Annotated in this window: 106 protein-coding genes, 1 pseudogene and 1 riboswitch (1 of these 108 running past the window's edge); of the genes and pseudogenes, 17 read left to right on the top strand and 90 right to left on the bottom strand. The window is 40.1% G+C overall.

The window, feature by feature from the left end; all coding sequences use genetic code 11:
* Positions 1-95: 95 nt before the first annotated feature.
* From FS736_RS06830 to FS736_RS06840, 3 genes are all read right to left on the bottom strand, one after another.
* The gene (locus tag FS736_RS06830; protein ID WP_144475638.1) at positions 96-1,283 is read right to left on the bottom strand and encodes a DUF2812 domain-containing protein; all 1,188 of its coding nucleotides are present in this window, start codon (positions 1,281-1,283) and stop codon (positions 96-98) included.
* A gap of 43 nt (positions 1,284-1,326) precedes the next feature.
* The gene (locus tag FS736_RS25115; RefSeq protein ID WP_313959708.1) at positions 1,327-1,473 is read right to left on the bottom strand and encodes a PadR family transcriptional regulator; all 147 of its coding nucleotides are present in this window, start codon (positions 1,471-1,473) and stop codon (positions 1,327-1,329) included.
* Between the two features lie 220 nt (positions 1,474-1,693).
* A complete protein-coding gene (locus FS736_RS06840) occupies positions 1,694-2,080 on the bottom strand; it encodes an FAS1-like dehydratase domain-containing protein (RefSeq protein ID WP_144475639.1) in 387 nt (128 codons plus the stop codon).
* 359 nt (positions 2,081-2,439) lie between these two features.
* Between FS736_RS06840 and FS736_RS06845 the strand changes: the two genes are divergently transcribed.
* The gene (locus FS736_RS06845) at positions 2,440-3,288 is read left to right on the top strand and encodes an STAS domain-containing protein (protein ID WP_144475640.1); all 849 of its coding nucleotides are present in this window, start codon (positions 2,440-2,442) and stop codon (positions 3,286-3,288) included.
* 361 nt (positions 3,289-3,649) lie between these two features.
* Here FS736_RS06845 and FS736_RS06850 read toward each other — a convergent pair whose 3' ends face one another.
* The 6 genes from FS736_RS06850 to FS736_RS06875 form a co-directional block, all read right to left on the bottom strand.
* Entirely contained in the window at positions 3,650-4,090 is a 441-nt protein-coding gene (locus FS736_RS06850; RefSeq protein ID WP_144475641.1) for a MarR family winged helix-turn-helix transcriptional regulator, read from the bottom strand.
* A 21-nt stretch (positions 4,091-4,111) separates the two neighbouring features.
* Positions 4,112-4,588 carry a glutathione peroxidase gene (locus FS736_RS06855; protein WP_144475642.1) on the bottom strand — a complete coding sequence of 159 codons (477 nt, stop codon included), beginning with the start codon at positions 4,586-4,588 and terminating at the stop codon, positions 4,112-4,114.
* 217 nt (positions 4,589-4,805) lie between these two features.
* Positions 4,806-5,258, bottom strand: a complete 453-nt coding sequence (locus FS736_RS06860; protein ID WP_144475643.1) for an HIT family protein — start codon at positions 5,256-5,258, stop codon at positions 4,806-4,808.
* Positions 5,259-5,646: 388 nt separating this feature from the next.
* Positions 5,647-6,111 carry a hypothetical protein gene (locus tag FS736_RS06865; protein ID WP_144475644.1) on the bottom strand — a complete coding sequence of 155 codons (465 nt, stop codon included), beginning with the start codon at positions 6,109-6,111 and terminating at the stop codon, positions 5,647-5,649.
* On the bottom strand, positions 6,108-6,320 hold the full coding sequence (locus FS736_RS06870) for a helix-turn-helix transcriptional regulator (RefSeq protein ID WP_144475645.1): 213 nt from the start codon (positions 6,318-6,320) through the stop codon (positions 6,108-6,110). The genes FS736_RS06865 and FS736_RS06870 overlap by 4 nt, the downstream gene beginning before the upstream one ends.
* A gap of 264 nt (positions 6,321-6,584) precedes the next feature.
* A complete protein-coding gene (locus FS736_RS06875; RefSeq protein WP_144475646.1) occupies positions 6,585-7,118 on the bottom strand; it encodes a GNAT family N-acetyltransferase in 534 nt (177 codons plus the stop codon).
* Between the two features lie 111 nt (positions 7,119-7,229).
* On the opposite strand from FS736_RS06875, the gene FS736_RS06880 reads away from it, so the two are divergent.
* A complete protein-coding gene (locus FS736_RS06880) occupies positions 7,230-7,748 on the top strand; it encodes an NUDIX domain-containing protein (RefSeq protein ID WP_144475647.1) in 519 nt (172 codons plus the stop codon).
* A gap of 208 nt (positions 7,749-7,956) precedes the next feature.
* On the top strand, positions 7,957-8,529 hold the full coding sequence (gene uptA / locus FS736_RS06885; RefSeq protein WP_260983568.1) for an undecaprenyl phosphate transporter UptA: 573 nt from the start codon (positions 7,957-7,959) through the stop codon (positions 8,527-8,529).
* A gap of 262 nt (positions 8,530-8,791) precedes the next feature.
* On the opposite strand, the gene FS736_RS06890 is transcribed toward uptA, so the two are convergent.
* From FS736_RS06890 to FS736_RS06920, 7 genes are all read right to left on the bottom strand, one after another.
* A complete protein-coding gene (locus FS736_RS06890) occupies positions 8,792-10,102 on the bottom strand; it encodes a helix-turn-helix domain-containing protein (RefSeq protein WP_144475649.1) in 1,311 nt (436 codons plus the stop codon).
* Between the two features lie 30 nt (positions 10,103-10,132).
* Entirely contained in the window at positions 10,133-11,374 is a 1,242-nt protein-coding gene (locus tag FS736_RS06895) for a M20 family metallo-hydrolase (RefSeq protein WP_144475650.1), read from the bottom strand.
* A 65-nt stretch (positions 11,375-11,439) separates the two neighbouring features.
* Positions 11,440-12,714: a M20 family metallo-hydrolase gene (locus tag FS736_RS06900; protein WP_144475651.1), complete on the bottom strand. Its 1,275-nt coding sequence runs from the start codon at positions 12,712-12,714 to the stop codon at positions 11,440-11,442.
* A gap of 24 nt (positions 12,715-12,738) precedes the next feature.
* Positions 12,739-14,259 (bottom strand): AbgT family transporter, encoded by a 1,521-nt coding sequence (locus FS736_RS06905; RefSeq protein ID WP_144475652.1) that lies wholly within the window; start codon positions 14,257-14,259, stop codon positions 12,739-12,741.
* A 21-nt stretch (positions 14,260-14,280) separates the two neighbouring features.
* On the bottom strand, positions 14,281-15,708 hold the full coding sequence (locus FS736_RS06910; RefSeq protein WP_144475653.1) for a M20 family metallopeptidase: 1,428 nt from the start codon (positions 15,706-15,708) through the stop codon (positions 14,281-14,283).
* A 26-nt stretch (positions 15,709-15,734) separates the two neighbouring features.
* Positions 15,735-17,033 (bottom strand): amidohydrolase, encoded by a 1,299-nt coding sequence (locus FS736_RS06915; protein WP_144475654.1) that lies wholly within the window; start codon positions 17,031-17,033, stop codon positions 15,735-15,737.
* Positions 17,034-17,313: 280 nt separating this feature from the next.
* Positions 17,314-18,168, bottom strand: coding sequence for a hypothetical protein (locus FS736_RS06920; protein ID WP_144475655.1), 855 nt, complete (start codon positions 18,166-18,168; stop codon positions 17,314-17,316).
* 595 nt (positions 18,169-18,763) lie between these two features.
* On the opposite strand from FS736_RS06920, the gene FS736_RS06925 reads away from it, so the two are divergent.
* Positions 18,764-20,074 (top strand): acetamidase/formamidase family protein, encoded by a 1,311-nt coding sequence (locus FS736_RS06925; protein ID WP_144475656.1) that lies wholly within the window; start codon positions 18,764-18,766, stop codon positions 20,072-20,074.
* 216 nt (positions 20,075-20,290) lie between these two features.
* On the opposite strand, the gene FS736_RS06930 is transcribed toward FS736_RS06925, so the two are convergent.
* The 18 genes from FS736_RS06930 to FS736_RS07015 all read right to left on the bottom strand — a co-directional run bounded on the left by FS736_RS06930 (position 20,291) and on the right by FS736_RS07015 (position 35,821).
* On the bottom strand, positions 20,291-21,286 hold the full coding sequence (locus FS736_RS06930) for a hypothetical protein (protein ID WP_144475657.1): 996 nt from the start codon (positions 21,284-21,286) through the stop codon (positions 20,291-20,293).
* A 319-nt stretch (positions 21,287-21,605) separates the two neighbouring features.
* Positions 21,606-22,493 (bottom strand): N-acyl homoserine lactonase family protein, encoded by an 888-nt coding sequence (locus tag FS736_RS06935; protein WP_186326705.1) that lies wholly within the window; start codon positions 22,491-22,493, stop codon positions 21,606-21,608.
* A 326-nt stretch (positions 22,494-22,819) separates the two neighbouring features.
* Positions 22,820-23,425: an FMN-binding negative transcriptional regulator gene (locus tag FS736_RS06940; protein ID WP_144475659.1), complete on the bottom strand. Its 606-nt coding sequence runs from the start codon at positions 23,423-23,425 to the stop codon at positions 22,820-22,822.
* Between the two features lie 180 nt (positions 23,426-23,605).
* Complete coding sequence (locus FS736_RS06945; RefSeq protein ID WP_144475660.1) at positions 23,606-23,986, bottom strand: VOC family protein; 381 nt, start codon at positions 23,984-23,986, stop codon at positions 23,606-23,608.
* Positions 23,987-24,094: 108 nt separating this feature from the next.
* Complete coding sequence (locus FS736_RS06950; protein ID WP_144475661.1) at positions 24,095-24,703, bottom strand: histidine phosphatase family protein; 609 nt, start codon at positions 24,701-24,703, stop codon at positions 24,095-24,097.
* Between the two features lie 3 nt (positions 24,704-24,706).
* Entirely contained in the window at positions 24,707-25,426 is a 720-nt protein-coding gene (locus FS736_RS06955) for an ATP-binding protein (protein WP_144475662.1), read from the bottom strand.
* Between the two features lie 34 nt (positions 25,427-25,460).
* Entirely contained in the window at positions 25,461-25,943 is a 483-nt protein-coding gene (locus FS736_RS06960; protein WP_251541437.1) for an ECF transporter S component, read from the bottom strand.
* Positions 25,933-26,529 carry a cob(I)yrinic acid a,c-diamide adenosyltransferase gene (locus FS736_RS06965; RefSeq protein WP_144475663.1) on the bottom strand — a complete coding sequence of 199 codons (597 nt, stop codon included), beginning with the start codon at positions 26,527-26,529 and terminating at the stop codon, positions 25,933-25,935. The genes FS736_RS06960 and FS736_RS06965 overlap by 11 nt, the downstream gene beginning before the upstream one ends.
* 12 nt (positions 26,530-26,541) lie before the next feature.
* Complete coding sequence (locus FS736_RS06970) at positions 26,542-26,970, bottom strand: bifunctional adenosylcobinamide kinase/adenosylcobinamide-phosphate guanylyltransferase (RefSeq protein ID WP_144475664.1); 429 nt, start codon at positions 26,968-26,970, stop codon at positions 26,542-26,544.
* On the bottom strand, positions 26,931-27,533 hold the full coding sequence (locus FS736_RS06975; RefSeq protein ID WP_144475665.1) for a histidine phosphatase family protein: 603 nt from the start codon (positions 27,531-27,533) through the stop codon (positions 26,931-26,933). The genes FS736_RS06970 and FS736_RS06975 overlap by 40 nt, the downstream gene beginning before the upstream one ends.
* Positions 27,491-28,276 carry an adenosylcobinamide-GDP ribazoletransferase gene (gene cobS / locus FS736_RS06980; protein WP_144475666.1) on the bottom strand — a complete coding sequence of 262 codons (786 nt, stop codon included), beginning with the start codon at positions 28,274-28,276 and terminating at the stop codon, positions 27,491-27,493. Before cobS ends, FS736_RS06975 begins: the two co-directional genes overlap by 43 nt.
* On the bottom strand, positions 28,263-29,765 hold the full coding sequence (locus FS736_RS06985) for a cobyric acid synthase (protein ID WP_144475667.1): 1,503 nt from the start codon (positions 29,763-29,765) through the stop codon (positions 28,263-28,265). The genes cobS and FS736_RS06985 overlap by 14 nt, the downstream gene beginning before the upstream one ends.
* The gene (locus tag FS736_RS06990; RefSeq protein WP_144475668.1) at positions 29,762-30,343 is read right to left on the bottom strand and encodes a bifunctional adenosylcobinamide kinase/adenosylcobinamide-phosphate guanylyltransferase; all 582 of its coding nucleotides are present in this window, start codon (positions 30,341-30,343) and stop codon (positions 29,762-29,764) included. Before FS736_RS06990 ends, FS736_RS06985 begins: the two co-directional genes overlap by 4 nt.
* Positions 30,322-31,398: a threonine-phosphate decarboxylase CobD gene (cobD, locus tag FS736_RS06995; protein ID WP_144475669.1), complete on the bottom strand. Its 1,077-nt coding sequence runs from the start codon at positions 31,396-31,398 to the stop codon at positions 30,322-30,324. Before cobD ends, FS736_RS06990 begins: the two co-directional genes overlap by 22 nt.
* Positions 31,355-32,338: an adenosylcobinamide-phosphate synthase CbiB gene (gene cbiB, locus FS736_RS07000; RefSeq protein ID WP_144475670.1), complete on the bottom strand. Its 984-nt coding sequence runs from the start codon at positions 32,336-32,338 to the stop codon at positions 31,355-31,357. Before cbiB ends, cobD begins: the two co-directional genes overlap by 44 nt.
* Positions 32,335-33,138, bottom strand: a complete 804-nt coding sequence (locus FS736_RS07005) for an adenosylcobinamide amidohydrolase (RefSeq protein WP_260983552.1) — start codon at positions 33,136-33,138, stop codon at positions 32,335-32,337. The genes cbiB and FS736_RS07005 overlap by 4 nt, the downstream gene beginning before the upstream one ends.
* Positions 33,104-34,072, bottom strand: a complete 969-nt coding sequence (locus FS736_RS07010; protein WP_144475671.1) for an ABC transporter substrate-binding protein — start codon at positions 34,070-34,072, stop codon at positions 33,104-33,106. The genes FS736_RS07005 and FS736_RS07010 overlap by 35 nt, the downstream gene beginning before the upstream one ends.
* A gap of 175 nt (positions 34,073-34,247) precedes the next feature.
* Positions 34,248-34,446: riboswitch (cobalamin riboswitch) on the bottom strand.
* A 241-nt stretch (positions 34,447-34,687) separates the two neighbouring features.
* Entirely contained in the window at positions 34,688-35,821 is a 1,134-nt protein-coding gene (locus tag FS736_RS07015) for a DUF2515 family protein (RefSeq protein ID WP_144476058.1), read from the bottom strand.
* Between the two features lie 105 nt (positions 35,822-35,926).
* Between FS736_RS07015 and shc the strand changes: the two genes are divergently transcribed.
* Positions 35,927-37,813 (top strand): squalene--hopene cyclase, encoded by a 1,887-nt coding sequence (gene shc / locus FS736_RS07020; protein WP_144475672.1) that lies wholly within the window; start codon positions 35,927-35,929, stop codon positions 37,811-37,813.
* A 119-nt stretch (positions 37,814-37,932) separates the two neighbouring features.
* Complete coding sequence (locus tag FS736_RS07025; protein WP_144475673.1) at positions 37,933-38,472, top strand: HXXEE domain-containing protein; 540 nt, start codon at positions 37,933-37,935, stop codon at positions 38,470-38,472.
* Positions 38,473-38,639: 167 nt separating this feature from the next.
* Here FS736_RS07025 and FS736_RS07030 read toward each other — a convergent pair whose 3' ends face one another.
* The 3 genes from FS736_RS07030 to FS736_RS07040 form a co-directional block, all read right to left on the bottom strand.
* On the bottom strand, positions 38,640-39,419 hold the full coding sequence (locus FS736_RS07030; RefSeq protein ID WP_144475674.1) for an SDR family oxidoreductase: 780 nt from the start codon (positions 39,417-39,419) through the stop codon (positions 38,640-38,642).
* Positions 39,420-39,548: 129 nt separating this feature from the next.
* Positions 39,549-40,064 carry a hypothetical protein gene (locus tag FS736_RS07035; RefSeq protein ID WP_144475675.1) on the bottom strand — a complete coding sequence of 172 codons (516 nt, stop codon included), beginning with the start codon at positions 40,062-40,064 and terminating at the stop codon, positions 39,549-39,551.
* Between the two features lie 212 nt (positions 40,065-40,276).
* Entirely contained in the window at positions 40,277-40,609 is a 333-nt protein-coding gene (locus tag FS736_RS07040; protein WP_144475676.1) for a nucleoside triphosphate pyrophosphohydrolase, read from the bottom strand.
* 187 nt (positions 40,610-40,796) lie between these two features.
* Between FS736_RS07040 and FS736_RS07045 the strand changes: the two genes are divergently transcribed.
* Positions 40,797-41,033, top strand: coding sequence for a hypothetical protein (locus FS736_RS07045; protein ID WP_144475677.1), 237 nt, complete (start codon positions 40,797-40,799; stop codon positions 41,031-41,033).
* A gap of 61 nt (positions 41,034-41,094) precedes the next feature.
* Here the strand turns inward: FS736_RS07045 and FS736_RS07050 are convergent, their stop codons facing one another.
* The 6 genes from FS736_RS07050 to FS736_RS07075 all read right to left on the bottom strand — a co-directional run bounded on the left by FS736_RS07050 (position 41,095) and on the right by FS736_RS07075 (position 53,714).
* A complete protein-coding gene (locus tag FS736_RS07050) occupies positions 41,095-43,569 on the bottom strand; it encodes a restriction endonuclease-like protein (protein ID WP_144475678.1) in 2,475 nt (824 codons plus the stop codon).
* The gene (locus FS736_RS07055; protein ID WP_144475679.1) at positions 43,541-45,829 is read right to left on the bottom strand and encodes an HI_0552 family protein; all 2,289 of its coding nucleotides are present in this window, start codon (positions 45,827-45,829) and stop codon (positions 43,541-43,543) included. The genes FS736_RS07050 and FS736_RS07055 overlap by 29 nt, the downstream gene beginning before the upstream one ends.
* A gap of 160 nt (positions 45,830-45,989) precedes the next feature.
* Positions 45,990-48,542: an SNF2-related protein gene (locus FS736_RS07060; protein WP_144475680.1), complete on the bottom strand. Its 2,553-nt coding sequence runs from the start codon at positions 48,540-48,542 to the stop codon at positions 45,990-45,992.
* A complete protein-coding gene (locus FS736_RS07065; protein WP_144475681.1) occupies positions 48,535-49,749 on the bottom strand; it encodes a ParB/RepB/Spo0J family partition protein in 1,215 nt (404 codons plus the stop codon). The genes FS736_RS07060 and FS736_RS07065 overlap by 8 nt, the downstream gene beginning before the upstream one ends.
* Positions 49,746-52,148: a hypothetical protein gene (locus tag FS736_RS07070; protein ID WP_144475682.1), complete on the bottom strand. Its 2,403-nt coding sequence runs from the start codon at positions 52,146-52,148 to the stop codon at positions 49,746-49,748. Before FS736_RS07070 ends, FS736_RS07065 begins: the two co-directional genes overlap by 4 nt.
* A gap of 18 nt (positions 52,149-52,166) precedes the next feature.
* Positions 52,167-53,714, bottom strand: a complete 1,548-nt coding sequence (locus FS736_RS07075; RefSeq protein ID WP_144475683.1) for a MutH/Sau3AI family endonuclease — start codon at positions 53,712-53,714, stop codon at positions 52,167-52,169.
* Between the two features lie 171 nt (positions 53,715-53,885).
* Between FS736_RS07075 and FS736_RS07080 the strand changes: the two genes are divergently transcribed.
* Complete coding sequence (locus FS736_RS07080; protein WP_144475684.1) at positions 53,886-54,302, top strand: very short patch repair endonuclease; 417 nt, start codon at positions 53,886-53,888, stop codon at positions 54,300-54,302.
* Between the two features lie 41 nt (positions 54,303-54,343).
* Here the strand turns inward: FS736_RS07080 and dcm are convergent, their stop codons facing one another.
* Complete coding sequence (gene dcm, locus FS736_RS07085; protein WP_144475685.1) at positions 54,344-55,591, bottom strand: DNA (cytosine-5-)-methyltransferase; 1,248 nt, start codon at positions 55,589-55,591, stop codon at positions 54,344-54,346.
* Between the two features lie 832 nt (positions 55,592-56,423).
* Between dcm and FS736_RS07090 the strand changes: the two genes are divergently transcribed.
* Positions 56,424-56,624, top strand: coding sequence for a cold-shock protein (locus FS736_RS07090; protein ID WP_144475686.1), 201 nt, complete (start codon positions 56,424-56,426; stop codon positions 56,622-56,624).
* A gap of 415 nt (positions 56,625-57,039) precedes the next feature.
* Here the strand turns inward: FS736_RS07090 and FS736_RS07095 are convergent, their stop codons facing one another.
* Genes FS736_RS07095 through FS736_RS07105 form a run of 3 tightly spaced genes read right to left on the bottom strand, consistent with a single transcriptional unit; the run spans position 57,040 to position 59,423 of the window.
* A complete protein-coding gene (locus FS736_RS07095) occupies positions 57,040-58,131 on the bottom strand; it encodes an ABC transporter permease (protein ID WP_144475687.1) in 1,092 nt (363 codons plus the stop codon).
* Complete coding sequence (locus tag FS736_RS07100; protein WP_144475688.1) at positions 58,128-59,054, bottom strand: ABC transporter ATP-binding protein; 927 nt, start codon at positions 59,052-59,054, stop codon at positions 58,128-58,130. Before FS736_RS07100 ends, FS736_RS07095 begins: the two co-directional genes overlap by 4 nt.
* Before the next feature lie 39 nt (positions 59,055-59,093).
* The gene (locus FS736_RS07105) at positions 59,094-59,423 is read right to left on the bottom strand and encodes a hypothetical protein (protein ID WP_260983553.1); all 330 of its coding nucleotides are present in this window, start codon (positions 59,421-59,423) and stop codon (positions 59,094-59,096) included.
* 270 nt (positions 59,424-59,693) lie between these two features.
* Here FS736_RS07105 and FS736_RS07110 point away from each other — a divergent pair, with 270 nt between their 5' ends.
* The 3 genes from FS736_RS07110 to FS736_RS07120 all read left to right on the top strand — a co-directional run bounded on the left by FS736_RS07110 (position 59,694) and on the right by FS736_RS07120 (position 61,672).
* Positions 59,694-60,428, top strand: a complete 735-nt coding sequence (locus tag FS736_RS07110; protein WP_144475690.1) for an SDR family NAD(P)-dependent oxidoreductase — start codon at positions 59,694-59,696, stop codon at positions 60,426-60,428.
* A 185-nt stretch (positions 60,429-60,613) separates the two neighbouring features.
* Entirely contained in the window at positions 60,614-61,075 is a 462-nt protein-coding gene (locus FS736_RS07115) for a GNAT family N-acetyltransferase (protein WP_144475691.1), read from the top strand.
* Positions 61,076-61,165: 90 nt separating this feature from the next.
* On the top strand, positions 61,166-61,672 hold the full coding sequence (locus tag FS736_RS07120) for a PadR family transcriptional regulator (RefSeq protein WP_144475692.1): 507 nt from the start codon (positions 61,166-61,168) through the stop codon (positions 61,670-61,672).
* Positions 61,673-61,810: 138 nt separating this feature from the next.
* On the opposite strand, the gene FS736_RS07125 is transcribed toward FS736_RS07120, so the two are convergent.
* The 8 genes from FS736_RS07125 to FS736_RS07160 form a co-directional block, all read right to left on the bottom strand.
* The gene (locus FS736_RS07125) at positions 61,811-62,653 is read right to left on the bottom strand and encodes a peptidylprolyl isomerase (protein WP_186326706.1); all 843 of its coding nucleotides are present in this window, start codon (positions 62,651-62,653) and stop codon (positions 61,811-61,813) included.
* 290 nt (positions 62,654-62,943) lie between these two features.
* A complete protein-coding gene (locus tag FS736_RS07130; RefSeq protein WP_144475694.1) occupies positions 62,944-65,220 on the bottom strand; it encodes a M6 family metalloprotease domain-containing protein in 2,277 nt (758 codons plus the stop codon).
* Between the two features lie 637 nt (positions 65,221-65,857).
* Complete coding sequence (trhA, locus tag FS736_RS07135; RefSeq protein WP_144475695.1) at positions 65,858-66,496, bottom strand: PAQR family membrane homeostasis protein TrhA; 639 nt, start codon at positions 66,494-66,496, stop codon at positions 65,858-65,860.
* Positions 66,497-66,753: 257 nt separating this feature from the next.
* A complete protein-coding gene (locus tag FS736_RS07140; protein ID WP_144475696.1) occupies positions 66,754-67,296 on the bottom strand; it encodes a DUF4865 family protein in 543 nt (180 codons plus the stop codon).
* A 43-nt stretch (positions 67,297-67,339) separates the two neighbouring features.
* The gene (locus FS736_RS07145) at positions 67,340-68,092 is read right to left on the bottom strand and encodes an MBL fold metallo-hydrolase (RefSeq protein ID WP_144475697.1); all 753 of its coding nucleotides are present in this window, start codon (positions 68,090-68,092) and stop codon (positions 67,340-67,342) included.
* Positions 68,093-68,405: 313 nt separating this feature from the next.
* A complete protein-coding gene (ltaS, locus tag FS736_RS07150; protein ID WP_144476059.1) occupies positions 68,406-70,310 on the bottom strand; it encodes a lipoteichoic acid synthase in 1,905 nt (634 codons plus the stop codon).
* Between the two features lie 494 nt (positions 70,311-70,804).
* A complete protein-coding gene (ggt, locus tag FS736_RS07155) occupies positions 70,805-72,574 on the bottom strand; it encodes a gamma-glutamyltransferase (RefSeq protein ID WP_144475698.1) in 1,770 nt (589 codons plus the stop codon).
* 243 nt (positions 72,575-72,817) lie between these two features.
* Complete coding sequence (locus tag FS736_RS07160) at positions 72,818-73,090, bottom strand: hypothetical protein (protein WP_144475699.1); 273 nt, start codon at positions 73,088-73,090, stop codon at positions 72,818-72,820.
* A 153-nt stretch (positions 73,091-73,243) separates the two neighbouring features.
* On the opposite strand from FS736_RS07160, the gene FS736_RS07165 reads away from it, so the two are divergent.
* Positions 73,244-73,594 carry a DUF2200 domain-containing protein gene (locus FS736_RS07165; RefSeq protein WP_144475700.1) on the top strand — a complete coding sequence of 117 codons (351 nt, stop codon included), beginning with the start codon at positions 73,244-73,246 and terminating at the stop codon, positions 73,592-73,594.
* Between the two features lie 55 nt (positions 73,595-73,649).
* Here the strand turns inward: FS736_RS07165 and FS736_RS25455 are convergent.
* From FS736_RS25455 to FS736_RS07190, 5 genes and pseudogenes are all read right to left on the bottom strand, one after another.
* A pseudogene (locus FS736_RS25455) lies at positions 73,650-73,763 on the bottom strand (DUF4275 family protein); the annotation flags it as partial.
* 294 nt (positions 73,764-74,057) lie between these two features.
* Complete coding sequence (locus FS736_RS07175) at positions 74,058-76,250, bottom strand: PQQ-dependent dehydrogenase, methanol/ethanol family (protein WP_260983554.1); 2,193 nt, start codon at positions 76,248-76,250, stop codon at positions 74,058-74,060.
* A 738-nt stretch (positions 76,251-76,988) separates the two neighbouring features.
* Positions 76,989-78,200 (bottom strand): CaiB/BaiF CoA transferase family protein, encoded by a 1,212-nt coding sequence (locus FS736_RS07180; RefSeq protein ID WP_144475701.1) that lies wholly within the window; start codon positions 78,198-78,200, stop codon positions 76,989-76,991.
* A gap of 231 nt (positions 78,201-78,431) precedes the next feature.
* Positions 78,432-79,877, bottom strand: a complete 1,446-nt coding sequence (locus FS736_RS07185) for an APC family permease (RefSeq protein ID WP_144475702.1) — start codon at positions 79,875-79,877, stop codon at positions 78,432-78,434.
* A gap of 118 nt (positions 79,878-79,995) precedes the next feature.
* A complete protein-coding gene (locus FS736_RS07190; RefSeq protein ID WP_260983555.1) occupies positions 79,996-81,384 on the bottom strand; it encodes an aminotransferase family protein in 1,389 nt (462 codons plus the stop codon).
* A 251-nt stretch (positions 81,385-81,635) separates the two neighbouring features.
* Here FS736_RS07190 and FS736_RS07195 point away from each other — a divergent pair, with 251 nt between their 5' ends.
* On the top strand, positions 81,636-83,039 hold the full coding sequence (locus FS736_RS07195; RefSeq protein ID WP_144475703.1) for a sigma-54 interaction domain-containing protein: 1,404 nt from the start codon (positions 81,636-81,638) through the stop codon (positions 83,037-83,039).
* Between the two features lie 36 nt (positions 83,040-83,075).
* Here the strand turns inward: FS736_RS07195 and FS736_RS07200 are convergent, their stop codons facing one another.
* The 24 genes from FS736_RS07200 to FS736_RS07315 form a co-directional block, all read right to left on the bottom strand.
* Positions 83,076-84,290 carry a CaiB/BaiF CoA transferase family protein gene (locus tag FS736_RS07200; protein ID WP_144475704.1) on the bottom strand — a complete coding sequence of 405 codons (1,215 nt, stop codon included), beginning with the start codon at positions 84,288-84,290 and terminating at the stop codon, positions 83,076-83,078.
* 63 nt (positions 84,291-84,353) lie between these two features.
* A complete protein-coding gene (locus tag FS736_RS07205) occupies positions 84,354-85,523 on the bottom strand; it encodes an acyl-CoA dehydrogenase family protein (protein WP_144475705.1) in 1,170 nt (389 codons plus the stop codon).
* A gap of 45 nt (positions 85,524-85,568) precedes the next feature.
* Positions 85,569-86,369: an enoyl-CoA hydratase-related protein gene (locus tag FS736_RS07210; RefSeq protein WP_144475706.1), complete on the bottom strand. Its 801-nt coding sequence runs from the start codon at positions 86,367-86,369 to the stop codon at positions 85,569-85,571.
* 40 nt (positions 86,370-86,409) lie between these two features.
* Positions 86,410-87,330 (bottom strand): hydroxymethylglutaryl-CoA lyase, encoded by a 921-nt coding sequence (locus tag FS736_RS07215; protein WP_144475707.1) that lies wholly within the window; start codon positions 87,328-87,330, stop codon positions 86,410-86,412.
* 227 nt (positions 87,331-87,557) lie between these two features.
* On the bottom strand, positions 87,558-88,445 hold the full coding sequence (locus FS736_RS07220; protein WP_144475708.1) for an NAD(P)-dependent oxidoreductase: 888 nt from the start codon (positions 88,443-88,445) through the stop codon (positions 87,558-87,560).
* A gap of 407 nt (positions 88,446-88,852) precedes the next feature.
* Positions 88,853-89,209: a Rieske (2Fe-2S) protein gene (locus FS736_RS07225; RefSeq protein WP_144475709.1), complete on the bottom strand. Its 357-nt coding sequence runs from the start codon at positions 89,207-89,209 to the stop codon at positions 88,853-88,855.
* Positions 89,210-89,221: 12 nt separating this feature from the next.
* The gene (locus FS736_RS07230; RefSeq protein ID WP_144475710.1) at positions 89,222-90,325 is read right to left on the bottom strand and encodes an amidohydrolase family protein; all 1,104 of its coding nucleotides are present in this window, start codon (positions 90,323-90,325) and stop codon (positions 89,222-89,224) included.
* 72 nt (positions 90,326-90,397) lie between these two features.
* Positions 90,398-91,783, bottom strand: a complete 1,386-nt coding sequence (locus FS736_RS07235; protein ID WP_260983569.1) for a sigma-54 interaction domain-containing protein — start codon at positions 91,781-91,783, stop codon at positions 90,398-90,400.
* Between the two features lie 239 nt (positions 91,784-92,022).
* Positions 92,023-92,589: a Fe-S-containing hydro-lyase gene (locus FS736_RS07240; protein ID WP_186326709.1), complete on the bottom strand. Its 567-nt coding sequence runs from the start codon at positions 92,587-92,589 to the stop codon at positions 92,023-92,025.
* An 11-nt stretch (positions 92,590-92,600) separates the two neighbouring features.
* The gene (locus tag FS736_RS07245) at positions 92,601-93,446 is read right to left on the bottom strand and encodes a fumarate hydratase (protein ID WP_144475712.1); all 846 of its coding nucleotides are present in this window, start codon (positions 93,444-93,446) and stop codon (positions 92,601-92,603) included.
* A gap of 22 nt (positions 93,447-93,468) precedes the next feature.
* Positions 93,469-94,998, bottom strand: coding sequence for an FAD-dependent oxidoreductase (locus FS736_RS07250; protein ID WP_186326710.1), 1,530 nt, complete (start codon positions 94,996-94,998; stop codon positions 93,469-93,471).
* On the bottom strand, positions 94,995-95,747 hold the full coding sequence (gene sdhB, locus FS736_RS07255; protein ID WP_144475714.1) for a succinate dehydrogenase iron-sulfur subunit: 753 nt from the start codon (positions 95,745-95,747) through the stop codon (positions 94,995-94,997). The genes FS736_RS07250 and sdhB overlap by 4 nt, the downstream gene beginning before the upstream one ends.
* Positions 95,748-95,765: 18 nt before the next feature.
* A complete protein-coding gene (gene sdhA, locus FS736_RS07260) occupies positions 95,766-97,541 on the bottom strand; it encodes a succinate dehydrogenase flavoprotein subunit (RefSeq protein WP_144475715.1) in 1,776 nt (591 codons plus the stop codon).
* A 41-nt stretch (positions 97,542-97,582) separates the two neighbouring features.
* Positions 97,583-98,224 carry a succinate dehydrogenase cytochrome b558 subunit gene (locus FS736_RS07265; protein ID WP_144475716.1) on the bottom strand — a complete coding sequence of 214 codons (642 nt, stop codon included), beginning with the start codon at positions 98,222-98,224 and terminating at the stop codon, positions 97,583-97,585.
* Positions 98,206-99,570, bottom strand: a complete 1,365-nt coding sequence (locus FS736_RS07270) for an MmgE/PrpD family protein (RefSeq protein WP_144475717.1) — start codon at positions 99,568-99,570, stop codon at positions 98,206-98,208. Before FS736_RS07270 ends, FS736_RS07265 begins: the two co-directional genes overlap by 19 nt.
* The gene (locus FS736_RS07275; RefSeq protein ID WP_144475718.1) at positions 99,567-100,484 is read right to left on the bottom strand and encodes a succinate--CoA ligase subunit alpha; all 918 of its coding nucleotides are present in this window, start codon (positions 100,482-100,484) and stop codon (positions 99,567-99,569) included. The genes FS736_RS07270 and FS736_RS07275 overlap by 4 nt, the downstream gene beginning before the upstream one ends.
* Entirely contained in the window at positions 100,485-101,684 is a 1,200-nt protein-coding gene (locus FS736_RS07280; protein ID WP_144475719.1) for an ATP-grasp domain-containing protein, read from the bottom strand.
* A 48-nt stretch (positions 101,685-101,732) separates the two neighbouring features.
* On the bottom strand, positions 101,733-102,407 hold the full coding sequence (locus FS736_RS07285; RefSeq protein WP_260983556.1) for a GntR family transcriptional regulator: 675 nt from the start codon (positions 102,405-102,407) through the stop codon (positions 101,733-101,735).
* 74 nt (positions 102,408-102,481) lie between these two features.
* Entirely contained in the window at positions 102,482-103,945 is a 1,464-nt protein-coding gene (locus FS736_RS07290; protein WP_144475720.1) for an SLC13 family permease, read from the bottom strand.
* Between the two features lie 23 nt (positions 103,946-103,968).
* On the bottom strand, positions 103,969-105,321 hold the full coding sequence (locus FS736_RS07295) for an MmgE/PrpD family protein (protein WP_144475721.1): 1,353 nt from the start codon (positions 105,319-105,321) through the stop codon (positions 103,969-103,971).
* Between the two features lie 16 nt (positions 105,322-105,337).
* Positions 105,338-106,198, bottom strand: a complete 861-nt coding sequence (locus tag FS736_RS07300) for an HpcH/HpaI aldolase/citrate lyase family protein (RefSeq protein ID WP_144475722.1) — start codon at positions 106,196-106,198, stop codon at positions 105,338-105,340.
* A gap of 47 nt (positions 106,199-106,245) precedes the next feature.
* Positions 106,246-106,890, bottom strand: a complete 645-nt coding sequence (locus FS736_RS07305) for a GntR family transcriptional regulator (RefSeq protein WP_144475723.1) — start codon at positions 106,888-106,890, stop codon at positions 106,246-106,248.
* A gap of 37 nt (positions 106,891-106,927) precedes the next feature.
* Positions 106,928-108,196: a TRAP transporter large permease gene (locus tag FS736_RS07310; RefSeq protein WP_144475724.1), complete on the bottom strand. Its 1,269-nt coding sequence runs from the start codon at positions 108,194-108,196 to the stop codon at positions 106,928-106,930.
* Positions 108,193-108,744: a TRAP transporter small permease gene (locus FS736_RS07315; protein WP_144475725.1), complete on the bottom strand. Its 552-nt coding sequence runs from the start codon at positions 108,742-108,744 to the stop codon at positions 108,193-108,195. The genes FS736_RS07310 and FS736_RS07315 overlap by 4 nt, the downstream gene beginning before the upstream one ends.
* Positions 108,745-108,964: 220 nt before the next feature.
* Between FS736_RS07315 and FS736_RS24215 the strand changes: the two genes are divergently transcribed.
* The 3 genes from FS736_RS24215 to FS736_RS07325 are packed head-to-tail and all read left to right on the top strand — an operon-like array spanning position 108,965 to position 111,057.
* Complete coding sequence (locus tag FS736_RS24215; protein WP_186326711.1) at positions 108,965-109,123, top strand: hypothetical protein; 159 nt, start codon at positions 108,965-108,967, stop codon at positions 109,121-109,123.
* Positions 109,120-110,019 (top strand): NAD(P)-dependent oxidoreductase, encoded by a 900-nt coding sequence (locus FS736_RS07320; RefSeq protein WP_144475726.1) that lies wholly within the window; start codon positions 109,120-109,122, stop codon positions 110,017-110,019. The genes FS736_RS24215 and FS736_RS07320 overlap by 4 nt, the downstream gene beginning before the upstream one ends.
* Positions 110,020-111,057 (top strand): DctP family TRAP transporter solute-binding subunit, encoded by a 1,038-nt coding sequence (locus tag FS736_RS07325; RefSeq protein ID WP_144475727.1) that lies wholly within the window; start codon positions 110,020-110,022, stop codon positions 111,055-111,057.
* A 166-nt stretch (positions 111,058-111,223) separates the two neighbouring features.
* Here FS736_RS07325 and FS736_RS07330 read toward each other — a convergent pair whose 3' ends face one another.
* The 6 genes from FS736_RS07330 to FS736_RS07355 form a co-directional block, all read right to left on the bottom strand.
* Positions 111,224-112,291, bottom strand: coding sequence for a tartrate dehydrogenase (locus FS736_RS07330; RefSeq protein WP_144475728.1), 1,068 nt, complete (start codon positions 112,289-112,291; stop codon positions 111,224-111,226).
* A gap of 2 nt (positions 112,292-112,293) precedes the next feature.
* Positions 112,294-112,875 carry a FumA C-terminus/TtdB family hydratase beta subunit gene (locus tag FS736_RS07335; RefSeq protein WP_144475729.1) on the bottom strand — a complete coding sequence of 194 codons (582 nt, stop codon included), beginning with the start codon at positions 112,873-112,875 and terminating at the stop codon, positions 112,294-112,296.
* A gap of 90 nt (positions 112,876-112,965) precedes the next feature.
* Positions 112,966-113,808 (bottom strand): fumarate hydratase, encoded by an 843-nt coding sequence (locus FS736_RS07340; protein ID WP_144475730.1) that lies wholly within the window; start codon positions 113,806-113,808, stop codon positions 112,966-112,968.
* Positions 113,805-114,479: a GntR family transcriptional regulator gene (locus FS736_RS07345; RefSeq protein WP_144475731.1), complete on the bottom strand. Its 675-nt coding sequence runs from the start codon at positions 114,477-114,479 to the stop codon at positions 113,805-113,807. The genes FS736_RS07340 and FS736_RS07345 overlap by 4 nt, the downstream gene beginning before the upstream one ends.
* 160 nt (positions 114,480-114,639) lie before the next feature.
* A complete protein-coding gene (gene pcaC / locus FS736_RS07350) occupies positions 114,640-115,020 on the bottom strand; it encodes a 4-carboxymuconolactone decarboxylase (RefSeq protein WP_144475732.1) in 381 nt (126 codons plus the stop codon).
* On the bottom strand, positions 115,017-115,343 hold the 3' portion of the coding sequence (locus FS736_RS07355) for a PaaI family thioesterase (protein ID WP_144475733.1). 222 nt of this gene lie beyond the right edge of the window; the window shows 327 of its 549 coding nt (coding positions 223-549); its start codon lies off the right edge, out of view; its stop codon occupies positions 115,017-115,019. Before FS736_RS07355 ends, pcaC begins: the two co-directional genes overlap by 4 nt.

The following is a 115,343-nucleotide window of genomic DNA, read 5'->3' on the forward strand; positions in this document are numbered from 1 at the left end:
GCAAACCTGTCAAAATTACGAATGCCTATCACCACTTATCTGACCAATTCCAGTTGAATGCTTAAATACATCTCACGCACAACTTAAACTGTAAGTTAGTGAATCTTTTTAGCCACATTATCTATTACCGTTCCTACCTTCGCATTCCCATGATATCTGACATACATGACGGAGTCTCCTCGTGAAGCAAATACCTCTTTCATATCTTTCTCGACATGGACAATCAGTAGATCCAAGTCGGGATGGTTCTTCTTCCGATACTCGTCCTGGCTGTTTCCATATTTGTATCGTTTGATCAAGTCAGAAACCAGATTATCCGCCATGCCTGGAAATGTCAGCTTGTAGAACTGTGTATGGATTCCCGGAGAATAGTCACCACTCCCATCATTCCATTGCTTACCCGGCACCTGGCCGGATTCATCTGTCTCATATTGCACTGGTGCAAGCAGACTCCATTTATAGGAGTAACGGTTTCCCCAATCAACATTGTCACTCATATAAACAATTTCAGAACGAACCAATTCGGGATTCTGCTCTACTTCTGCCAATCTGACAATCGGCAAATCCTCACTTGTTTCGGGCAAGGTTTTTGTATCCATTTTCACCAGCTGCATGAAGGGAATAACCGCACTCGCACCAGCTAACACTGTAAACAGAAAAGCTGCAGCTGTGTGAATGAGGTGATGTTTCTTCCAAGGTGCTCGATGGTCAATCGGTTTACCTTCAACTAGTCTTTTACGCAAAGCACGGATTGATAGAGCTGCAACAAGTGAATGATAGGCCATATAAGCAATAAGAAGCGTAAAAATAGTCAGCTGGATGGCTGCTCCATCCACCATTGCATAAGTAGGAATACCATCGAGAAACCAAATGGAAGTCATCATGCCAATCATCAACATTAATACAACAATCACGGCTCCGGCATTAAACGCCAATTTTTTATCCAGTTTCTTTAATTTATAAGACTGTTCAGCAGGATCGGTATGAAGTTCTGGAGCTTCTAGCTCTTCAGGTGATGAAAAGACGTGAAAATTCCCGTAACTGGTGACAATATCCCAGCCTCTATCGGCATAAGTCTCAATTTGTTCAGTGGAGATTGTCTTTTTCGCAGTTACATCAATTCTATATCTCATCTTCCTCGGTTCACTTTTTTCAAACCTGGCAAAATGAATGCCCATCTTTTTCAAGAATAGCCCCTGCGCAGCCATATCTGGAAACCAGCTTTCATGCTCTCCAATTCTCCAATAATCACTTGGGCGGAGCTTATAGACCGGTTTATTCATTCTCCTCACTCTCCTCTAGGATCCAACTATCCTGGATCAGTTCTTATAACCGATCATACTCGATTCTAAATGCTTGTTTTCCTTCCCATGTGATTTCATAAGTATTTCTTCGACCATCATTTTCAGCCAAAGCAATTAGACCGTCCTTCTGCATTCTCGAAAGTACTCCGTAAAGTGTCCCTGGTCCCATATTCACTCGGCCTTAAGACTTCTATGTAATACCATGCATAAGCTGTAGCCGTGATTGGGACGCATTAAAGCTACATAATACATCGTCATCGGCCCTCCGGGGTATGCCATTGCTTACACCATACTAAGTAAGACGATATCCTATAACATAATAGTACAGCAAAATTTTCCAGCAACATATAAAAAATAAGCACAGGAAATCTCCCTATGCTTCTAAGTGGTCAGGTATGATGTAAAATAACCCCAGAAAAACTGCCTTTCAATACTTCCTTTCCATTCTGGTTCACACAAGCAAAAGTCGCGAGAATGGCTGTACGCTGATTTGCCTGCTTTTCATATTGCTCGATTTTCACCTCACAGACAATCGTATCGCCGGTAAAAACGGGACGGATGAATTCAAAGTCCATATTCCTTGCGAGGACATTGTGATCCCCGCCCACTTTGGTTGGCAGGGTGGCCGTCAAGAGACCTTGTACAACAACCCTACCCTGTTCATCTGGTGTCAGATGGTGGATCCCTTCGTCACCAGAAATCTCTGTGAAAAGTTCCACCTCTCTTTTGGTAAAAGTGCGTTCAAAAACAATACAATCCCCAACATTCAATGACACGGAAATATCTCCCTCCCCTGAATATCACAATAATAACAGTCAGTATTCACCTGAAGTATAAAATGAGTTCCTGACATTTTTAATTATTCATTATTAGTTTTCGAGATAAACCAATCATGAAACCATAAATAATGAAGACTAAACTTTACTTATTTTCCCTTCGCTTTATCAAGGGAAATATGTTAATATTTAGAGAACATTCGGAATCTTCAAAAACCTCCAGGAGCCCTAATTCTCCATCTCTCCACCACACGCTTATTTAAGTACTTAATCAAAATCATTTCTTTATTATTTATCAACTTGCTTTCTCTTAATGCTAAACCATAAGCTTTAAGAATTCAAACGTGAGGAGACAAGAAATGTCAAAAGAAGAGTTCGAATTCATAGGCAGGAAAATATTTGAAAACCGTGACAAGCTAGCAATAATTTTTAGTGAAAATATCCTTAAATTTACCACTGAGCATTTTGAAAAGTTTAAAATGCCAGAGTCGGAATACTTGAAGTATCGATCTCAACTAATAGGATATTTTGGAGAAGCACTTTATAAAAATCAAGAAGAGGTTTATAAATCTGTAGGTAAATGGGCGAGGGAAGTAGCGAACCAAACCATTCGATATGGCGTTTCTTTAACCCAGGCACTAAGAATCATCTCCCTTTTCCGTCTGGTCATTTGGGAAATATTCACCGAGGAATTAGAGCAAAATCGAATTTCCTGTACCACGATGGTCCAGATAGCTGACCGATTCGACAAACTGATTGATTCAATCTTTAAAATCACGGGAGATGTTCACGAAAAGCATAACAACGAACGGATGAAATCAGCCTTCACAGAACTAAAGGAACTTTCTGTCCCGGTTGTTCCCATTGCTTCTGGAATTGCTGTCTTGCCAGTGATTGGATCCATTGATAACGATCGGGCAAAAATGATTATGCAGGTTTCATTGAATGAAGCGATGAGGCTAAAACTGAAATATTTTATTGTAGACCTTTCAGGAGTTACAATCATTGACAGTGTTGTTGCGAACTCCCTTTTTCAAATCGTAAAAACGTTACAACTAGTTGGGGTGGAAATTATTATTACAGGGATTCGCCCTGCAATTGCACAAACGATTACACGTATAGGATTGGATTTTAATATAACAAAGATTAGCAGTTCTCTAGAAAAAGCGTTATTAGATCTAGGCTTCAAACAGGTTGCTGTCTTCTAAAATAAAGAAAAATTTTTTTTCTTGATAGGCATGGAACGTCCCTTGCTATATTTATAGTTCATGAATTCAGGTAGCAAGTCACTCTGTAAATTTGCAATGCATTACATACTTTTTGTCCTGCTTAAGCAAAAGGAGCACATTTTAAATGAGTTCAAAATTTGCTCCTTTTCTAATTAATTACTTATCTAAATCTCATTAGGCAGAAATTTATTTAATTCCAATGCTGAAATTTCTTGCTTGTAATTCGTCAATTAGATTGGCATATCAGTTCAACAGAATTCAAACATTACTTGGCTTACTGATAGGGATGCCTCCACGAAGAACCATATATGAATAAAAGAGAATTTTAAATCTGATAATTTCATGACCGATTATATGCGCCCAATTTCCCCCGCAAAACGCCTAACATCTTCATTAACTGCTCATACTCTGCATACTCAATATTGCAAAGCTTCAACTCTGTGGCGATTTTTTGCACGATTTCTTCCTTTTGTTCTTTGGCTTTTGGGAGAAGACTTATGGAAACCTTCCTTTCATCCTCAGTCGAACGCTCTCTCTTCAGCCAGCCATTGGCTTCCATCCTTTTGATCATTGGAGTCAATGTGCCTGTGCCTAGGTTCAACTTTTCACCCAGTTCCTTAACAGTAACCCCATCCTTCTCCCAAAGGGATAATAAAACCAGATATTGAGGATAGGTGAGCCCGAAGGAATCCAGTGCTTTCGTGTAAAGCTTTGTAAACTGGCTCCCTGCATCATAGACAGCAAAACACAGCTGATTTTCTAATGTTAGTAAATCCTTCAATTGACTCACCCTTTATTATGATTAAAGTAATTCACAAAGATCATTCTCGATTTTTTCAGGCTCAGTCGTTGGAGCATAACGTTTCACAACGTGTCCATCACGGTCGACGAGGAATTTAGTGAAATTCCATTTTATATCCTTCGTCAGTACCCCGCCTTTTTGTTCTTTTAGAAAAGCAAAAAGGGGATCTGTATTCGCACCATTCACATCGATTTTCGCATACATAGGAAAAGTGACACCATAATTCAGCTGGCAAAACTGAGTCGTCTCGGCAATATTGTCATACTCCTGATTATTGAACTGTCCACAAGGAAAACCCAGAATTTCCAATCCTTTTTCCTGGTATTGGTCATAAAGTTCCTGAAGGCCTTTAAATTGAGGAGTCAAACCGCATTTACTAGCAGTATTGACAATGAGCATCGGCTTCCCTTCAAAATCTCTTAAGGATTGAGTATCTCCATTTGCCTTTTTAACGGTAAAATCATATACCGTTTCCATTAACAGTTCCTCCTCGTTATAAATTAAATCGTCTACGATTTAATCGTATCAAATATATTGAGGAAAATCAAAAAGCAGCTCATTAAAAAACACAGGATGATGATTCCTGCGCTTATTTGAAATATTATTGGTACTCAGCATGTTCAAGACTTTACCTAGCTGAAAAGTGATTGATGAAATTTTCCAGGCTGCCTTCCCAAATAAAATCCGTTAATTTTTACTCATAAGGATGATTCTCTATATACTTTTTAAGGCGGCTGCAAAGCGAAATAACTTCTTCATTGTTTCCCATCGGTGCCTCTTCCCAATCGTAAACAGCATTAGGTCCCCAAAATTCCTTAGGTGTGTTCGGATATCGAGCAACAAGGTGCATATGAAGGTGCGGCACTGAATCCCCCGCCACAAAAGAATAAATGTGTTCAGCAGCCTCACTTTCCATGAGTGCTTTGCTTACTTTAGCCATCATCATCCCAAACACTTTTGCTTCCTCCATATTCATCTCTCCAAGTGTAGGGACATGCCTTTTCAAGTCAATCATAATATGACCCAAATAGTTCGGATTCCCATTACGATCGATATGACCAACATACACAAAATCATCCTCATAAATTGCTATTCCCGAAGTTTGTATATTGCCGCTGTGTTTATTGCAGATAAAACAACCATCCAAAGAAATCACCCCGATTTTTTGATATTTCTAAAAGTATAATATAAACATAGTGGGAATGGTATTATTTTCTAGAAAAATACAATCGTAGCTTTGGAGAGATTTAGATTCGAAATTAACACTGGGTATACCTGGTTCGTAATAAACAAGTGCGAGATTCCCTCAAAATAGGCTGAAAATATGTATTAATCTGCTACAATAAAATAATTGCCCATTTTTGCGTAAATTAAGGATTCGATGACCAGTATTTAATCATTTATAGATTTTCATTTGTGAAAACCAGCAGTTTATTCGCTAAATGATGATAATCTACATCCATAACATGAAAAAGCAAACGAAATCCCTTTAGATAACGTTTGCTTTATGGGTTAATTCTTTACCAACACACAACTCAATAATGCTTTCTCCACGTAAGAAAATAAGCAATCGATTGTACAAATGGAAACAGCATGATAATAATGACTGGATAATACGGAACGGTTTCAGAAATAAACGGATAAAACAGCATAAGAGCTGTCAGAACTGGAAAGGCATACCACATGGTGACATAGGATGCCCTGCATGCTTTCGCCGTGATTTCTTGTTCTCGCTCATCAGTTTCCTCAAACTCTGGCGGCAGGAAAAATGCCTTGGCAAAGGATTTGTTCTTCTTTTTGCTTTTCCTAAACAAGATGGCTGAGAGGATCCCACCGAATACCAGGGCTGCAAAAACAGGAGTTGCATTGATAGTCACAGTCCATGGCGGTTCAGGATTATTTATCACTTCCGCAAAATCCATCTGTGCATAATAAAGAGCGATCATACCCCAACCAAACAAAACGAAGATCCCGATTGACATTAAAAATTTTTGATTCATCCTACTTCTTCCCCCTCCATAAAAAAGATCTCTTCAATTGGCAGCTTGAACGTGCGTGCAATCTTCATGGCCAGCAATAAGGACGGTATATAGCTTCCCTTTTCAAGTGCAACAATCGTCTGCCTTGTCACGTCAACCGCTTCGGCCAGATCATTTTGCGTATAATGATGTTTTGCTCTTAATTCTTTGACACGATTTGCTAACCCCATCGGCACCACCCCTCCCTACAAAGCTTGATGCAAACTTGACTTTACATTTTGTAAAGCCAACTATACATTATGGGTAAAAAAAATTAACCCTTTCTTTCCTTTATTATCCTTATTGTATAGTCTATTTTACATTTTGTAAAGTAAACTTTACATCTTTTCATCCATCTATTCCTCTTCCAATAGTACCTACTAGATGGGCAGATGGCAATAAAGGAAATTAGAAACGCCCGGGAATATATCCAGGCGTTTGTGTTTGCTATTGAGTTAGATTTCACTTTTCAAAAGGCTATAAATGATCAAGTCTTCATAATGATCATGAAGATATTGCCCGGCCCTCTTGATTCCTTCCATTTTAAAACCCAATCTCTCAGGAACTCTCTGGCTATTGACGTTATTTGCAGCACATTGAATTTCAATTCTATTCACAGAATACCTGTCGAATAATTCACGAATTAACCTCTCTAAACTGGTTGTAATGACCCCTTTTCCTTCACAGTCCTTTGAAAGAAAATAACCAATACTCGCGGTTCGATTTCCCCAATCAAATTGAACGCCAATCATTCCAACTAGTCGGGCATCATACCTGATTGCCACATCAAACCCTTGATTATTCGCCAGATTCTCGAGAAAATACTTAATTACCGGAACCATATCCTCTGCCGATTTTCTCTTATCGACCCATAATAACCATTCTCTTAAATGCTCCCTATTGTCATCAATCAGCTGAAAAATTTCCTCTGCTAGATGCTGCTGCAATAACTCAAGACTTATAGATTCGTTTACTTGAAAGCTGAACATACCCTTCCCCCTAGCCCAACAAAAAATGGATGATTCTGGTTATAAATATGATAATCTATTAATGGAAATATTTCACTAATAACTAATCAATTATCCGAAAAGGTGAAAAAGATGAATTTCAATCTAGAACTGGACGAACAAAATTTAAAAAGCTTTTTGAAAACCATCGATCGTGTCGCCATAAGAGCCATCATTATGAAAAATAATCGTATTCTACTAGTTGAGTCCAACTGGGGAGATTATAAGTTTCCTGGAGGCGGCCTAGAGGAAAATGAAACCCATGAAGATTGTCTAAAACGAGAAGTGAGAGAAGAAACCGGTTATGTAAATAGCCTAGTTAAAGACAAGGTTGGGATTGTCATAGAGCGAAAAATGGATGAGTATGAAGATCACACATTATTTCAAATGACTTCACATTATTATCTATGCGAATTGGCAACAGACGAAAAGGTAACCCAGCAACTAGATGATTATGAAGCCAAAATGGATTTTACAGCAAAATGGGTAACCCTGGAGGAAGCTATAATCCAAAATGAATCCCTAATTAATAATCTCGAGAAAAATAGCTGGTTGAAACGGGAGACATTTGTTTTAAAACACATAAAAGAAATGCATGCTTTTAGACTTTAAAATTCATTGTGATAGCTCGTTATCAGTCAAAACTCTAAATATAACTAGCAATTCTCGCTGCTCTATTTATCCTATCAAAGCGGACGAAAGAATCAGTGTCCTATAAATCAGCATTAAATAATCTTATTTACATCATTTTCATAAAACTACTATAATTAAAAAGTCGGTTATATAGTTAGGAGTGGAGTTTTTCGTGCAAGATTTTATTATGAATGTTTTAGACTGGTTATCAGGGCTGGGTTATCTCGGAATAGCTATCGGCTTGATGCTTGAAGTAATTCCGAGCGAAATCGTCCTTGGGTATGGCGGATATATGATTTCAGAAGGGACAATCGGATTTGCAGGCGCTGTCATTGCGGGTACCATCGGAGGAACAATTGCACAGCTGTTTCTGTATTGGCTTGGCTTCTATGGCGGCAGGCCGGTATTGGAGAAGTACGGTAAATATCTTCTGATTAATAAACACCATATTGACGTATCTGAACAATGGTTTAAAAAATACGGGCCAGGTGTTATTTTTTCCGCAAGATTCATCCCTGTTGTCAGACATGCCATCTCCATTCCAGCCGGAATTGCGAGAATGTCTTTCGTAAAATTCACGCTTTATACTGTGGCTGCAGTCATTCCATGGACAATGTTCTTTCTGTATTTAGGAATGGTCCTTGGCGAAAACTGGGCCGGAATTAAGGATGCAGCAAAACCTTATATCATTCCAGTCGCCATCATTGCATTAATAGCTGGAATCATCTATTTCCTTTTGAAGAAAAGAAACAAGCGTTAAGATCTATAAGAGGCTGTCAAAAATGATTATTTTGACAGCCTTTCGCTATTTGCTTTACGGTTCAATTTCGAATCTTGCCAGACCATTTTTTGCTTTTATCCCTCACATGCAATTTACAGCCAATGAATTAAATATAACCTCTTTCATTTAAGTTTCTAAAATAGCTACACTAAAAACAGTTCAGCAAAAAAAAACTGCAGATAAGTTTGTCTGCAGTCTGAATATCAACAAGTAATTAATTTTTACCTTCAGGCCATTTTAGTTAAAACAACAATTCATAAACCTTCCTTGGCCTGCCTCTTTGTCCTGGCTGTTCTTCACCCGTGACTTTTGCAAGACCAAGGCGCTCAAGTTCGACCATGATTCTTCTAGAATTGCGTTCGGTCCTTTTCAGCCATCTAGAAACTTCCTGTGCTGTCACGATATTTTTTTTGTAATGTCTTGATAGATACTCGATTTTGCTTACGATCCCGGGGCTGATTTTGGCTTCTTTAAAGCGCTCTTCCCATTCTTCACCCCATTTACGTTGCTGGTAGGTTATGTTCAGTTCTCCCGTTTCTGACTGGTGCTCATTAATCTGTTTCTTTTCATCGACACTGACAACAGATGGGGTCTGTTTTTCCCTTGCATAATGTAATGCAAGCCGGACATTTTGTTCCGCGTCATAAGCGGTCAAACCGTAGCCTATTCCAATTCTGAGCTTTAGCTTGCTGTGAACTTTTGCTTCTTCTATCAGGGAATACATAGAGGATTCCTGGAATTGCATGTCCATCTCGCCCCTGGTCGTATAGATAAAGAACAAACCGTCACCGATTTGTACGAAGGAGCCTTGTAGTTTTTCGGCATGGTCCAGCATGACCTGCTTGATTTCAAGTTCACGGCGCTTCATTTCATAAGAAAAATACTGCTGATCCAGCGAACTTGCTGAATGGATCACCTCAAGCCCGATGATAGCGATCTGCGACTGTTTATACCAGTTGGATTGTCCTCTTTCCTTCAGGTTTTGCAGCACCAGTTTGATAGCGACTGGAGAAGGAATGACTCTGTAACAAGGAATCCCAATTTCCTTTAGGCGGTCATGAACTTCCTGTACACAGGTAAAAGCCACCTCAATTTTACCTTCATCATACAGTTTTTTATGGAATGAGATAATTTCCTCGGCTGGTTTATATTCGTTATAGGAAAAAGAATGGATATTGATCTCTCCCAAATAATAGGTACTGGTCAATGTGTCCAATTCTGATTGTTTGATGGTATCAAGGCTGGCATTCTGAATGGCCCCTTCCTTCAAAAGAGCTCCAAGGAGGGTCCCTAGCAAACTTGAACCATATAATGGGGGAAAATAAGAAGTATCTTCCCTGATCAATCCTTTAGAACGTGCATAATAGTATGGAGCCTGGCCAGAGAAAAACCAAAAATCCACTTCATCTTGATAGTCACGGATGATATTTTCCGTCTCCTTTGTTTCTTTATATATATAAGGAACCATTTCAAGATCGTTATGTTCCCGACCTAAAGCAAGGATGTGGCCAACAGAGTCTCCTGGTCCAACTATCCCGACACGGATTTTCATCTTTTACACCTACTTCTTTCGCTTCAGCTATTAACCTGCTTCATTTTTTACATATTGTGTGAGAATGTCTGTACCTATTTGTAAATCTTCAAGTGAGGCAAATTCATCAGGGTGGTGACTTAAACCGTTTCTACACTTGATAAAAATCAAGCCTGATGGCCATTGAGCGGCCATGTTCATCACATCATGGCCAGCGCCGCTTTCGAGAACCATGGCTTTATAGCCTAGAGATTCCCCCGAAGCCTGCAGTTTACTTCTCACTTTTCCATCTAACTGAACAGATGAATTATTTACCAGAGTGGTCATTTCCATTTTAACACCAAATGACTTTTCAAGCTGTATACATTTATCGCAAATTAGATCTTTCATCTTCTCCTTTAATTGATCATCCACACTGCGTATATCCACACCAAGTTCAATGATTCCCGGAATGACATTCATGGCATTAGGTTTCAATACAATTGTGCTGGCCGTAGCAACAATCGGCACTTCACTCGCATCCGAGAGGGACTCAGCTGTTTCAGAAATTAAACTGATCAAAGGTGCAGCAGCAACAAGGGCATCCTTTCTTTTCCCCATTGGCGTCGTTCCCGTATGCCCCATTTGCCCTGTAATCGTTACTTTTAAGCGGATTGGGCAAGCAATCGCGGTAACAACACCAAATTCTGCACCATTGTCCTCAATCCTGGTACCCTGTTCAATATGCAGCTCAATAAAACTTTTCAGCTCGGACTCAGTCCGATGTGCCTGGTCTATTTTCTCCCAATTAAGTCCCATACTTTCAACCGCCTGGCGGATTGTGGTGCCATGCTCGTCTTTCATGCCTTCAAGTTCTTTCTTATTCAATAAGCCGCTCATCGCTTTACTGCCGATTGTTGAAACGCCGAATCGCGATGATTCCTCGGACGCAAAGCAAATTACTTCAATAGGGAAAGCAGGCTGGAAACCTTCTTCTTTTAATTTCTTAATCGCAGCAAGGCCGCATAGGACACCTGCCACACCATCATACCCGCCTCCGCCTTTTACCGTATCCAAATGGGAACCGATAGCAACTGCAGGTAAAGATTCAGCCTCGTCTATTTTCCACCTGGCAATGGCATTCCCCGCCTCATCCCTATGTACGTACAAGCCTAGAGTTTCAGCTAGTGAAACAAAAACATCAATCGCTTTCCACTCTTCATCCGTATAGCCTAGACGACAAAAACCCTCCGGACGCTCCATTGTTTCTGTTAAATTCAACTCGCACAGATGCTTCTCAAACCAATCCTTCATTGCCATTCCTCCCTTCAAATGGTTAGATTGAAATTGAGGCAGATGTCTCTGCCTCACTCCAATACTTAATTTAGTTTCTTGATTGATTCAAATAGTACATGAACAGCGGACATTAAAGTCTTTTCATTGATATCAAACTTCTCATTATGATGGCCGGCCGCAAGCTCTGTTCCGAAAACACAGTATGTTGCCTGCCCGCCGTTTTTCTGTACCCTTTCGATAAAGAAGGTGGCATCTTCAGAACCTGCAGGTGAGTTATCCTCTAACACACTTTTCAGAATATATGGCGATTCTTCGGCACAAGCGTGCAGCACACTCGCAAGTTCTCTCGACCCCTCCGCACTGATTGCTTCTCCAACCGTCTGAATTTCATATTCTACACCATACATTTGCGCGGACCCTGCAATTACGGCTTCGGCCTGAGATTTGACAAACTCATTGATCGCGGTGTTTTCCCCGCGGGTTTCTACTTTTAAAAAGGCCCGGTCAGCGATGATGTTTCTGCCAGAACCTGCTTGAAGTTCACCGACATTGATTCTTGTCGCACCTTCCGAATGACGAGGAATGGCATAAATATTCAGTGCAGCAGACGCAGCTGCCAGTAGAGCGTTTTTCCCCTGTTCAGGATTTCCGCCTGCATGTGAGGCTACGCCTTTAAAAGTGATGTCAAGCTTCGAAGTAGCCAGGAATCCATTTTTTGAAGCGACAAAATGGCCATCTGGAACACCAGTACCTACATGGGAGGCGATAAAATAATCGACATCATCGACTACATTCGCTTCGACCATCGAGCGGGCCCCTCGGGTTCCCTCCTCAGCTGGCTGGAAAATCAATCTGATTTTCCCTTTGAGACTGTCCTTATTCTCAGCTATCAAGGTTGCCAGTCCCAATCCAATCGTTGTATGAGCGTCATGGCCGCAAGCATGCATCTTATACGGAAGAGTAGACCGGAACCCCTCAATTTCTGGGAAGTGGCTGTCCTCCTGCGATTCGTTTATGTCCAAAGCGTCCATATCAATCCGGAAAGCAATGGTTGGACCTTCCTTTTTTGTATCCCATGTGGCGACAATCCCTGTATAGCCCTCAGAAAAAGGCTCGATATACTCTTTATTCGCACCATTTTCGAGTGCCCATTGTAAATGAGCCTCTGTTTCCTCTTTACTCGGTTTTCCCATGCAATGGTCTGGTGACATGACTTCTTTTCCCACTCGAAGGTCAAAACCAAGATTGTCGAGAATGGAAGCAACAATGGAAGCTGTACGAATTTCCAAAAATCCAGTTTCAGGATAGCGATGGAAATCCCGGCGCCATTCTATTAATTTTTCTTCTAGATTGTTCATTGTATCTTTCACATCCTATTTTCATTAAAGAAATGGTGTAATACCAGGGCCAAACGGTAGTTCAAAGAAGAAGAAGATTAAAATCATGATGATCCATGTCAATAAGAACATCACCGAATATGGAAGCATCAAGGCAATGAACGTTCCAATACCGGCCTTTTTATCATACTTCTGCATGAATGACAGCACGATGACCATATATGGCATTAATGGCGTCACGATGTTTGTTGATGAATCCGCAATACGGTAGGCTACCTGTGTAAATGCTGGATGGTATCCAAGCTGCATGAACATCGGTACGAATACGGGAGCTTCGAGAGCCCATTTTGCAGAACCTGAAGTAATCAGGAAGTTCAATGCCGCGGTAAAGAATATATAGCCTATGATCAATCCTATTCCAGTAAACTCGATATCTTTCAGGAATTCCGCTCCGTTGACCGCAACCCATGTAGCAATATTGGACCAGCTAAAATAGGCGATAAACTGTGAAATTGCGAATATTAGGACAATATAGGACGAAAGATCCCTCATCGCTTCAGCCATAAAGCTGGCAACATCTTTACTGCTCTTAATATTACCAACAGTTATTCCATAGACAGTACCGATAATGATAAAGAAGAACAGAATAATCGGGATGATGCCATCCAGGAATGGTGAAGGAACCAGGCCGCCGTCCTCATTAGTCAATGGACTGTTCGGCAACAGGATCGCACCTAGAATAACCGCAATATATAGCCCGCCAGCAATAGCGGCATTACGTAAAGCTTTACCTGCTTTAGGAGGATCTTCTGTAAGTGCTTCCTCTACCGCATCCCCTGTATACTTACCAAGGCGCGGTTCAATGAATTTAGTTGTGATAAGCCCGCCAACGATTGTAAGGACAAAAACGGATACAATATTGAAATACCAGTTGTCAACTGGTGTTACGACAATATTCTCATCAATAATCTGTGCAGCTTCAGTGGTTATACCCGCTAGCAGTGCGTCCGTTCCTGCAATCAATAGGTTCGCTGTAAAACCAGCACCCGCTGAAGCGTATCCTGCCGCCAAACCGGCAATTGGATTCCGGCCAACTTTGTAGAAAACCATTGCAGCCAGAGGGGGAATCAAAACCATCGCAGCATCGGAAGCGATATTTCCCATAATGCCTACAAAAACAACCGTGTACGTGATCAGTGCGGGAGGTGCTTTCAGGATGGTTCTCTTGATCGCATAATCAAGCATACCGACCTTTTCCGCAAGGCCAATACCAAGCATCATTGATAAAACCAATCCAAGAGGCGCAAAACCAGTGAAATTATCCAGCATAGATGTCAAAATATACTTTAGGCCTTCACCAGAAGCAAGGTTTTTTACTGGAAGTTCTTCTCCTGTCCCCGGATGGGTGACAGATGCACCAAAGGCACTGAAAATAGCTGAAGCAATGATGACCAGCACTGCAAGGATTGCAAACAAAATAAATGGGTCTGGAAGCTTGTTCCCTACTCTTTCAATTCCATTCAGAAATCGCTGGGCTAAGCTTGCTTTCTTCTTCTCTGTAACCATATTTTCGCCTCGCTTTTTAATTTATTTTAATGTTGATGGCTTAACGTCTTTTGGTATTGGACATGTGTAAGGGTTGGCTTGGAGGAACTCCTCGAATTCCTGTTTAACAGTCTTCAATTTCGCATCATCCTCAAACAATTGAACCGCTGTCAATGCCATTGACTCTGCTGCCCGAAGCATTCCTTTATGGGCAAAACTGCTTATGCCCTGTGTCGTCATTTGCCAGGTGTGCAGCGGAGTACCCAGTGCTGAAGTCGCGGCAGTCAGCTGTGCGGTCGGAACAACCCAGCTTACATCTGATACATCCGTGGAGCCGGCAAGAACTTCATTAGATGCTTCATAAGGCGAGATGCTGTCCGAGAGATACTTCCCCTCGAATTCAGTTCCATTCCCCACATATCCAAACCCTTTTAAAAGATCCAAATAACTCTCTTTTTCCCCGTCTGACAGTGTGGACCAAAGTTCTTTAGCAAAAGCATTTTCTTCCTCGGTCGGCTCTTCAGTTCCAGCTTCCACAAGATTTTCATGGAGAAGCTTTTCAAGACTTCTGTTTGGTATATAGTTCGAACAAGCCTTGTCAAATTCGATGGAAAGCTCTGTTTCTGTCATCAATGCTGCACCTTCTGCAATCTTGCAGACACGTTTGTAGATGCCATCTACCTGCTGCACTTCAGGAGCTCGAATCAGATACAGCACTTCCGCATCTGCCTGTACGACATTTGGCGAAATGCCACCAGTGTTTGTCACGGCATAATGGATTCTTGCTTCAGGCACGATGTGTTCTCTTAAATAATTGACCCCCACATTCATCAGTTCTACTGCATCCAGCGCGCTTCTGCCCAAATGCGGTGAGTTTGCAGCATGGGAGGAGACCCCTTTAAACCTGAAATACACCTGATAGTTTGCCAGACTGGAAAGACTCATGATGGCGTTTGCTGGAGAAGGATGCCAGGATAACGCAGCATCTACTCCGTCAAACACGCCTTCCCTAACCATGAACGTCTTTCCAGAACCGCCTTCTTCCCCCGGACACCCGAAAAATTTCACGGTACCTGAAAGGCTATGATCTTCCAGATATTTTTTGGCTGCGCTTGCAGCGGCAAAAGCACCAGTTCCGAGCAGGTTATGGCCGCAGCCATGACCGACGTTTACTTCTGTTGGCTCATAGACTGTTTTGTCTGGCTTCTGCCCCAACCCGGAAAGTGCATCAAACTCACCAAGGAACCCTATGACCGGGTAACCGCTTCCAATAGTTGCAACGAATGCAGTTTCTATACCTCCTGCATTCCTTTCCACAGAGAAACCGGCTTTTTCACACTCAGATGCTAAATACTCCGCTGACTCGTATTCTTCGAATCTAGTTTCTGGATGATCATAAATGTACTTGCTGATTCTCTCAAAAGTCTCTTTGTTTTCGGCGAGATACGTTTTCACATTGTTGTTTTTCATGTCTCCTCCTTGAATAAAACTATTAATCAATTAAATCTAGAACCGCCATTAATGATAGAGATGAATGTATCCACCGCAACCAACAGAACCTCTTCCTGAAAATCAAACTCAGGATGATGGTGCGGATGGTCAAGCTTTGTCCCGAATAACATATAAGTCGCCTGCCCGCCGTGCTGTTGAACCCGATTCATCATCAGGCTGACATCTTCAGACCCTGAAACAGTCACTGATGGCAATACTTCTTTTACATACTCGCTTTCGGCACACCATTCAGTAATTTTCGGGATCAGCTCCTCATTGCAGACAACCACTTCGGTCAAGCCAACCGGTTCAATCGTGCAGATTACGTCGTGCATATCAGCTGCAGCTTGAAGAATCCTCGTCGCTTTTTCAGCCATATATTCGGCAATCTCCACTGTTTCCCCACGGACTTCGATTTCCATGTAACTATCTTCAGGAATGATATTTCGGCCGCTTCCAGCAACTAATCTTCCAACATTCACTCGGGTTACACCATCATGGTGACGGGGGATTGCATATAAATTATTGGCCGCTGTCGTTGCTGCGAGCAGCGCATTTTTGCCAAGCTCAGGATTCATCCCAGCGTGGGAAGCAACACCTTTAAAATATGCATTGTATTTCGTCGAAGCAAGGAAACCTGGTGTCGTAGCAGCAATCGTTCCAATCGGAAGAGTTTGAATGCCGATATGCCCGGAATAGAAATAGTCAACATCATCAAGCCAGCCTTTAGCCACCATCGCCCTCGCCCCGCGTCCGCCTTCTTCAGCTGGCTGAAACAGCAGGGTGAAACTACCCTTCAGTTGATCATTATGAGCTGCAATATATTGAGCGGCACCAAGACCAATCGTTGTGTGTCCGTCATGTCCGCAGGCATGCATGACATTCAGCTCCTTGGATACAAATTGGTGTTTTGCCGGAAAATGGTTCGAATTCAGAGATTCATTAATCGGCAAAGCATCAATATCAAAGCGGAAGCCAACATGGTCCCCTTCTTTCCCTGTATCCCATATAGCCACCAGCCCAGTGTTCCCGCCTCGCATTTTATCCAGCCACGCCTCCTCAACTCCCCAGTTAAGAGCCTTCAACTCATGGGCCAACAAATCACTCTCCGGTGGAATCCCCATACGAGATTCCTCATCAAGCGCTTCCTTTCCAACAAACAGCTTAAAACCTAGGGCTTCAAGCTCCTTCCCGATCCTGTACGTCGTGATGTACTCCATAAATCCCAATTCTGGTAAGGCATGTAAGGAACGTCGCCATTCAATTAATCCTGGAGTTAAATCTTTTACGAAACTACTTGTCATAGATGTCTCTCCTCTCTGTAAAAAATTTATGTATGAGCAGGTAATTATAGACTACAAACGGAAAGTTGCCGTATATAAAAATGTTATTACGGAAAATTTCCGTTTAATATCCTTAAATGCTATTATACATGAATATTTAGAAAATTCAATTTAACGGAATGAAAATTAATGGGGAAATTTGCGTAATTTCCTTTTTGTTACAGTCTTTTTGTCTTCCCTAAAAATAAAAAAGCACAGCATAAACCGTGCTTTCAATCCTTTATTTATTGACTTACATTTTTCAAAAACGACTATTTTCCGGTTGGAAAAATAAATGGGACTCCTGTAAATAATCAGGAATATCCGTTTCTTGAATACTAGCAATTGCCCCAAAAGTGACTCCTTGAGTTAAAAGGAAATTGACCATTTCCCACCCCACGTAATATGCTTCTCTCTCGTGATTCGTGGTGCCATTCCCAAACGTAAACCTTGTCACATCTTCTGAGGAGGATTCTTCTAAATATGGATAGATCCCCTTTATGATTTCTCCTCTGTTTTCCTTACAAGATTGAAGCCAGCCTTTTTTATGCTCAATATAAAGCTCATCTGGATGTCCTGGTATTAAAAATTGGCTTACACGAGTTGCTAATCCCTCTTGTAAAATAGTGGAGGCAATTGTTCTTTCCCAATCAGCAGTCAGGTTGGCAGTATAATTATGTACGACATGTGTCAGTTCATGTACGAGAGTAATAGCTGACTCTCCTAGTTCAATTGGAAGACATAAAGCCAGTCGTCCATCGTCAAAAGGGGCAACAAAAGGATTATTTTCGAACCCTCCAACAAAATAAACTAAGACAAAATCAATTGGCTGATCATAGCTTAGTAAATTTTTAACTTTTGTTAGGTATTCCCGAACTCTTTCCTCATTTGGTTTCCAATTTTCAATAAACGATAAAAGCTCTTCATACCTAGCCCAAGCTTTGTCCAGCAAATTTCTAGCCATCCTTCTTCCTTCCACTCCAGGAGGGACCGCTGCAAAATTATAGTACTCCTCCCAAAGTGCCCATCTTGCCTTACTATCAATTTCAAGTTTATTTGCCTTATGATAAAAAGCTAAAAACTTAGGCACTAAATTCAGTATTTCGATTTTATCCAATTTGTCTCCCCCTTAACAGTCTAATTATTAAAATGCTTCTTAACGTAACTCCTAAAATCAATAAACAAATAAGCGAACCCAACAAAAATGAATAGACCAGCAATCCAATTAACTTGATCAGGTGGATAATATCCTTCAAAACGATTAAGTAAGTGGAACAAAAAGCCGAACGATAAAAATATTGCGCCAGTTAATTGCCGCATTTAAAACGACTCCTTTAGAGATCAAATTTGATATTTAGATTTTACTAGATTAAAAATGGAAATAATAGGTTTTTAAAACAATTAATTATACGAGTAAAAATATACGCCCTAACTTAATTCATTTCCTTCGCCTCCCTCTTCAAATACAACTATAATTAAATTAGTACTCACAGGTGAAAAGCTGTCTGAACTAAAGGGAACTTCGGACTGCTTTTGTGCTTAGCATCGTAAAGCTGTCCGAACTTGAGCCAGCTTCGGACTACTTTTGTGTTTAGCAACGTAAAGCTGTCTTAACTCGAGGCAACTTCGGACTACTTTTGTGCTTAAGCGTGAAAAGCTGTCCGAACTAGAGACAACTTTTATAACGAAAAAATTTGAAAGGGTGATTTACAGTGAGAGAAGCGCAGCAAACAGTGTATGTAAACGAGTTTACCAATGGAATCCTGGACCCTGAACAGGAAATGCTTGGCCCTGTTAAAAATGGCGGACATATCATTGCCAACACGACGCCGGGGTGCTGGGGACCGATGATTACACCTTGCATCCGTGGAGGACATGAAGTAACAAAACCGGTTTTTGTGGAAGGTGCTGAAGTTGGAGATGCGATTGCTATCCGCATAAAGTCCATTCAGGTCACATCCATGGGAACTTCATCTGGGAACGATGCCCCTGTTGAAGGCAGGTTTGTTGGCGATCCCTTTGTCGCGGTGAAATGTCCAGGCTGCGGACAGCTTTACCCGGATACCAAAGTTGTAGGCACTGGCCCTGAGTCAGTTCGCTGCAGCAACTGCGATACAGATGTAACCCCTTTTGTTTTTACAAATGGCTATACAATCGCGTTCGACTCCAATAGACAGGTGGGTGTCACTTTAAATAAAAAAGCCGCAGAAGAAGCTGCAAAACAAGGGCGAGCATTTATGAACACTCCGGAAAATTCAGTACAAAATCCAATCGTCGCATTTGCCCCACATGATTTGGTCGGAACGGTCGCAAGGCTTCGTCCTTTCCTTGGCCAGCTCGGCACAACACCTGGCAGAGCCTTGCCTGATTCACATAATGCGGGTGACTTTGGCCAATTCCTGGTGGATGCCCCTCACGAATACGGAATCACAAGGGAACAGCTTGCAGATCGGACTGATGGCCACATGGACATTAACCGAGTCCGTGAAGGAGCCATCCTGATTTGCCCTGTAAAAGTAGAAGGCGGCGGAGTGTATATCGGGGACATGCATGCGATGCAGGGAGACGGTGAAATTGCTGGCCATACAACAGATGTATCAGGCATTGTCACCCTTCAAACCATCGTCATAAAAGGATTGACCATCGACGGCCCGATCCTGCTGCCTGTTGGTGAAGACCTCCCTTACCTGGCAAAACCAATCACGAAAAAAGAAAAAGCAACCGCACAGAAATTAGCCGGACAATGGGGCGTCCGCAAGCTGGAAGAATCCCTGCCAATCTCCTTCATCGGCACCGGAGCCAACTTGAACGAAGCAACCGAAAACGGCTTGCAGCGTGCAGCTGAGGCATTCGGAATCACAGTTCCAGAAGTTATGAACAGAGCAACCATTACTGGCTCGATTGAAATCGGCCGCCATCCAGGAGTTGTTACGGTGACTTTCCTTGCCCCAACTAGTTACATTGATCAATTGGGATTGACTCATTTGGTAAAAGACCACTATAGTGACCTATTGGAAAAATAGTTTTTTATTCAAACATCTTTCAAAGAATAAATACTCAAAGAGAAGATCACTTTAATGTCTTCTCTTTGTTTTTCCAAGTCAGACTGTTTGAGAATGATGACGGTAAAAGTTTAATGTCAGGAGTTAAAATACTGCCCCTGACTAGATAAGCTTTTTTAAAGAAAACACTTCGTTGGTAACCTGCCAGTCTGTATCTTTGAAATCACCCCTGCCCTTTTATTGTGGTGGAACAGGTGCGGTTCCCTTGCGCACACAAACCTTCACGATATCTTTCTCCTTAAATGACCAGGCAACTTCTAAATCATTTTCAGGGTCTCTGGGGTCCTGAACCTTCCCAATATTATCTGTGCGTGCAAATACATTGCAAAGGATAGCAGCACCTGAAATGTAAAAGGTATCACCAGCATTTGCATCTTCACGGTTAATCATGCATTGGAATGGGACCTCATCCTGAACCTGATAGCCTGTGAAGATTCCATCCCTTCCTGTTTCCGGGTTGAATAATATCGTATCATAGGTAATTGTTTTACGAAGGACCCCGCAAATCATAACCTCCTCTGGACAAACTGCTTCCACTGCTGCTTCAATCACATTTGTATAGATAACAGGGCTAAATTCATCACCAATCAAAGCAGGCGGAACAAGCTGAGTCTTATGTTCAATCATTTGTTTGCAGCATGTCTGCGGATTGGCAACAGGACAAACGATCCTGCACACCTGAAAATTATCTATTCCGGTTTGATTAGAGTCGCCGATAATTCTAAGTCTGGCGATAGCATTCGCACCTACATCCACTGTGACTAAATCCCATTCATCATATACTGGCTCCCTGAAGTTTGCCGGTTTTATTAATCTTGCAATCAGGTTGCCTGCAGTATCAAAAGCCTCTATTGTTACCTGTACTGAAGACGAATAATAAAAGCTGATTGAAGACACTTCAGGACTAAAGGTCATATCCCGCTCATTGCCTTCGAGCCAATAAATCACGGTACGTGGAGATGGCCAATTCGCAACATTACCACCAGTGATTGTCCGCCAATTATTAAAAGTAACGGTGGAAACACACAGATCCAGAGGTGGGACAAGGGTAAAGGTTGGAGGGCCTTCAAACGTAGTCATTCCGCAATTGTCTTCACAGATAATTTCAAAATCACTATCTTGCGCAGGAGCTACCTTACTTGGAGGTTTTTCGTTAAGAAGAAAATGAGCCATACACTAACCTCCCTTCAAAATTTACATTTTATTAATCGTAATATTTTATTCATAACAAATTTTAAAGGTATGGACTTCCAGAAAAAATTTACATTGCGGGATACATAGCTATTGTCCTCAAGGACCTTCTTCAAAAAACACATTGTGCTTTCTAAATGCTAATTACAAAAAGATCATTAGTTATTGACCCCTTTGGAGCTCGTTTCTCTCAAACTTAAAAATGATTAGAAATAAGAAAAAACAAAAATATTAGCTGAATAGAAAGCAGCCATATAAAAAAATGCCGAATACAATTGTATCCGGCAATCTTGTATTCCTTTTACTTAACAACCGTAACAATGCGGTTCTTGCCTACTTGCTCTGTTGGATATTTGTCAAAAACAGCCATGTCATGTCCGGGGATGATAAAGTCTACATTTCCTCCGACCAATTTATTTACTTTTTGAATGGACATGAGCTGTTCAACATTATCAAGTCCAAGTCCCAAAGGTTTATAGTCGATAACATTTTCGTATGTGTACGCGACGTCCTGGGTAAGCGCATATGTTCCATTCCTTGTCTCGACCGTAACGGCTTGTGTGCCGAATGTGTGTCCTTTGGCATTATGGGCCTTAACTCCTTCTGCTACTTCAAAATTGTCTTCTTCGATCAGCGTCAGCCTTTTTTCAGCAGCCACTTCCAACAGATCATTTATATGGTCAAGATCGGTTGCCTGCCAAACCCATTCACGCACCTTTTCAGGCAGTGACAGTGAAGAAACCCAGCCGTCAAGCTCCTCTTTTTGGACATAAAACTGGGCTTTTGGAAATTGATCAATATTCCCGGCATGGTCAAAGTGTAGATGGCTTAAAATGACGATATCTATGTCATTGGGAGTTAAGTTCACTTTTTTCAAAACCTGGGCTGGAGCTTCGATATTGGTCCCACCAAATAATTTTGACCAATCCTTTTGGGGTTTAGCAGCATCATTTCGGTACCCGATGTCATAAAGAATATTGTGTTCCTTATTCTGAATCAAAATATAAAAGAATGGCAAATACGTGGTTCCTTGATTATGAGCACCATACACCAATCCGGATTTCGGATAGTCCTGGATACCACCATACTCCAGAAGCTTTACAGTATAGTCGCTTTTTTTAGCAGCATAAGCGCTCCCTGCTAGAAGAAAGGAAAGAATCAAAGTCAGAATAAAAATCACCTTTTTCATGCTATTCATTCCCCTCCTTTTAATTAGATTTAAATATATGTATTCATTTCATAGAGGACAATTTTTATGTTATTGTTCGCCTTATTGGACGTTTTAAGGTGTTTATCAACAAATTAATTCCATTCTTATGGTGTCCCGAAATGGTTCGCACCATTAACAGCGATTTTCCAAGTGATATCGACCTTTTGCATTTTTGAACAACTCTTAAGGGTATAGTTACTTATTATTTGTTTTTACACAAACTGTTAAAGACCTTTATGGAAAAATAATAAAAAACAGACAGGATGAGTTCCTGTCTGTTTCAGTTCGATGATAGATAAGTATCCTCACAAGTACTTCTTCATAAGTGAAGCTACTTCTAAATCATTTTGATTCGAAGATTTATCTAAATTCTCAATAATCAACCCTTGCCTTTCCGCTGGATGGTTTTGACTCAGTTTTGCCTTTCCCTCTATTTTAGTAATGTTTATCTTAAACGCAACAATACCTTTACTCATACCTTCAATATATTTGGAGTCAACATTTATCAAATTGTAAGGACTATCTGGCTTTTCATATTTATTGACCATCTCATCCAAACAATCATAAATTACTTTTTCATCTTCAATTAATTCTACATTTCCGTATATATGGATGGACACATAATTCCAGGTTGGTACGGCATCCTTTATTTCATACCAGGAAGGTGAAATATAACAATGAGGACCCTGGAAAACCACGAGAACAGATTGATTCTCTATATCCTTCCACTGACCATTTGGGCGAGCAAAATGTCCATATAACGCATTTTCATCTTTTTTTAGGATCAATGGCAGATGTGTAGCATAATGTTCTCCCAGATGAGTTGAGTATAATGTTGCAAAACTATACTTCTCAATGAACTCACAAATCTTTACTTCATCCTCAATCTTAAAATGTTTGGGTATGTACATAACATATTCTCCCCTTTATTTGTTTTTATTTTCCCTCAGCCTTGATTAGTTATAGTGCGGGCCAGCACACATATGCTCGATCTGATAACCTTACTTTATTGAAAATTACATTAGGAAAAAGAAAAAAGCCACCTGGATTAGGCAGCTCTATCAGTAGCGCTCAACTCATTGATTAGAAAATTACCCTTTTTCCATTACTGCAAAGTAATTCTCTTCATAATCTGCAAAGTTAAAAACTCTGCCAGATGGCATATTAACAATTTCTCCGACTGTAATTCCTTTACCCGATAGGTCCCTGTGTAATTGTTCGAGATTCTCTGTGAAAAACATTAAAGAAGGGGTACCGAGATTTAAACCAGGAGACATCTTAGAAACGAAATCCTTATTGTGCAGAATTAGGCTTGTTTCTGCACCTTTAGTAGGGGCTATTTCAATCCATCTAAATCCCTGATTATTGTTCTCTTCAGCTACAACAGAAAAACCTACTATTTCTGTCCAGAATTTAACTGCCTCATCCTGGTTGTTGACATACAACATTATTTGACCGACTTTGCTTATCATATTTCCCATCCCTTCCTTATTTGAATTTAATCTATTTAATTAATATTCTTTGTTGGAACAAAAAATCCTGCTAACCTTTCTCATTGTTGGGCATCTTTTATTCCCTCATTAGGAACAATGGGAAACACAGGCTTCAAGCAGAAGTTCTTTTCTTCCAGCATCCAGGGTTAAAATCGTTAAGCTGGTTCCATGAATGAATGGCGGGTCCCATAGATGGGTTAAAGTAGAATTACGGCATAGCAAGTATAGAGTTTTAATTACTACGCCATGTGTAACAATCAGGACATTGCCATTCGTCACTGTCTTTTCCAGATCATCTAAAAAACCCGCTAGCCTTTGCTGGACCTGAAAAAATGTCTCCCCTCCAACACTAGTATAGCTATCAGGCTCGTTCCAGTAAGAATGGAATTCATCGGGATACATCGTTTCGATTTCTTCCTCTGTTTTTCCCTGCCACTCCCCTAAATCGATTTCCATTAACCTTTCGTCGGTTACCAAGGGAATTCCCCTTTCTCCTCTTACCAGCCTGGCTGTTTCCAATGTTCTTCCGCTTGGAGACGAAATAATCTGGTTGAACTCTGTATCCTGAAGCCTGGCTCCCAGTAAGCGGGCATCTCCTTTTCCTTTTTCAGTAAGTGAAGAGTCGAGACGGCCCTGGCTTCTTTTTTCTTTATTCCAATCTGTTTCTCCATGTCTGATCACATATAAATTAAGCATTTTTCACCCCGAATAGATTAATTCATGATAATAGCGGCCGGAAATCGATTTCAATTCATCTAGTTTTTCTGTCGGACAAACTGCAACAAAGCAGGTAGATGGACCGGATGATTTCGTTAGTTGGATTGTTGAATCCACATTTTGTTCAGTGAATGGCGTACCGTCAAACAGAGCATTCAGCTCATGAAGGATTCCCCTCGAACCGACTGGAATCGTTACCACGTCTTCGATGGCGCAAACCTCCATAAAAACCGACAATGGCACAACCTGTTCTTCCATTTCCAAAAGCTCTTGCCCGACCAGCGGGGAGCCAATGATAGCTATGCTTGTTCCTGAATGGTATTTCAGCTTATCACTATGTACGTTTGCCCTTCTTTTTCCCAGTACAGTTAGACCAACTGCCGATTGGTTCATCACAAAATTGGTTTCCGTGCTCCCAGTGATTTGGATGTCTAGCTTTCCAAGCTCACTTATTCCTTGTTCAATACCTTCTGAAAGTTCATGCCAGGCTTTATCACCACAGAAGTTCTGGATAACGACCGAAAAAGGTTTTCCAGCCGCACTTATGCACTCCATGACAGCCACCCGGAATAAATAGTAAGCAACCATTTTATATGGTACCTGCACCGCATCATCGTTCTTGATTCCAATACTGCCGCTGTTATCACTGGCTATCACCAGATTTTCCTCTTCTGATAAAGGAATGATTAAAATATCTCTCACTAGCTTTGTCCTCCCTGTACCGTTTTAAGTTGGTTTACGCCTGTGCAAGGCTGCGACCAAACACTCTGGCAATTCTCGGCAAAACGATAAAAGCAAGGATTGTGTTTAAAATGGAACCAAAAAACAGCGATGGAACGATTGCCAGGTAAAAAGACTTTCCCATTAGCAGAATAAACGGCAGCGGTGCGGCGAAGCTGTTGCCCAGAATAAATAGTACGCCTGCTGACCATTGTTTCCCGTTTCTTTTTAACATGCCGAAAAAATAAACCAGCAGGGCCATTTCACATGCAATAAGGAAATGAAATGGACCCAGCGGCATTCCAGAAGCCAGTGCAGAAAGCAAATGGCCAATACCGCCGACTGCTGCTCCTGCAATTCCTCCCAGAACTCCAGCAGCCACAAGGGCAGGCAAGGTATCTAAAGCGACACTCCCTATCACTGCGGGAATCTTGATGAAAGCTCCAACTGCTGAAAGAGCGATGAACATGGCTAACCAGGATCGTTCCCTATTTTTCACCCTGCTTTTCCTCCCTGCGCTTTCCTTCCCTGAACACTTTCGCACTTCTTACATATTCGACATCCTGGAGATTGAGCCTGAAATTAATCACCCTGGCGAGAGCGAAGAAATAATCGGACAATCGATTCAAGAATTGTAAAGCTGTATCTGAAACGTCCGGGTCAGCTTTCAACAATGAAACAACTAATCTTTCAGCCCTTCTTGTGACGGTACGGGCAAGGTGGACCGAAGCTGCAGCAGGAGCTCCTCCAGGCAATATGAATCTCTCAAGCTCTGGAGCTTCCAAAATCAGCTCATCTATTTTCTTTTCCAGGTATTCTATTGATTCCTTTGTCAACTTGAGCTCACGGCTTTTTGTTATATTTGCCAGATCCCCGCCGCAATCGAATAACTCATGCTGGATCTTTTCAAGGTCTTCAAGCACATCAGCAAAAATCTCAGGATTCAGCTGGGTAATAGCCTGGCCAACAAAACAGTTTACTTCATCGACTGTTCCGTATGCCTCTACACGAATATCATCTTTTTCAACCCTGCCTCCGATAATGCTTGTTTTTCCTTTATCGCCTGTTCTCGTATATAGTCTCATATCCATTCCCCTTTATTTTAGTTTCTGATTGAGTCCATACCAGATCACATCAACCCGTTCAGCAGCTGATACAAGATCCTGGTAAACCCATCCTGTTACGTCGCGCCACAATCGATCTTCCGGTGCAATAGGAACGATGCCCTTAGAAATGTCATTTCCAATCAGCACCAGTTTTCGTTCTTGGTCCTTACTTTCCCACTTAATCCACTCTCGGACAAGTGACTGCCATTTTTCCCGGCATGCAGCTGCCGGAATGCTTCGAGTCACTTCTCTAATCCATACTTCGATGCCTTCCAGAACGATGATTTTCTTACCATGAAGTTCTGGGATTTCCTCGCCTTTGTAAGCAGAAATCCAAGTATGTTCCAGGTCATCTAACTGATATTGTTCCCTGACCCATTTTAATTTTCCATTGAAGGCACCTCCTGTAACGAAATGCACTTTTCTCCCCTCCTTAAACCCTCTCTGCTCCAGGTTAATTGATAGCCCTGGCCATAAGGAATGCTCCAATCCCAAAACTCTTTTTCTTCAGTAGCATACCGCGTCAGTAAATAACGGACCACTCCTCCATGAGTGACCAGTGCAGTAGTTGGGATTCGATTTTCAAGTATCCTTTTAGTAATTTCATTCCAGCCTTTTTCTACACGCAGAGTAAAAGCAGAATAAGATTCACCATTTGGAGGAGATACCTTGAAAGGTTCATCCAGCCAATTTTGATACATGATATCGTATTTCAGCTGTTCATATGTTTTTCCTTCCCAGTCACCGAAATTCATTTCCCTGAGCTCAGGTACAATCTCTGGTACATAATTGGGAAAGAGAATCTTAGCTGTTTCCCTGCACCTTCCAAGATCACTGGTAAAAATCCTCTCAAAGCTCACGGGAATCTCAGTTAAAACCTGTCCCGGAACCAAAGTTGAATCCGTCCACCCCAGGTACGCCTGACGTTTATTTTCCAAAGTCATCCCATGGCGAAATAATGCAATAGCCACAATGTCATCCACAGCAAAACCTCCGTCAATTCGACACTGGCTCCAAGCGTATCTCCAGTCATTCCGCCAAACCATTCGATAATTTTTTTCTTAAGGAACAGAACAATGAAAATGACTGCAGTTAAATAGCTGGCCGCGCCAATATATAAGCCGTAAAATAGCAGGATTCCCACAAATCCAAGAAGATATAAAGGGTAAATCCATAACGTTGTTTTTGAAGAAGCATGATAAAATAATGCGCCAAGCCCCTCATTTTTGGCGGGTCTGACAGTAACGAGCAGGGTCCCCATCACAATCCGGGCGAGGAAGGGAATAGCAATTGCTAGCAGATAGGTAGCACTGTGCAGCATGACTGTAATTTCGTAAATAAAGAAAAACTTTGCACTCAAAAGCATAATTACGGACAAGACACCAAACGCCCCTGTCCTTGGATCTTTCATGATTTCTAAACGTTTTTCCTGATCGCGGTAAGAAAAATAGGCATCACTGGAATCGATCCACCCATCAAGATGGATTCCTCCAGTTAAAATAATGTAAGCCAGCCACACTGCAAAGGCTCCCGCTAAATCCGAAAACGGACTCCACTCTACAATCGCAAAGAGAATAGCTGAATAAACGGCACCTTGCAAAAGCCCAAGCAGAGGAAATGTCTGTATTGCTCTCTCAAGATGCTTTTTGTCCATCGGCAATTCAACAGGAATTGGAACCGTTGAGAAGAACTGCAGGTTGATCAGAAGCCCTTTAAACCATTTCATGTCTGCTTCTCCATTGTTCAGATATTTCCTTTAGCTTCTTCCAGTCGAGATGTTTCACAAGATGGCTAGCCAGTTCATCATACTTTTGGTCCTTTTGCCTGCTGATATAGACCGGGTCTTGCACTGGCAGTCCCTTGGCACTTCTGATTGAATTTAGCCAGTGATTTCTCCATTCATCATTGTGGAAAAGATGGTGAAGGTATGTGCCGATGACTCGGCCATCACTCCCATAGAATCCTTCCGCTCTTCCGCCGTCTAATAATAATAGCGGCTGGTGTACTGAAGTCATTTCAGTTTCTCCAAGATGGATTTCGTAACCTGCCACAGAAAGTGCGGTTCCTAACAAGGGATGAATCACTCCTTCTGCCCTGGAGGTTGTTTTTACCCTGGCAAAAGTAGTCTCAGCTGGTATAATACCTAATCCTTCTTCCACGGAAGAAACAGCCCCGGTATCACTGCCGAACGGGTCGATGAGCTTCTCGCCCAGCATTTGATAACCTCCGCAAAGCCCAGCAATAAAACCGCCCTTATCGGCATAATCGCGGAGCCAGCTGTCAATCCCTGCACTTTTAAAGTATTGAAGGTCCTTGATGGTGCTTTTTGTGCCAGGCAGGATGACCGCGTCAGGTACACCTATATCTTCCAGAGAACTGACCCAGCGGACCGAAACATCTTCTTCCAGATAAAAAGGCTCTATATCAGTGTAATTTGAAATATAGGGAGGCTTAATCACTGCAATATCAAGACCTGAGCTGTGTTTACGAGATGGGATTGACAAGGAATCCTCACCATCAATCATATGGTTTTCTAGAAATGGAAGGACACCGAGAACAGGAATCCCTGTCCTGGATTCCAGCCATTTTATTCCGTCTTCAAACAAGGATCGGTCTCCTCGGAATTTATTGATAATCAAGCCTTTTACCCGCGCTTTTTCTTCGGGGGACATAAGCTCCAAAGTGCCGATAATGCTGGCAAAAACCCCGCCCCTGTCAATATCCGCTACCAGTACAGCGGGAACATCGGCGATTTCCGCGACTTTCATGTTAACAAGCTCACGGTCCTTCAAATTAATTTCCACCGGGCTGCCTGCACCCTCCATCACAATCATTTCATACTCTTCGCCAAGCTTTCCAAAAGCGAAAGAAATGGCTTCAAGTCCCCGTTCGTAAAAAGTCTCTCTGTATGCCTTTCCGGATAAGGTATTAGCCACTTCACCAAATAAGATTACTTCAGCATCCTGGTCGGACCTCGGCTTTAGCAGAATAGGGTTCATCCATACCGTCGCCTCTGTCCTTGCTGCCTCTGCCTGGATTCCCTGGGCTCTGCCGATCTCTTTTCCATCAATGGTGACATACGAGTTGTTGGACATATTTTGCGACTTGAACGGTGCCACACGAATACTCTCATTTGCATAGGCCCGGCAGATTGCGGTAGCAATCAGGCTCTTCCCCACATCAGATGCTGTGCCGAGAACGATAATCCCTTTCACGGAGAACCCTCTCCCTTCATTAAAATCGGCAGCCCTGCTTCAACTAAATATGCATAATCCGCCTCTTTTATAAGAGCTTGGTGGATTTGGCCAAGGACCTGAGCATAAGTGAAGACAAGCCGACCATCGCCTATTGCTTCCCCTAAGACCTCATTACTGACAACGATAAATGCCCTTGCCTGTTGAGCTACTTGCCTCAGTTCATTCATGACCTTTGTAACAATCATTTTCGGGAAGTCAGCTTTTTCCCACTGCCCATCTTCATAAAAAAATTCATTATTCAAAAGTGTGGTTAGACAATCCAGCAGGACAATATCATTTTTAGTCAGAAGTGTTGAAAGCGGAGATAGATTTTTGGGGATTTCCCATGTTCTCCATTTCAGCCCGCTGAGTTCACGGTCCTGTTGATGCCGCATGATTCTCTCTCTCATTTCCACATCAACTGGCTGCCCTGCAGCGATGTAGTGCAGCTGTCCAGAATATTCTGCTTTCATTCTTCCTGCAAGGATTTCGGCAAAACGGCTTTTGCCGCTGCGAACACCACCGCTGATAAAAATCAAAGACGACTGTCCAGCCATTTTTCCACCTCCCCCATCAATTTGTCGTTGGCTTCAGGGCCCTTGATAGCAAAACGCAGCCATTTTCCTTCAAGTCCGGGAAAGTTCACAGTATGTCTTGGGATCATTCCTTTCTGAAGCAGGTATTGCAGGAAGGAATGCTGGTCATCAAGGGATGTATCCTTTAGGAGATAAAAATTCACTCTGGATGAAGAAACAAGTAGGCCCTGTTTTTGATAAAAATGGAAAAGCCGTGTTCTTTCCTTTTCGACTAAGGCTATCGTTTCTTTTATGTATGCTTCACTATCGAGGCACCATTCACCCGCCATCAAGGCAATCGCATTTGTGCTCCAGTGCGGCTGGAATGCTGCTATCTTCTTAATGACAGCTGGATCTGCAAGCAAGTAGCCAAGCCTCAGGCCAGGTATTGCAAACATTTTTGTCATCGAACGGATGATGAGCAGATTAGGATATTCCTTTATGTCAAGTGTGATAGATTCGTATTCTGCGAGGAAGTCGTAAAACGCCTCATCTACAATCAACATGCATTGATGCCTCCTGCATTCCTCCAGCAAATAAAGGATAATGGACCTTGAATAATACACTCCAGTTGGATTATTGGGATTGCAAAGAAATAAAGCATCAGCGCTCTTTAGCTTTTCATTTAAACCATCATCCGTCCATTCCCATCCAACTGCTAGCTGGTGGTATTCTACATGGCAGCCACTTACCCTGCAAGCTTCTTCATATTCCGAAAAAGCAGGCTGGACAATTACCGCACGCTTACCAGCAAGCATCCTGCCAATCAGTGAAATGATTTCAGCACCACCATTCCCAAGCAGGACATGGCTTTCCTGCAATCCTTCCCTTTTTGCAATCTTACTTTTCAAAATCGTTCCTTGTGGATCCGGATATTCCATAACAGACTCAAGAAGCCGCAACCAATTCTCTTTTAACACAGGAGGCGGACCCAGCGGATTAATGTTGGCGCTGAAATCCAGCTTTTCGTTCGGAACCGGCAGATTCATCGCTTCAAATAAATAGTGTGGATTGGCACCATGAGATGGCCACTTCAACAAGAATCCCCCCGAGCCACAGCACTGCTAGAAAAAGCGGAACAGTAGCTGTTACGATTTTATTTACTGCTAAAATATGATTTTTCTCTAATATAACAAGTGCTTCACCCATCTTAGCGCGTTCTGAAATAATCCCTTTATAATAATTGGTGCCTCCGAGCTGTACTCCCAATATGGCTGCCACCGCTGCCTCTCCCCAGCCGCTGTTTGGGCTCGGGTGCTTCTTGGCATCGCGCCTGACCATTTTCCAGGCAGCAATTCTTGTGTTGTAAAGCGGGCGGTTCATCGTGACCATACAAAGTGAGGTAATCCTGCTAGGCACCCAGTTCGCCAAATCATCAAGTTTCGCTGATGCCCAGCCAAAATCTAGATACCTTTCGTTTTTATAGCCCACCATCGAATCACAGGTATTAATTGCCCGATACAATAGCGCAAGCGGAGCACCGCCGAGCATCGCCCAGAAAAGCGGGGCTGTAATGCCATCGCTCGTGTTTTCGGCAACCGTCTCGACAGCAGCCCGGACAATTTCTGGTTCTTCAAGCTGCTCTGTATCACGGCCAACAATCCAGGATAGCTTATGCCTCGACTCTTCCAAAGCATTGTCTGCGAGTGGATAATAGACCGATAATCCAGCTTCCTTCAGGCTCTTTTGGGCAATTGCACTCGAAATCATCACAGCTTCCATAAGGATTCCTGCTAAAGGATGCAGGAAGTAAAAGAATGATGTAAGCAGAACACTGATGCTTCCGACAATCAGCAGGACGGCAGCGACCATTGCTGTTCCTTTGGCTTTTCTGCCGCTGCCTTTATTCATCCTTCTATCTAATTTGTAAATAAGCGTTCCCATCCATTTCACCGGATGCGGCCACTTTGGCGGATCACCAATAAACCAATCAAGAATGACAGCCAGCGTGACGGCTATAAGGTGGTTCATGATCATATTCTCACCCTTTTCTTGCTGTTCCTGATTGCTTCAACTGTACATTCATACACTCCCCTGCCAATGATTTGTCCAAGGGGAGTAATCGTGCCGGCGTAATCAAGCTTTTGCCCCTGCTGTGTTGAGGCAACCAGGATGCTGTCAGTGGATGTCCCTGTTGCCACTGACCCTGACAGCTTATCCCTTATTTTCAGATCGTGAAGCGCCTTTGTCTTCCCTTCAGTAGCTGTCATGATACTCTGGATGAAAGCTTCCTCAGTCAGTTCCCCACTGACGAATATCCAAATATTTATCGTTCCAGGCGACATATCAAAGGAGTAATACTGACTGCTTTTCGACGCGTCCACCGCATTTCCAACACCTGCCGTAACAACGATAAAGACTGAAAATCCTTCTTCCTGATAGTTCTTATAGGATACATCATCTAGCATCACTGCCGTCATCATCCCGACTGTATCTTCAGGCTGTAATCCCTGCTCCTTCAAATATTGGATCATTTCCTCCCTATGGTCGCTGCAGTCATACCCTTTGTCCACATGCCGGTTCATAAAGGTGTTGTAATAGCCGGTTCCCGCTCCGACAACTCCGGAAGAAATCGTTCTTAATGGGATTGGAGAATTCAAGACAATGAAATCTCGGTTCAACTTAAGATGATTTTCTCTTATATTTACTTGTGTTGGTTCATCTGAGCCACATACTGGACTCAAGCCTATTTCCTGTGCAGCAGCCATTGACTGCGCCTGTTTTTTTGTGCTCGTCTGTAAATTATTTGAAAACATCCGGGTAAATAGCTTTGGCAAGCTCCTCTACTCCTTCTGTCAGTCTCGGCCCAGTTCTTGTCACCTTATCGGAATGAACATCAACCACACGGTTTTCCTTTACAGCGGTAATCTTGTCCCAGCCTTTCCGGCTTATCACATTTTTCACCGGCTCATTCGTATAGTATCCATGAGTCGTGATGATCACTTCCGGATTGCTTTTAATGATGGCCTCTGGGTCTAGCTTTGGCCAACCTTCTTCTTTTACAGTGTTTTCCGCATTGATGATTTGCAGCATTTCGTCAATGAAGGTATTTTTGCCAGCTGCATATATTTCTGGCGTTGGTGATACTTCAACAAATACCGACTTTCTGTCTTCTTCTTTGATTTCCTTTGCTTGTGTTTTGATTTCTTCAATCTTTTTCTTCATGTCTGCAATCAAAGTATCGGCCTTTTCCTGTTCACCTGAGGCAGTACCAATCATGCTGATCGATTCATAGACTGCATCGAATGTCGTTGCGTCGTTGACTACCAGGACAGTGATTCCGGCATCCTTAAGCTGCTGGAGGCCAGCACCAGACGTATGTGCACCTGAAGCATGTGCAAGGACCAGATCTGGCTTTAAAGAAATGATTTTCTCAACATTAAATTCCATTCCGCCAATTTTCTCTTTCTCGGCCACTTCTTCAGGGAAATTATCAAAATCAGAAACTCCAATAATTTGATCATCAAGACCTAACCCGTATGCAATTTCTGTATTGCTTGGAATCAGGGAAACAATTTTTTCAGGCTTCGATTCGATTGTGACTTCTTGTCCAGTTCCATCCTTTATGCTCACTGGGAACTTTGCTTCTTCCTGTTGGACCGTTTCAGTTTTATTTGGCTTTTCCGCGTTCGACTGCTCAGCATTGCCACACCCTGCCAATGCGCCAATTGTTAATAATAGTGCGAATAAAAATGCATTCAATTTCTTCATCTGTCATTCCTCCGAATTATCTTCTCAATTTTTTTCAAAACAAACTTTTTGCACAACAAAAAAAATCGGTCTATAAAACTAAAAAAACACCTCCATTTTACTCATGGAGATGTTTGTATCGGTTCCTCTAATAAAAAGCCAGAATCGTTCCCAAACACCTCCTATCCTCGTAGGTTGTGAAGCGAAGAATCAGGCAGGTCTCCTGGCTTCTGGTCATTGCTATCAAGCGCCTTCCCATACAAACAGTACAGTGGCATAAAGCTTGAAGCTCCCAGTTACAGTGGCGGGACCGCGTTGGAATTTCACCAACTTCCCTATTAAGTCTCTAAACTACTCAAATTCGTCTAGCAGACACCAGATTCTTTATGTATTAAATTTTCCGCTGTTTTCAATTATACACAATTCGTGTCGAAAAAAGTGTGAATTTGGATAAATTATCTAAAATTTAATTTTTAATGAGGGTCAAAAGCAGTAGAAACATTAAAAAGATACCATTAATAACAGCTATAATGAACTGATCGTTTCAACAAATAAAAAATCAAAAGACATCAATATAGCCTTTTGATTTTAAAGTTATGAATATGCTAATATTGTTTAGAATCTGCTCATGTTTAATTATTCTTCTCTCAATAGAATAGCTTCCTTCGCCATAACGGCAAGTTCAATTTTTTCGATGGTTTTGCAATAATTAGTTAAAATTTCTCCATCCAAACTGACTTCCTTATGAAAATAATCGAGGACATGCCAATCCTTAAACCAATCCCCGCTCTCTGCCTCTTCATGAGGGATATCCGGCCATGCGTATTTCAAGGGCGGGCTGTATAACCGCTCGGCACCCTTTCTCAACTCGCAATTCTTGACCCGACGCTTATAAAGGGACCGGGGGAAAAATTCATTTATATCATTAAACAAATGAGGCCAATAATCTTTCCTTGAGCCTGTGTGAGGATGTTCTTGGGCCCATTTCAAGACCCCAGCCAGAATTCTTTCTTGCTGAAAAAGAAGCGAATACAACTTTTTTCCGAATAAAATTCTCTCGTGGAGCGAAGTGAAGTAGCGTAAGGTGCCACCAGTAAGGGAAGCTTTCTCCTTTTTCTCCCCGGCAGAACAGGGAAAAATGATATTGTTGAAATTCAAAAAATCGTACATTTTAAAGCTGACCGTACCTGTAACGATTTTTTTATAATGCTGATTTTGAATCAATCTTTTTTCCAGATAGCTTTGTTCATTGATCACCATCGCAAACGCCAATGCTGCTTGATCACCACTGTTCCAAAAATAACGCCACATCGTTTCCATGTAGGTGGAAACATGAAAATAACGTAAAAGATGGAACATTTCCTTTCTGCCTCTCACACTCAGGTCATAGATCAAAAATTGAGGATACACATCTTGAAATATCAACCAGCTGCCGCGCTCCAAAAAGGAAAAAAAGTCTTTCTGATTCTTATCAGATAAAAGCTTTGTCAGCAACTCCCCTTTTAAATCCGTCATGTTCCATCCGACGTTTCGCGATACCATATGTCCGAGAAATGCCCAATGTATTTCAGGGTGCTGAAGATAAAAATCAAAATACGCTTGCGTCCGTGTTACATTGTTTTGATTGAGTTGTCTGGTCTGCTCTTTTATAAAATAAATCCATCGTTTATCTTTTTCTGAAAAATCAGGCAGATGACCGAAAGCTTTCTTTTTCGCCTTTTTCTTTAATTCTTTTTTTACATCTGAGAAAGAGTTCAGCAAGAACGGCATCATCCTTCATGGGAGTTCATTTTTAGTGGTTCAGTCAAGAATGCATATTCATTTTTCACAAGGAATATGAATACAAAGATGAATATTCGGGAGAGGATGGGTTAAATGAGGCATCGGGTATATAAGGAAATGAACAGAATTGCTGATCAATTGATCCAGGACCAATCAGACAACGGTGCCTGGCATTATCCTTTCGAGACTGGAATCCAAACGGACTGCAGTATGATTATCTTATTACGGACATTGGAGATAAATGATGAAGATTTCATAAAAGAATTGGTGGATCGGATCGCAGGAGAACAGCAGGCAGATGGGTCATGGAAGCTGTTTCACGACCAGGAAAAAGGTGATATGACATCCACTGTGGAAGCTTATTATGCCCTCCTTTATTCTGGTTACAGGGTTAAAAAAGACAAGGATATACAGGCCGCCAGGAAGTTTATTTTGGCCAACGGAGGTGCCTCGGAAGTCCATTTATTTTTAAAAATCATGCTTGCCCTGACAGGACATTGTGAGTGGCCCCACCTCCCCATTAATATTGAAGTGATGCTTATACCAGACACCTTCCCAATCAATCTTTTTGACCTCTCCGTATACGGAAGAGCCAACCTTATCCCTTTTTTGATACTCGCCAATACGAATTTCCGTAAGCGAACACCACGATCGCCCGATCTCTCCGATTTATTTCAAAACAAAGAAGTTCGTTTTTTAACAGAAGATCAAGAAGAAGATGCGCGCTCGCTCATCAATTGGATTAAACAAGGGATTAAGGGATTGAAATCCCATGGAAACCTTCGCGAGTTGGCATTATATCGTGCCGAAAAGTATATGCTGGACCGAATCGAACCCGACGGCACCTTCTTGAATTATTTCAGCTGTACTACACTAATGATTTTTGCCTTAATGGCTAGAGGCTATCATAGTACACATCCAGTTATTAGTCGTGCTGTTCAAGGGTTGAAAGCAATGGCCACACGGATTGACGGAAAACTCCACTGCCAGTACACAACGGCTACGGTCTGGAATACAACCTTGATTAATTATGCTCTGCAAGAATCCGGTATTACCTATTCATCGAACACTGTTCAAAAGGCAATTGAATACATCCTCTCCCGTCAGCATCTCAAATACGGGGATTGGGCCATTCATGCACCAGACCTGTTACCAGGAGGCTGGGGATTTGCGGACTTGAACACGTTCCACCCGGATATTGACGATACAACCGCTGCACTGAGGGCAATTCGTACTTTGGCCACAGAAAAAGTGGATTACAGGCATGCATGGGATCGTGGAGTAAACTGGCTGACTTCCATGCAAAACAATGATGGAGGCTGGGCGGCGTTTGAAAAAGATGTGGATAAAAAAATATTGACCTTGTTACCAATCGAGGGTGGAAAAGATTTATTGATCGAACCGTCCACGGTTGATTTAACGGGAAGGACGTTGGAGTTTTTCGGCAACTATACCAATCTGGATTTTCACCATCCTATGATTAAAGATGGCATTCGCTGGCTGTTGCGGCAGCAAAATTCAGATGGCTCCTGGGTGGGGCGTTGGGGTGTGTATATTTATGGTACGTGGGCGGCTGTAACGGGAATGATTGCAGTTGGGGTTTCTCCAAAGCATCCAGCCATTCATAAGGCATTAACCTGGCTTCGGTCAAACCAGAATCCCGATGGCGGGTGGGGAGAATCGTGTAAAAGTGATATCAAAAATCGTTATGTGCCTCTTGGCGAAAGTACCCGCCCTCATACCGCCTGGGCTCTTGACACACTGATTTCGGCGGCCACTGAAGTTACGCCTGAAATTGAAAACGGTGCAGCTTTTTTAGTGGGTAGGAAGGAAAAAGAATGGACGACGACCTACCCAAAAGGAAGAGGTATGGCAGGCTCTTTTTATATCAATTACCATTGTTATGAATATGTTTTTCCATTGCTTGCCCTGGCCCATTATCAAAAATTAGCTGGCGGACAGCTCCTATATGGTGATTAATACAACAATGGTTGTGCTTTCTAGACCTCTCTTGTTTGGCCTTTGGCATAATATTAAATCCTGTCCCATAAAATGCACAATAAACGACAGTTCTGGAACCACAAGGAGGTAGACTTAAGATGCTAGCGGAGCTCCACCAATTTTTAGATTTGAAAACACTAATCTGGTTGTTTCCCATCATTTTCATTTTTCATGATCTAGAAGAAATCATAACCATTGAATCTTCCATGGATACTAACAAATATCCGAAAACCAACTTCGTAGAGATGACATTAAGAATGAGGCAAAAACTAGGTTCCTCCGCTGCCCAGCTTGCTGTTTCAGCGACATGGATCTTACTGATTATCTCCTTCACTGCAGTGATGACCGCTAAGTTTGCATCTAGCGGAGAAGGTTTTCTTATGTTTACAGCCATTCTTAATTTATTTGTTTTGCAGGCATCCATGCATATTGTTCAAAGCATTAAGTTCAGGGCCTATACACCTGGGATCATAACGGCCCTTTTTCTTCTTATCCCTTACTGCCTCGTTACCTACTATTTTTCAGCCGAATCCGGACTGTTGGAATGGCAATTGATCTTCACCAGTCTTCCGGTTAGTTTAGTCATGATTATGGTTTTCCTGGTTGGGAATCTTTTAGGGCGGTATTTTATTCGATGACTGGTTTTGGACTTTTTTTAAAAGTCACTTGAGCGGCCAACTAGGCCAGATTGATGGAAGCCGATGAGCACACCATGCATTCAATAAAAACATAAAGTAACCTGATTCCTTCGTGTTCAGAAAGAAATCAGGTTTATTATTTTCCATAATAGCATTCTAGAATTAAATTATTTCCCCAAAAATCCACCCTCAGATTTTATCGTTTGGCCAGTAATCCAGCCAGAATCATCACTGGCTAGGAACGTTATTAACCGAGCAGCATCTTCAGGTACACCTATTCGACCTGTTGGAAACAGTGGCAACAGCTGTTCTCTCAATTCATCATTTATCCAACCAGAATCAGTGGGACCAGGATCGACACAATTCACAGTGATTCCGATGGGCGCTAATCCAACTGATAAAGGTTCGGTTATGGCGATCATCATGCCTTTAGTTGCTATGTAGGCAAGATTGTTTGGATCCGGCCCTTTAGATACCATATTAATGATTCGGCCATCTTTCCCCGCAGGAAATGCCTTTTCATACCTTTTGGCAAATTCCATAGACAGCATTATAGTCCCACTGTTATTCACTTTGTAATGCATGTCCAGATTCTCTCTATTCAAAGTACGAAAATTCGCAGGCGATTCAAACGTAGCATTGTTCACTAATATATTCGGTGTCCCCAACGTTTCTTCAACCCGGTCCATGATAAGACCAGGTGATTCAATGCTACTCAAGTCAACCTCCATATGAGTAACATTAACTCCTACATTCTTCAACTCTTCACATAACATATTTGGAAAATCTTTATCTGTTCCATTACCGCTAACCTCATCAAATGCAGACCAATGTGTAAAAAATACATCTGACCCAGCATTCGCAAGTGAGCGACAAATCGCTGCCCCTATTCCCTTTGAACGGCTTGCGCCAGTGACTATGGCAAGTTTTCCTTTTAGGTTGGTCATTTTTATCATCCTTCGAACAGAGTGACGTATCTAATGCTTGTTCTCAAACCCATTGCTAGTAATCTTAAAAACTTAGCGAATTATAAAACATGAAAATATAAAATGCTTAGTTATCGAATTTCTTCACCTTTAACTAAGCCTTTTCTTTTTACGTTTCTTTTGGTTTTTGTCACTGGGTGGAGGAATTACAGGTATTAATGTGTCCTCCTTTACCAGTAAAGTCTCTTTCTTTTTAAAATACCACTTGATAAATCTTTGATAGGCAGGACTTACAACAAAGATAAAGACGAGGATTAGAACAGCTCCAATAATTACTTCATGAATCCATCCGTTATTCTCGAATTTAAACAGCAAAAGAAAAGTCGGGATCATAGCCAGCATGGCATGCAAAACAGGATATCCCATAAAGCCAAAAGTCAAACAAAAGCCAATTACATCAAGGACGATTTCTCTGTTGATTAAAAATGAAACAACCACGATCAGAATGCTCACCAGCGACCATATTAAGTTATTTACATTTTCAGGCATTCCAGGTTGAATGATGAATCCTGATATCGCTGAAACGAAATTGAATAAGAATCCCATTAACCAGCCAAATACAAATATGTAGCCTACACCTTTAAAAACATTTTTTAGAAAAGCCATTCCACTTCTCCCCAAGACACATTAATATATTGATATATAAGGATAACAACAGTAATTTAGATTGACGCTTTCCTAATAAACAGCTTAATCGTGAAAAAAATACCGAATATATTCATTCCTACCTTCAACCCACTCAATGAATTGGTATTGTTTTTCTTATACCAATCGTTCCGTAGAAAGTACTCTAAATTGTTGATTATCACTTATCTTTACTAACCCTCAACATCAATCAAATAGATTCTATCCCTAAACCTGCCCCTAAGCTCAGCTTTACGTTGACGAATCTCCTCAATCTGATCAAATGTATACCCATGTACTTCTGCTAATGAATGCATTACTTCTAATAAATCCGCCAGTTCTTCAGCTGCTTCAAGACTGCAGTTACTCTGAGCGTATTCATTTAGTTCTTCAAATGCTTTATTCTTCAGCTCTTTGATATATTCCTCATGTTGTAGTTTTCTTGTGTTAAATGATTTTCCCGCCCGATGAATGATTTCAGGTATTCGGTCTCGGACTAACTTGTTATACTCCTTTGATTTACCCATACTTAGACCATTAACCCCCTCATAACATTTAAATGAATACTTCTACCTCTTAAGTTTCCCGGCAAATCAATTTTTTCCTCAGTAAAAGATGCCATGTCTTTTTTCCTCTATTTAGAATATACTTTAGTTAAATTATACCATTTAGCTATTCTAAGTGATATATTCATAGAAAAAGGGAGTGTTATTTATGGCTATAAAGATGTTTGCTGAAATCCTGAAATATCCATATGTGATCGTTTATGACAGTGCTACCGGAAACAAGCTTCATAAGACAAGCTGCTCCTATATCACAAAAAAGAATTTTGATATGAAAGTGATTATTAATAAGGAGAAGAACGGTTACTATCATCCTCTGGAACATCTTGAAGAGCTGAACGATACATCCGTTAAACCTTGTAAAGTGTGCAAACCAATCCATGAATAAAACGCACTATAAGTTTCAAGTAACACAAAAAGGCAGACCCATTAGTCTGCCGTTGATCAATCTATTTTTGAAGCATCTCCATCAATTTCTTAAAAACCCCTGTAGGATTTTTCTCTAATTGGTCAATCGAAACTTCTTCTTCTGAGCTTTTTTGAATAAATCGGATTTTTCTCTCCTGCTTATCCATGATCACTTTTATATCTTTAATCTTATACTCTGATATTCCAGAAGCACGATCAAGATTCTCGTGGTCCAGATCAACCCTAATTTGATCAGAGACCCTTCTAAGCATTCGCCAGATGGTCATCTCTTGCTTAGACTTCATAAATAATTCAGGAAGTTCCTCCGCTTCCTTTAGAGCATTTAAGGTCGTCATCACATAGCTTGATATACCATAATTAACGGGCCTTACTTTCTGCTTCAACTTGGACCACGCAGCGACATGAAAACGCATATATTCATCTGTACCAACATGATAAGGCCTGACATCTTTAATCTTTGCATAAAGCTGTACGCCATTATCAGTGTTCAAGCTATTTTTTACATATAAAGCTATATACTCAGCTTCTTGCCAGCCTTTCCTCAATTGCTTTACAGGTATTTGATAATAGTCTTCCTTGATGAATTGATCATAACTCTCTTGATTGGAAACAAGTCCCACCATCACCATTTGATCCAGGCTTGATTTCCATTCTTCATGTGCTCCCCTTGGCAGGATGCCCTCTCTTTGAATTTCCTCAGGACTTTTATCAATCAATCTTTCTACAAACCGTTCAACCATATTCGTGGCATTCGGAAGGAAAGGCAGCCCGCCAATATTCACTTTATCGATACTCTTGTAAAAATGATGCTCTTCATAGACGGTTTCGTCAAACCACGGAAATAAGACATAAGCTCCAAAAGCGGTTCTCTCAAATGGCCCCCCACTTGTCGCAACAATTGAATCCCTATAGCGGTGCATTGTATTAATATCATCTTCCATCGGGCCGGGTGTCTTATATCGTTTCTGATAATAGCTTTCTTCCTGAGCATAATCAATTCGGTACTTAGCATCAAAAATATAATGGTATTTGTAACCCTTTCCCTTTTTCTCAATGCTCAGCATCGTATCTGGTATTTGCGAAACAGTTGGCAAGCTAGTCTCCCGTTTTTGATACGCTAAAATGATTTCTTCATTTGTGACAGGATGTCTGAATATTCTCCTGGCTGTTTTATTTGCTTCCAGATTTACAAACAAACCTTCCCTGTTAACCTGAACTATATCCTGGCTGATAAGCTTATACTTTCGGTTAAGAATCTGTCCAAGCTTCAAGAAAGTCCAATATTCATAGAGAGTGGCGACGTCCTTCACCGACATTCGGTACAGCTTCCCCTGCAGCATCAATCCTTTTGATACGGTTAAATAGATTTGAAAAGCATCTCGGTAACCAGGTGCCATTTGCAGAACAAGACTCATTACTGATCGGTCCAGCTTGCCAATAGACTTCCAAAAAGGACTGCTCAGCTTCGACTTTAACTGTTTGGACTTCGATTCAATTTTCTTAACTAAGTCATAATCTGGCTTCTCTCTGGTCCATCTGTTCTTGCTCACTATAGAGTCCAACAAATCATCCAGCTTTTGTTTGATCCGCTCAATCATCCACTTAACATAGCGGTTCTCCAAAGTATCATATGTAAGCTCTTTTTTGATTTTCAACCCTTCTGATGGCATGACTGTCCTGCCATGAACACTAATCCCTTTTGATACATCGACAAAAACGTTTGCACGCTTCCGCAAAAAATTCCTGCTGACAGAGTCTTGCTTCCTGAGCTGGTCCCCGCGTGCTTTTTCATATGTTTTCTCCAATTTATGATGGGGTTGAAATTCGATTCTAGCAACTGCTTGAAGAAATTGATGAAAATGCTCACTAATCAGCCGGTAGAATTCCGCTTTCGACGGATTTCCCTCCAGCCTTAACCTGGCACCCCAATAGGTTTTTCGGATAAAATGAAAAGCCAAGTTATAGATTTCATCATTCACTTCCTCTAAAAGCTTTTGATAATCCTTTTTATAATCAAGTTTTACAGGAAATATCTCCAGCGTGACTTCAAGGATTGTCTTACCATCTGCCCTAATCTCAAACGTTGTAAATCCAACATCATTTTGAAACTGCAGATTCCCCATTAAAATAGATTGGTGGCCAATGGGTACCGGTGTGACTGCTTGTCTGATAAGAGGATATTCGTGATAAAAAGTGAACTCACGATCATCCTTCGGAACGACGATCAGCTGATAGACCCCATTTTCAAAAAAGATTGGCCTTTGCTCGGAGGGGGTTACTAACTCCTGATTGGCTATATCATAAACTTTGATTACCTGAATGCCATCTCCACTCACAGTGAAATCCATCACATCATGACGGTCCATAGCCTTATACTGCCGTAACCCCTCATACCGCTCATGATAAGGTTTTCCCTTTATCACTAATGAAAGATTCTCAGTTTCTATTTTTACTAATTCAACATCATCACGAGATCCAGAAGGAAGTAAAGCCATCGTTTCTTAACCTCCCAAGCATTTCAGCAACCTTAGCTGCGCTTCGCGGATACCTGGCATTTTGAATGTCTATTTGGCCATTCTGATCCTCTTCATAATCTCGATTCGTAAAATGACTAAAGAGTCCCCTCAACATTTGTTCCACTCTTGTGTCGCTGCCTGCAATTCGAGGGAGGATCTTCTGCAAAATGCAGTGGTCAAATGCATTTTCAAACTTCATTAGATTTGATTCTTCATTGTAAACCAGATAAAAACAGATCTCATCCCGGACACGGTACCCAACATGGGCATTAATCAACTGAAGCGATTCATTGATCCTAACCAGTTCATCCGTAGCCTTGGCCACTATTTCTTTCTTTTCTTTATATACATCTTTCAAATGAAGATACTTAGAAGCAAAACGATCTTGACCGATGACTTTCGGCTCCACTTCTTCAAGCTCAGTTAAAAAGGCCAGGTTACCAAGATTAACACGATTGAACTCAATCGTATTTGCCCGATCCAATACCTTTTTGCTGAATGGATGTGTCGTTTCATCCATATTAACCGTTCCGATAATATAAAGATTGTTTGGAAGAGTAACGTCCTCTCCATAAACATCACTTGAGAGAAGAGTAGAAGAAACAACCTCACCATTCTCCCACTTGCGACTTTCCATCACACTTAAAATATCACTAAAATAATACTCAACACGTGCCAGATTCATCTCATCGAGAAGAACAAAATAAGGCAACTCAGGATTTTGGTGAGCGTTCTTGATTACCTTAGTTAACGGCCCCTCTTTAAACTCACCCTGTATGTCAACATATCCTAGTAAATCAGATCCATCATTCCAGTCTGGGCGGATTGGTATTAATTTAAATTGTCCATTACTATCTGTCGCTCCTACGCTTTCAGCGAACCATTTAATAATCATCGTCTTGCCTGTTCCTGAGATTCCAGAAAGAATAACAAATGGCTTAGTTTTCAATGACAAAAATAAATTAACTATTTCCTCATGTTCAAAATAAAATCCCTTCGATTTAATGTAATTATCTATATGATCAATAATCTCTCTTGTTGATATATTAGGAAGCTTATCTTCTCTTATTTTTTTAGGAAGTTCTTCGTTAATTAATCCTTTACAAAAATCATAACCATTAAATGATAATTCAAAAATAGTTGATGAACCCATTACTGGGCTTCCTAGTACACCAATATCTTTTATAAAGTTCACTCCCTGATAAGTGATGGGAGTATCTAATGTTTTTAACCACTTTACACCTATTCTTTGTCTCCAATTCGCACCCATAGCTTGTATAAACTTTTCATCATCGCCTTCCTCGAAGAAAGGTCTGTCTACTATTCCGTAACCAAGTAAACCTTTGTTACCTGTATAAGCTACGATTTTATCTCCCTCAGAGATTTCTTTTATGATGTTTAAGTTTTTTGTGACAGAAGCCCTGGATTCTCTTCCATATTCGTATTGCATAGCAGCAACACCTAGAATTGTTGATTGTTTCCAGACATTTGGTTCTTTTGAATAGTAAACATTGAATAACCAGAATCTAGAATCCTGACTTTCATCATCCTCTGTATATTTAAGGTCATTAAAAGAACTTGTTAAAACTTGTTTATATAGCCAATTTAACTTTGAAGCAATGTCCCCCATTTCATAAATTACTGAATCGTTACTTAGAACTGAATTTTTATCAAATATCTTTCCGATTCTTACCCAAGATTTATCATCTTGATTTAAAGCCTCTTGTATACTTAACCTTATTTCTTTGTTGTCTAAAAGATCTTTTAAAGTCCGGTAAGAACGGAAGTCTTCATCTTTTTCATGATTCATCCAAACTCTATATTCAGATGGGTTAATATCATTTTCTTGCACCCAATTAGAAACAAAAGCTATCCAACCATTATGTTTTTTTCGTTCTTGTATCAATGGTTCATTTTTATATCCATGCCATTCAAGATAAATTCTCAAATTATCTTTACTAATCATGGCAGCAATACACGATGGATTATTTAGGTGGTTTTTATCTTTAATTCGTGACCAAAATCTTCTTCGTAGATTCCCACTGTTTTGCCAATGTTCAGTATTTTCGACAACTAAGTTGTTTTTCCGAGAGGATTCAACCACTTGACTAACAATTTCTTTCCATCTGTTCCATGCTAATACATATTCATTTTTTACTCTAGGGGCATCTTCCGCTTCTATTCTATAAACAAAATTATTCCTTTCAAAAACTTCAAATAAAAAGTTTTCTATTCGCATTTAACATTATCACCCTATCTTTTTTAGGAATAAATAATTTTTAATTTGATTATATATTACCATATATTTCATATTATTGTATTTGAAAGTAAGCAAACAGCCCTCTCCATAACGAGAGGGCTGTTCTACAGGATTTGGCCATAAATAGTTGCTAATCACTTTATAATTCGAACAACCTCAAAATCTCATCAATGTCATCCGAAGGTTCTGGAGTCAATACATCCCCTTCTATAGCTTCAATCATTCGTTGTTCTTTTTCTTTAAGTCGGACATATATCTTTTCATCAATAGTGTTACGTTGATTCTCACTTTCTGTTTCTAGCATGAAGTAGTAATATTGAGTGTATTGTCCTTCTGACAACCCTAAACGATGTATACGGTCCCTTGATTGTAGCATATGTGTTAAATTGAAGGAGTACTCGAGATAGATGGCATCGTGACATGTCTTATGAAGCGAAACTGATTCTGCCAATGTATGTGGATTAGTAATCAGCACATCAATCTCATTAGACTTGAATCGACCAATGATATTGTCCCTCTCTTTTTGTGGAGTGCTACCATATATTACTGCTGCTTTGATCCCTTTTGCACTTAGTTCTCGGTAAACCTTATCAATTGTATTAACAAACATACACCAAACAATTGATTGTTTGTTTTCCTCATGTAATTTATCAACTAATTTCATTGCTTTTTCGAACTTAGAAGTTTCTCTCACTTTGCGGATAATATTAACGTCATTCTCACTAAATGAGACTTTCTCAGACTGCAATTCATCATCCCAGTCCTCCATATAATCATCACCATACATTTCAATGAAATCAATGGACTTCAATAATAACTCTGGGTTAGTAGACGCTTGTATTAAACGGATATACAAATGGAAAGGCGAGTTTCCATATTTCCGATAAAGCAAGTTGATAACTTCCTGTTCATCATGAGTCATCGGACACTTAATTATCATATCTTCATTGGCTTTGGGAACTTCTAGCTGTTTCTTATTGGTACGCCAGAAGAAAGGATACAATTTCGCATTTATTTCATTAACTTCCGTGACTCCTGGGTCCTTTAATTGATTCAACTCAAAATTAAAAAACATCTTATATTCCTGCATATATAGGATATTCAAGAAATTATAAATATCCTGATAGGAATTGGGAATTGGAGTACCTGTCAAAACAAATTTATATATCGGCTTTTCAGCTATGCGTTTAGCCACTTGAGCTCTAATACTTTGTACACCTTTGATTTTATGGACCTCATCAAAGACAAGGATTGTTTTCCCATCGATGATATCCGATAGAGCAGATTCATACTTACCTAGTGACTCATAGTTGATAAGAATCAAGTTCTTATTTGCTCCATTTAGTCGTAAGTTTACATCAGCTACCTCCTCTTCATGGATATCCAGGACACTTAATTCCTTCTTATTCCCGAAGTTCTCCTTAAACTCCAATTTCCAAGAAAGAAAGGAGTTTTTTGGGCCAATCATGACAATCTTATCCGCTTTGTTGACTTCTGGTGAATTAAGATAAGCGAAAGCACCATAAACCATGGAGGTTTTACCTGCTCCAGGAACAGAGAAATTGGCTGCTTTTTGCATTTGGGTCATATAAAATGCACTCCACATTTGCTGTTCTCTTAATTCACGTTCCAACTCTTTTGAAACAATAGATTTAAATTTTTTATAGTCAGTTATAACCCTCGAATCCCGATTTTTTATCAGTAGACCATATTGGGATCTTTCTTCTATCCAATAAGAGTTGCGTTCAATAAAATCTAAAAGCTTTTGACTGACAATAAAATCAAAACTTTTTTTTATGGAATACTTCTCTAGTATCTTAATGACCTTTTGCATGTCGATATAAGTTAAATCCGAACGAAAATCCGGATAGGAACCATCGTAGTATGCTTTTAGTTTGCGAGCTAAAGCAAAGTCATCTGGATTGACTAAATCAGAGTCTAAGTTATCTTGTAGAACCAAGCGATTATCCTCTAAAGTCAAAATCAATGCATTCTGAGTTAGCATCTCTGTATCCACAATGATTCGCCCCTTATCAAATGTCATTATTCTATCCTTTATGATTTCATCAATTTCTTTGATGAAAATATTTTTATCCCTTGCTTTGTCATTCCATAATATATCAAATTCTTTTTGGGCTTTATCAATTTTAGGCATATCAAATTCCGAAGCCAACCAAGAGGCAGTTATATCGAATCCTTCATAATTATGGTTGATAGCAGCATAAGTCTCGTTATTTGATCCTGTAAAATAGATTACATTTCCTTCTCTGTCTGTGCAAAGACCAAATTTCGAATGGAATATCCCATGTCTTTTGAATCCAATCTTTACATCGACGATGCCTTTAGCAATGAGATGGGCGAGATTGTAGAAATTAACCTCTTCTTCAATTGTCAAAGGCTCCTCCAACTTTCCTAAAAGATCCCCTTTTATCTCTGATCTAATTTGATAGCCTTCTCTAATCAAATTAAAGTCCTCTTCACTGATATCTTGAGATATGACCAATCGAAAATGACCACCATTTTTCGCTAACCCTGTAAGACCTTTAGCATATGATGCCAAGGCTTTGGAACTAAAATATCCACTTACTCGGTCATATTTTACTGAATAAGAAAGAACTGGATTGTAAAAGGCACTGACCGTATCACCATCTGTTGTGTAATAACTTGGTCTTAATGCCAATTGTTTAAACATTGACCTTTTCCCCTAATAAATCGATTGTAGCTTGAATTTTCTCAAGAAGTTCTTTGAAATCCTCTTTGTTATCAGTACCCATCCTGGAAACTGCAGTTGTATCAATAGAATCTAATGAATGGAATGAGCGTTCTAATAAATCTATTGGTTTGTTCCGCGCAGCATCAATCCGGTTAACTTCAATCTTCTTTTCAATGATTTTTTTACTTTCTTGTTTTAATTCTTTTTTAGAGCCAATTTTTTGATTAATCGTCGAGATGTCAACAACATCCTCTTCCTGTAAAGTTTCATAAACCTCTTCGACGACATCCTCATATTCTTCAAGAAAGTCTTTTGCATTCTTAGTATTGATGATTTCTTTGCCTATTTCACGGATATGTCTAGTTAAATCGCCCTTATCTGCAGTTAATAATGAGGCGAATAATGCATTCTTAACGTCTTCCTCCTGATCTTCATTTGTTCGTTTTAGGATTACCATTATTTCCTGCAACGGACCGTCCAAATTCAAATCACGAGCAATATAGTACTTGCCCTTAGCGTTTATAAACTCTAGGAATTCTACCATTAAGATAGCTTTATCCCTTAGCTTTTCAACTTCTTTATCTTTTTTGTTGGTACTAACTGCGTATTCTTTGATAGTAAATGTTTCATTCTCAACCAAGTCTCTATAAACATCAACAAGATTATCAATAGGATTATAGTCGACAGGTCTTTCCTCTCCGTGTTGTAGATTCAATTCCAATCGCTTAATATCTTTTGGAGAGATTCCCTTTTCGGTATCAAGAATGACAGCTTCGAAATAGTAATCCTTCCCTACCTCTTTTTTAAGTTCCCGGAGACATGTAAACCGACGGTTTCCATCAATAATTCTCCCATTTTGTAACACTACGCCTGGAAGACGTTGACCAAACAATTTAATGTTATTTTTGGTCTTATTGAAAGCATTCCTATTGGAATCAACAATGAATTCATGAATTATTTGGTTGTAACTTTCATTATCGTCTCTGTTTATTGGGCCTTGGTCATCCTCATGTTTACTAATATAAGTCGCAATACGTCCATTTTGGTCATTATAAAAAAGATACTCCAAAGGAATTTTATACACACTATAGTCCTTTGTTTCCCCTTTGATGGATAACTTTCTAGTACCTGTCGTTTTAGTAATGTCCTTATCAATCAATTCCAACAAGTTTATCTCTTCCATCATTCATAAACCTCCTCAAAGTAATCCTCTTTATCAATATAAATTTTATATAATTCATCAGAATAAAAAATATCAGTTTGCTTCAGCAAGTATATCACTTTAGATGGTTCTAAAGTAACATCGAATTCTTTTTGAATGTCCTCAACCAAATCTTCCATTTTAACGACGCGTCTTTCAGACACATAGTCATATAAGAACCCACGCAACGATATTATGTCATTTGTCTTTTTCAGGATATAACCTGTGGACAGAGGTATAGCCCTAAATTCCTCGAAAGCCCATATCAATCGTTCATAAAAAATATCAGAGAAGCCTAAATTGTCCAACCGATGCTCGAATCCTTCTTGCCTGATTGAATAAAGTGTAAAGTATCTATTTTCATCGTTATTAATAAAGTTCATTAGTATATACTTGTAATCCATAATATCATTTATTGATACACCAGCATCTGAGAGCTTGCGATAATTGATGTAAATGTCTTTCTCAATCTTGAAAATCTCGAAGTTTTTTTCGAGATTGTAAAGCACGGATCCAAAGGATTGAGTTCGATATATAGGTAGGCGTTCATATCTAAAATAATCATCCGATAATATATGAGATCGATAAAAATCATCTAGACTGTTATATTCGTCACTTAAGACAAAGTTACTTTTGATTTGGTAGTTCACCCTTGATAAAGTCATATTATTAATGAATTTTTCATCAAAATCATTCCTGATAGCCTTGCCTATCCTCTTCACTTCTTCCAAAGTATAAATCGGATTGATCAATAATGAATTGAGCTGATTATATTCTTCATCAGACATTTCAATGTAGTCAGTTTTAATAATATCTTCATGGACATATTCAGGTATATAACCCAAAATATAGCTAGCCAAAGAATCTTTGCGCAGTCCATATATATCTTCAATCTGCTCAACGAAGTTCTTTAAAGGAATTGGAGAAAATTCATGAAACAAAGTAATAAAGAAATCCTTTTTATTTATATCACCGACCTTGAATTCTGGCATTCTAGTGTATGTAACATCCGGAAAATCGATTAACCTTCGATACAAATTATGTAATTCATATTCAGTACGTATATCAATTTCCTCCATAAAATCTGGATTATCCCTAAAAATCTTCTTCATACTATAGACACCCTGCTCAAGCTTCAAGTAATCTTTTAAAGAATCCAAGAATTCTTCGGTAATGACATCGTAATCATAGTATCGATATGTATTTCCCTTGCCCTTAATGATGTTTGGACAACGATCACTAATTCCTCTTAGCGAATCTTCTTCAGAAAGATAAGTTTTTGGAAGATTATTCTTTAGGATATACTCGTTGAACTTATCCACAATCTCAGCATCCGTCACAGCATTGAGAGCATATTTCTCCACTACTTCTTCAAATATGCTCATCTTGGATATTTCCTTGATTTCTCCATTTTTATTAATGAAACAATTATGGTGTCGTAATATAAGTCTACGTTGCTGCTCGTTGAAACCATCATGTAGTACGTCATCAATTACTGATTGAGTCCCTTTTTTACACTTTATATTCAAGAAGTTAAAAACCTCTTTAGGCTCTTGGAATAATTCGCAAAATAATTCCATTGTTAAATCATATTTTTCAAATATAGATAGATACCGAACTTCTTCTTCGAAAACTGGCATTCTTTTAATGACCCTAGTCTCAATATTTCTTATACCTTGTCTAGAATACTGAAACTTATGTGCAAGTTGTGCCAGTGTTTGTCCTTTTAAGCGCTCGACGAATATTTCTTTGTCTTTAAAGTCCTCCCTCAAGTAACCCATAAGCCTTGGATAGTACCTTTTAATTACCCCGAATTCATATACTATATCTTTACTTGAATTTAAATCCTTAAGAAGCGAGATAACGATCTCTTCGTTAATTTTTAGACCCGCATTATCCGATAAAACCTTCATTAACTCTTCAGTTGTGATGGTTTCGTCTAAATTCAAGTGAGATAATAAGTTTAAGACAGATCCTTTCACTTTACTTACAGGGCTATTGCCTTTTGCCGCTTCTATCTTTTCAAATGCTGTCATTATTTTGTTATAGACATTTTTACGATTTCCACTCATCATCTCATTAAATTGCTCTAAAGATAGATGGTGTAAATCCTTATACTTAATGTCTAGTTCTTGAAGTGTATTAACCATGAAACCAGAGAGACCTTCGTGAGCCATTTGATACAAATTATTTTCTTTTTCTTCAGGACTAATAGAAGGGATTGTCTGTAGAATTTTTTGTGCTAAAGCAGGCTTACGTGCCACTAATGCATTGTATTTTTCTGTTTGGTATTCAAAGTCTGAGAGGGTATACCCTTCTTTAACCAAGTTTTTTACTTGGTTCAAAGAAACTCCAACCAGACAAAGGGCATAAAGACTATACATATGAATTCACCTAACTTACTAATTATAAATTTCGTTATAGTAGATTTCTTTATTTTCATAAATCTTCATAAGATCCTCAGAGTAATAATATGATGCTTTCTGCATTAACCTTGGAGCATAATCATAATCAATGATTAGATTGCATTTTTCATTAGCTCTTTCGACAAAATGGTCCACTGTTAGGGTTCTATCGCCAGCCATTAAATAGCTTATTAAGTCATCAATTGTTATATTTCTTTTTGATTTGACAAAAACGATTTCACTTGTCAATTTCAAGTATTTCAATCTCCCTGGCCTCATAAGAATACTTTGGTAGAATATATTTTCGAATCCGTACTCTAAAAGCTCATTTCCGAATTGTCTATCCTCTAAGCTTTTGAATGTGAAGAATTCTCCATATTCGAAAAATTGTTCTACTGAATTTTTAAAATCAGCTAAGTCTTGTTTTGTTAGTCCTCCATTTAACAGGCTTTCATTTGTAATGTATAGATTTTCCTCAATCTTCAAAAGTTTAAAATCATTTTCATAGTTTTCAATTTTCCGCTTAACATATGTCGTTAAAAATACTGGATCATTTGGCACTTGGAAATAAGGAGCAGCAAATATGATGTCATCAAGATATTGATTAAAATTTGTTATAGAATCAGTGATCAAAAAGGGATTATCGATTTTAAAACCAATTTCTGCTACTAACTCAGGAGTAACATCAAGTTCCGTAAAGTTCGGGATTACTTGTTTAGATTTATTTATAAACTCATCAACAGTGTAAGCATGCTTGGTCAATTTTGATTTTAAATTACCAATATCATCAGATGATAATTTTATTTTCTTTACATAGCAGAGTAAGTTTTTCAAGTATACTTCCGGCATACCCTGTAATATTGATCCAATATAATCATTGTTAAGCCAGTAAGCCTGTTTAGTAATCATTTGGCTATCAGGTAATTCTACTTTATCATTGCTGTCATTAGCTTTTGGCCGTATATGAGCAACACCATTATCACGTTTCCCTGGAAGGTTATTTTCAATGACAGTTTTTTTCCCCATTGTCCTTGACCTAAGAGTTACCCCTTCCTTAATTACCATCCTTGTTGCTTGCCACAGTTTTTTAACTTCAGTATCTAAAGTTTCCTGTGGCATTTGCCAAAGTTTGATTCCCTTAAAAATCAACACTTGCCCTGCTTCAACTTCTTTGTATTGAAATACAACGAATAAAAAAACAGAATTGGCAAACTTATTTCTTAACCTACTATCAAGCCATGTTTCTTCTAGTAATTTACCAAAATTAACATTTTCAAAAGACATTGACTCCCTAGGAGTGCCATTTGTCTGTAATCGAATCGTTTTAACAGACAATTGCTGAGGAAGAAACTCATTTGCAATCGTCTTCCTATCCAAATTCTTGAATTCGAACATTTTGTTTACGATAGTAACAATTGAAGCTTTATTAGACACTAAATCAGGATTCAAATTAATTTTATGAGCAATCTGCTCGAATGAAAGGCCGATGAACTCTTCAAACATGTCTTTTATTATTGAATAATATTTGTTTTTCTCAAGTGTCAAAATAATCACCTTTAATGTTTAATATCAACTCTAGTTACTATTTTAACATGATAATAATACTAATTAAATTCTTCCTTTTAATTTTCCCAATTCTTTTCCACAGAATTTTTTTGGTTTATTTGGTATGGAATCAGGAAAAAATCAATAGAGAACTAATGAAGGGAGATGGCGATGATAGTAGATGAACAAAGAAGTAAAATCATGTCGTCAATTAAAGCAATCTCCAAGTTAGAATCAATAGTCACACAAGAGCTCTGGAGAAAAGGATTCAGGTTTAGGAGAAATGTACGAGGAATGGTAGGTACTCCAGATATCGCAATAAAAAAATATAAAGTAGTGATATTCATCGATTCATGTTTCTGGCATTTTTGTCCAATCCATGGAAAGATGCCCAAGAGCAACGTCGACTTTTGGAAGAAAAAACTTGAACGAAACCAGGAACGAGATAAGGAACACACTCAGTATTATCTTCAAAGAGGATGGCATATATTACGTATATGGGAACATGAAATAAGGAATGACTTTGATATTACAATTGAAAAAATCTCCTCTTTCATTAGGGATGCCAAAGCAATTGAAGCATCATAAAAAAGACCATGACTCAAGTCATGGTCTTTTCTTATAACTTATTAAAATAGGCTTAATTGCTGTGGATGGTTCTTAATTGCCTCTTGCTCTTCCTTTTCTATTTCTAGTATCCGTTCGCCCATACGCTGAATCAAGCCCACAACAAGTGCGTTACCCATACAGAAATATCTCATTCGATCAGACATTCCCTCTGTCCAATTATCAGGAAAGCCATTCAACCGTTCACATTCCACTGGAGTCAATACACGGATTCTTTTAGTCTCCGGATCCTCAATGACATGACTACTTCTGTTAATTGTACCCTCGCTTGTCAACATTGTTCGACCTGGTTTATTCAAAGGTTCTGGAAAAGCCATTCCTCCCTCTGAAAATATATAACTATGTCCACTTGCAGAGGTCCTCTCAATTTTCTTAGGACCTTTAAGGTACTCGAACTTTTCAATTTGAGTTTCCGATAAATAATACTTCTCATCTACATTGGACTCAATTATATCAACTAAGGTTATTGGATCTTCAAGTTTTGGCGAGACTTCCTCTGTAAATACCACACCATCTCTCATAATACCTGCATTCTTATAATTACTATAGAAATGCTCTGAAATATCAACCAAATCCTCAGGTAAAATGAAAGAATCCGCTTTATGCTTTGAAGGTTCATCCGTAACAGGAAATGCACTAGCAAAGAAACCCTCTTTCTTAATCATTTGTTGATCTTCGATTTTTTCTCTTGCCTTTACATATGAAGAATCATTACGAATAGCGAAAATGAACACCCTTCTCCTTCTCTGCGCTTGTCCGTATTCAGCAGCATTAATGACACGCCATTCTACGGAATAACCAAGATCACGGAAGCTAGCCAACATTACAGAAAAATCCCTTCCACGTTGCTTAGACGGAGATTTCAGTAATCGATCTACATTTTCTAAAAGTAGATACTTTGGTCGTAAGTCAGTTGCTAATCTTACAATCTCCCAAAAAAGAACCCCTTTTTTCCCTTGAATTCCTTTTTCACCAGATAAGGAGCGCGCAACTGAGTAATCCTGACATGGGAATCCACCAACTATTATATCTATATTTAAATCCAACAAGCTACTGGCTTCAACTTTTGAAATATCCTCATTTGAGTGGATTCCTCTCCCCTCAAATCGCCTCGCATAACAATCAAATGCATCCTGTGCTCTTCTGGATGGTTCCCATTGGTTCCCCCATACTACTTCAAATCCATTTGTTGCTTCTAGTCCAAGCCGGAAACCACCAACTCCAGCAAACAATTCTACAACATTTAACATTTAGAACATCCTCTCGGTATTACGTGTACCCAAGATTTATCAAAGTCTCTTAACAGAGATTTTTCGCATGTATAATAAAGTTATATTAACAATTATTTCAGTTTTACTATTTTACCATATTACTCGTTGACTATATATGTTTAAAAGCTAATTTGTTTTTATACTTGAATATTTTTCTTTATTAACTATAACACATATAGAACGTTCGTTCTATATTAAACAGAATATATTAATGATAAAACAACACCCTAATTAATGAATGCTGTTCTTAGCTCTTCTTTCAAAATGTGCATGTAGACGATATTCTGCAATTTCTCGTGTCCAATAATAAAGACTTTCCTGATCCTCTTCTAGAACACCATATTTTATCCCTATTACTTCAAAAGAAGTTGCTCCATTTTCCCATCAATATTTGACTGAAACAGAATACAGAAAAGAATCGACTTTTCAGATAAACCCTATGTAAATTTATGGGAATACGATGAAAAGTCTGTTAGTAAGCTTATTGAAACGATGCCTATGACCATGTGGAATCGTGAAGCATATGGATTAACCAGTTTTTCAGATGGAGAGTTCAGTACCAGGGTCTAATAAAGGGAACTGAAACCGTCCCAACCAACCATTAAAGCAGCCTAGCATGGTCAGCGATAATAGTGTGCGATTCAAGCTGAAGCAGAAATGATTTGCTATATCCTCCGTTTCTTGTTATGATGAATAAGAATTATTTTTGTTCGGTGTAAAGGATAGTATAAGTATCAACTTTTCGTCTTGATGATCACTTTGGGCAAGGATAGTAATACGTTGTGCGATAACGCACTAGGAGGCAACAAAAATGGAAACAGGTACAGTTAAATGGTTTAATGCAGAAAAAGGCTTCGGATTCATCGAGCGCGAAGGTGGAGACGACGTATTCGTACACTTCTCTGCTATCCAAAGTGAAGGTTTCAAATCTTTAGACGAAGGTCAAAAAGTTACATTTGACGTTGAGCAAGGTGCTCGTGGAGCTCAAGCTGCTAACGTTCAAAAAGCATAATTTAAAATCATCTATACGAACAGGCTCTTTATATAGAGCCTGTTTTTTTATATTCCCTAAAATAATTCTCAATAAAAAACCCTGCTCAAGATTTGAGCAGGGAGATGGAACTGGTAATGTAAAACGGTTTAAAGATAAAAAGGTTGTTTTCAGTATAACACACTGGATTGACAATTGGCGGATATTATCAAATAATTTTTCACTACAGGAAGAGACACAGGGACGAATCATGTATTTCATTCGCGAATCAAGTCATTTCAATTATTGAAATTTTAAAACTCACAAAGAAAATCTGTAGTTTCTTAACTGCCGCAAAACTTTTTCCCAAGAAAGCAAATGATGATTATCCAAGTTCAGTGAGACAGGCAGATGCCTGGTTGTTTAAAGATGTTGGACGCATTCTTCCCTCCCTCCTCTATTCCCACTTAAACACATAACTTGCGACAATGAATCCGCCAATTAACCAACCGCCGAGGACAAGTGTTTCTGTTCCTAACTGGAGGAATGGTGTACCGAGGTTCATCGTCTCCCTCAATGCGGAACTCAAATGAGCGATTGGCAGGATTTTCACGATTGGCTGGATGATGTCTGGCATATTGTTAATCGGAAAGAACACTCCTCCAAGGAACAGCATCGGGAAAGTGATGAATCCGGCTATCGGTCCTGCGCTTTCCGGGTTTTTAGCGATTCCGGCGATGATGAAGCCGAGGGCCATGAAGGCAAGTGTGCCAAGGATGATGAAGAAGATCAAGGCAAGCCAGGAACCTGCGACGTGAATGCTAAAGATGAAATGAGCGATAAGTACGACGAGCAGTGCCTGGGTTCCGTTAAGCAGCAGGCGGGCGGTGATTTGTGCGGCGATGAAGGTGGAGGCTTTCAGTCTCGTCCCTTGCATTCTTCGCAAAATTCCTCGTTCACGCCAGGCGGAAATTTGGCCTGCGACTCCGTTCATGTTATTGCTCATGATCATCATTGCGACGATTCCTGGAACCAGGAAGTCCACATAACGGATGGTCAGTGCTTTAATTCCCACTTTTTCAATCGTTACGACTGGCTTGTAGTATGTAAGTTCCTTGCTGTATTGATCAATGATTCCGTTCACAACAGTGAGTCCAAGCTCTGAGGTTGTGAGGTTTTTTTCATTATAATAGACAGGAAGTGTCATGGCCTCCTTCTGCTTCTCCAGTTTCGCTTCGTATCCTTTTGGAATCTCCATGAACAGCTGGATGTCTCCATTTTTCAGGGCTTCTTTCCCACCTTTGATACTTTTGAACTTTTTCGCCTCAAGCCCCTCATTTTTGTAAAAGCGTTCTGTTAGGTTTTTTGAAGCAGCTGTTTGATCGAGATCGATCAGCCCTACTGATAGGGATAGATTGTTGCCATTTCCGGCAAAAGTTCCAAGTGCCAGCATCAGAATGATCGGAAAGAGTAAGGTGAAAAACAAAACCTGTTTATTTCGTGCAAAAATCCGTAATTGCGCCAGCGTTAATTGCCAATAAGCCCTCATGATTCCCTGATGCTCCTTCCAGTCATATGGATGAATACATCCTCTAATGTCGCTGATCGAGTCTGTAAATCCTCAATTTTGAATTGATGTTCTGCTGATGCATGGATCAAGGAGGTCAGGGTGACTTGAACATCATCCGTATATAACTGGACAAAGTTGTCTTTGATTGACACTTCCTCTACTCCCGCCATTTTCAAAAACCAGTCTTGTTCTGGCGGATTGCTCAAATGGAATTCGACTGAACTTGTGGACTGCAGTTTTTTCACGAGGTTCATTGGCGTATCGAGGGCAATCAGTTCTCCTTGGTCCATGATGCCGATGCGGTCACAGAGCACATGGGCTTCGTCCATATAATGCGTTGAGAGAATGATCGTTTTCCCCCGCTCTTTCAATCGGAGGACGATATCCCAAAGAGTCCTTCTTGCCTGCGGATCAAGTCCTGTGGTTGGCTCATCGAGGAACACAATATCTGGGTCATGGATTAGCGCAAGTGCAATGGCAAGACGCTGCTTTTGCCCGCCTGATAGTCCTTTGATCCTGTCATTCCGCTTCTCTGTCAACAGCATATCTTCGATTAGTCCATTGATGTCCACGTGAGTCGGATAAAAGCTTCCGTACAAATGCAGGATTTCTTCTACTTTTAACAATTCGAACAAAGAGGTGGATTGAAGCTGTACTCCAATCACCTCTTTGACTTTGTTCGCTTCTTTTATTACATCGAATCCTGATAGTATTGCGGTGCCTTCGTCTGGCTTTCTGAGGCCGACCAACATTTCAATGGTGGTCGTCTTGCCAGCACCATTCGGACCAAGCAGGCCGAAAATTTCTCCTCTTTTCACCTGAAAGGATACTCCTTTAACAGCGGTGAAAGAACCATATCGTTTTTTAATTCCTTTTACATCCACAATGACGTCATTATGCATAACAAGCCTCCAAGTTAGATAAGGATTTCTTTGGAAACACTAGCGTGTGAATTTTTTATACGCAAATAAGATTATTCCAGAAATCAGCGCGATAGCTAAAAAGGTGAATAAAAACATAAGAGGTGAACCAGTGTATCCGAATGCTACTTGTGTTTGCAGCATGTCGACCTGACCCCAGGAGCCTTCAACATCTGGTTCATAAATTTTCGTTTTGATATAGCCAACTAACATTCCACCAGTCAAATAAAGCAAATGAATTATGAAAGAAACACCGATGGCGTGTAAGTATAGTTTCACTTTCCTAACAGCTCCTTGTTCACGAATTCTTAATACATATTCTAGTAACACGTGATCAATTCCTTTTCTCAATTCGCCAAATTTTTCTCCTAATTAAGTTATAGAACTTGATTCGTAATTTTTCATGTTGGAAACGTTTCGGTCTAACCCTTTGCAAAACTGTACATAATAAAAATATTGCTTAATCCCCCACTGTAAAAAGCATTGGGTGGTTGTAATCTAACTTAATACATTTTTGTTCCATCTTCACCATTTTAAAGTTAAATATGAAAAACATATTACTTTGCACAAAGTAATTATTCGAATATAATAAGGGGGAACAAAAAAAAGGGAGGATGTAAGATGGGGAAATTTGATAATAAAATCGTTTTGATTACTGGTGGAGCTTCAGGTATGGGGAAGAGAATGTCTGAGCTTTTCGTTGAAGAAGGGGCTTATGTAATCGCGGCTGATATCAACAAAGAATTGCTTAACGTAGTCAGTCAGCATGAATCAATCGAGGGCAAGTTGTTGAATGTAATGTCTGAGGAAGATTGGAAAAAGGCTGTCGATGAAATCATTGCTGAACATGGAAGAATTGATATCCTGATTAATAACGCGGGTATTGCGACTGAAAAGGATATAAACGAAACAACGATTGAAGACTGGGATTTGATGATGCGTATTAATGGTTTTGGTCCATTTGCCGGTATGAAGCACGTACTGCCTCATATGGTGAAGGAAAACAGCGGTGCTGTTGTGAATATTTCAAGTTATACTGCTATGGTTGGTATGGGCGTTAATACGTATACCGCTTCAAAAGGAGCTGTGCGATCCATTTCACGTGCAGCAAGCACAGCGTATGGCAGGTTTGGTATCCGTGTAAATACTGTGTTCCCAGGTGTCATCCAAACACCTATGACGGCAAACTTGTCAGAATCAAGTGAGGTCTTGCAGCGATTGATTATGGCTACACCATTGCAGCGCCTTGGACAAGCAGATGATGTGGCACGTGCCGTATTGTTCCTGGCTTCTGATGATGCAGCTTACATTACTGGTGCCGAACTAGTCATTGATGGCGGTTTTTCTGCACAATAATATGTGCCTTATATACCAGACTAAGCCATATGGTTTAGTCTGTTTTCATTTTTCAGTTCTTCTCCCCCACTTCCTCGCTAATATAAGGAGACCTTATAACATCTCATTAAAATTACATCATTCACTTATGTGTATAAATCAGTTAGCATAGAAACAAATAGATGAATGAGATGAGGCGAATAAGAATGGATGCTAAATTGGAGTTTAGAATGGCTGAAGAAAAAGATTTAGACTCGATCGTTGCAATGCTTGCTGACGATCTTTTAGGAAGTCAGCGTGAACGTTATGAGCAGCCACTTCCACAAAGTTATCTGGATGCTTTTAAAGCAATTGCCTCGGATCCTAATAATGAATTAATCGTTGCTTGTGAAGGAAATGAAGTGATTGGAGTACAACAAATTACCTTCACCCCCTACATCACCCATCAAGGAGGATGGAGAGCGACTATTGAAGGAGTCAGGACTTCATCACGAGTCAGAGGAATGGGTGTGGGAACTGAACTAATTAAATGGGCCATAACACGAGCGAAAGATCGGGGCTGTCATTTAGTGCAGCTGACAACGGATAAACAAAGACCAGATGCATTGAGGTTTTATGAAAAATTGGGCTTTTCTGCAACCCATGAAGGTTTAAAGCTGAAACTATAATGCCTTTCTTTTTGGGAAGCTATTTTTGCGACACTTTTTTCGGCATTAATGGTATATTGTATTTCTAGTCCACTCGAAAGAAGTGAAACCATGTCCATCCAGATTGTCCTTTTAGGATTATTAAAAGAGAAATCTTATCATCCATATGAAATGAAGAAAACGATTATTGAAAATAAATGGGACCACCTCTTTCCTGTTACGGATGGAAACATTTATCATGCGATCAGAAAGCTTGAAAAGAATGAATGGGTAGAAGCTGAAAAAGAAGAGCAAGTCAATAATCGTCCTAACCGGACTGTCTATCGGATTACAGATGAAGGCATTGCTCAACTATCGAAAGAAATTCAGCTCGTATTTGAACAACGGCTGAAGGAGCCCCGCTCACTTTATCCCGCCACACTTTTCATTCATTTATCAAATGTAGATAAAATAAAGAAAATGATTCATCAATGGATTATTGAACTGCAGGAAGAAGTTTCAGTTGAGACTGAATATCCTTCGGGTTTGCCTCAACTGATTAACAGGCACTATACAGATACAAACAAACTTTATCTCAAATGGTTAAAAGACTTATTATTGAGCCTCAAAAAGAGTTAGAAAACACATTGTTCTCTAACTCTTTTTTACTTTTCATCAAAAAAATATGCCACAAAGTCAAAATTATGTATTTGGAGTAAAGTACAACGATGATAAACCCAACTGCTAGACCTGAACATTTAACCTTTAGGCGGATGGTTATTTTGATTCTATCTCCTTAAATGCGTCTTTAAAAGCATCCTCTTCTATCTCAATTTCTTTTTTCAAGCTGTTTAATATCTCCTGAACCGGTTTTGCCTTCTTACTCATAAGAGTTTGCTTAATTTGATCTTTCACCTGACTTAATGGAGTCTCCTTTATATCTGTTACTTTAATGATGTGATAACCAAATACTGTCTTGACTGGCTCACTCACTTCACCTTTTTTCAATTTCAGAGCTGCTGCAAGAAATGTCGGATCCATCTCCTGGGTACGCCCTGAAAGATATCCCAAATCTCCGCCTTCTGCTGCAGTAGCTGTATCCGTCGATTGTTTCTTGGCTATTTCTGCAAAATCGGTTCCTTTCTTTAATTCCTTTTCTATTTCTTTAGCAGTTGACTCATGATCCACGAGAATATGGCTGGTTCTTGCCTCAGTGTATTCACTTTTGTGTTGTTCATAGTAATCTTTTATTTGTTTATCTGACACTTTCACCCCTTCTGTTGTTGCTTTAAAGAAGTATAGGGATTGTTCGATATGGTCCTTTAACTCTTCTTCGTTTTTAAAGCCCTGTTTTTGCAGGAACATTGAATACTGATCTTTATCCCCGAATTGTTCCTTTATTTCCCCAAGGCGTTGGTTCACCTCTTTGTCAGATACCTCATATTTGCCTTTCAAAATCTGCATATAAACCAACTTTTGAATCAACTCTTGTCCACGCTCGGTACTTGCCACTTCTTTTAATAAATCATCTTTTGATATATCTCCGTAATCCGTTTTAATAAGCAGCTCTCTCTCTTTACCAGAAGTTTTAGCCGAACAAGCACCAAGCAAAAATAACAATGATAAAATGACTGTAACAGTGGCCAAATTCCTCAATTATCTTCACTCCTTCTTTTGACAATTTCCTAAATTCGTTGCTGCTAACAGGCCGCCTTGGGCTAAAAAGCCGATTGCTTTAAATGCCTTGGATTTATAAACATTATTTATGAGGCAATAACGAGTATAGTTGCAAATTGTTTATCTATCTTGTTTCTAAAATTTCTTAAAGGAGGCGGGACAGTTTGAGAACTGTCCCAACCATGAATTTAATTGCTTTTGCACCCCTATACTAGGTCCTTCTTAGGAATCCTCTATTGCCAGGTCTCAATCATTGCATCAGCATATGCTTTTAAACTGGTATACGCTTTGGCAGAAATCTGATCCGCATCTTTTTTGAGTTCCAGGAATTTTTTAAAATCATTGATGTGTTTGATAACCTTATCCCCAGATCCTTTCTTTTCAAATTGCCCCACAGTTTTCATATGTGCCTGCAATGCTTCTGCTGTACCTGCTTTAATAGATCCTTCATTTGCAAAGCTATCAATAACAAAGCTTATACCTGCTGCAGTTAGGCTGCCAGGTAAGAAATTGTAATCTGTAAAACTTTGATTAGCATCTGTCTCCGAAGTGGCCGTGAAGATGAGTTTGGCAGGCGCAGTCTTGCCTTTCGGGATTTTCACATAAACCGGAACAGCAACGGTTTCTCCTGGTTCCACCGCAATTACATTGTGATCAAGTTGAACTTTCCAATCACCCGCTGAAGCATTGACACGAATTAGGTCCTTTGCTTCGCCAGTATTTGTGACATTAAAATGATAGACTGCCACTTTGTCCTGTACAGCGGGCTCTACAGTGCCTGCGCTAACATTTACTCCTCGATTAAATGCACCTGCACCTTCTGTGTTTCGGACGGCAACCTGATAGCGGAGTACCCCTTCATTGTCTTTTTGTTTCCCTAAAATGTAGAAGTGAAGTTTATTGTAAGGATCGATGTACTCACTGACAACCGTGTCTTTTTCAATAGAACCATCAAATTGTCCGGCAACCAAGCTTTCCCCATTACCAGCTTTGAATAAAGCATCGAGAGTTTGCCGTGGATCACCTTTGGCTACCATCGCTGTGGTGCCGTCAGGTCTAGTAAAGTCCTTCAGATTGATATCCTCAGGATGTGAATCCACTACCCAGATATTCGGTGCAGACTCTGCATTTTTCGTCTTTGCAATTAAGACGCCAGAATCAGCGGCGAAGGAATCGGAACCGACACGGTCTACCACTTCAAGGGTGTAGTTATTATACAATCGACCGGAAAGAATATCGTTCCGCCAGTCACCAGCCAGGTAATCCGATGGTGTAGAATCGTCCATGCTAATATTGATACCATGCAATCCGGTTCTGCCGAAGTTACTGCCAATTGGTGCTTGACGTGCAGTAATATCCGCAAACGCCGGTCCAGATACCTTTAATTCATCACGGTTTAGCTTCAATACTTCATCATCGGATACAAATCCTTGTTTCATTTTATTACGAAGCATATGAGGAGCCGGTATAGAAGCACCAAGAGTAGATGGAATCATCCAGCGAGTGTGCGTTCCGCCAGGGCCATTGAAAGAGCCACGGCTCATCGTCTCCCAATAACCTGAATAGGTTCTAGGGTCAAGTGATGCATTATTGTAATTATCACCAAGACCACGAAGATGGCCAAATTCGTGAGCAAAGGTTCCCATTCCATCGCTTTCGCCCTGGATCGAGACACGTATCCTTTTGCCATTTATGTCTGCACTAGATGCTGCCGACCAGATTGTTTTTGCTGCATACCAGGAAGTCCAGGGAACATAACGAGTTTTTGCCCAGTTCGGCATGTTTTCAAATCCAGGTAAATCCGGCGGCCCAAACGCATCAGAAACCGAGTCTTGGTTTAGAAACATCATTTCGCCAAATTCTTGCCATACGGTTGATTCGTCATAGCCAGCATGTACAATGAAGGCAAAGTCATATTCTTTTCCAGCTGCGGCAATGTCAGCTGCTGCTGCATTTACCCCATCCTGAAAAAGGTTGCCACTACTATATTGAGGTGGAAGCGAACCCGCATTCATATAGTTAAGCCCATATTGAAACTCGTTTTTATCCAGACGATAGGGACCATAAGAATCCAGGGAGACGCCCCATTTCCCCTGGGAATTCTCTTTCCAAAAGCCATCAATCGTCTGATAGTTGTTGAGTTTGCTAGGCAGGTTCAGAAAATCCTCCCACCATTTCCCGAGTTCTTCACGAGGAACAGCGTCCACCTGAGGGTTGCCGGCAATCTCTGAACCCTTTGGCTGGGTCAAGATAAAATCCTGATCCGGAAAGTCGACCAGAATCAAGGCACCTTTAAGTTCTGTTTCGGGTTTAATATTTGTTGAATTCCAATCGATACCAGGTACCACATTATAATCATTCCAAGTCATATCATCTGGATTCACCCATGATTGTGAATCTACTGGGTCGGGCATTTTTTCTAAACCTGGTTCCGCAGCAAAAGCGGCTGTTGAAGAAAATGCAAGCAATAGAGTGGTGGTTGCTGCTGCAATTTTAGCTTTAATCTTCAAATCAATTCTCCTCCCAATTAGAAAAAGTCCCTACCTTTTTATGTAGGTTCGATGTTTTAATTCCTTGATGCCGAACTTACGCCATCCTTTATTTCTCCTTTTACAGCTTGAGGCACACTTGGGTTCATCACCTCCCTTAAGTTTATAAACTATAGACATAAATAGGCTAAATCCTAAAAAGTTGGCCTCTGTTTTGAATTTGCTATTAGAAGAATTTTTTGCAAGGTGCGGGATTGTTCCCATAGTGGACTTAGTAGATTGATAGATTGTTGATATTTCCTGTGTAAATATTTGAATATTCAAATATTTTTTGGCGTAATTTATTTATCTTCCCAGCAAACATTTACTAAAACGATCTTTATCTATTACGCATTCCGAAATATTGATACTTTCTATATTTCTGCATAAAAATTCACAATCCTTCAAATTTATCCCATTGGAGGAAAAACGAATCAAAAGACCCAAAATTCCCACATGAATATTAACTTTAAAATAGCCAAAAAGAAATAGTATAGCTATGGCTCATAATAAAATAAGCCTTATCCCTCAAGGATAAGACTTGAATATATTTGTATTTAATTTTCCCAAAGCATTTTAGCGGACTACGCATTTTGTGTACCCACGGATTTTTGTGATTTCATGGCAACAAACTCAGAACCGCAAAAAAGTGCATAATCGATCCGGCTAATACAAACACATGCCAAATTGCATGGTGGTAATGGAAGCCGCGCCAGACGTAAAAAATGGCTCCTACTGTATAAAGTAATCCTCCGATTACGAGGAATAGAAGTCCGTGTGAGGAGACATTCTGTGTTAATGGTCCCCAGGCAAATACAATCAGCCAGCCCATAATGACATATAACACTGTTGATGTATGCAGGAAGCGCTTAACGAACAGCGATTTGAACACCGTTCCTGCAATGGAAAGTCCCCACACAATTCCGAACAGAGTCCAACCTAATGTCCCTTTTACCGCAATGAACAAGAATGGTGTGTATGTTCCGGCAATGAAGAAATATATGGATGAGTGGTCCATGATTTCAAAAAAGTCCTTTGCCCTGCCAGGTGGAAAGCTATGGACGAGTGTTGAGGATGTATAAAGCAGGACCATGGTCGCTCCGAATAAGGTGAAACTGACGACATGCCAGGCTGTGCCGTATAGTGAAGCAAATACAATCAGGATCACCAGTGCAGCAATGCTTAATAGTCCGCCTATCCCGTGGATGATTGCGTTCGCGACTTCCTCTCTCTTCGTAAAAATATGTACATTTGCCATACCTTTATCTCCTTTGCTCTACATGACAAACGGTGTTTTGAGTTCCGTTCTTTTATTATATTAGAACAATAGTATACCATTTATGGCTTTAATAGGCGAAAGGGATTGAGTTATTGGCGGCGGGTATACTTTAACATTAATGATTAAAACGACAGTAGAAGTTATCACGACCGGAACTGACATAATTTGTCCGCCCAAAAGATGATAAATGAACTTTGCGAATTGTCCCCTTCACCTGTTAGGAAAATGCGAGAAAATTACTCCTGAGATACATGCAAAATCTGATAAATTACCCCAGCGATCCCGTTCGCTTTGTTTAAATCGTTTAAAAAGTAGAATGCTTCGTACTTCCATTTGTCTGGGTTGTATATCAATATATATTCTGTATTCGGAATTGATGGTAAACTCTCTCCTATCCTATCCCCAAAATCATTTAGGCGTTCCTGTGGCTGAATTTCTCCTTTTACCTGAAAGAGGTATCTATGATCCTTGATTTTATCGGTTGTTGTATCAATGAGAGGAATGCCGATGTTTACCTTTTGCCACCCAAATGAGTTGAGGATATTGTCATAATATCCGCTGAATAAAAACTTGTTCAGTCCGTTGCTCCCTTTCCATAAATAAAGTGGGCAATAACTATTCTGCACATTATTATGTACCCCTTTTTCAGTGATTAAATAGAGTTTGAATTTCAGTTCTTCAAATCCATCCGTTTTATAACCGTTTTCTCTTACTCTTTCTCTGATTATGTCCATACTATAATTACTTGGCAAGGTGATCTTGTACTGGCTCGCAATCATTCATGGTCCCTCCTTTTTTCGATCCTTAATAGGGCAGAGCGATTTATCTAGTAATCTTTTCACCATCATATGGGACAATGACATTTTTTATTTCGTTGCTTTTAATGAACTCCATTATCGTCTCTCTCTTCAATAAACAATGATTCCATGCCTCCATATGGACAACGACAATCAAAGAATCGGCTGCATGGTTTCTGACTTTTACGATGTCTTTAAGACCCATAGTGATAGGATCACCTGTCTGGAATTGCGCTTCCCCGCCATTTACGATGATTACATCTGGTTTGTAATTGGTGATGGCCTCTTCAGTCTCATCACACCATACCGTGTCCCCCGCAATATAAAGAGTTTCTTCAGAATCAGCTTCAAGTACGAATCCTGAAACCGGGCCCATTGCTTTTGCCAGCTCACCAGTTCCGTGGCTTCCTCCTGTTCTTAAAAGCTTGATCCCGTTCCATTGCAAGTCATCATTCACTTTTACCACATTGGAAAATCCGTGTTCTATAAGCTTCCCCTCATCTTCTGGCTGACAGAAGACAACAACATCCTTAGGGAGCGATTGGATGGCCGCGTCATCCAAATGGTCCCTGTGCAAATGAGTAATGATCACAGCTTCCACGCCCTCAAGAATCTCCTCCACAGGTAATGGAAGATCAACCAAAGGGTTGCGTCTGTCATTTGCTGCATTAGCAACTGGATCCAGGCTGCCTCTTGAGCTAAACATCGGGTCGACCAGAATGATATGGTCTTTGTATTTCATTTTCAAAGTAGCTTGTCTTATTAATTGGATCTCCATTTAAAACCCACTCCTTTTTTATAACTTTCTACCCAAAGATTAAAAACCCTTCTCTTTAGTTTTTCAACATACATCCAAGGCTTTAATATCCTGTTGCTTTTTGAATAATTCTATATTGATGAAACAAATCCCTCCAAGAATCATGAGGGTTCCCAGCATTTAAAATGGTCCTATTATTCGTGACCAACTATTTTGTTGGGAATATAAAAACATTCATTCAAAAAATAAAGACAGAAAGAACAAAGCAGGTGAAATCCATCCTTTTATGTATACAAAAAAGCTGCCAGGCTTAGGCTCGGCAGCTTTTCAAAGATTACTCTGTTTTGTCGCTATTCTGTTCAGTCTTCTTATTATAATTGTACTGTGAACGATCTACAGGGACAAAATCTTTAGGAGTGTAGAAACGTAAAAGGTCACCTTCTACAACCTTATCAGAGTAATTCAGGATGGTTTCAGTGATTTCCTTCTGATGTTTTGCTTCTTCTGTTTCCTCTATCACAGTGCCGGTTGTTGAGTCATAATACTTACCGTTGATGTAAGAGGTAGTTGGACTTACGAAATCACCATTTCGGAATGGCACTAGCTCATCGTGTTCTTCTGATAGTAAGTCTGTACCCATTTGCAGGTAAGGCTTAGTATCAATTCCCAATAAATGCATAAGAGTCGGCATCAGATCGATTTGTCCGCCATATTCATGCATTGTGCCACCTTTGACTCCAGGTACATGCATTAATAACGGTACGCGCTGAAGGCCGGCACTTTCGAATGGTGTAATTTCTTTGCCTAATACTTGCTCCATCGCCTTATTATGATTATCGGAAATGCCATAATGGTCACCGTACATGATAACAACGGTGTTATCATATAGTCCGGTTTCCTTTAGATAGTCAAAGAACTCTTTTAATGCCTCATCAGCATATCGTGCTGTCTGGAAGTATGAATCAACGGATGCATCTCCAGTAGTATGAGGTTCAATCGTAGTTTTTTCCTGATCCATATGATAAGGAAAATGGTTGGATACAGTAATTAACTTTGTATAAAATGGCTGTGGCAATGATTCGAGCATAGGCTGTGATTGCTTCAGGAAAGGCTTATCCATTAACCCATACTCTGCAAGATCTTCTTCATTCAATGTGTAATAGCTTGAATCAAAGAAGTTTTCATAGCCAAAAGATTTATAAATTTCATCACGGTTCCAGAACGATCCGTTGTTTCCGTGGAAAACAGCTGAACTGTATCCGTTTTGGCCTAAGATAGCCGGTGCAGCTTGATACGTATTCATTCCTTTAGTAGAGAATGCGGACCCTTGTGGGAGTCCGTATAGGGAATTTTCGAGAATGAATTCGGCATCAGATGTTTTCCCCTGAGCTGTCTGATGGAAAAAGTTATCAAAATACAGGGTATTTGCATCTCTTGTTAAAGAGTTCAAGAAAGGTGTTACTTCTTCACCGTGAAGTTTGTAATCAATCAAGAAATTTTGCATTGATTCAAGGTGGAAGTATACAACATTCATTCCTTTTGCCGCACCGAAATATTCCGGATTCGGTTTTGCGTAATTTGTCCTCTGGTAATTAAGGATTTCAGTTAAATCATCCGTACTAGCCATTGCCCTTTTCATCGAGCCATTGACACTCTGTACAGCATCATAAACGGTATAGTTGTACATCCCCAAATACTTGACAATATAGTTGCGATCGAATGTTCTTGTTAACAATTGTGGTCGATCTTTTTCTGCTAGTCCAAGATTTACTGACATGATTAGGATGGCCGCGATAAATACAGTTGCAACACTTCTGCGGTTCACCATTCCGCTCGTACGCTCTTTTTTGAAAAACAATCCAACAGCCAACACAATTAGCGTGTCTAGGAAAAACAAAAAATCATACGGTTTTAAAAGAGATGATACACTAGTGCTTACATCTCCGAAGTTTTGTGTCTGCGAAATCGTCGGTATCGTAATGAAATCACTAAAGAATCGGTAATACACAACATTCGCAAACAATAAGAAGCTCAAAATAAAGTCAAAAACAATGAGCCATAAGAATTTCCTTTTCCTTGACAATAAAGAAAAACCTAAGAATAACATAACGGAACCTAATGGATTCAGAAACAATAAAAATTTTTGTAAGTTATTATCCAAGCCTAGTTTGAATTCTAAATGTTGTACTAGATATGTTTTTACCCATAATAAAACAACAGCTAGTAGGAAAAGGCTCATGTGGTTTTTATTAAATTTTTTAAACACCTTTTTCTCCCCGCTTTCTATCGTCTACTGTTTTAATAGCTTTTTAGATTATGCAAGCCATTCAAACATTCTATAAGATTTTTAAGCTAATGTAAAGTTATTTAATATTCTATAAAAAGACTGTAAATTTATCTTTCTATTATATACTAATCGAACAAGTAGTTTAGAAGTGATATTATGTATTCGCTTATTTCTTTCCTATTATATGTATATCGGAGTAGCTGACTGCGGCGGCAAAAGTTTAGGAATTTGGCTCTGTTAAAATTAAATGGTGATCAGTAAACTTCAAAAACGTCTCCTATACATATAGACGAAAATTCCCCTGATATGTATTCCCTTCTTACATAAAAATAAACCATAACTAAAAATAAAAAAGGACTAAATTGATTTTTCTAGTTAGACTCAAATTGGCATAGCCTATAAAGGCAAAAAAAAGGAGCGGAAAACCCCGCTCCTTCCTTTCATGCTTATTTTCGGTTGCCTTTAAGATTGACTCCAATTGCTGCGCCATTTCTGCTTGAGTCTGCCACACCTTTAAACGTACCGTTTTCACGGTCGATCAAGATGCTTTGGACATTGCCAATTGTCGTCGGGCTAGAACCAAATTTATGGCCCATCGCATTCAGTTCGTTTATGGTATCAGTGCTGATACCTTCTTCAAATCGGTACGAATTAAGATTGTTGGTGTATATTCTAGGCTGTTCGACTGCTTCCTTCAGCTCCATATCATACTCGATTGCATGGAGGATGGTTTGCAGCACGGAGGTGATGATCGTCGGTCCTCCCGGGGAGCCAACCGTCAGGACTGGTTCGTCGTTTTCAAAAACGATCGTCGGTGTCATGCTGCTCAATGGACGTTTATTGGGCTGAACTTCATTGGCACCGCCAGGGACTGCGTCAAAGTCGGTCAATTCATTGTTCAGCATGAATCCATAACCAGGGACCATGATGCCCGTTCCAAACACCTGTTCAATCGTTGTTGTGTAGGAGACGACATTTCCCCATTTGTCAGCTACAGTAAAATGGGTTGTTTCTCCATACTGTCTGTCATTTGGCTGGCTTGTCTGTGAGTAATTGGCTTCTGAATTCTCATACTTCCAAGGGTCTCCGGCTGTTGGATTCTGGTTGACAGAATCAAGGCTGATCAACTCCTGGCGTTCCTTGATGTAATCAGGGTGAAGAAGTCCATTTACTGGAACATTGACGAATTCAGGATCTCCTGCGTATGCCGCGCGGTCAGCATATGCAAGATGCATGGCTTCGGCTAGAAGATGATATTTTTCTGTTGAATTGACATCATATTGGGACAGATTGTAACCATCCAATATTTTCAGCATTTGCAACAGGAAGACACCGCCTGAACTTGGGGGAGGCATGCTGGCAATTTTGTATCCCTGATAATCTCCCCAAACCGGCTCATCAACCGTCACATCATACTTTGCCAAATCCCCAGGAGTCATTGAGCCTCCGAAATCCTGGACCACATCGGCTAGTGCCTCTCCAATCTTTCCTTTATAAAGTGCATCTGTTCCTTTTGAACGAATCAGCTTAAACGTTTTAGCCAGGTCATCCTGAACAAGGACATCCCCCTCTTTTAGCGGTTTCCCGTCTGGCAAGAAAACCTCACCGGCTGCTGATCTTGACAACTTGTCCTGATTATCGGCAATCGCTTCTGCCAGGACTGAATCAATCGGGAATCCCTTGTCAGCCAGCTTGACGGCAGGACCGATCAACTGCTGGAGAGGACGCGTTCCCCACATATCAAGTGCTGTTTCAAGGCCCTTCAGTGTTCCTGGCACTCCGACTGCAGTTCCACCGGTCGAGCGTTCTCCAAAAGGAATCGGATTCCCATTTTCATCCAGGAACATATCTGGAGTCGCCCCTTCAGGAGCACGCTCCCGACTGTTGACGATGGTGGTTTCCTTTGTTTTACCGTCATAAACCATCATGAAACCGCCGCCGCCGATTCCGGACATCATCGGTTCTACTACGTTCAAGGCAAACTGAATCGCAACCGAAGCATCAATCGCGTTCCCGCCTTTGCGAAGTACCTCAGCACCTATCTCGGATGCAAGCGGATGGGCAGTCGCAACCATGCCATCCTTTCCTACATCAACCTGGCTGTACTGTTCATAACTGAACTCAGGTTTTTTAGCTAATCCAGTTGCAGGCATTGTACCGGCCAGCAATAACACACTGAGCAAAGCAAACAGCCCGGTACGTACGAATTTTTTCATATGATTCCCTCCTGTTCCAATTTGTTTACAATATAATGTTAGGGGAACGAAAGGAATAATAGCAAATATTTAACCGAATTTTCTTAATTTTAAATCTATTATACTAGTTGTTTTTGCCAAAGGGGTAATTAAGGGCTAGAGATGGTTAGGACAAAAGGACGATGGTTTCTGATTGCTGACCAAGTTAGCATTTTGGATCCACAATAAATAGCATGAACTCGCCTGCTACAAAAGCATAAGCTGCTAACCTCTTCTCCCTCTCCAAACACCGAGCTGATAGATACTAACTGAATAGAACAGGAGAATAGAAACGGAGATAATGCCCTGTTTATGGCTGCTCCAGATCCCAAGAATCGTTTTCAGAAGATCTCCCATAAGATAGAGAAAATAGATGTACACTACAAACATTGAAAGTGTCAAAAAGAATACAAAGCGAAGTAATCGTAAGAAAGTGATTTCACTGAAGAAAGATTTAGGGTATTTTTTCCCCTTCCTGGCAAGCCCTGTCTCAGCCAACAACCACACCCCTCTTTTCCGTTTTACAAAGCCATATGCTTTTACTATTCTTCCCGTTAAGTCAATTTCCTTTGAGTTCAGAAAAAAAAGCACGTTTGAACCGCTCTATTTTTCATACTATAATGAAGTAAAACAAATCAGGGAGAATATGCCATGAGCAAACATAAGATCTTTACAATGAGTGTCGCAAGTGTATATCCTCATTATGTGAAGAAGGCGGAAAGAAAAGGACGTACAAAAACTGAAGTGGATGAAATCATGCGTTGGATGACCGGTTATACCCAGGAAGAGTTGGAATCACAGCTGGAAAAACAGACAGACTTTGAGACCTTCTTCGCCGACGCTCCCCAACTTAATCCTTCAAGGACTTTAATCAAAGGTGTCATTTGCGGTGTTCGAGTGGAAGAAATCGAAGAACCGACCATGAGGGAAATTCGCTATTTGGACAAGCTGATCGATGAATTGGCAAAGGGAAAAGCGATGGAAAAGATTTTAAGGAAATGATATCAAGAGACATTGACATCATTAAAATAGGAAAAGCTCTCTGTATGGAGATGAATCTGCTTTTTTTTTCCAGAAGACTTAAGTGCGAGGCAAATACTTCCTCCCACGTATTTCTTAATTCATTCCCGAAGTCATCTGTTTTACTGACTAGTACTTTTTTGCTTTTAATTTATAAGAAGTCCATAACTTTTCTACTGTTTGATTGACTTACTATTCATTCAAGCTTTATGTTGTATAATCCTGTTAAATTTGAAAAATGCAACTCGCTTTGACACATTTTAAAATGTCTTGAATTAAAAAATTTCAAGAGTTAATGCAAGGATATTAACTTTGCGTATGCACTGCTTCTCTTCCTCCATTTCCCTTCAAGCTTAAAGCTTTTTGAATCACGGGCATGGTCAGGAGTCTAATTTAACCCAAGTAAATAAATAGGCCAGCGAATACTCGCTGGCCAGTTCTGTTCCTATTTAGATTTTTTAGCAATGACTTCATTCAAGTATTTGGTAACAGCATTTATTTCTTCTTCTGTCAGGACACCCTCAAAGGATGGCATAATGGACCCGCCTTTTTTCACTCGTTCCTTAACCTGCTCAGGATTTCCCGTTACGTTACTCTTCTGAAGATCCGGGCCGTTGTGTCCACCGGTTCCTTCCCTGCCGTGACAAGCCAGACAGTTTCCTTCATATACTTTCTTGCCTTCCTCTGCATTTACTGCTGCCTTTTTGCCGTTGTCATCTTTTTTACTGTCTTCTTTTTTCTTGCTATTATCTTCTGGAACTGTCCCAGATTTAATGTCCCCTTCAAGAGAGAAAGTCCAGACGGAATCGCCATGCTTTGACCCTGCAAGGGAATTTCCTGCGGCAAAAACAGTGATGTACTCTTTGCCATCGACTTCATACGCAACTGGTGGTGCGTTTACACCTGCATCCGTTTTAAATTCCCAAACTTGATCACCGGTTTTAGCATCGAAAGCGATGAGTCTTCCATCATTATGGCCCACAAATACTAAACCGCCTTTTGTCGTCAGAATTCCGCTATATGCTGATGTATCCCAGTTCTGCTGCCACGCAATTTTGTTTGTCTTTACATCAATAGCTGTTACGGTTCCTCTTAACGGTGCGTCCTGTACCGGCTGGATGATGCTGCCAAGATACATACCGCCTTCTTCATATTCTTCTTCACTTCTTGTAAAAGTGGAATATTGGTCTGTTCCCAGTACATAGAAATACTCTGTATCTGGATTATAGGCAGATGGCGGCCAGTTTGCTCCACCGAAAGTAGAAGGCTTGACGAGTATAGGTTCCTCCCAATAAGGAGTGAAGATCCGTCCAAATAGATTGCCTTTATAGTCCTTTATATCTTTCTTTACATCCTCTTCTGTCACTTCCTGTTTTACAAAAGCGTCTCCCTTAGGATACGGTTGTGTCGGTGAAGTTTTCTGCCGCTCTTCCTGAGGTACGGGTTTTTCCTCAATTCCAATTAGAGGCTCTCCGTTTGTTCGGTCAAGCAGATAAACCCATCCAGTTTTACCTGCCTGTCCAAGTGCCTTCCTCTTTTTACCGTCAATCTCTACGTCAAAAAGGATAACTGGATTTGGTGAATCTAAATCCCAAATATCATGATGGACCTCCTGGAAATGCCATTTATAATCACCCGTTTCCGCATCGATCGCTACGATGGAGGCTGAGAATAAGTTATCTCCTTCTCTTACACTTCCGTCAAGGTCCGGTGCTGCGTTTCCTGTTGAAAAATAAAGCATTCCTGATTCCGGATCAACAGCAGGTGTCTGCCAAACTGGTGCACCACCATGTTTCCAGGAATCATTGTCGCTTGGCCAGGTTTCATGGCCTTTTTCGCCTGGTCCAGGAATTGTATAGAAACGCCAGGCTTCCTTTCCTGTCTTCGCATCAAACGCTGTCACCCTGCCGCGTATACCATACTCTCCGCCAGCAAGGCCGGTGTAGATTTTTCCATTATAGTATAAAGGCGCACTTGTGATCGTGTAACCTTTTTCCCAATCAGCAACCGCTGTTTCCCAGACTACCTCGCCGGTTTTCTGATCCAATGCGACAAGCCGAGCGTCAAGAAGGGCTACGTAAACCAGTCCATCTCCTACTGCGACACCCCTGCTTGTCCAGCCGCAGCATACTGTGTCTAAATCTTCTATATCTGGTTTATAAGTCCATAATATATCCCCGTTTTTAACATCAATTGCAGAAACTTCATCTGCTCCGGTAATGACATACATGATACCGTTAAATACGACTGGTGTCGCCTCACCGGAATATTTGAACTCCTTGCCTGAGCCTAGGTGAGTAACCCACTTTCCTTTTAAGTTCTTAATGTTCGATGTATTAATTTCTTCAAGTGTGGAGAAACGCTGATTAGAGAGATTCCCACCATTTGTGACCCAATTCTCTTTCGGTGCTGCTGCAAGCTCCTTGCTATCGAAAGCTGGCGCTGCGATGTTCTTAACATCCGATTTTTCTTGTTTCTCAACTGACTCCTCTGCTGGCGGATTTTTCTTTTCATGATCACTCTTCGATGCTTGATCCGCATCATTCAATGTGGTCAGATAAATAAAAAAGATGACCACCACCGCGAAGAGTACTGAAAAAAAAGTGATGATTTTTGCCTTGCTTGGCTGGTCGTTCAAAACTACCCCTTCTTTCTAAAAAGTATCTTTATAATCAAAAAGACCTATTTACCCCAATTCCCTTATACTTTTTCATTTAAACAATCAGTAGGTAAAAAGGTTTAAGTGAATCGTCTGCAGAATATCCTTTATTTTTCTGCTAAACATATAAAAACATACAAATAGCGGCAGTATTATAACTGCCGCTAGCATTAAAACCTCATTTCTAAAACATACGATGATTACTCAAAAAAAATTTCCTCACACCATCAAAATGCGGCATAAGACCCAAATAATCGCAATTAAAAGCTTCTCTTAAGAAAACAAGGAAAGTATCCTACACTCGCTTTATGAATGCCTTTCCGTTAGGTCTCCCTGGATCTATACCATAAATCTTTCCTGAGTTGATATATAGAAAAGAGCTTCCAGCATTAACTAGAAATTCAGGTGCATCAGCTATTCGTATGAGTAAAAAAATCGCACAAAACCATTGTTGGGTCTATGGCATAATAAATGGTGGTTGTACATCTACATATGCGGCAAACTCAGAACATACCTTTGACGAAAGATGAACAATAGTAACCAACTTCCTTATGTTTTCATAACTGATTCAATCAAATCATCACTTTTTTTATCATTCTATGACCGTTAATGTTTTTCCTCGACAAGCACAAAAGCTACACATATTGACTACGTTGTGCATTTATTCGGAATACCAGAGTACTTTTGATTTAAATGCTCTTTCAAATAATATACCGATTAGATTATATTACGCTCACGAAGATCATTTATCTTTACTCGATCAAAGTTAAGCAGGCCGCTATAAATCTCTTCATTGTGTTTACCCATGGTTTCAGCGCCTACTGCCTTTACCTTTCCTGGTGTCCTGCTTAACTTAGGGACAATCCCGGGCATCGGGAATTCACCCAGCTGGGGGTGATCCATTTTAATAATCATTTCACGTTCTTGATAATGTGGATCCTCAATGATTTCCTTTGCGGAATAAATAAGTGCTGAAGGGACACCTTTCTCATCCAATCTTTTTAATGCCTCTTTTGCAGTTAGGCTTTTCGTCCACTCCTCAATCAGCAAATCGAGAACTTTCATATTTTCCCCTCGCGCATGGTGTGTCACAAATCTCGGATCTAAAGCAAGGTCTGGCTGTTCCATAGCTTCACATAACCTTTGGAAAACACCGTCCGCATTTGCACCGATAACAATATAAGTTTTATCTCCAGTAAAATAAATGTTGGAAGGTGCAATTCCAGGAAGGATATTTCCCATTCGTTCTCTTATGTAACCAGCTAACATGTAATCTGGAATTAAACTTTCCATGACAGAAAATACGGATTCATATAAAGCTGTATCTACTATCTGCCCTTTTCCTGATCTGTCTCTTTCATGGAGTGCAACGAGACAGCCAATTGTCGCAAATAAAGCAGTCAAGGTGTCACCAATGGAAACTCCAACTCTTGAGGGCGGCCTATCATCAAACCCAGTAACGTAGCGCAGTCCTCCTATAGCTTCTCCGACACTGCCAAAACCTGCCCGGTTCTTATACGGACCAGTTTGTCCAAAACCAGAGGTGCGAACCATGATTAATTTAGGATTTATTTCTGATAAAATTTCATATGATAGATTCCATTTCTCCATAGTACCAGGTCTGAAGTTTTCAATTATAATATCCGTCTTTTTAACTAATTTCTTTAAAATTTCCTGGCCTTCTTCGACTCTAAGATTAAGTGTGATGGATTTCTTGTTCCTTGATTGAATGGGCCACCAAAGACCGATCCCATCTTTAGACTTTCCCCAGTTCCTCATTGGGTCGGATTTCCCTGGCGGTTCAACCTTTATGACTTCCGCTCCAAAATCCCCAAGAAGCCTTCCTGAAAAAGGACCAGCTAAAAGTGTTCCCAGCTCGATTACCCGTATATCTGAAAGTGGTAAAGATTTATTTTGATCTTCTGTCAATTTTTTTCCTCCAAACTAAAAATATTAATAATTCAGACATCTTAACTAAATCTTAATGTTTTGGTTGCAATAAATCAATTTGTATTGGAGGATCCTTAACAACGACAGTTACTAAAATAGTTTTATAAAAATCTGGCGGGCTATATAAAAGTCATTAATATCCTGCTTAGAACCCAATGTAAAGGGAGCCGGCATGACGGCTCCCTCTGTTATACAATCAAAGAATTCAATTTAGCTGCTTTTTTCTTCTAAGTCGCTTTGATTATCATATTTAATTACTCGGGCAATTTCATCATTCATATGTTTATCCGATGATTCTATTCCGTATTTGGACATTGAGATTTTATAAAAAACGAACCCTAGCACAATCCAGGAAAATACAATTGCCCACTCATATGGCCAGACAAGTGCCGATGGCATTCCTGGCATGTAAAGAAGACTTATTCCAAGAGACATAAAAACTGCAATCCATCCTATGGAAGTCCCGCCTCGAAGACGAAACGGCCTGTGCATATCCGGAGCTTTTTTTCGCAAAATAACGAAAGATAGTGCAACCATAAACCATGCAACTACCAAACCCAGGCCCCCCGCATCCACTAGCCAAACTAATGCAGGCCGGCCAAGCAATGGAGCTAAAGTTGATAATACAGCGATTAACAAAACGGCTTTGTAAGGAGTATTATACTTTGGATGCAAATCTCCTAATGATTTTGGAAGCATTCCTGCTCTTGCAAGTGCATAAATGGCACGGCTGCCGCCAACGTAAAATCCGATCCAGCTTGTTAAGATTCCTCCAATGCCGCCGAGAACAAGTACATTCCCCATCATTTTGTTTCCCCCGAAGGCTTTAGCCATGGCATCTGCTGTTACAAGATTTGATTCAGCAATTTCTGCTGGATTCAATACCCTGGAAACCCCAAAGATGACTGCAATGTACCAAACGATCGCCATAACGACAGAGACAATTAATAATTTGCCAATCTGTTTTTGTGGAAGATTAATTTCCTCTGCAGCCTGCGGGATCACATCAAACCCAACAAACATAAATGGAGTCATTATGATAACCGTTAAAATTCCTGCCATCCCTTTTTCCACAAGTGGCTGCATATTCTGGCCATTTCCTGCAATTGAACTTCCGGTAATTAATAAAACCCCAGCAATTAGAATTAGTAATGTAAGTATAAACATGGCAGCAGTAGAAAATTTAATTCCTCTGTAGTTAATCCAGGCAATAACCAGAGAGCCCAGAATCCCAACGCCAGCCCAGGTGGCTGTAACATCCCATTCCGCTATTGTATATAAATAGCCCTGGCTATAGTTAGGGATCAGATATTCGAATACAGTTGGAAGAGCTACAGCTTCAAATGCTACTACAGACACATAACCTAAAATAATCGCCCAGGTTGTAATAAAACTCGCAACCCTTCCCATAGCCTTAAAGCTATAGACATGCTCTCCTCCAGCTAAAGGCAGAGCTGATGCCAGTTCTGCATATGTCAAACCTACAAAGGTAACAAGCAGGCCTCCGATGAGAAAAGCTAGAATTGCACCCAATGACCCAGCCTCTGTTATCCAGAGACCAGCCGTTACAACCCAGCCCCAGCCAATCATTGCTCCAAAAGCTAATGCAAGAACGTCCCGGTTTCCAAGTGTCTTAATAAACCTTTTTTCACTCATTCATTTACCTCCTGTCAAGTAGAACTTTTTTATGGCAACACCTTCATTAATATTTTTAATATTCGGATAATTTATATTATTCGACTGCCCATTCCTTAAGAATGAACAGTTTGTTAATTTAAACACTTTGAAATTTAACACTTTTTTCTAAAGCTTGTATTGAATTTGACAGAATGTCAATTAAATTTTCAATTTCCACCCGGGTTATAACTAATGGAGGAGATAAGGCAATTATGTTTGTTCCGCCAAAAGTGACGGCCCTTACAATTAATTTTCGGGTGAGACATTCTTCAACCAATTTCTGAGCTGCCATTTTTTCCGGGGCAAATGGAATATTCTCTTCTCTATCTTCGAAAAGTTCAAATGCACCCAACAAACCTTTCGCCCGTGGTTTTGTAAAAATGGAATGCTTTTCTTCCAGGTATTTAAACCCTTTTTGAAGCACTGATTCCAAATTCCTAGCATTTTCAGTCAGCTTTTCCTTTTGAAGAATCTCAATATTTTTTAATGCAACTGCACATGCAGTTGGGTGGCCACTGTAGGTAAAACCATGGAAGAATACATCATTTGACACCTCGGATAGACTGTCTCTTAAACGTTCGGAAATAGCTACGGCCCCTAATGGAATATATCCGCTTGTAATCCCCTTGGCTATACACATCAGGTCAGGTACGACATTCCAATTATCCACTCCAAACATTTTGCCTGTTCGTCCGAAACCACAGATCACTTCATCCGCTATCATTAAGATTCCATATTGATCGCAAAGCTCACGGACTGCTTCCAGATAATCTTCTGGCGGAATAATTACACCCCCGGCACCTTGAATGGGTTCAACAATAACTGCAGCAATGGATTCAGGTCCCTCATTTTCAATGATTCCGCGTATGCTTCTCGAAAAATCAGAATCGCTCTTATCTCCATATTCACAATTGGTTTTGTGAGCAGCTGCATGAAGGAAATCTGGAGCCAATGAATTCGTCATATTATGGAATTGTTTAATGCCAGTAGCACTTGTTGCTCCCATAGTTATCCCGTGATAAGCACGTTCCAGACCGATAATTTTCTTTTTCTCAGGCTTTCCTTTCATTTTCCAATAATGTCTTACCAGCTTAAAAGCTGTATCATTAGATTCGGAGCCGCCAGATGTATAAAAGAAAACATTCAAGTCTCCTGGAGTGATAGTTGCAAGCTTCTCTGATAACTGAATAACCGTCTCATGTGAAAGATTATTGAAAGAGGAACTATATGCTAGCTTCCCCATCTGCTTGCTGGCTACCTCCCCCAACTCCTTTCTGCCATGTCCAATATTAACATTCCAGAGGGATGATAGTGCATCAATGTATTGGTCTCCATTCACATCTGTCAAATAAATCCCCTTGCCTTCTGTAAATATTCGCTTGGGACCGTTCTCCTGATGTTCTTTGAGTGAAGTGGTTGGATGCAGATAATGCCTCCTATCTAACTCCCGCAGCTTATTAATAGTTTCTTCATTATATTTACTCAATTCTGTTCCCTCCTTAAATACTTGTCAAAGATGTTAATAAGTAAAATGCAATTTTTATGCCAAGATTTTAATTTAGTAAACTACTGATTAATTAAGTCATTCAATGAATTAATAATTTTCTTCTGCATTAAAAATAATGCGGTTTGGCATTATTTTATTTATAATTCTAAATTTTATGAATTGTTCAACTTACTCTCTTATGCTATTATTTCATTACAAAAACTTTTATTTTAGTGGGTGCAGGTGGATAAATGGAAACAAACGAGCTTACTCATTACAAGGTATTGAATCAGGAACTGGAAACGATTATAAATACTTGTTTTGATGAGATTTTTGTAACTGATGGACACGGAACCGTTCTCAGGGTGAATCCTGCTGGAGAAGCCTTCTACGGAATGAAAGCAAATGAAATAGTAGGAAAAAATACTGAAGAATTAGCGAGGAAGGGATTATTTTCTCCCTCCCTGTTTCCGATTGTAAAAGAACGGAAAGAACGAGTTTCAATGATCCAGAGGACAAGAGCTGGCCATATTATTCACTGTATTGGCAACCCATCACTTGATCACGAAGGCAATATAGAGTTTATCATTTTCACTTCCAGAGATTTCACCGAAATTAAGCAGCTTCGAGATAAAATCCAGCGAACGGAACATCTCTTGGAAAGCTATCAGGAGGAGCTTGAAGAGCTGCGGAGAAATAAAGGGGAAGAAGAATTTATCTCGTATTCGCCAAACATGCGTAAAATTGTAAAAATGGTAGATAAGATTGCTAAGGTCGATTCTTCTGTACTAGTAACAGGAAAATCAGGTGTAGGAAAAGGAGTTATCGTTTCCCTTATACATAAAAAAAGCATCAGAAATAGACATCCATTTATTCAAGTGAATTGTGGGGCAATACCAGAATCCCTAATAGAATCCGAGCTATTTGGTTATGAACCAGGGGCATTTACAGGTGCCAAAAGAGAAGGAAAAAAGGGATTATTTGAAGAAGCACATGGCGGGACACTATTTTTGGATGAGATCGGAGAAATGCCCTTCAATCTTCAAGTTAAGCTACTTAAAGTTCTTCAAGAGAATGTAATTCAGCGAATAGGCAGTGCGAAATCCATTCCATTTGACGCGAGAATCATAGCAGCGACTAATAAAGACCTAGAAAGTATGGTGGAGGAAGGCACCTTCAGAGAAGATTTATATTATCGTCTGAATGTTATACCGATTCATATTCCCCCGTTAAACACGAGACAAGAAGATATTTCCTATCTAATGGATTATTTTCTGGACAAGTTCAATAAAAAATATAGCTCTTCTACATATCTGTCGTTACAAGCGGAAAATCAATTAATAAACTACAGTTGGCCGGGAAATGTAAGGGAATTGGAAAACTTGATGGAGCGGCTAGTAGTGACAGCTGATAAAAATGAAATCCACTTAACAGATTTGCCCCAAAAAATCACTAATTTCGGAAATGACTGTCATGAATACCGAGTACAGATAAAAGATATTTACCCTTTAAAGCAAGCCCAGGAAGAACTGGAAGAACAGTTAATAATAAAAGCATATAAAAAGTACCAAAGTTCCTATAAAGTTGGAGAGGCACTTGGAATTAATCAATCTACTGCCTTTAGAAAGATCCAAAAGTATATTAAAAATCCGTAAATGAAAAATCTCCTGGATTCAGGAGATTTTTTTGAATTAACGATTTTCTGCTTTCTGCCAACCGTTTTGAACGGTACCCTTGGCTAAAAGCTCTTCAATTTTTGAGTTGTCATATCCGAGTTTAGATAAAATATTTTTCGTATTCTCTCCTAGTTTTGGAGGGGCTTGTTTTATCTCTGCAGGTGATACACTTAATTCAAAAGGAAGCCGTGGGAGCTTAAAGTTTTCAATTTCTGAATGAGACACACTTTTCCACATATTAATGGCTTCTGCTTGCTCATCCTGTACCACTTCTGAGATTTTCTTTACTTTTGAACTTGGAACTCCTGCCTCAGCCAATAACGATACCCATTCATCTGCCGTTTTTGCTTGTAGAATATTTTCGATCGCAACTCTTAAATTTTCCCGGTGTTCTACTCTTTTCGGGTTAGTCTCAAAGCGGACGTCTGTTAACCATTCTTCTTTTCCAAGAACCTGGCATAAGCGTTTAAATAAGGAATTATTTGATATACCAATCATTACCGGGGCATCACTGGCAAAAAATGCACCATAAGGGGCAAAAGCAGTATGACCAGCACCGTTCTTCTTTGGTTCCTGTCCTGTTGCAAGCCAGGAGAGCATATGATAGCCGACCCAAAAAACGCCAGTTTCATAGAGAGAAGTGGTGACTAGTTGCCCCTCTCCCGTTTTTTCTTTATGGTAAAGTGCAGAAATGATTCCTATCGCACCCCACATGGCGCTGCCCTGATCAAGAACGGATATCGGCACCCTGGCAATTTCTGAGCCCTCAGCTCCATTTATCCCTATAATTCCTGCATCAGCTTGAGCAATTGCATCATAGCCGGACCTTTCACGCAATGGTCCCTCCTGCCCATAGGCCGATAAGGAACAATAGACAATGGCAGGATTAATTTGTTTTAACTTTTCATAACCCAGACCCATTTTTTCCGCCTTTTTATAACGGAAGTTCTCCACAAACACATCTGCTTGTTTTACCAAATCATATATAATTTTGCGTCCTTCTTCTTGCTTTAAATCAATAACGATTGAATTTTTATTACGGTTAATATGAAGGAAATATACTCCTTCCCCTTTCCAGAATGGACCCATTCCTCTTGAATCGTCCCCAATATCTGGCCTTTCAACCTTAATAATATTTGCGCCTAAATCTGCAAGAATCATAGTCAGGCTTGGTCCAGAAATATTTGTTGTTATATCCACCACAGTAATTCCGCTTAATGGTCCTGCCATCTTTGGTTGCCTCCTCCTTATTTAAAAGAGGACCAATATTACATGGTCCTCTGTGTTTTATTTTTAGAATGAACGCGGTAAACCGAGAACATGCTGGCCGACGTAGCTTACAACCAGGTTGTTGGTTATAGGCGCTACTATAAACAACCGGGCTTCCCTAAATTTGCGTTCAATATTATATTCTTTCGCAAAGCCATATCCTCCATAAGTATCCATGGCTGCGTTCGCTGCACGCCAGGTGGCTTCAGATGCAAGATATTTAGCCATATTCGCTTCTGCTCCGCAATTTTCACCAGTGTCAAACATTTCTGCTGCTTTGTCCCTCATTAATTTTGCTGCTTGAATATCCATATAGGCTTTAGCAATAGGAAATTGAACCCCTTGATTTTGTCCAATAGGCCTGTTAAAAACTTCTCGTTCATTGGCATATTGAACAGACTTATCAATAAAATACATACCATCGCCAATTGATTCAGAGGAAATCAAGATACGCTCAGCATTCATACCACCCAATACATATCTAAATCCTTTGCCTTCTTTACCAATCAAGTTCTCTGCCGGGATTTCTGCTCCTTCAAAGAAAACTTCTGTTGTTGCATGATTAATCATTGTATCGATTGGACGAATATCAATCTTGTCTGCCTGTTCTTTCATATCAAGAATAAATAAACTTAAACCATCTGTTTTCTTTTGCACTTGATCTTTTGGAGTCGTTCTTGCAAGAAGCATCATCAGATCGGAATGTTCTGCTCGTGATGTCCAGATTTTCTGGCCATGGACTATATACTTATCGCCTTTACGCTCCGCAAATGTCTGGATGCTCGTTGTGTCGCTTCCAGCTGTTGGTTCAGTAATGCCAAAGGCCTGCAATCGAAGCTCACCGCTTGCAATCTTTGGCAAGAACCTTTGCTTTTGCTCTTCATTACCATGACGGAGCAATGCGCCCATCGTATACATTTGGGCATGGCAGGCTCCGGCATTTCCACCAGACCGGTTAATCTCTTCTAAAATAATACCGGCTTCAACCATTCCTAGTCCCGCTCCGCCATACTCTTCCGGGATTAAAACCGAAAGCCAGCCCTCTTCTGTTAAAGCCTTAACAAACGCAGTTGGGTAGGCATCTCTTTCATCAGTGTCTCTCCAATATTCTTCAGGAAAGCGCTCACATAGTGCTCGGACGCTTTTTCTTATCATTTCATGTTCTGTATTTTCCATAGTTTTTGTATTAGCCATTCCCACTACCTCCATAATTAAAATAATAATAGGCGAGTTCTAATTTTACTTCCCTTTCCATTCAGGAGAGCGCTTTTCATTGAACGCATAAATGCCTTCCAGCCTGTCTTCAGAATTGGCACAATTATAGTAGGCTTCCAGTTCAAGGACAAGCCCCGTTGCCAGGTCTGTCTCCGTTCCTTTATTTACAGCTCTCTTTAAAGATTTTAAGGATAGCGGTGCATTTGCTGCGATGGTTGCAGCCAGTTTCACAGTTTCTTCTAAAAGGGTTTCTGATGGGAGCACATGGTTGATCAATGCGAATTGTTTGCCTTCTTCAGCCGTAATCCGTTTCCCTGTGAAAAGCATTTCTTTTGCCAGCCCTATAGGCAAAATGCGGGATAGAAGCTGTGTACCTCCAATCCCAGGAATCAATCCCAATTTCGCTTCAGGAAGCCCTAATGCTGCATGTGGAGCTGCCGTTCTAATATCACAGCTTAAGGCAATTTCCAAGCCTCCTCCCAAAGCATAGCCATTTACAGCTCCTATTACCGGATAAGGGAATTCACGAATTTTTTCGGTTACTTGTTCGAAATAATCATGCTGCTTTTTCCAATCCTTTTGCGACATTCCATTTCGCTCTTTTAAATCCGCTCCCACGCAAAAACTCTTCGTTCCTATGCCGGTTAAAATGAGAACCCTTACATTTTCATCATATTTTAATTCTTCAAGTGCCTCGATTAATTCCAAAGCCATTTTAGTGTTCAACGCGTTCATCGATTCCAGGCGATTCAAGGTTAAAATTGTAATGCCCTTATGCTGTTCTGCCTTTTCAACTTTTATAGTTTCATAGGTTTTCAATAACATTAAGCTCATCCCTTCATTTTCATTATAAATAGTGGAAAAGTTAACTTGGTACCGGGTATAATCTCGAACTTTTTCCTGCTTTTGCTACCTGTCCCGGCAAATCATGCCCAAGTATTTCTTTCAATTTATTTGATGCATCAATCAGCTTATCAAGGCCGATCGATGTTTTTACTCCCATTTCCTCTAGCATGTGAACGACATCTTCCGTACAAACATTACCCGTTGCTCCCGGAGCGAATGGACAGCCGCCAATTCCGCCTAACGATGAATCATATATCTTTATTCCTGCTTCCAATCCAGCAATGATGTTTGAAAGTCCCATACCTCTTGTATTGTGAAAATGACAGCCAAATTCAAAATTTCGCCACTCATCCACCACTGCTTTTGTTAAATTGTAAACTTGCTTTGGATTGGCCATACCGGTTGTATCTGCGAGTGTAATTCTTTTGATGTTATGTAATAGGAGAGAATCAAGGATATTCATGATGCCCTTTTCAGAAACAATGCCCTCAAAGGGACAACCAAACGAAGTACCAACGGTAACATTTAAAGTAATATTATGATCCGAGGCATATTGCGATAAAATCTTAAAATTATTAAGTGATTGTTCAGTTGTCTGGCGAACATTCTGTAGATTGTGAGTATCACTTGCAGAAATAACATAATTTACAGATTTCACCCCATTAACTTCAGCAATCTCAAGACCCTTTAAATTGGGGATAAGTGCAACTAGTTCCATATCATCATATTCCTTAATATGTGAATAAAACTCAGCAGTGTTTGCCATCTGTGGCACAAGCCTTGGATGAACGAAGGAACCAAATTCTACTTCAGTTACATTTGCTTCCCTTAATAAAGAGAAGATCTCCCTTTTCTCAGCAACTGTTAAAACCTTTCCCTCTAATTGAAGGCCATCTCTAAGACCCACTTCATAAATTGTTACATTTTCAACCAGATTCATAGCGTTTATTCCCCCAGTGATTTCTTGGAATATTCCCTAGCTTTATAAATAGGATACTGTATACAATCTCCAATTTCAACAATTATTATGAATTTTCTCATATTTTACAACATTTCAAATTTTTGATTTAGAGTTAATATATTACACATATGCTTGTATTTTTAAATAGGATGTGTAAATAAAGAAAACACATATAGGATCATATGTGTCTTTGAAGAGTTGGTTTGTTAAACCTTTATTTCTACTCCGGCCATTTCTTCAATATATAAAGAAATAGCCGTATGATCCAAACATCCTCCCCCTTTCTCTTTTGCATCTTGCCATAATTGATTGACAGTATTTGAGATGACTGCTGCGAATCCTGCATTTTCAGCAATTCCAGCTGCAATGGATAAATCCTTGCACATTAAATCAATTGTAAATCCTACTTCGAATTTCCTCGTTAGCACTTGCTGAGGAAATTTGATTTCACTTGAGTGGCTTCTCCCGCTGCTTGTATTGATGACATCCAACATTATTTCAGGATTGAGGCCTAATTTCGTCCCAATGGCCAAGACTTCAGCTGTAGCAGCCAGAGTTGTTGCACAAAGCATATTGTTTAGGGCTTTTATGGTATGTCCTGACCCTAAATCTCCAACATGGGTTATAATTGCTCCTATATCTGATAATAAAGGATAACAATCTAAAAAAACCGCCTTGTCTCCCCCAGCCATGATAGCCAGAGTTCCCTCTTCAGCTTTCTTTACTCCGCCGCTTACTGGAGCATCCATCATTTGAATCCCATACTTTAAGAGCTCTGTACCGATTTCTTTGGTAACTGCCGGGACGGAACTAGTCATATCGATCAGCGTGCTTCCTTCCGAGAAGCCGGACAATAGCCCATTTTGCCCAAGAGCCACGCTTCTTACGATTTCTGCACTGGGCAGAACCGTAATAACAAAATTATTGTGTTTTGCCAGGTCTGCAGGTGATCCACATGTATAAGCACCGAGTTTTGCAAATGACTCTAATAATGCGGGATCTAGATCATAGACAGATAGCTTGTATCCCTTGTTTAGTAAATTACGGCCAATTCGGCTGCCCAAATTACCTAAGCCGATCAATCCAACCTTCATTTCACTGCCACTCTCCTTTTTAAATCGGAATTACAATGGTGAGAACCTAAGCAGCTGGCAAAGCATGGAATGTATTAAGATTATTGCTGTTACTGATCTCTCCACGGATTTCTTCTGAATAGCAAGAGTTCGCCTTTTAACTTTCGATTATTTTTTTCGTTTCTTCTTTTAATCTAATTAGTAATTTGCTATATTCTTCGTGGAATGTTCTATCATGGTAGGATATGAAAGAGAGATATTCCTTATGGATAGTAGCTTGTTATTAATTCTCATTTACAGGTCTTCTAACATTATTATCTGAAAAAACTAAAAATTCTTTTTGCAGTTCCTCCGACAAAAATTTGAATCTTCAAATTCCTCAGAAACTCGCTGTGATATAGTTAAATTTTTCAAATCTCATTGTTTAACTATCCCATTTCAACATAAATCATGCCATCTTTAACTTCAGCCGGAAAGGTTTTCACTTTTCTGCTGCTAATTCCAAAAAGCGCTTCGCCAGTTTTTATATTAAATTCCCATCCATGCCACGGACATCGCAGTACTTTTCCTTCGAGTCCGAATTCAAACTCAGAAGGTTTACTTGGGAGCATCGTTCCACACACCGCCCCTTTACAGATCGGTGCCAGCTTATGCGGGCAGACATTTCTTACCGCGTATACTTCCCCATCTTCATAAAATACACCTATAGAGGTTCCGTTGATTTCAGTTATCAAAGCTTTCCCTTTTGGAATTTGGTGCAGCCCACCAATACAATACACCATCATGTTCCGCCTCCCTTATTCTTTCATGATTTCTGCTTTGTTCAAGTTGAATAGTTCCGCTGCATTATCATAAAATATTTTTTGCTTTAACTCGTCAGGCAGGACCGTAAGGGTGTTATCCGGAAAATCATTATCCCAATGCGGATAATCAGTACTAAAAATTAATGTTTTCTCTGCATGCATCATTTCAAGGATCTGCATCAGATATTTGCCTTTCTCCGGTTCTTCAACAGGCTGGGAAGTAAACCGAACATGGTCAAGCAGGTATTTGCTTGGTTCTTTTTCAAGCCAGGGGACTTCCTTTCTAAAGTTCCTCCAGTTTTGATCCATTCTCCACATGACCGATGGAACCCAGCTATAACCGAACTCTGCCGCAAGCACCTTCAACTTTGGGAAACGGACAAAAACTCCCTCAAATACCATGCTAACCAAATTTCCATATGCAATTTGCGGGAAATCAGTATGTCTTTCAATATAACTGGACGGAACACCTCCAGCCAAAGCAACACTTGTTGAAAAACCTCCCTCAGTTCCCGTAGGGTGAATAAGAATCGGCAGGCCAAGCTCTTCAGCAGCTTCATAAATCGGAAAATAGTAACTATTGCCCATTAATATGTTCATCAGAGGCATAAAAACAGCAACAATCCCCTTTTCATGCCCAATACGCCTAATTTCTTCTGCAGCTTTTAATGGATCATGGACGGCTACACACATCGCCAGTTTATAACGGGAATCTGTTGTAAGCCATTCATTAATAAAATAATCATTAAAGGCCCTGGCTAAAGCAGCAGCTTCAATGGGATTAGGATAAACAACCAATTTCCCTGCCTGTACTGAAGTCAGAACTGCATGTTCAATATGATACCGGTTCAGTAATACCTCGCTCATATAGAAGGGATCCGAGCCACCCGCACCTCCACCTGGCGGCTTTGCATCCAGTCTGATGGAAGTTGATTTTTCCAGCGGAGGACGCAGAGGATGATCTGGTAAAGTTAAACGCCCATCAAAAACTTTTTGCATTGATTTACTCAAATAAGGCAGCAGGCCTTTTATATCTCCATTAATCCAGGGATGAACATCAGCATCAATAATTTTATTCAATGTATTTGAATTCAACATATCCCCTCCTTATATAGCGAAAAAAATTGCAGATATTTGATCCCCATTGTCCATTTCTATGAAGTATGAGAATTATATATATATTCCATACTTCTGGCACTTCCTTGTTAAAGTGGATGCATCGACACCAAGTTTTTTGGATGCCTCTCGCAGACTTGCGCTCTGCTTTACCATATCTTCTATAATGTCTTTTTCAATTATTTGCAGCTTGTCCTTAAGTGTGTATACTTCCTTTCTCACTTTATTGGCAGCAATATTGGACGGGAGATCTTTCACTTTAATCATATTATCATCCGTCATGATAAAAATACGCTCGATTACATTTTCAAGTTCGCGGATATTCCCTGGCCAATGACAGTTTTCAAGAATTTGCAGAACGTCAGGAGAGATTTTTTTGCGCATTCCATACTTTATTGATAGTCTTTCCGTTGTATTTAATACTAAGGGAATGATATCATCTTTTCTTTCTCGCAATGGTGGAATCGTGATGGGAAGAACATTGATCCGGTAAAATAAATCTTCCCTGAAATCTCCTTTTTCCATCATTTCTTTCAATGGGCGATTCGTTGCACAAATGAGACGGAACTTTATTTTTTTTGCTGTTGTACTCCCTAGTCTGGTTACCTCAAAATCCTGGAGAACACGCAGCAACTTAACCTGGAGTTTTAATGGGAGTTCACCGACTTCGTCTAAAAACAGGGTTCCATTTTCGGAAATTTCAATCAGCCCCGGCTTGCCTTTTTCATTTGCACCCGTAAAAGCCCCTTTTACATAGCCAAAAAGCTCGGACTCAAGTAAATCCCCGGGAATCGCTCCGCAATTAACCTTAATGAAGGGACTGTCTGCACTATGGCTTGTCTCATGTATAATCCTCGCGAGAACTTCTTTTCCTGTACCTGATTCTCCAAGTAACAGCACAGGTGAATCTGCTTTAGAGATTTTTGGTATTAGGTTGATTATTTGCTTCATTTGATGGCTATTGGCAACAATTTTGCCGCCCTTAAGACGTTCTTTATATAGACTTAACTCTCGTAAATACCGCTCTGATTTTTCCTTAGCAACACTTAACTGATTTTCAAGCTGGTTTAATTCCGATAAATCTCTTGCTGTGATAACGATTCTGAAAAGCGTCTTATCCTTATAGACAGGTGTCCCGGTTACTAAAACATCTTTGCCGCTCCTGAACTTCTGGATCAATGAAATGACTGTTTTTTCATTTTTGACAATCACTGCAACAGCCTTGGATATTATTCCATTTTGCTCCAATTCAATGCTTGTTTTTCCTATAAGCTCATCTTCAGTCAATCCGGTAATCCTAGTATAAGCTGCGTTGATTCTTACACACCTTAAGTCAGCGTCACATATATATATTCCTTCGTGACAGGCATTGATTGCTGCTTCAAGTTCCAGGCAGTCTTCATAATGATAAAAGTGTTTTATCTGTTCCGTCTCAATCATCACTAAGTAAGTCTCCTTTCTGTTGCTACACTGCATATAATGCAGCTTAATGACAGCTGTGGACCGATTAATTACCTTCCAGCTTGTTAGAATAACCATCCGCTCAAAAAACCAATAAGCCTGCCTGTTCATTTTCCATCAAGGAATTCAGTGAACAGCGCCACTCTACAATTTTTAAAACAAAAACAAAACCCTGGAAATAACAAAAGGTTTTGTTTCTTAATTCTGGAATATATCACCTAGTGGTCTGCATTTTGTTCGTTGAATTGCTGTTTGCCCAATTGATACCAGTCGTTTCCATTACTATCAATAATGACAACCGCAGGGAACTCTTCTACAGATAATTTATAGATTGCTTCTGGTCCTAAATCCCCATATGCGACGACTTCCATCGTCTTGATGGAGCGGGCGATCAAAGCACCAGATCCGCCAATTGCAGCGAAATATACCGCTTTATTTTTCTTCATACTTTCAATAACAGCCTCGCTGCGATAACCTTTTCCAATCATCCCTTTTAGGCCGCGTTCAAGCAATGATGGAGTATATTTATCCATTCTTCCGCTTGTAGTAGGTCCTGCTGATCCAATAACCTGTCCGGGCTTCGGAGGGGTTGGGCCAACATAATAAATCGTTTGTCCTTTCATATCAAAGGGAAGTTTCTCACCGTTTTCCAGGGCTTCTGACATTCTTTTATGTGCTGCATCCCTGGCTGTATAAATGGTTCCGCTGATCAATACACGCTCGCCTGCTTTTAAATTCAACAAAATACTTTCATCTATCGGACTAGTAATCTTTATTGCTGACAAATTCCTTCCTCCTACAATCTGATTTCTTTATGTCTGCTTGCATGGCAGTTCAAATTTACAGCGACTGGCAATGCAGCAATATGGCAGGGCTCAATTTCAATTTTCACATCAAGCGCAGTTGTATTTCCACCCATACCCTGAGGACCAATTCCGAGTTTATTGATTTCTTCCATTAATTCATTTTCTAATTGAGCGAGTTCTGGGCGTTCACTGCGATGTCCAATTGGCCTGAATAATGATTTTTTTGCAAGGTAGGCACATCTTTCAAAATTGCCCCCTATTCCAACACCTACTACTAGAGGAGGACAAGCGTTTGGCCCTGCTTTTGCAACGGTATCAAGAATATACTTTTTAACACCTTCGAGACCGTCTGCGGGCTTCAACATCTTTAGACTGCTCATATTTTCACTGCCTCCGCCTTTCGCAGACATATGAATGATGATCTGGTCTCCAGGAACGAGTTCAATATGGATGATGGAAGGTGTGTTATAGCCTTTGCTTTTTTCACGAGTGATAGGATGATCAACGATGGAGTGCCTTAAATAACCCTCTTCATATCCTTTTTTTACTCCCTCATTTATGGCATCGTATAGGCTTCCTCCAGTAATATGGCAGTCCTGGCCAACCTCCACGATAAACACAGATACACCTGTGTCCTGGCACATTGGAACTCTTTCACTTTTTGCGATATCGGCATTAAGAATCAATTGTTCGAGGATATCTTTTCCTGTTGCTGAAGTTTCATTTTTCAGGGCTGCTTGAAAAGCCTCAACTACATCCTGGCCCAAGTCAAAATTGGCTTCCTGGCACATTTGTGCGACCCGTTCAACAATTTCCTGGTAATGAATTGTTTTCATGTGATCTTTCCCCTTTCTATCTTTAAGGCATTTCAGCTTTGGAAGCAGCAGGAGTAAATTGGATGCTTGTTTTGTAAATTCGGTTTTTGCCTTCCCATTCCTTCTTTTCTTCCTTAATATCCTGCAGCTTATGGGCTCCACGGCTCTCTTTTCTGGATGATGCAGCAAAAGCAGAAGCCCACGCAGTCCTTACTTTGTCACGTAATTGAAGAGCCTGAATGCTGTCTTCATTCTCCAAATCTATCGAGATGCGATTTAATTCATCAGCAGCTTCCTCCAACGAACGGGAGGTTCTTTCAATCCCCACTTGATGCCACATTACTTCCTTTACCTTTTTGATTGTTCCAGTTTCATCAAAGTTTGATGTGTGATTTAATGAATCTTCTATACCAATATCCAAAGGTTTCTCCATCGAATTGTCCTGAGCAGCCATCTTACCCGTACGGTATCCAAAAACAAGAGATTCAGTTAATGACCCTCCGCCTAAACGGTTCGCACCATGGAGTCCTCCAGTTATTTCTCCGCATGCATACAGACCGGGAACATTTGTCCTTCCCCATTCGTCTGTCTGGATACCACCCATACAATAATGCTGTACAGGACTCATAACCCAATCTCCTATATGCCCTTTTTGAAGCAGACGATATAGATATGGACTATCAAGCTTAAGAACATTCTCCTCCACATGGGAAAAATCAAGCAGAACTTTATTTTCTTTGAACATGGCATAACTGAGCGTATCTCTTGTCTCGAGTTCTTTTTTCGGAAACTTCTCCATAAAACGTTCATTTTGATCGTTGATTAAAAAAGCGCCTTTCCCGAAAATCTTTGTCATTACATCAATATTTGCCGGCTGCTGTAAACGGTAAGGATAAAATTGCACAAACTCCATATCAACAAGAACAGCACCATGCCTCCATGCCATGCCGATTCCTTCTCCCGAAACATCTCTTGGATTATCTGAAGATTGATAGAGTCCTCCAAAACCGCCGGTCGCCAATATAACAGCCGGTGAATACATTATCTGTAACTCTTTGCCTGTTTGAATAAGTACACCTTTTACTTCATCATGATCTTTTAGCAGGTCCACAACTGCAGATTGTTCATGAAAATGAATTCCTATTTCAATCGCATAATCACGCATTGGCTTTGTTATATTTTTTCCAATCCCTGTTCCTGCATAAATTCGTCTTGGATAGGAATGGCCAGGAGTAATGATCACTCTTTCACTCTCGAGGGGGATTCCGAATTTACTTTCTAATTCATTAACTCTTACTGTACATTCTTCAGCTAATATTCTCGCTAACTTTTTATCTGACAAATGCCTGCCGCCTTCTACTATGTCCTTTAAGAACTGATCCGGTGAATCCCCAGGAGAAAAAATGGCCGAATGTACACTATCCGAAATAACCGATGATCCCCCGAAGCCGGCTTTCCCTTTTGTAACCAGAGCAACGGATACTCCCTGTTCTTTTGCAGAAATGGCAGCTGCTAAGGCAGCCTGCCCCCCGCCTGCTACAATTACATCATATTTATAAATGTTTTTTATCATTTTTTTAACCAGCTCCATAGTGCAAATCGATTTGCGTCGCTATTTAGCTCAGCAATTGCAGTAGTTAATGGGATTTCCTTAGGGCAGACCGCTATACAGTTCTGAGAACTGCCACAATTGGCAATGCCTTCCTCGCCAATGATAACTTCCAATCTAGCATTCTTCTGCTGTATTCCAGTTGGATGCATATTAAAATACTTTGTCTGTCCCAATGCCTGCGGCCCAATAAACGGTGAACCGCTATTGACATTCGGGCATGCATCAAGACAGCAGCCACAGGTCATGCAAGTAGAAAATTTATATGCCTCCTGCTGATCCTGGGAGGAAATCAACGGTCCCGGACCCATTGAATAGGTTCCGTCAATCGGTATCCATCCTTTTATTTTCTTAAGAGCTGTAAACATTCGATCTCTGTTAACGACTAAATCCTTCTCAACAGGGAATGTTTCCATGGGTTCTAACTGGATCGGCTGCTCGAGTCTATCAACTAAAGTAGAACATGCCTGGCGTACCTTTCCATTAATTCTCATGCTGCATGCCCCGCATACTTCTTCAAGGCAGTTGTACTCCCAGGCAACCGACCTTACTTTTTTCCCCTTTGAGTTAACAGGATTTTTTTGAATTTCCATCAATGCTGATATGACATTCATATTTTTTCGAAAAGGGATACTAAATTCTTCCCAGTAAAATTCAGAATCTGATGAATCTTTCCGCTTAATCTTCAGAACAATCTCATTAGAAGCAACCATTTTCACACCCTCTTTACTTTAAACTTTAGATACTGTTTCTTTTTTCCCTGAAGTGACGATGTCATATCTTCTTGGTCTGGGGCCAATATATTTTAAATCGACTGGTTCATAAGATAGACTTGGACCATACGGAGTGTACGTGGCTATGGTAGTTTTCAGCCAATTTTCATCATCTCTCTCTGGATATTCAGGTTTATAATGTGCTCCGCGGCTTTCATTCCGGTTAAGGGCACCAACCGTAATGACCCTTGCAAGTTCAAGCATGTTCTTAAGCTGGCGTACAAACGGAACAGTTCTGTTATGCCATCTGGATGTATCATCTATTCCTATGTTCTTATAACGTTCCTGAAGTTCCTGAAGCTTCTCATCTGTTTTTTGAAGCCGGTCATTATATCTGACAACCGTGACATTATCCACCATCCAATCACTCATCTCAACATGCAGCTGATATGGATTTTCATGGCCATTCATTTTAAAAATTTCTTCAACTTCTTCTTCCTGCTTTATTCTTTCATTGTCAAAAATGGATTCTCTGAGGTCTTCACATGACTTTTCTAGGCCATTTATATAGCTGACAGCATTTGGGCCAGCTACCATCCCGCCATAAATAGCGGAAACAAGCGAGTTTGCTCCAAGGCGGTTTCCTCCATGAAATTGATAGTCACACTCCCCGCAGGCAAAAAGGCCAGGAATATTTGTCATTTGATCGTAATCCACCCAGAGTCCACCCATTGAGTAATGCATGGCAGGAAATATTTTCATTGGCAGCTTTCTTGGGTCGTCGCCCACAAACTTCTCGTATATATCCAAAATTCCTCCCAGCTTTCGCTGCAGCAGTTCTGCAGGCAGGTGTGAGAGATCAAGATACACCATATTCTCACCATTAATGCCAAGCTTGAGGTCTACACACACATGGAAGATTTCACGGGTGGCAATATCCCTTGGCACCAGATTTCCATAAGCAGGATACTTTTCCTCAAGGAAATACCACGGTTTCCCATCTTTATACACCCAGACTCTTCCGCCCTCTCCCCTGGCTGATTCAGACATGAGACGAAGCTTGTCATCGCCTGGTATGGCTGTCGGATGAATCTGGATAAATTCTCCGTTGGCATACCTTGCACCTTGCTGGTAGGCAATACTATGGGCACTTCCTGTATTAATGATTGAATTTGTACTTTTGCGGAAAATGTTGCCTATTCCCCCTGAAGCTAATATAACGGCGTCGGCTTTAAAGGCCTGGATTTCCATTGATTTCAGATTTTGTGCAGTAACGCCCCTGCATCTTCCTTCATCATCCTTAATAAGTGATACGAATTCCCAGTACTCAAATTTTTCAACAAGACCATCTGCTTCATATCTTCGAACCTGTTCATCCAATGCGTATAAAATTTGCTGGCCTGTTGTAGAACCTGCAAAAGCAGTGCGGGAATATTTAGCTCCTCCAAGCCTTCTGAAATCAATATGGCCTTCCTCGGTCCGATTGAATTGAACGCCCATTCTTGCCAGTAAATAAATAATGTCAGGTGCTGCTTCACACATTGCTTTTACAGGGGGCTGGTTGGCTAAGAAATCGCCGCCATAAATCGTATCGTCGAAGTGCTCCCATACAGAGTCCCCTTCCCCTTTTGTATTCACTGCTCCATTAATGCCTCCCTGGGCACATACTGAGTGAGAACGTCGCACCGGGACAAGGGAAAATAATTTCACTTTCCTTTTGGCTTCTGCTATTTTAATAGTCGCCATTAACCCTGCCAGGCCACCGCCAATGACAATAATTTCATTGTTTTTCATAAGATCCACCTCCGTCGGAATTACATATGCTAAAGTATTAATCAACTGACAAATGAAATTAAACTCCCAATCCCAAGTACACTGAGTATGATAAAAACTCCGAAGCATACATTCCTTGCTGTTTTTTGGGAAGCCGGACCTATCGTGATTCCCCACGTGATCAGTGCCGTTGATATTCCATTGGTAAAATGATAGGTGGTGCTTAATACGCCAGTGATATAAAAGACCAGCATAAGTGGATTTGCCAGATGTTCACCAACTAGCTGGTGATTGACGTCAATTCCGTTGATTACCGGACCAATTCTGAGTGCCCAAACGTGATAGATCACGAAAACGAAGGTAATCATTCCTGTAATTCTTTGAAGCAAAAAGCTGATATTTCGTTTATATCTATAAACATGGGCGTTGGGGCTGGAAATAAAAGATAGATAGATACCGTAGATGGCATGGAATAGTAGTGGAATAGCAATAAATCCAATTTCTAGCAAAGGTAAGAATGGAAGGCTAAGCATAAATTGGACATGTTCATCATATTTTTCCCTGCCCATAATAGCTAAGGCATTACCTAATAAATGCTGGAGTATAAAAAGGCCTAGCGGGATTAACCCCGCTAGAGAATGAAGTCTGGTAAGAACAAATTTCCTTCTTGAAGATGAAAGAGGCATTATTGTATTTGTTTGCAAGTCTCTTCCCCCATTCCTGATGAAATCCAGTTGGTTGCCCCAATTTCCTCTAATCCTAAAATGGACTGGACGAGTTTGTCTGAATCCAATACCTTTCCTATGGTCATAGTCTTGAATTTTTGAATCAGCTCTTCTTTATCTGCAGGCTTTTCGGGATCACCCTTTGGATAATCTGTAGCTTCACTGAATATTCTTCCATCATTCATGGTTATGACTACTTTGGCTCCCCATTTCTCTGGATAAGACGTTTCATAATATGAATCGGAGGCAACACTGACTTTTTTCATTAGGCTCCTGATTTCTGGTTCGTGTAAAATGTCTTCATTAAAATCGTCCATTGATGCGGAGCCTTTAATAGCGATCAAAGCCGCACAAAATTGGCTGCTGAATTTAGAGGCGTAAACTGTCTCAGGGGAAGGATTATCGGTAATATTCAGGACAGTTTGATAGGTTTGTATTGAAATAGTTTGTATTTGTTCAGGGCTGATGCTGTTTACCCTCATGATGCTTTGGACACAATCCATAGCTGGATGGGTGTGGCGGCAGGAAGCATGGATCTTAAAGCTATTTTCCACAATTTTAAATTCCTTGCCAAGATTCCGGGTGATTTTTTCTATATCATAGTTTTCAGACATAGCATTGAAAAATCCTCTTCTCCCTTCCAAAATTCTGGAGGCAGCGGTAAAATCTTTTTTCGCTAGCAAGGCGGCAAGTGCCCCATTATAAGCTGCTTTAGCTGTATGAAGCTGTTTTGTGTTAGCCCCGTCCTCAATAAACTCCCATAAACCCGCTGCTTGTGTGCCTGCGTTTCCAAGTGCATACATGGTTTGCTCCACATTTAAGTTCAGAAGCTTTGCCACTGCGGCCGCAGATCCGAAAGTGCCGCAAGTTGCTGTATTATGCCAATAATAATAGTGGGAAGGAGAGACCGCTTCGCCGATTCTGTAGCAAATCTCATATCCAACGGCAATTGCTGTAATTAAGTCTTTCCCGCTTAATTTATAAGCTTCAGCCACTGCGGCTGCTGCAGGGATTACGACGGTACCTGCATGTATAATGGATGATTTATGAATATCATCCAACTCAACAATATGGCTTGCAGCTGCATTGACTAAACATGCATTGCCAATCGAAGATTTCCCTCCAGTAATAAGGGTAGCTTGTTCATTGCCTCCCCACTCCTGAACCAGTTCTGATATAGTTTGAACAGGCTTTTCATCTTTTCCAGCAAGTGCGGAGCCGTACCAATCCAAAATGCATAGCTTGGTAAATTCTATTACTTCATGAGGCAAATCCTCATATTTTACTTTTGTTGTATATTCGGCCAACTTTCTTGTTAAAGTCATTTCGGCTCACCTACTTTTGAACTTAATACAGATTGTAAAACACTGATAATGTCATCATACTTTTCAACGACATGTGCGCCCGACTCTTTAAGCCTTTGCATTTTTAAGGAAGGTCGGCCCGTATTTCCTGAAATCACGGCTCCAGCATGGCCGAAAACTGTTCCTTCTGGCATGGATTCTGTAAATTTGCCGGCAACAAAAGATATTAACGGTTTTGAGAAGTCTCCCTCACTTATTAATTGAGCAGCATCTTCTTCGAATGACGTGCCCGGTTCAGAAAATGTAACCACTGCTTCTGTTTCCTCGTCTTTTTCAAAAAGGACAAGAAGATCTTTAATGGTTGTTCCTATTAAACTATCTCCGCCGATCCCAATACTGGTTGTAACTCCAAAACCTGCCCTTTTCACCATCCAGGATGTTTCTGCTGTCATACCACCGCTCCTGGAGATGACACCAACATTCCCTGGGATAAAACATCGTTCAGGTCGATCCCCGCCAATCGAGCCCATTTTAATCCTGTCTTTTGGGTTTATCATTCCAACTGTATTTGGCCCTATGATCGTTACATTTTCTTTGCGTGCGGCGTAAAGGAGTTTTATTGCATCATGCTGCGGAATGTTTTCTGTTGTCACGACGATCAGCTTTATGCCATTAGAAATCGCTTCCAAAACAGCATCTAATGCAAAAGCAGGAGGTACAACAATGAGGGATGCATTGATACCATGTTTTTTTACAGCTTCCCTGACAGTATCGTATACCGGAACTCCTTGCACATACTGTCCGCCTTTACCCGGGGTAATACCAGCAAAGATTTTTGTTCCATAGGCAAGTGTATGGCTGACAATCATGGAAGCCTCCCTGCCTGTAATTCCCTGGACAGCCATTCTTGTATTTTGATTGATTAGAATTGACATTTAGGAAACCCCTTTCATCTTTTTAATCATCTCGGCTGCCGCTTCTTCAATGGTCAGATCCTCACCAAAATAAGTAATACCTGCTTCCTGGAAAATTCTCTTTCCTTCCTCATCATTCACACCTGCTTCCCTAACAACGATCGGAAATGTTTGAGGGTCAATTCCCATTTCATGCAGGGCTTTTACAATACCCCTTGCCATGATATCAATTTGAGTGTTATTGGTAATGTTGTGGGCTACAAACAATCCCTTAACTCCTTTTTTGGACAGGATTCCTTTTGTTAATCCCGCTACCTTGTCTTCCGGCGGATTTCCTCCTGTTTCCGTATAGTTCGCCGGTGCAGCACCTAGTTGAACGAGAGCATCAAAGCTTAACAGACTGCCTCCTCCCCCTCCGCACATAAAACCAATTTCACCGCCATCCATTTCTGTATAGCGCGCTGTACCCCGGTAATCAGCATCATTCACTTTGACCATTTCTTTCTCCAGCTCGGTTAAAGGCCTCCATGAACGTTCGCTTCCCGATTCTACCTTTCCATTAAGCTCTGGCTGTCGGTACAGTGCCGAATCATCAATACCCATCACAGAAGCAGCTGCCACGACATTTTCATCCTTTGTGAGTACTAGAGGATTAATCTCCAAAATATAGCAATCATACTTAAGGAATACTTGATATAATTTGCAAAGAATGGATGTTGCTTTAAGTAACGGCTTTCCAGTTACTCCAAGCTTGCTCCAAATTTCTTTAGACTGAAAAGGTTGAAGCTCAGCAAATGGTTCAACGTGATAAATGACTACCTTTTCAGGCGCATTTTTCACTAAATCTTCTACTTCAACTCCGCCTTCAGTGGTCGCAATTATTATCGGCATTTGTTTTTGGGGATCAATTGTAATGGATACATACCATTCTTCATCAATATCCACCTTTTCTTCTATCAGCACTTTTTCTACGGGGAAATTTCTTACTGTCATCTGGAGAATTTCATTCACTTTTCTCTGTGCCTCTTCTACCGTCTCTGCAAACTTTATCGCTCCGGCCTTGCCTCTCTTCCCTACTGGAACAAGGGCTTTTAAAACACAAGGCTTTTTTAAATGCTGTTCAGTAATTTCTTTACTGTTGGACACTACTGAATGCCCTGGTACAGGAATTCCACTTTCTTTTAGTATTGATTTGCTTGCGTCTTCCAACATTCTGCCCATTAACAGACCTCCTCGGGATATTGGATCCAATATATAAAGAAAGGGAACTTACTTCCCTTCTTTCTTTATGCTCTCTATTAACGATTCCCCTGTTCGGAAAATATGTTCAGAAACTAATTTTGCTGCTGTTTCCTTATCTTTCTTTAGGACTGCTTCCAAAATTTTTCTATGTTCAGTATTTGAAGTTTCTATTTGACCGGACAAAAGGTGCGGTGTTTGTTGTGGAAGACCGTTCCACAAGGTTCCTATAAATGAATTGAGCCGTTCCCACCTGCACCTTTTTACCAGTAACCGGTGAAAATCAATGTTATACTGTACGAAAGTGTCTGCATCTTCAGCATTTTCCATTTGATCCACAAGTGATGAAAGTTGTGCGATATCTTCTTGAGTTAAAAGTTCAACACTTTGGTATACAGCCATTTTTTCCAGTTCAGATCTTAAGGCATAAATTTCTTCAATATCATTTATATTGATTGATTTTACAACTGCGCCCTTGTGAGGTTCCAGTAAAATAAGCCCCTCTGATTCCAACTTTCTGAATGCTTCTCTGATCGGCATTCGGCTGACGCCCATTTTTTCTGCAAGATCTGATTGTTTTAACCTTTCGCCCGGCTTAAAGTCCCCTCTGATTATGGCTTCCCTTATTACATTACATACTTTTAAATGAAGTGTATCTCTGTTTTCGATTCTTAAATCTGGGTTCATAGACATATTTAATACCATTCCTTATCCTATTTTAATTTTAGGATACCGGATCCAAATATTATTGTCTACACTTTTCTGACAGTTCGCTTTTGTTATAAAAAACCCATCCAGTTCCACCAAGTGACCGCCGTTAAAATTGTCACGATCATCATAGCAAACGTCATATAGATACCGGGAATGATAAATTCTTTTTGCTGGATTTGACCTGTGCTATGAACGATTATGTTAGGGGTCGCTTCGACAACCAAAATATACCCGTGCAAACATGCAAGAGATGCAGTAATGCAAATCAATATCGGATCAGCTCCAGCTTTCGCTGAAAGGCCAATAAATATCGGAATGAGTGTAACTACTGCTGTTGATACATTTGCAACAGCCAAATGCAGAACTTGGGTGATTATTAAGATGGAAATAACAGCAATAATTGGTGAGCGCAGCAAGTCAATGATCCATTCAGTGCTTAAACTGGCTCCAACCAGTTCAGCCGCACCTGATTGATTGAATGCATAACCTAGCGATAACGTTGCCCCCATAAGCAAAATAGTATCAAAATTAATTTTCACCATGTTCTCCCACTTTGAACAGCCCACTCCTGGAAACGCCATTAAAATAACACCAATAATTGTAGGAATGCTAGGATGAAGTCCATGGAATGGTTCAATGAACCATAGGCAAACGATCAAAATTAAAATCCCAATACACTTTTTTTCTTCTGCATTGATTTGTCCCAAGTCTTTTAGCTTCTTGTCCATTTCCTCTTTTAAATGAGAGAATTCTTCATTTTCTTTTGGCAAGGGAAACGCTTTAATTAATACAAACCATGATACAGGAATTAAAAGAATCCAAATAGGAAATGTATACATAAACCATTGTAAGTAAGTAATTTGGATCCCGAGAAATTGTTTTATTAATTCAACGGTTAAAATATTTCCAATAGCTGCGGTCATGACCACTGTTCCGCTTATTGTTCCTCCAAAAGCGACTGCAAGCAAAATCATTTTACGGAGATTTCCATCTTTTTTTACCCCGATATGCTCTAATGCCATTAATGCAACAGGCAAGATCAACGTTGCTCTTACAGCAACAGCAGGAATAAAAAACGCCTGGAGTTGCGGAATGATCAAGATACTTGCTAATAAACCCTTAGCATTACCGGCCCATTTTGCCAAAATTAAATAGGCGAGCCTTTTTGCAAGAGGAGTATCATTGACTCCCCTTGCCAGCATCATTCCTCCTATGATCAGAAAGATCGCAGGAGATGAAAAGCCGCTAAAAACAATGTCCATGTTAACGGTTTTAAATAAAATCATTAACACAAGGAGCAGCATGGCTGTAACCCCTAGAGGCAGGGGCTCAAACGTCCAGTAAAAAACACTTAAAACTAATAGGGCAAGCATAACTTTGGCTGAGCCGCTGCTGCCTGGAAGTAGTGCATAAACAGATACAGCAAGGATTACGCCCAATAATAGTGTTACAGCTTTTGTAGAATCTATTGAAAATACTTTAACGGAATTCGGCAAAAGCTTTACCTTTGCCTTAGTGTTTGGAGAACTCAATATAACCTCCTTCTTTCCGAAACCTAAATATGGGCAGCAGATTCAACCGGGCTGCATAACTGAAAGAAAGTCTCCAAATCTTCAAGTTCGTCAAATCTGTATACCAGATCAATTAGTAAATCCTTCGCTTCTTCGCTAATGACTTTTCCAGTTACATCCTTGAACTTTTCAATTAATTGCTCGTCTGTCATCGGCTGATCCTTGCTGCCGATTGAATGTTCAATGAAATGGCTTAGCTCTCTGCCATCTTTCAGTTTTACGGTTAAACGTACTTGATCTTCTTTAATACTTTCATCGACTGTTAAATGAATTTTAGACCTTAAAGCTTTTACTTCAAGTTTATTAACGAACTCATCTGTAAACTCATTTACTCCTGCTTTTAAATGAAGGAATCCAGCCGCTACACAATGGTATACACTGAATTTGCCTTCAAGCCCTGTAGTAAAGTCAGTTTTTCCTGTAAGTTCTTTAACAAGCGGATGGCCGGTAATATGTATTTCTTCGATTTCTTCGGCCTTCAAGCTATGGGCTTTTTGGATAGTGATAATAGCATCAATGGCAGGATGTGTCACAATCCCGCTGGCAAATGGCTTATAGCTATTTTTTTCAATTTCCCATTTATCGCCCCAATTATCAGTCAATAGCTCCATTTTGTTTTCTTCGGACAACACGCTGATAAATCCTCGTTCTGCTTCCAGCGCTTTTTTAGAGCTTGTAAATCCTTCTCCTGCAATAAGTGCAGCAAGCATTCCGTTCATTGCCGCTTTTCCCGGATGATAAGGCTTCGTCATCGTTCCAAACATTTCCCTTAACCCAGTAGGATCTGTTGCAGCAATACCAATAGCATATGAAATCCTTTCCTCATCAAGGTCTAATAGCTTGCTTAAAGCAGATGCCGCCCCAACTCCGCCAACACTTCCAGTTATATGCCATCCCCTCCAGTAATGGGAGGGATATACAGCCAGCGCTAGCCTTGCCTGAACTTCACAGCCGACGATAAATGCTTCTAAAACATCTTTACCGGTTTTTTTCTGATGCTCACTATATGCCAATATTGCAGGGAATACAGGCGAAGATGGATGAAGGACTGTTTCAAGCAATGTATCATCAAAATCATAGATGTGGGATGACATCCCGTTCAGCAATGCTGCGAATAGCATATCTGTTTTTTCTTTTCGGCCAAGAATTGTTGCCTGCGGGCTGCTTCCCATTAATTTTGAAACATTCAATACTTTGTCCATAGATTCGTGGTTAGCTGCGCCAATAGCTACCCCAAGCCAGTTTAATAGACTCCTTTTTGCTTCGTAGACAGCATTTTTACCTATTTGTTCGTAATTTGTATGTTTGATTTTTTCAGCCAATTGAACTGTTGTCATCTAAAATCCCTCCTTTTTATAGTGTGTAATATTGTAAAAGACTTTTTGCCTTTTTATATACAGGGTAATCAACCAGTTTATTCTGAACTGAAATGGAGGCACTTCCGTTTAGCTCTGCCGCCTCAAATGCCAGGACAATTTCCCTGGCTACTTCAAGTTCTTTTTTCCCTGGAGTAAATACATTGTGGATCACATTCAACTGTTTGGGGTGGATGGCCAGCTTCGCTTTAAACCCCGAAATTCTCGCTCGAACTGCTTCCCTGTTCAGTCCCTCTTCATTTGCCAGATCCGGGTAGACTGCATCCACGGGGCTTCCAATTCCCGCTGCCCTCGAAGCATTTACAATCTGGGACCTTGCATAGTAGAGCTCTTCTCCTCCATCTGTCAATTCACAATCAACATCCAGCGAATAATCAATAGATCCAAATACAAGTCTTTTGATTAAGTGGTGAGAGTTAGCAATTTCATATGCAAAATGAACACCTCGTGCTGTTTCAATTAAAGGCAATATTTCAAATTGCGTATCTGACTTACCCGCTTTTTCTAACCCTTCCAAGACTATCTGGCATATCACTTTCATATTACCTGCGCTTTCTGCCTTAGGAACAATAATCCCTTTGGCACCCGATTCAACGGAGCACTCTGCATCTTTTCTCCAATACTCTGTTGTAAAATCATTGATTCGAATATAGACATCTTTGTCTGCTGGATGGTTTAATAAATAGTTTTTTGCCCTCTCTCTTGCAATCTCTTTTTCATTAATTGCCACAGCATCTTCCAAATCAAATATGATACTGTCTGCATTGCTTGATACAGCTTTCTCCAACATTCTTTCAGATGTAGCTGGAACAAATAAGTACGATCGTTTTGGCGGCATTTTTTCTCCTCCATGGATATTGGATCCGATTATATTAAAGGAATTGCTCACTCAATTACTTGAGTAAGCGCATTTCCTGCCCTCATAATATGATTTTCTACAAGCTGCCTCAACATGATCGGATCCTTTAATTCTAATGCTTGAAGCATTCTTTTATGCTCTTCATTTGAAATAATCATTGTTTTTGGAATTAGACTTGGAACATGCGCAGGGTAACCTTCGATAAACTCTTTTGTCAGCAGTTTTATCTTTTTCCAATTGCACCCCTTTTGAAGCAACAGATGAAACTGGTGGTTATGACTGATAAAAGAATCCTGGTCATTGTTGTCAATATCATGATCCATCTTTTCAACCAAAAGACTCAGTTCTGTTCTGTCTTTTTTAGTAAGAAAATTCATCGATTTTTGAACAGTTATGCCTTCCAGCAGAGCTCTCAAATAGTATAGTTCTTCTATATCTTCCCTTCTGAACCCGATTACCTGAGCTCCTTTATGCGGAAGAAATATTACCAGTCCTTCTCTTTCCAGGCAGCGCAATGCTTCCCTTACCGGCATCCTGCTCACTCCGAACCTTGATGCCAGTTCATCCTGAATCAGTCTTTCACCAGGTTTATACACCTGTGTGAAAATTGATTCTCTTATCATATCTGTAACTTTTTCTTGTAATGTATGAAAATTTTTCACTTGATTCATAGTAAAACTCCTCAGACAATATACAAACTAGCAAGAATTATTTAGCTAAAAACAGCGAAATTTGTGGGAAGATTACTACCAATACAAGCGCTAAAATCATTAGAGCAAAGAAAGGAAGAACCCCTCTTACCACTTCCCCGACCTTTTCCCTTGTGATCCCACTTACAACAAACAGATTCAATCCTACTGGAGGTGTAATCATAGCCAATTCCATATTGATTGTCATAATGATCGCAAAGTGAATTATATTAATATCAAACATTACTAACACCGGAAGCAAAATTGGAAGAGTGATCAGAATAATCGCTACAGCTTCAAGAAACATTCCGAGTACGAAGAACATTAAATTGACGCCGATCATAAAGATCCATTTATTTGTAGTACTGGCTTCAATCCATGTTGCAAAACTTTGAGGAACTTGTTCAGTTGTTAAAAACATCCCGAAAATCATGGCTGAAGCAATTACCAGGAAAATCATAGAAGTAATATTGATCGATTCCTTAAGTACTTCTCTAAATTTAGGGAATGACATTTCCTTATAAATAAATACTGAAACAATAATTCCATAGAAACAAGAAACGAAAGCAGCTTCAGTTGGTGTTACAATACCTGAATAAATTCCTCCCAGAATAATGACGGGAAGAAGGAAACCCCAGACCGCTTTATAGGTCTTTTTCAAGCGAACATCCATGGATTCTTTTGGCAATTTGCCATAATTATTGATTCTTGCATTAATAATCGCCGAAACCAACAAAATTCCGCCCAGCAGCAGACCTGGAATGATCCCAGCAGCAAATAGCTTGCCCACAGACTCTTCGGCAACAGATGCATAAATAATTAACGGGATTGATGGTGGAATAAGAATCCCTAGTGTCCCCGAAGCTGCAACCAGCCCCATAGCATATCGCTTGCTGTATCCAGCTTTAACCATGCCCGGAATCATAATACTTCCAATCGCTGCAGCTGTAGCAGGACTAGATCCGGAAATCGCTGCAAATATCATACAAGCAAGGATGGTAACAACAGCCAGCCCACCGCGGATATGACCTACCCAGGATTTTAACGCCTCAATAAGATGGTATGAAATCCCGCCTTTTGACATGATAATTCCCGCAAATACAAATCCAGGAATCGCCATTAATGTTGCAGAGTTTAAGGAGTTAAACATTTTTTGGATGACTGTGTATAGCGTAAAATCGACCATAGACAGAGCTACTATACTTGAAAGCCCCAGGCTAACTGCAATTGGAACTCTAATAAGGCAAAGAACGGCGAAAACCAAAAATAACACTAAGACCGGACTCATGCTCCCACTTCCTTTTGCTCTTCTGTAGTTAATTCCTTCATCTCTTCATAAAGATTTTCAAGCTCCCCGGTAATCTCCCGTTTGTCTCCCTTGAATGCCCGATATGCTTTTACAACGAAATAGATCCCCAGTAAACTCATACCGATAGGAAGAACAAGATAAGTAATCCAGATCGGTATGCCAACATCAATTGTAGTAATCCCCTGTACCTTTGAAAGCGTTATCAATTCTATAGAAGAATAAGCAAGGTAGAAGGAGAATCCTGCACCAATTATATTGCTAATACCAGCAACGATTTTTTTCAGACCTGTTGGCAGCTTGTCAAAGAGAAGTTCAACTTGAATATGCCGATTGTCTTTTAATGCCATTCCAAAACCAATAAATATAGCCCACACCAACAAAAATTCAAAAATTTCCGTTACCCATGCTTTAGGTGCATTTAAGACATATCTTGTAAATACACCATATAAACTTACTGCCACGCCTCCCATAAACAGCAAACCAGCTGCACCTTCTTCGATGCGATCGAGCCATTTAAAGAGCTTCATACCCCTTCAACTCCTTTTTCCGGATTGTATCCAATCCATGCTAGTATCATTTTTTAATATACTAGATGTTAAAATAAAAATAAACAGAAAATTTTTATTTTTTTATTATTTTTTGCGTATTCACAATATTCCGTTGATTTGTTATACTATTTCCAACAACATGTCTTTTCACCATGTCGCATTTATTTTGTATCCAAAATCCAAAATGGGAGGTCGAAAAGTGAAAGGAAAACTTTTTAATTTGGCAACAAAAAGCAGAAACTTCAGTGGATGTTTCAATGAGGCTCAAATGTCAGAGAAAATTGCGGCTTTCTTTGCAGTTAGTAAAAGTTTCAATTGCTCATTACATAAGGAGTTTAAAGGAGATATTTCTTTATGAACGGGAATATCGGCTTTATTGGACTCGGGAAAATGGGCTTGCCGATGGCAAAAAACCTTTTGAAAAATCATTATAATGTCTTTGGAACAGATGTTAATGTGGACGCCTTGATGGAATTCAAGGCGGCTGGCGGTAATACCGGAAAATTTGACGAATGGATTAGCGATGTTCATTCCATTATTTTAATGCTTCCCTCTTCAGCGATCGTTAATAAAGTATTAGATGAAATTATTTCTTCCGAATCTTCCCGGCCCAAGGCAAACCAAAAGGAACTAATGGTTATTGATATGAGCAGTTCCTATCCTCGTGATACAAAAGAGAACAGCAAAAAGCTCGAACAAAGTCAAATAAGCTTTGTCGATGCACCTGTCAGTGGAGGAGTCAAAAAAGCGGTTGAAGGGACATTAACAATTATGGCTGGAGGAACGGCTGACCACTTCCAAAAGTGTAAGCGTTTACTAAGTGCCATGGGGACTAATATATTTCATGTGGGACCTATAGGAAGCGGCCACTTAATTAAAGCAATCAATAATTACTTATCTGCCTCTCACCTTTTAGCATCCTGTGAGGCTGTCCAATTACTGGAGAGTTTTGGAGTAGAACCTGATCAGGCTATTAATGTTATTAATCAAAGTACGGGCAGAAGCGGTTCGACTGAATATAAGTTTCCTAACTTTATTTTGACTGAATCATATGACTCCGGTTTTTCCCTTGACCTAATTAAAAAGGACATAGGCATGGCCAATCAGCTTTTTAAAGATTCAGGTGCTGCAACGTCGCTGCCTGAGATTGTATTTCAAAAATACAGTGAGGCAAGCAATGCACTGGATAAAGAAGCAGATCATACAGAAATAAACAAATTTGTCTCATCATATTTATTAAAAGGGGGATTTTAAATGAAGAAAATGAAAAAATTATTGCTGGCGGCAATGACACTGGTACTGACCTTCGCCCTGGCAGCTTGCGGTAATTCCGAGAAAACTGAAGGAAAAAGTGGCGGCACAAAAAGTGATGGGGTTCAGGAACTTACGATTAAAATTTCCCACGTAGTTGCTGAAAATACTCCAAAGCACCAGGGTGCACTCAAAATGAAAGAAGTTATTGAAAAAGAATCAGGTGGTAAGATCAAGGTTCAGGTGTACCCAAACAGCTCTTTATTTGGCGATAAAGACGAATATCAGAATCTGGTAGCAAACAATGTCCAGTTTATTTTGCCTGATATGTCTAAGCTTGTTGGTAACGATCCTGGATTTAATATTCCAGCAATGCCTTTCCTTTTTGAAACAGATGAAGCAGCTAATGCGTTCTGGGATGGAGAAAAAGGTCAAGAGATCTTCAAGCGTTTAGAAAAAGATGGTGTTCTTGGTCAGGCAATGTGGCCAAATGGTGCCAAGCACATGACAAATGATAAAAAACCTATCACAAAGCCAGAGGATCTAAAAGGTATGAAAATCCGGACTCAGGGCGGTCAATTGCTGGAAGCCATTTATGATGAGGTAGGTGCAGGATCAGCTTCTATCCCATTTGGAGAACTGTACACAGCCCTTCAACAAGGAACTGTCGATGGACAGGAAAATACATTTAGCAATATTGAGTCCAAAAAGTTTGATGAAGTTCAAAAGTACATGACTATCATGGGGCATACTCGTGTTGACTACGCATTGCTCACTAACACTAAGTTCTGGGATGGCTTAAATGAGGAAACAAAAGCTATTGTTCAAAAAGGTATTGACGAAGGAACAAAGCTTGCCAGAGAATCAGCGAAACAGCTTAACGATGACGCATTAGCTAAGCTTAAAGAAAATGGTCAAGTAGAAATCAACGAGCTCTCAGAAGCAGAAATTGAAGAATTCAAGAAGGCTTTAGAGCCAGTCTACAGTGAATGGGCAGAAAAAATCGGCAAAGATATTATTGAGGATGCTGAAAGCAAATAATTATATTACACGGCTTGCTACAACCGCTGCCAATGCTGCAGCGGTTGTTTTTTAGCTAAAAACTTAATTAAGTTACACACCGGGAGACGGGTACCCTTTTTAACATTTTAAAAGGACAAAAAAATTCCAGCTGATGGGCTGGAATTTTTTTCAATTATTCTTTAATTTATACTGAAACTGCCTTCTTCAATCTTCTGCAAATCTCATCTCCCACCTCTTCTGTAGATGATGTTCCGCCAATATCAGATGTCTTGATTCCGTCCTCCGTTATATCCTCAATGACATCAAGAAGCTTTTTGCCTAACTCTTCTTCTCCGAAATGATCAAGCATCATTTTAGCGGTCCAAATTTGCCCAATTGGATTTGCAATTCCTTTGCCAACGATATCAGGAGCAGAACCATGAACCGGCTCAAACATAGATGGGTATTTTCCGTTAATGTTGATATTTGCTGCAGGGGCTATGCCAATGCTCCCCATAATAGCTCCCCCTAGGTCAGTTAAAATATCACCAAACAGATTGCTTGCTACAATCACATCGAATATTTGCGGACGCGTTACAAAAAATGCTGCAAGGGCATCAATATGGTAGGCAGTCGTTTGTACATCATTGTAGTCTTTCTTAACATCATTAAATACTTCATCCCAGAAAGGCATAGAATGGAAAATTCCATTTGACTTTGTAGCAGAGGTTACATGACCTCTTCTTTTCTTTGCAAGTTCAAAGGCATAGTGCATAGCACGTTCTGTCCCTTTTCTTGTAAATATAGCATTTTGGACTGCAAGCTCATCTTCACCTTTGTGAATTCTGCCGCCAACTTCACTATATTCCCCTTCACTATTCTCCCTCACTACAATTAAGTCAAAGTCTTTCGGATTGACTAGAGGGGATCTTAATCCTTTAAAATATTTAGCTGGCCTAATATTAATAGATTGTTCAAACTCTCTTCTAATTTTGATTAAAAGACCCCAAAGAGAAATATGGTCAGGTACAAGAGCAGGGTTTCCTATTGCTCCAAGAAAGATAGAATCAAAGTTTTTAAGTGTATTTAATCCATCTTCTGGCATCATCTTTCCATGTTCTATATAATAATCACTGCTCCAGGGAAAAGATTGATAACTAAATTTAAGTCCCCCATGTATCTCTGCAACCGTATCCAATACTTTTAACGCTACAGGGACCACTTCTTTTCCAATGCCATCGCCAGGTATGACCGCAATCTCGTAATTTTTCATCCTTAAACAGCTCCTTTGTTTGCTTTTTCATTATAGTTTTCATATTTAGCTATCTCTTGCATATAGAGGTCATCCCCGAATGAATCATACGCAACGAGCAATGGGAAATCTTCTACTTCAAGCCGCCTTATTGCCTCTGGACCAAGATCCTCATAAGCAACCACCTGTACTGCTTTAACCCTTCTGCTTAAAATGGTTGATAAACCGCCAATTGCGGCAAATGAGACTGCACCATATTTCTTGCATGCTTCTTTTACAATGTCTCTTCTCGGTCCTTTACCAATTGTCCCCACAACCCCATATTCATACATTGCAGTGGCGTAAGGATCCATTCTGAATGCGGTTGTCGGTGCGACAGGACCAATGATCTGTCCTGGTTTTGGGGGACAGGGCCCTGCATAGAATATGATCTCTCCCTTCAGGTCGACAGGCAATGGCTCATTTTTCTCAAGCAGTTCAACCATTCTCTTATGTGCAGCATCCCTTGCCATATAAATCGTTCCTGTAAGGAGAACCGAATCGCCGATTTTAATTTTTTTTATATCTTCTTTTGTTATAGGAGTTTGCAGCCTATATTCTGCCACATTGATTCCTCTCCTTTCGATTCCATTTAGATTTTCTTTCAGTTTCATTAATCATTTGCTCGGCCAAAAATCATCATTATTAGCCGTTGTTTAAATTACGATTGTTTTCTTTCTTGCAGCATGACATTGAATATTAACTGCAACAGGCAAAGCTGTAATATGACATGCGTATGTTTCAATAGGTACCCAAAGGGCAGTACTCGTTCCCCCAAGTCCCTGTGGCCCAATCCCTGTTTCATTAATGGCTTCCAGCAATTCCTGTTCAAGTTCGGCAATATGCTGGTCTGGATGGTGAACACCGATTTCTCTTAATACAGCATGTTTCGCAAGAGAAGTCACTTTATCAAAACTACCGCCAATCCCCACTCCGACAACTACGGGTGGGCATGCCTTTCCTCCAGCATCTTTTATTGTCTGAAGGACAAATTTCTTTACACCCTCAATACCTTCTCCTGGAAGAAGAAATTTCATTGCACTCATATTCTCACTGCCTCCGCCTTTTGGCAGGACAGTAATTTTGATTGTGTCACCTGGCACAATTTCCGTATGTACGACAGCTGGTGTATTGTCCCCCGTGTTAACGCGCAGCAAAGGATCTCCTACTACAGATTTTCTTAAATAGCCTTCTCTGTAACCAGTCCGCACTCCTTCCTGAATGCTAGCAAGATAATCCCCACCTGTAATGTGAACATCCTGCCCTATTTCAACAAAAACAACTGCCATTCCTGTATCATGACAATATGGCATGTGATTTGTTTTTGCTTCATCCGCATTTTCCAGCAGCTGTTGGAGAATAGATTTGCCAATGGGCGAAGCTTCTGTTTTTTCGGCACGTCGAAAACCTGCTAGAACATCATCCGGCAAGTAGTAACAAGCTTCCCAGCACAATTTAGCAACACTTTCAGTTAAGACCTCAGCATCAACAATCCTCATTTTTCCCCCTCTTTTCCTTCAATTAAAATTATCAAGTTTTTCAAATCCTCTTCCGTATGTTTCTTTAAACTGAGTACTGCTTTTTCAGGATCCTTTTCTCTAATCGCGTTGAATATTTCTTTATGCCCTTTTAAAATGACTAACCCTCGTTCATTACCTTCAATATTCAGTAGCCTATAATAATAGGTTAATGAATGAAGCTCATCCACCAGTTTTTTCAACCTAATGTTTTCGCTTATTAAAATAATGTGTTCATGGAACTTTGTGTTCCACTTTACGATTTCTTCCTTTTTATTGCTTTCAACAGCGGCTTCTGTTTTTTCTATTATTCTTCCCAGTTCTTCTATTTGCCGCTCAGAAGCCCTCTCTGCTGCCAGAGCCACAGCAGCTGATTCAAGTGCAACCCTGCAGCCGTAAATATCTCTTACATCTTTCAAAGTTGGTTTATATACAGTTATTTGAGATTTCTCATCCATAATCAAAAGACCTTCATTAATTAAAGTCCGAATCGCTTCTCGCACAGGGCTGCGGCTAGTGGAGAATTGTTTTGCAAGCTGAGCTTCAAATAAACGATCACCTGGTTTATATTCACCTTGCCAAATTCGCTCTTTTATAGTTTGCTGAATTTGCAGGTAAAACGGAAGCGCTTTCTCAAGTGGTATCTGGTTCACATTTTCCCTCCCTTCCTCTTTTAATTATCTGTCGGCTGTCGACAGCTCTAATTTTATAATAGTATTAATTATCAAAAAATTCAATGTTTTTAGTTAAAGAAAACACCATTCAACATTTATCTTAGAATGGTGTTTTGCAGAATGAAGTTCAGCTATCTTTTTACTCTTCTATTCCCATTTCCTCAAATATTTCACGGGCTGCTTTAAAACTATCCAGTGATGCTGGTACTCCGCAATAAATAGCAGTTTGTAAAAAGATTTCCTGGATTTCTTCTTTGGTGACTCCATTATTAATGGCTCCACGTAAATGCAGCTTCAATTCATGCGGACGATTTAAAGCTGTCAGCATCGCTAAATTAATCATGCTTCTCGTCTTTTTAGGCAAACCTTCTCTAGTCCAAATTTCTCCCCAGCAATATTCGGTAACTAATTCCTGAAGAGGTTTTGTAAAGCTTGTTGCGTTTTTTATTGAGTTGTCTACATATTCTGCCCCTAACACTTCACGTCTTACTTTCAAACCTTCATCAAATTTTACACTCATTTTACTTCCTCCTTCATTAACTCTTTGTGCTTTAAAAAAAAGGTGCCTAAGGCAATTGCCACTGTCTGGCCTTTTTCATCTATGATTTTGCATTCGGAAACAACTGTACTTTTGCCGAGATGAATGATTGAAGGCTTTGCATACAGTTTTTTTCCTTTACCTGGCCTGATATAATTCATTTTCAATTCTAACGTGAAGACTTGAGATTCTTTTGGTATCCTGGTCATTATGTGAAAACCAATGGCCACGTCTGCCAATGTATAGAGAGCGCCACCTTGTGCAACATCATATGTATTGGCATTTTGCATACCCAATTCCATACT

Source organism: Cytobacillus oceanisediminis 2691 (genome assembly GCF_007678455.1).
In the GTDB taxonomy this organism is placed as follows: Bacteria; Bacillota; Bacilli; order Bacillales; family Cytobacillaceae; genus Mesobacillus; species Mesobacillus oceanisediminis_A.

What these genes read in the sequence shown, in the direction of transcription:
- FS736_RS07055 (WP_144475679.1), bottom strand. Translation starts at nt 45,829, where the DNA reads ATGCGAATAGAAAACTTTTTATTTGAAGTTTTTGAAAGGAATAATTTT.
- FS736_RS07185 (WP_144475702.1), bottom strand. Translation starts at nt 79,877, where the DNA reads ATGAGTGAAAAAAGGTTTATTAAGACACTTGGAAACCGGGACGTTCTT.
- FS736_RS06890 (WP_144475649.1), bottom strand. Translation starts at nt 10,102, where the DNA reads ATGAAAATCCGTGTCGGGATAGTTGGACCAGGAGACTCTGTTGGCCAC.
- FS736_RS06935 (WP_186326705.1), bottom strand. Translation starts at nt 22,493, where the DNA reads ATGAAAAAGGTGATTTTTATTCTGACTTTGATTCTTTCCTTTCTTCTA.
- FS736_RS07110 (WP_144475690.1), top strand. Translation starts at nt 59,694, where the DNA reads ATGGGGAAATTTGATAATAAAATCGTTTTGATTACTGGTGGAGCTTCA.
- FS736_RS07315 (WP_144475725.1), bottom strand. Translation starts at nt 108,744, where the DNA reads ATGAAGCTCTTTAAATGGCTCGATCGCATCGAAGAAGGTGCAGCTGGT.
- FS736_RS07285 (WP_260983556.1), bottom strand. Translation starts at nt 102,407, where the DNA reads ATGGTATTAAATATGTCTATGAACCCAGATTTAAGAATCGAAAACAGA.
- FS736_RS07025 (WP_144475673.1), top strand. Translation starts at nt 37,933, where the DNA reads ATGCTAGCGGAGCTCCACCAATTTTTAGATTTGAAAACACTAATCTGG.
- FS736_RS06940 (WP_144475659.1), bottom strand. Translation starts at nt 23,425, where the DNA reads ATGTACATACCCAAACATTTTAAGATTGAGGATGAAGTAAAGATTTGT.
- FS736_RS07035 (WP_144475675.1), bottom strand. Translation starts at nt 40,064, where the DNA reads ATGGCTTTTCTAAAAAATGTTTTTAAAGGTGTAGGCTACATATTTGTA.
- ltaS (WP_144476059.1), bottom strand. Translation starts at nt 70,310, where the DNA reads ATGAGCCTTTTCCTACTAGCTGTTGTTTTATTATGGGTAAAAACATAT.
- FS736_RS07270 (WP_144475717.1), bottom strand. Translation starts at nt 99,570, where the DNA reads ATGACTTTAACAAGAAAGTTGGCCGAATATACAACAAAAGTAAAATAT.
- FS736_RS07210 (WP_144475706.1), bottom strand. Translation starts at nt 86,369, where the DNA reads ATGTTATTGAAAACCTATGAAACTATAAAAGTTGAAAAGGCAGAACAG.
- FS736_RS07320 (WP_144475726.1), top strand. Translation starts at nt 109,120, where the DNA reads ATGAACGGGAATATCGGCTTTATTGGACTCGGGAAAATGGGCTTGCCG.
- FS736_RS07040 (WP_144475676.1), bottom strand. Translation starts at nt 40,609, where the DNA reads ATGGGTAAATCAAAGGAGTATAACAAGTTAGTCCGAGACCGAATACCT.
- FS736_RS07310 (WP_144475724.1), bottom strand. Translation starts at nt 108,196, where the DNA reads ATGAGTCCGGTCTTAGTGTTATTTTTGGTTTTCGCCGTTCTTTGCCTT.
- FS736_RS07015 (WP_144476058.1), bottom strand. Translation starts at nt 35,821, where the DNA reads ATGCCGTTCTTGCTGAACTCTTTCTCAGATGTAAAAAAAGAATTAAAG.
- FS736_RS06865 (WP_144475644.1), bottom strand. Translation starts at nt 6,111, where the DNA reads ATGAATCAAAAATTTTTAATGTCAATCGGGATCTTCGTTTTGTTTGGT.
- FS736_RS06845 (WP_144475640.1), top strand. Translation starts at nt 2,440, where the DNA reads ATGTCAAAAGAAGAGTTCGAATTCATAGGCAGGAAAATATTTGAAAAC.
- FS736_RS07080 (WP_144475684.1), top strand. Translation starts at nt 53,886, where the DNA reads ATGATAGTAGATGAACAAAGAAGTAAAATCATGTCGTCAATTAAAGCA.
- FS736_RS07230 (WP_144475710.1), bottom strand. Translation starts at nt 90,325, where the DNA reads ATGTTGAATTCAAATACATTGAATAAAATTATTGATGCTGATGTTCAT.
- FS736_RS07030 (WP_144475674.1), bottom strand. Translation starts at nt 39,419, where the DNA reads ATGACCAACCTAAAAGGAAAACTTGCCATAGTCACTGGCGCAAGCCGT.
- FS736_RS06830 (WP_144475638.1), bottom strand. Translation starts at nt 1,283, where the DNA reads ATGAATAAACCGGTCTATAAGCTCCGCCCAAGTGATTATTGGAGAATT.
- dcm (WP_144475685.1), bottom strand. Translation starts at nt 55,591, where the DNA reads ATGTTAAATGTTGTAGAATTGTTTGCTGGAGTTGGTGGTTTCCGGCTT.
- FS736_RS07305 (WP_144475723.1), bottom strand. Translation starts at nt 106,890, where the DNA reads ATGAATCAAGTGAAAAATTTTCATACATTACAAGAAAAAGTTACAGAT.
- uptA (WP_260983568.1), top strand. Translation starts at nt 7,957, where the DNA reads ATGAATGTTTTAGACTGGTTATCAGGGCTGGGTTATCTCGGAATAGCT.
- FS736_RS07200 (WP_144475704.1), bottom strand. Translation starts at nt 84,290, where the DNA reads ATGGCAGGACCATTAAGCGGAATTACTGTGGTGGATATAACAACAAAT.
- FS736_RS07145 (WP_144475697.1), bottom strand. Translation starts at nt 68,092, where the DNA reads ATGGAGATCCAATTAATAAGACAAGCTACTTTGAAAATGAAATACAAA.
- FS736_RS07295 (WP_144475721.1), bottom strand. Translation starts at nt 105,321, where the DNA reads ATGACAACAGTTCAATTGGCTGAAAAAATCAAACATACAAATTACGAA.
- FS736_RS06895 (WP_144475650.1), bottom strand. Translation starts at nt 11,374, where the DNA reads ATGAAGGATTGGTTTGAGAAGCATCTGTGCGAGTTGAATTTAACAGAA.
- FS736_RS07215 (WP_144475707.1), bottom strand. Translation starts at nt 87,330, where the DNA reads ATGAATCTGGTTGAAAATGTAACAATTTATGAAGTGGGTCTTAGAGAT.
- FS736_RS06950 (WP_144475661.1), bottom strand. Translation starts at nt 24,703, where the DNA reads ATGCTTAATTTATATGTGATCAGACATGGAGAAACAGATTGGAATAAA.
- FS736_RS06905 (WP_144475652.1), bottom strand. Translation starts at nt 14,259, where the DNA reads ATGGTTACAGAGAAGAAGAAAGCAAGCTTAGCCCAGCGATTTCTGAAT.
- ggt (WP_144475698.1), bottom strand. Translation starts at nt 72,574, where the DNA reads ATGAAAAAATTCGTACGTACCGGGCTGTTTGCTTTGCTCAGTGTGTTA.
- FS736_RS07205 (WP_144475705.1), bottom strand. Translation starts at nt 85,523, where the DNA reads ATGGCTAATACAAAAACTATGGAAAATACAGAACATGAAATGATAAGA.
- FS736_RS07065 (WP_144475681.1), bottom strand. Translation starts at nt 49,749, where the DNA reads ATGATGGAAGAGATAAACTTGTTGGAATTGATTGATAAGGACATTACT.
- cbiB (WP_144475670.1), bottom strand. Translation starts at nt 32,338, where the DNA reads ATGATCATGAACCACCTTATAGCCGTCACGCTGGCTGTCATTCTTGAT.
- FS736_RS06915 (WP_144475654.1), bottom strand. Translation starts at nt 17,033, where the DNA reads ATGACAAGTAGTTTCGTAAAAGATTTAACTCCAGGATTAATTGAATGG.
- FS736_RS07010 (WP_144475671.1), bottom strand. Translation starts at nt 34,072, where the DNA reads ATGAAGAAATTGAATGCATTTTTATTCGCACTATTATTAACAATTGGC.
- sdhB (WP_144475714.1), bottom strand. Translation starts at nt 95,747, where the DNA reads ATGGTTGCTTCTAATGAGATTGTTCTGAAGATTAAGCGGAAAGATTCA.
- sdhA (WP_144475715.1), bottom strand. Translation starts at nt 97,541, where the DNA reads ATGAAAAACAATGAAATTATTGTCATTGGCGGTGGCCTGGCAGGGTTA.
- pcaC (WP_144475732.1), bottom strand. Translation starts at nt 115,020, where the DNA reads ATGAGTGTAAAATTTGATGAAGGTTTGAAAGTAAGACGTGAAGTGTTA.
- FS736_RS07245 (WP_144475712.1), bottom strand. Translation starts at nt 93,446, where the DNA reads ATGAAAACAATTCATTACCAGGAAATTGTTGAACGGGTCGCACAAATG.
- FS736_RS07090 (WP_144475686.1), top strand. Translation starts at nt 56,424, where the DNA reads ATGGAAACAGGTACAGTTAAATGGTTTAATGCAGAAAAAGGCTTCGGA.
- trhA (WP_144475695.1), bottom strand. Translation starts at nt 66,496, where the DNA reads ATGGCAAATGTACATATTTTTACGAAGAGAGAGGAAGTCGCGAACGCA.
- FS736_RS06875 (WP_144475646.1), bottom strand. Translation starts at nt 7,118, where the DNA reads ATGTTCAGCTTTCAAGTAAACGAATCTATAAGTCTTGAGTTATTGCAG.
- FS736_RS07165 (WP_144475700.1), top strand. Translation starts at nt 73,244, where the DNA reads ATGAGCAAACATAAGATCTTTACAATGAGTGTCGCAAGTGTATATCCT.
- FS736_RS07330 (WP_144475728.1), bottom strand. Translation starts at nt 112,291, where the DNA reads ATGAAAAATTACGAGATTGCGGTCATACCTGGCGATGGCATTGGAAAA.
- FS736_RS07300 (WP_144475722.1), bottom strand. Translation starts at nt 106,198, where the DNA reads ATGCCGCCAAAACGATCGTACTTATTTGTTCCAGCTACATCTGAAAGA.
- FS736_RS06930 (WP_144475657.1), bottom strand. Translation starts at nt 21,286, where the DNA reads ATGGCTCATTTTCTTCTTAACGAAAAACCTCCAAGTAAGGTAGCTCCT.
- FS736_RS06855 (WP_144475642.1), bottom strand. Translation starts at nt 4,588, where the DNA reads ATGGAAACGGTATATGATTTTACCGTTAAAAAGGCAAATGGAGATACT.
- FS736_RS07100 (WP_144475688.1), bottom strand. Translation starts at nt 59,054, where the DNA reads ATGCATAATGACGTCATTGTGGATGTAAAAGGAATTAAAAAACGATAT.
- FS736_RS07120 (WP_144475692.1), top strand. Translation starts at nt 61,166, where the DNA reads ATGTCCATCCAGATTGTCCTTTTAGGATTATTAAAAGAGAAATCTTAT.
- FS736_RS07250 (WP_186326710.1), bottom strand. Translation starts at nt 94,998, where the DNA reads ATGATAAAAAACATTTATAAATATGATGTAATTGTAGCAGGCGGGGGG.
- FS736_RS07050 (WP_144475678.1), bottom strand. Translation starts at nt 43,569, where the DNA reads ATGGCTTTACTTCCTTCTGGATCTCGTGATGATGTTGAATTAGTAAAA.
- FS736_RS06910 (WP_144475653.1), bottom strand. Translation starts at nt 15,708, where the DNA reads ATGAAAAACAACAATGTGAAAACGTATCTCGCCGAAAACAAAGAGACT.
- shc (WP_144475672.1), top strand. Translation starts at nt 35,927, where the DNA reads ATGAGGCATCGGGTATATAAGGAAATGAACAGAATTGCTGATCAATTG.
- FS736_RS07115 (WP_144475691.1), top strand. Translation starts at nt 60,614, where the DNA reads ATGGATGCTAAATTGGAGTTTAGAATGGCTGAAGAAAAAGATTTAGAC.
- FS736_RS07325 (WP_144475727.1), top strand. Translation starts at nt 110,020, where the DNA reads ATGAAGAAAATGAAAAAATTATTGCTGGCGGCAATGACACTGGTACTG.
- FS736_RS06965 (WP_144475663.1), bottom strand. Translation starts at nt 26,529, where the DNA reads ATGAGACTATATACGAGAACAGGCGATAAAGGAAAAACAAGCATTATC.
- FS736_RS07220 (WP_144475708.1), bottom strand. Translation starts at nt 88,445, where the DNA reads ATGAAGGTTGGATTGATCGGCTTAGGTAATTTGGGCAGCCGAATTGGC.
- FS736_RS07225 (WP_144475709.1), bottom strand. Translation starts at nt 89,209, where the DNA reads ATGATGGTGTATTGTATTGGTGGGCTGCACCAAATTCCAAAAGGGAAA.
- FS736_RS07095 (WP_144475687.1), bottom strand. Translation starts at nt 58,131, where the DNA reads ATGAGGGCTTATTGGCAATTAACGCTGGCGCAATTACGGATTTTTGCA.
- FS736_RS07140 (WP_144475696.1), bottom strand. Translation starts at nt 67,296, where the DNA reads ATGATTGCGAGCCAGTACAAGATCACCTTGCCAAGTAATTATAGTATG.
- FS736_RS25115 (WP_313959708.1), bottom strand. Translation starts at nt 1,473, where the DNA reads ATGGGACCAGGGACACTTTACGGAGTACTTTCGAGAATGCAGAAGGAC.
- FS736_RS07275 (WP_144475718.1), bottom strand. Translation starts at nt 100,484, where the DNA reads ATGTCAATTCTAATCAATCAAAATACAAGAATGGCTGTCCAGGGAATT.
- FS736_RS06945 (WP_144475660.1), bottom strand. Translation starts at nt 23,986, where the DNA reads ATGATAAGCAAAGTCGGTCAAATAATGTTGTATGTCAACAACCAGGAT.
- FS736_RS07195 (WP_144475703.1), top strand. Translation starts at nt 81,636, where the DNA reads ATGGAAACAAACGAGCTTACTCATTACAAGGTATTGAATCAGGAACTG.
- FS736_RS07340 (WP_144475730.1), bottom strand. Translation starts at nt 113,808, where the DNA reads ATGAGGATTGTTGATGCTGAGGTCTTAACTGAAAGTGTTGCTAAATTG.
- FS736_RS06900 (WP_144475651.1), bottom strand. Translation starts at nt 12,714, where the DNA reads ATGAACAATCTAGAAGAAAAATTAATAGAATGGCGCCGGGATTTCCAT.
- FS736_RS06880 (WP_144475647.1), top strand. Translation starts at nt 7,230, where the DNA reads ATGAATTTCAATCTAGAACTGGACGAACAAAATTTAAAAAGCTTTTTG.
- FS736_RS07235 (WP_260983569.1), bottom strand. Translation starts at nt 91,783, where the DNA reads ATGATTGAGACGGAACAGATAAAACACTTTTATCATTATGAAGACTGC.
- FS736_RS06990 (WP_144475668.1), bottom strand. Translation starts at nt 30,343, where the DNA reads ATGGCTGGACAGTCGTCTTTGATTTTTATCAGCGGTGGTGTTCGCAGC.
- FS736_RS07070 (WP_144475682.1), bottom strand. Translation starts at nt 52,148, where the DNA reads ATGTATAGTCTTTATGCCCTTTGTCTGGTTGGAGTTTCTTTGAACCAA.
- cobS (WP_144475666.1), bottom strand. Translation starts at nt 28,276, where the DNA reads ATGAAATGGTTTAAAGGGCTTCTGATCAACCTGCAGTTCTTCTCAACG.
- FS736_RS07280 (WP_144475719.1), bottom strand. Translation starts at nt 101,684, where the DNA reads ATGGGCAGAATGTTGGAAGACGCAAGCAAATCAATACTAAAAGAAAGT.
- FS736_RS07045 (WP_144475677.1), top strand. Translation starts at nt 40,797, where the DNA reads ATGGCTATAAAGATGTTTGCTGAAATCCTGAAATATCCATATGTGATC.
- FS736_RS07060 (WP_144475680.1), bottom strand. Translation starts at nt 48,542, where the DNA reads ATGTTTAAACAATTGGCATTAAGACCAAGTTATTACACAACAGATGGT.
- FS736_RS06870 (WP_144475645.1), bottom strand. Translation starts at nt 6,320, where the DNA reads ATGGGGTTAGCAAATCGTGTCAAAGAATTAAGAGCAAAACATCATTAT.